The organism is Acinetobacter sp. MF4640, assembly GCF_002018895.1.
Taxonomy (GTDB): Bacteria; Pseudomonadota; Gammaproteobacteria; order Pseudomonadales; family Moraxellaceae; genus Acinetobacter; species Acinetobacter johnsonii.
Map to the genome: position 1 here is coordinate 1 of NZ_MVOM01000008.1, position 97265 is coordinate 97265.

Below are 97265 nucleotides of genomic sequence, written 5' to 3' on the forward strand. Positions count from 1 at the left end.
GTCAGTGATTCACAGGTGCTTGGTGATTTACTTAATCAGATTCCACAAGATGAGCGGATTGACTCTGTTTATACCGATGGAGCTTATGACACCAAGCAATGCCGTCAGGTCATTGCAGATCGGCAAGGGCATGCGGTGATTCCACCTAGAAAAAATGCGAAACCATGGAAAGATACAAAGAGTAGCTCGCTAGAGCGAAATGAATTACTTCGAACAATTAAAAGTTTAGGCAGGACACTATGGAAAAAATGGTCAGGCTATCATCGGCGAAGTTTGGTTGAAACTAAGATGCATTGCATCAAATTATTAGGAGATAAACTCAGTGCAAGGAGTTTTGATAGCCAAGTGAATGAGATCCATGCACGTGTAGCAGTCCTTAACAGATTTACGGAATTAGGTCGACCACTTACCCAAGTTACGCCTTAAATTTGGCTCAATTAGGGGCGCTTTGCATTTCAAATCTTTGTGCAACAAAGCCGCTCTCAATTGGTATTTTGGGTTAATATTTTTAGAGATGATATCGTTAATAAAAAAGCACCTTGGGGTGCTTTTTATTGGCTACCATTTTGTATTTGAATAATTTGCACTATCTAAAATATCAGTATTCTAAAACGTATAGACATTAAAAAGCCCCATGGTTAGGGGCTAGTCGTATGCACATCTAAGGCACATACTGTAAGAGGCTCATCTCATACTGCGTGTATTAAACCACATTTACACAATATTTGCAGCAATCACTCAATCATAATGAGGTCGGATTTATTTTCGAGTTTCAAAGGGCGTAAGGCAAAAATGGAGCGTGTATGTCGTACGCCTTTCATTGAGTATAAATTTTTACGCAAAAAGCGTTCATAGTGTTCCGCATTTTTCACTGCGACTTTGAGTAAGTAGTCGTAATCGCCAGTTACTAAATGCGCTTCAACCACTTCAGGCATGTAAGCCAGTGCTTCACTAAATTGCTCTAAGATTTCATCATCATGGCGTTCAAGCGTAATTTCAATAAAAAACAGCTCATTAATACCAATGGCTTTTGAATTAATCTTTGCTGTATAGCCTTCAATGATGTTGAGATTTTCTAGGCGTTTTACACGTGTCCAGCAAGGAGAAGAGGACAGCCCAACTTTCTCAGCCAACTGGGTAACGGTCAGACGGCCATCTTGGCGAAGTTCAGACAAAATACGGCGGTCAATTTTATCTAAAACGTAGTGAGCGTCATTCATAACGTGTTCCTGCGTATAATTTTCTTTATAAACTATTTTATGTGAAAATATTTCTCAATAAATACTCAAAATAAGCAAATAAAAGAGAAATACTCTGCATCGGTCATGACTACAATCAAGTGATTCAATCAAAGTCATTTGAGAAATTGGCTTTGATTTGCAACCAGCGCCCTTAAATGGAAGGGTGCCTTTTATTGGCGCTGTTTGCTGACTTATTTATTGTATTTTTTGCGTTTTTGATCTTTGTTTAAACCAGTAAGTTAGAGTTAAGCAGCCAATCCAAAGTGGAATCAGCATTACTGCAATTCGCATATCAGGTGTGAGCCACATCACCACTAAAATACCAAGCATAAATACAATACAGATATAGTTGCTGATAGGGTAAATCAAAGTTGGAAACAAGGTTGATTTTTGCAATGCCAGCATACGTTGCTTGAATTTTAAATGGGTCAACGCCAACATCATCCAGTTAATCACAATGGCTGAAACCACAAGGCTCATTAGCAGTTTAAAGGCTTTTTCTGGGAAGATATAATTCAATACGACACACAGTAAGGTCACCAATGCAGAGCATAAAATGGCTGCATAAGGGATGCCACGGTGGTTAATTTTCTTTAAAAACTGTGGGGCATTGCCTTGTTCTGCCAGACCTAGCAGCATACGACTCGTGCCATAGCTGGTACCGTTATACACCGATATGGCTGCGGTTAAGACCACAAAATTCAGCACAGTTGCAACGCCTTGACTACCTAAGGAGTCAAAAATCAAAACAAAAGGGCTACCGCCTTCTGCGATTTGATTCCATGGAAACAACGAGAGCAGAACGATGATCGTAAGCACGTAAAACAGCAATACACGATAGACAATTTGATTGACTGCTTTAGGAATAGTCGTGGTCGGATTTTTGGTTTCCGCAGCTGCAATACCAACGAGTTCAATCCCGCCAAAGGAAAACATAATGATGGCCATCGCCATGATTAGGCCAGAAATACCATTGGGAAAGAAACCGCCTAGAGCCCATAGGTTAGAAATAAAGGCATGTGCACCACCGTGACCACTTGCCAGTAACCAAGCGCCATATCCAATCATGCCAATGATCGCGAGAATTTTAATCATGGAGAATAAAAATTCTGTTTCACCAAAGACTTTGACATGCAGCAGGTTGATGGCATTGATCAGTACAAAGAAACCAAGTGCTGAAATCCATGTGGGAATTTCAGGCCACCAATACTGGACATAGAGGCCTATGGCACTGAGTTCCGCCATGCAGACCAAGACATTGAGCACCCAATAGTTCCAACCCGACATAAAGCCAGCAAAAGGGCTCCAAAACTTATAGGCAAAATAACTAAAAGAGCCACTTACTGGTTCTTCAACCACCATTTCACCCAACTGGCGCATCATGAAAAATGCAATTAAGCCCGCCAGTGCGTAGCCTAAAATAACTGAAGGACCAGCCAGTTTAATAGTTTGCGAAATGCCTAAAAATAGACCTGTACCAATAGAGCCGCCTAAAGCAATCAGCTGAATATGGCGGTTGCTCAGCCCATGCTTAAGCTGGGGTTGCTGTTGTGCAGACATGATTCATCCATCTCTAGCACATGCGATAGACATCACATGAACTATGACTTAATAAAAATTCGTGGTGGAAATATAATATTTATTTATCGATTAATGAAATTAAATTTATCAATAGCGTTGGTTTTTATTTGAAAGCTGCAATTTTGCGGTGAAAATAAAGCCAGTCAAGCAAGTGCTGCTTGAACTGGCGACAGGCTTGGCTTGATATGTACCGCTTTAAGATGAAAGCTGTGCTGCAATTTCAGGCCATATGTTTTGATGGGAACGCTTAAACATCGCCATATGACCAATGGCTTTGTGGCCATAAGCCTGTGGTTTGAGTTCAATTTGATCTGTTTGTGCATTTGGGTAAAGGCTGAGTAAGCCTTTGACATTCACTTGCGTGGCAATTTCATCATCCGATGCCCAAATGGCTGTGATTGGACAGCGAATATCACGGTGGAAGTCATCTTGTACTGTTTTGCCTAAGGCATTAATTACATAACCTGGTTTGCTGCAAAACTGTGCCCAATCACGTGCCACATCTTTGGGTAGGTTTTCGCCCATGCCAATGGCATTGGTCGGTCCGTAACCTAAGGTATAACGTGCAATAGGAAAGATCAGTTTAAACATCACAGGAGCCAGCAATTTGGTACGACCTTTCAAATCTTTTACGTGGCCTGTTGATCCTGCAACAGCAACGACTTTTGCGACTTTTTCATAGTTTGGATTAATACCTAAAAGTTGCCCACCTGCACTATGACCGAGCAAGATCACTTGTGTCGCTTGGGTCTTATTCAATAACACCTCCATCGCCGCTGGGATATCCAATTGCCCCCATTGCACGATGCTGGCTTTCGACTTTTTAAGTGGTTCATGCAGAGACTCACCAATGCCGCGAAAATCAAAAACCAAAACGGCATAGCCTTGTTCTGCAAGCCATGATGCAAAATGGTGGTAAAACTGTTGAGTAATACCTGTGGCAGGGCAGATTAAAACAGGTAGGGCTTGTTGTGTACCTTGGGCTGCATAAAAGCGTCCACTGAGTGAATAATGGTCAGAGCAGGTAATAGCTAAAGTTTCGTAATTTTGCATAATCGGTTAAGCATAGAATTTTTTTCTACTCTACCTAAGTTCCAAAAAGAAACTTGTCTAATCTATGACTTTGAAGTCAAGTAGATCTGTATAGAATAGAGTGAAAATAAAAAGGAAAACACATGCAGTTTGTTGAAGTAGATATGTCGGTAAAATTTGCACTTTTGTTTAGTGGGATTTTTCTGTTTGTAGGGATGCTGACAGGGGTATGGAAATATGCACAAATACGCCATTCACCGCAGTTTCGCGCACACTATTATGTTGATATCGCGCACCGCAGTAGTTTGTTATATGCACCTGCAAGTTTAATTATTGCGGTAATGGCCGCAATTTCAGTCTGGCCCGAGCCTTTGAACATGCTGTTTGTGGGAATTAATTTATTCTTTTTTAGCTTTTCGATACTGAGCTATATTGTGCATGGGCTATTGCAAGACACCAATAACCAATTCCGTAGTCCACATGTTTTAGGCAAATGGACTTTACCCAAATCAATCATGCTGATGGCAATGATGGCATTGGTTGTGGGGGAAATTGTGGCGACGTTGGGCTTGTTGTGGGGAATGTTTTTCGGTTTATTTTAAGTTGTTCTTATATTTTTTAAAATATTTATACTTTTACAAAGGTGGATGACTAATCATCCACCTGTTTGCTAGTCAATTGACTGTGTGGCCTTTCGGAATTTTTGATCGACGACTGCCCATAAATAAAAGGCAAATGATACGACGATAGCGTAAGCAAAATATTCAGCTTTAAGGTTACCTTGAATTAAGCCATGCATGATCATAATGACCATTAGGGCAATGGTGGTACTTAAATACGTCACCATATTCTTGTTTGCCTTCAGAGCGTTAATGAAGACTTGCTTGTTGAAATGTAATGATAACATCTCCATCCCTCCTTGAGTTTTTGACTAAAAACCAATGTGTTTAGTCGGATTAGTTCTTAATGTTGTACTGCTAAAACTTGCGTTGATCAAGAGCAAAAACAACTATTTTCAGAGAAATTATGCTATACCAATCAGAAAATATGTATGTAGCATTTTTTTAGTGAATAAATAGTATTTCGTTACGGTATAAGATGACAAATAAATGATGCATGTAAGCTTATACATAGATTGTATAAAGCAATATTGATGCCATGAATGGCTTGCTAGGACAGGCTTTAAAGAATTTTATATTTTCTAATATTAAATTTATAAGAGATATGAAGGTCTTGATATACGACTTTAGCGGTGTATATGAAATGTGTCAGTATGTACAAAAACTGATGTAGAAAGAAATGAAACAATATGTGTCCATTTGGATAAAATGTGACAAATATTGATCATGCTTAAAATCAGGTTTGGGTAAAACCAGACTTTAACAACATCAGCTTTTGCTTATTTTTTCACTTTGTCGATTACAACAGCAATTACAAAAACTACCAATGATGGGATAAGCCATGCAAGGTTTTGTTCTGCAAGAGGTAAGTGAGTCAGCGCATAAGGTAGTTCAAAATTCGCAACTTTTAAACCGTCTAGAAGACCAAAGACCAAAGACACTGCTGTAACAGGTGCAATCACTCGGCGAGGATGATTAAAGAATTTCCAGCCAAAGCTCAGCATAATCACCACAATTGCAGGTGGATAAATTGCACTTAAAACAGGCACAGAAAAGGCGATGAGTTTGGTTAAACCTAAGTTTGAAATAATGAAAGAGAAACCAATCAGAATGAAGACCCAAACTTTATAGCCAATTTTAGTGATTGAACTGAAATATTCAGCACACGCACAGGTCAGGCCAATCGCAGTGACCATACACGCAATAAAAATCATGGCAGAAAGGAAGATAGAACCTAAGTCACCAAATGCATGTTGAACATATGCATGCAGGATCACTGCACCATTGCTCGCATTTGCTGCGACTTCATGGCTTCCAAGGCCAAGTTTAAATAAGCTGAGGTAAACTACAGTTAAACCAATACCAGAAATGATACTCGCAATAACTGCATAACGCGTAATCAGTTTAGGGTTGCTGACACCACGTGAACGAATGGCTTGAATAATCACAATACCAAAAACCAAAGCACCTAAAGTGTCCATGGTTAAGTAACCATTTACAAAACCTTCAGAAACAGGGCTGTCAACATAATTATTGATGGCTGGCGGAACGAAACCCGTTGGAATCATCATCGCCGCAATGCCAAGGATGGCTAAAGATAAAATCTTCAGTGGCGAGAGTACATAGCCAACCGTGTCTAAAATCTTGTTTGGATACAGTGAAATGAGGGTGACTACACTAAAGTAGATTGCACTGTAGATCAGCAAGCTGCTGCTTGATGTTCCAAGATAAGATGAAAAACCAATTTCATAAGAAACGGTTGCAGTACGTGGTGTCGCAAAGAGTGGTCCGACAGTTAGGTAACACGTAATGGTTAAAATGAGACTGGCTATTTTACCCAAAGGTGAACTTAAAATTTGAATCGAACCTTCGACACGTGACAGCGCAATAATGGTGATTACAGGTAAGCCCACAGCAGTGATTAAGAAACCAAAAGCTGCTAGCCATACATGCTCACCCGCTTGCTGAGCCACAATCGGTGGAAAGATAATGTTGCCCGCACCAATGAAGAGTGCGAAAGTCATAAAACCCAAAGCAACAATATCCCGAGTACGCAGACTTGTCATAAAAGGGAGATCGAGTTGAACAAAGGGGACGATTTTAGTGCATAAGTGTTTTTTTGGCTAATTTATTTCATGGGTAGTATTAAATTTTTTTATAAGATGAAAAGTGAATATATCAACTTGTAAAAAATAGGTTGATATATGTGATTGATTATCCATTTTAAAATAGAAAAATTATAAATATTAAAAGCTTGAGGCGCTATTTTTCCTAAATTAAAAGTTGTAGTGCAAATGCTTTAAAATTACACAAATTTTTTAAAGGCTGGTTGTTGGAGGCTACCCTAAGATTTAAGTTTGAACAAAAATATTGAGAAAAGGTCTATACTTGCGACTTCATAATTGAGGATATTTCAATGCGTGGCTTAAATGTGAGCATAAAAACTGAACAAGATGTAGAAAAACTTCGTATATCTGGTCGTTTGGCTGCCGAAGTTTTAGCGATGATTGGTGAGCATGTAAAGCCGGGTGTCACGACTGAATATCTGGATGATATTTGTCATGACTTCATTGTAAATACCTTAAAAGTGACGCCTGCCAATATTGGTTATCATGGCTATACCAAAACCACCTGTATTTCTCCAAATGAAGTGGTCTGTCACGGTATTCCATCGCCGAATGTTGTACTCAAAGATGGCGATATTATTAATATTGATGTGGCGATTATTAAAGATGGCTACTTTGGTGATACCAGTCGTATGTACTATGTGGGTACAGTGAAACCGGAAGCCAAAAAGCTAGTCGATACGACTTATGAGGCGATGGTTGCAGGTATTCATGCTGTGAAGCAAGGTGCAACGCTTGGTGATATTGGTTATGCCATTCAAACTGTTGCGCACCGTGAAGGTTATAGTGTGGTACGCGAGTATTGTGGTCATGGTATCGGCAAGGTTTATCACGAACAGCCAAGCGTATTGCACTATGGTCAACCAGGTAAGGGGATGCAGCTTAAAGCGGGCATGGTGTTTACGATTGAGCCGATGATTAATATGGGCAAAGCGCATGTCAAAGAGCTCAAGGACGGTTGGACAGTCGTGACTGCTGATAAGTCTTTAACTGCGCAGTGGGAGCATATGGTACTCGTGACTGAAACCGGTTTTGAGTTACTATCACCTTGGCCTGAAGGTACGGGCAGTTATCCAGAAATTTAAGTTGATGTTTTGTCGTTGATTAAATTTTAGACTTTGGTCTAGCTTTGTGACTTAAAAGCTAAATTAAGTATTAAAAGCAATCACTGATATTTCTGAATCCCTTTATTTATCGCATTTTTGCTATTTTTTGATTAAAACTTATACATGCAAGCTATTGGTCTATACTTCATTTTGTCACTAAAATTGTTTCCAAGATACTCGCTGTAGTTTCTTATTTTGAAAGTTTATGAGCTTATCCACCTCGGTTAAGCTCTTTTTTTTGCCTCATGGATTGGCTCAATGTGATTGAGCATGTGTAGGGTTTAAAGTGATTTATTTGAGCTAAGGTGTTCAATTAAATAGTCAATAAACACACGGACAGCAGGTAGTAAACCACGGCGTGAAGGATACACCGCATGAAAAATACCGTGTGGTGCTTTCCAGTCGGGCAGGACACGAACCAGCTCACCACTTTTCACCATATCTTGTACGATGCTGTCTGGAAGTAGGGCAATGCCGCAGTTTTTACGGACCAGTTGAGCCAACATACTCAAATCAGAGCCCATCACCACAGGGTTGACGCGTATTTTCTTTTGTTGCTGTGCATCATTATCCACGATGATATGTTGATCTAAATGCTCATCAACCATACTTAGTATATGATGTTGGCTTAAATCTTCAGGTTGTTTCAGTTCGCCAAATTCATTTAAGTAAGCTTGGCTGGCAAATAAATGCTGCTCGATATTTTCAAATTTACGAATTACCAAACTTGGATCATCGTCTAGATTGGAGCGGACGCGAAGGGCAATATCAAAACCTTCGTTGATAATATCCACACGGCGATTGGTTACCATCATTTGCACTTTAATTTCGGGATAGGTTTTTAAGAAACTTGGTAAAATGCGTGCAATTTGGTTTTGTGCAATCGATACTGGCAGGCTGAGTTTAATGACGCCACGCGGTTGTAAACTGAGATGATCGACCAAATCGTGTGCGGCTTGTGCAGCATTCATCATCACTTGCGCATGACGGTAAATATTCATACCAATATCGGTCACTGCGAAATGGCGAGAGCTGCGTTGAATTAGGCGTACACCCAAGCGCTCTTCGAGGTTATACACGCGTCGACTGAGCTTGGATTTAGGAATATCTGTTGCGCGTTCGGCTGCGCTAAAACCACCATGTTCAACCACTTGAGCAAAACAATAAAAATCATCTAAATCGCTTAACATTCACGATGTCCATTTGTGCAACGATAGGCTTAATTAAAAAGTGATCGTTGCAGTTTGTCAATTTTGAAATTGTAGAGATTTAATTGAAAATACTCAGCTATTTTAAGGGTTTCGCTGAGTTTTCGCTTGTTTGAGTATTTCAAGCACCACTTTATATTCTTCAAGTCGTGCAAAGTCGTGTGCTGTTGGATTGTTTATGCGCGTAAGGTTCATATTATCGAGTACATCAACATATTTCACTTGGGTTGCAAGAGGGTTTAATACAGTGCGCTTAGCCGCTTCCAAACGTGATTCACCTGTTTGTTTGGTCAGTGCTTGTATGGATTGAATGATCTCGGCACTAAAGCCAAGCGCTTTTAAGTCTTCAGCAGTCGTTGCGGTGTCTTCCAAAATGTCATGCAACACCGCAATGATTTGTAGGGTGGGATTGGAAAATTGCAACATGAGGCGAAGTGGATGCAAGATGTAAGGTTGTCCGCCCTTATCGAGTTGCCCCGCATGTTGGGTTGCAGCCAGTGCAATGGCTTTTTCTAAAGTCGACATGATTATTCTAGGTACTTTATCCTATGCTAAACTTCGCAGCATCTTTGTTTAAAAACTAAATTATGACTTATCAATTGATCCCACTAGACTGTGAAGCGACAGATCCCGTAGCGTGTCCACACTGCCAACAACAGGTAATTGATTGGTCTCAGGAACAATACGTTCAGCCTTGTGAGCATACCTTATTTATTGCGATGGACATTGGTTTTGAATATATCACAGATGAATTTGAAGCGACCATGCAGCGCAGTGTTGATGATCTCCATGCACATGATGATCAAGTGATTATGTTTGAAGAGTTAACTCAAGCCAGTTACCCAAAATTTATCATGTTAAAAGCACCACTTGGTGTTGAAGGCTATTCACGCTATTTAGGCTTTACGGCTTAATAAATAAAAGCGCCATTGCGGCGCTTTTATTTGAATCTGTCTTAGTTTTCTAAAGCTTCTTCTTCACTTTCATCATCTGCGGTATCCATACCTAGCTCTTTAAGTTTACGCGTAAGGGTGTTACGCCCCCAACCGAGTAACTCAGCCGCATGCCGTTTACGGCCACGGGTTTGTTGCAGCGCAGCAATGATCAATGTACGTTCGAACATTGGGGTTGCGATATCGAGGATTTTCATCTCGCCATTTTTCAGCTTTTGCACAGCCCATTGACCCAACAACTCATCCCAATGGTGGACTGCAATCCGATCTAAGTTTTGCGCGGCTTGCGCATCTTCACCTGAGCGGGTAATTGGAATTTGCTTCAGCTCTGATGGTAAGTCTTCAGGATAAACTTCACGTCCTGTAATCATGACCGTTAACCAGCGGCAAGTGTTCTCGAGCTGACGTACGTTTCCTTGCCAAGGCAGCTGTTGCATATATTCTTGCGTTTCAGGACGAAGGATTTTAGGGCTTACACCTAATTCTTTGCCTGCACGTGCCAAGAAGTGTTGCGCTAACATTGGGATGTCTTCGCTACGATGCGCCAGTTTTGGAATGTGAATGCGAATCACGTTCAGACGGTGATATAAGTCTTCACGGAAGCGACCATCATGTACCAATTTTTCTAAGTCTTGGTGCGTTGCCGCGACAATACGTACATCTACTTTTACTGGGATATGCCCACCAACACGGTAAAACTCGCCATCAGCCAAGACACGCAGTAAACGCGTTTGTGTTTCAAAAGGCATATCGCCAATTTCATCTAAAAACAGCGTTCCACCATTGGCCTGTTCAAAGCGACCTTGGCGCTGGGTATTGGCGCCAGTAAATGCACCTTTCTCATGACCAAAAAGCTCTGTTTCAATTAGGTCTTTGGGAATCGCGGCCATGTTGAGTGCAATAAAAGGTTTGCTGCTCCGTGGTGAGTGGCGGTGTAGCGCATGCGCAACTAACTCTTTACCTGTACCAGATTCACCATTAATTAACACTGTAATGTGTGATTGAGACAAACGACCAATCGCGCGGAAAACTTCCTGCATAGCAGGAGACTCGCCAATGATTTCGGTCGATTGAATCGGTGGTACCGTTTTTGCCGATTCTTGCTGCTGCATTTTGGTGATGTGCAAAATCGCACGATTCACTAAAGCTAAGGCTTCATCAATATCAAAAGGCTTGGGTAAATACTCAAATGCGCCTGTTTGATAACTTGAAACAGCAGACTCTAGGTCAGAGTGAGCCGTCATAATAATGACAGGTAGATCAGGATAGTTGGCTTTAACTTTCGCTAAAAAAGTTAAGCCATCTATGCCGGGCATACGAATATCGGTCAAGATCACATCGGGTGCATCTAAACTGAGTTGGTCTAAAGCAGATTGAGCTTCTTCAAAACTTGTGACGTCAAAACCTTCTTCTTTGAACGTTTTTTCCAGCACCCAGCGCATGGCGCGATCGTCATCAATTACCCATATTTTATTTCGCGACATGGTTTAACTCCCAAGGTATATATAAGCTAAAAGTTGTTTTTCCGGGAACAGATTGGCATTCAATCATTCCGTTATGTTGATGCATAATATTTTGCGCAATACTTAAACCCAGTCCTGTGCCTTTAGCACGACCCGTGACCAGTGGGTAAAACACGGATTCTAAAATTTCTTCTGGAACGCCCGGACCATTGTCTTCGATATCAATCCGTACCACAGAGCGTTGCAGTACACCATTGATGGTCACTAAACGTTGAATACGGGTGCGTAACATTAGTTCAGGTTGGTGGTCGACAAAGAACTCTTTATTTTCAGTCATGGCTTGCACTGCATTGACGCTAATGTTCAGCATAACTTGTATCAGTTGATCACGATCGGCCATCACTTCAGGTAATGACAAATCATAATCACGGGTGATCTTAATTTTCTTTTTGGTTTGGTTGGTAATGAGTGAGCGAACACGCTCTAAAGGCTCATGTACATTGACCAACTCATAACTTGGGAGCTGACGTGAACCAAGCATGGTGTCTGCTAAATTACGTAAGCGATCGACTTCACTAATAATAATGTCGGTGAACTCGCTATATTGAGGATCATTGAGGCTACGTGCTAAAAGTTGTGTAGCACCGCGAATTCCGCCTAGCGGATTTTTAATTTCATGTGCAACACCGCGAATCAGTTGGCGTGCAACCTGATGTTGTTGTAAGAAGTTTTCTTCCTTGGAAATTTTGAGCATCCGATCAATCGGATTGATCTCAATTAAAAGCAAAGGATGATAGGGTTTATTTGAATTCAACTGTGACACGGTATAGTCAACATGAATATCTTTAAAGTTGACCTTAATGATGGCTTCACGACGGGTGTAGTGTTGTCCCGAGTTTAGAGTATTGAGAAGTGCTTCTTCTGTATTGAACTCATCATTGGGTGCATGGAGTAAATTAAGTGCAGGTTGGCCAGAGGCACGTAAAAGACTGATATCAAATAATGCTTCGCAAGAGGAATTTAAGTAAAAAATATTTAATTTACTGTCGACCAATAGAATCGCAGTGGTCAAATTGTCCACTAAAAGGCGATAGTCGATAGAAATAGGGTGATCCATTAGCGAATGTATCCTGTATTAAAATAGCGCAATGGCATCTTGATAAAGCATTAACCGTTCCAAATAGCGGACTGAATTGATGCAAATAAAGCAAAATGCACGCCAACTTTGATTTTGTATAATGAAATGAGCACACTTTTTTTGCGGAATGCGCTGTAAATGAACGATTAGCTAAAGATATAGCGGATTCTAAAAATCAAGTAAACTGAAAGTGACTTAAAATGGTGCGTTATACTGATTCTACTACAGTGTTGGTTTTATTTTGGTGCATTAAACAAAGAGTGTGGAATCGATCTGTTTTTATAAACAGAAAAGACATACAATACGCGCATTCTAGTGGAGCGCAGATTCATGAAATCCCCCAAAGTCGGTTTTGTTTCTTTAGGTTGTCCTAAGGCATTGGTTGATTCCGAACGAATTTTAACTCAGTTGAAGACTGAAGGTTATGATGTAGCATCAGATTATGATGGTGCGGATTTAGTTGTTGTAAATACCTGTGGTTTTATTGAATCTGCAGTGCAAGAGTCTTTAGATGCCATTGGCGAAGCCATGAGTGCGAACGGTCGTGTAATCGTTACGGGCTGCCTAGGTAAAGACGAAGACAAAATTCGCCAAATGCACCCAAATGTCTTAAAAGTGACAGGGGCGGCTGCATATCAAGAAGTGATGGAAGCCGTGCACCAATACGTGCCTGAGCCACCAAAACACAACCCATTTATTGACCTTGTTCCAGAACAAGGGATTCGTTTAACGCCGAAGCATTATGCGTACTTAAAAATCTCAGAAGGGTGCAACCATCGTTGTACCTTCTGCATTATTCCAAGTATGCGTGGTGACTTAGTGTCTCGCCCAGTCGGTTCTGTTTTAGAAGAAGCGGCTGCGCTTAAACGTGCCGGTGTAAAAGAAGTACTCGTTATCTCCCAAGATACTTCTGCTTACGGCCTCGATACCAAATACAAATTAGACTTTTGGAATGGTCAACCTGTTAAGACGAAGTTCTATGACATGTGTGAGGCCTTAGGTCAACTGGGTATTTGGGTGCGTTTGCACTATGTCTATCCATATCCACATGTGGATGCAGTGATTGACTTGATGGCACAAGGTAAAATTTTGCCTTATTTGGATATTCCATTCCAACATGCCAGCCCAAAAGTTTTAAAACTAATGAAACGACCTGCGCATAGTGAAAATACACTTGAGCGTTTAAAGCTGTGGCGTGAAAAATGTCCTGACTTGGTGATTCGTTCAACCTTCGTTGTGGGTTTCCCTGGCGAAACTGAAGAAGATTTTGAAATCTTACTTGAGTGGTTGAAAGAAGCACAACTTGATCGCGTAGGCTGCTTCACCTATTCACCTGTTGAGGGTGCGACAGCAAACGACTTGCCAGATCACGTGCCTGAAGAGATTAAGCAACAGCGTTATGAACGCTTTATGGAAGTGCAACAGGCGATTTCTGCTGCCAAACTTCAAAAGCGTGTTGGTCAGAAAATGACGGTGCTGGTCGATGAGTTGGATGAAGAATTCCCAGTTGCGATTGCACGCTCATACGCAGATGCTCCTGAAATTGATGGCAATGTCTTTGTGGAAGATATTGATAAAAGCCAGATTAAATCAGGCGATTTGTTAGAAGTCGAAATTACCGATGCAGATGAATATGATCTGTATGCACAGTTGATTTCGATTAAATCGAATTAAGACACAAATAAAATTTTAAAATTTAGATATTGGAGTTATTGCGATGTTGGATTCTAAAAAACCACGTTTTGAACGCATCTTACTGAAACTTTCTGGCGAAGCGTTGGCTGGAAATAAAGATATGGGTATTGATGCTCAAGTACTTGATCAAATGTCTTTGGCAATTGCGCACTTAGTGGGTTTGGGTGTACAAGTCGGGATTGTTGTGGGTGGTGGTAACTTATATCGCGGTAGTCAATTGCAAAAAGATGGTTTGGTTGGTCGCGTAACGGGTGACCAAATGGGTATGCTTGCAACCGTGATGAATGGCTTGGCATTACGTGATGCTTTGGTACGTCGCAATATCAAAACGCGTTTGATGTCAGCATTGCCAATTGGTGCTGTGGTTGAATCATACTCAAGCCGTGATGCGATTCGTCACCTAACACAAGGTGAAGTTTGTGTGTTTGTCGCAGGTACAGGTAACCCATTCTTTACCACAGATACAGCAGCATGCTTACGTGGTATCGAGATTGAAGCCAACCTGATCCTAAAAGCAACGAAAGTTGATGGTGTCTACAACAAAGACCCAAGCAAATATGATGATGCTGTTAAATATGACACATTAACTTTTGACCAAGTGTTAGATGAGAAATTGGGTGTGATGGATTTAACAGCGATTTGCTTGTGTCGTGACCACAATGTGCCGCTTCAAGTCTTTGACATGAATAAAGCAGGCTCATTGCTTTCAGTGGTTATGGGTGAAAAAGAGGGTACTCACGTAACGAACTAATGTACGTGACCTCGAAAGCTCTTTATACTACACGCTATTTTAGAATTTATATCTTTTCGAATTAAGTAAGGAAGATCACATGATTAACGATCTTAAAAAAGACGCAGAAGACCGTATGAACAAGTCACTTGACTCGTTAGAACACGGTTTTGCCAAGGTTCGTACAGGACGTGCGCATCCATCTATCTTAAACGGGGTAATGGTTCCTTACTATGGCTCAGATGTGCCATTAAACCAAGTGGCAAACGTGGGTGTTGAAGACTCGCGTACCTTGTTGATTCAGCCATTTGAGCGCACGATGGTTGCGGCAATTGATAAAGCGATTCGTGAATCAGATTTGGGTTTAAACCCGATTACGGCTGATGCGATTCGTGTTCCAATGGCTGCATTGACGGAAGAAACACGTCGTGACATGCAAAAAGTTGCGCGTAACGAAGCTGAAAATGCAAAAGTTGCAGTACGTAATATTCGCCGTGATGTACTGGGCGACATCAAAGCATTGTTGAAAGAAAAAGAAATTTCTGAAGATGATGAACGTCGTGCATCTGATGATATTCAAAAAATCACAGATAAGTTTGTTGCTGAAATCGACAAACGTCTTGCGAATAAAGAAGCTGAGTTGTTGAAGGTCTAATTTGTATAATGACCGATTCAGAAGATAAGCTTACTCTTCCAAAACATGTTGCCATCATCATGGATGGCAACAATCGTTTTGCCAAAAAAAATGCAATGCAAAAGGGCGATGGTCACCGTGAAGGAAAAAATGTCCTTGACCCGATTGTTGAGCATTGTCGAAAAAAAAATATTCAAGCATTAACCGTTTTTGCTTTTTCGAGTGAAAATTGGAAGCGCCCTCAAGCTGAAGTTGATTTGCTCATGAAATTGTTGGAAGACACGATTCATGAACAGTTGCCTCGTATGCATCAATATCAAATGTCCTTACGTTTTATTGGTGATCGTTCTAAATTATCTCCGCAATTGCGTGACTTAATGTTGCATGCCGAACAAGACACTGTTAATTTCGACAAGATGACTTTGACCATCGCAATTAGTTACGGTGGGATGTGGGATATGGCGCATGCGGCTAAGCAGATTGCACTTGCTGTTCAATCTCAAGCGTTAGATCCTGAGCAAATTGATGAACATGTTTTTGGCCAATACGTTAGTTTGAGTGATTTACCCGCTGTGGATCTATTGATTCGTACAGGCGGGGATTTTCGTTTATCGAACTTTATGTTGTGGCAAGCAGCTTATGCAGAGCTTTACTTCACTCCAACTCTTTGGCCAGAGTTCAGTGTAGAAGAGTTTGATGACGCCTTGGCTGTATTTGGTGGGCGTGAACGTCGTTTCGGGAAAACGACGGAACAAATTCTACAAGATAAAATTGAGAACTAATAAATGTTAGAGCGGATTATAACCGCATTGGTTTTGGTGGCCGTTGTACTGAGTTGTATGTTTGCAAGCCAGTCACACTATCCAATGTTTGTGCTGATGATTATTGCGGCAGGGGTTGCAGGCTATGAGTGGTTTAAACTCATGCCCCGTACAACAAAAAATGTTAATAAACCTCTAGCGTGGGGTTTTGGTTTACTAAGTGCTGGCCTTGCTACACTTGCTTTATACTTTAACGATATTGCGCTTCTACTTTGGGCTGCCTCTATCCTATGTTGGCTGCTAAGCCTGTATTGGGTTAAATCCTATCCAAATTATGATGCTTGGTATAATTCAACCCTTAAGGTGGTTGGTATTGTTCTGATATCTTCAGCTGTGACCGCTATTTTTGCACTCTGGAAGATGTCTCCATGGTGGCTAATGTACCTGTTTTTATTGGTTTGGGGTGCTGACAGCGGAGCATATTTTGTTGGGCGTAAACTAGGTAAGCGTAAACTTGCACCTGAAGTGAGTCCAAATAAATCGTTGGAAGGGCTTTATGGTGGTGTGATTACGGCCATGATCATCGTGGTTGCTGTTGAAATCCTCTATTTAGACTTAACATACGCGCAGCATTTATTATTTCTTATTTTATCTGTAGTGACTGTATTTAGCTCAGTTTTAGGTGATTTGTTTGAGTCTATGATTAAACGTCGTGCTGGAATTAAAGACTCAGGTCGTATTTTGCCGGGGCATGGTGGGGTACTGGATCGTATTGATTCGTTACTGGCTGCTGCACCTATCTTTGCTGCGGGTGTATATGTGTTAAAACTTATTGGCGTAGATTTGTAAATGTCTCAATCTGTTTGTATTTTGGGTGTGACGGGCTCGATTGGGCAGAGCACCTTAAAAATATTGCAACAACATGCTGAACACTACTCTGTGTTTGCTGTAACGGCATATAGTCGGATGCAAGAACTTGTTGATATTTGTCAGCAGTTTCAACCTAAAATTGCAGTTGTACCTCAAGCAAAAGTAGATGAACTGCGCCAGCTCCTAGTCGCAGCCAATTTACAAAACATTGAAATTTTGGCGGATGAGGCAGGCCTCATCGCGGTTGCTGAACATCCAGAAGTGGATGTGGTGATGGCGGCGATTGTGGGCGCTGCAGGTTTAATGCCGACGCTAGCAGCGGTACAAGCAGGAAAGCGTGTACTTTTGGCAAATAAAGAAGCGCTGGTGATGTCGGGTGACATCATGATGCAAGCTGCTCATGATCATCAGGCTCTTTTACTTCCTGTGGACTCTGAGCATAATGCAATCTTTCAATGCTTGCCGCAGACCTATTTACAAGCTGAGCGTCACGGACAGCCGAAACTCGGAGTCTCTGGTATTCTTCTGACTGCATCCGGCGGCCCATTTCTAAAACATAGTTTAGATGAATTACATAATGTAACGCCTGCGCAGGCGTGTAAACATCCTAATTGGTCCATGGGACAGAAAATCTCGGTTGATTCGGCGACCCTCATGAATAAAGGGTTGGAGCTAATTGAAGCTTGTCATCTTTTTTCAATCGAAGAACATTTTGTTACAGTAGTTGTGCATCCGCAGAGTATTATTCATTCCATGGTGCAATATGTGGATGGTTCAACATTGGCGCAAATGGGAAATCCTGATATGTGTACGCCGATTGCACATGCGTTGGCATGGCCTGAGCGTATTCAAACCCATGTTCCAGCTTTAGATTTATTTAAAAATCATCAGTTGGATTTTCAAGCGCCTGATACGCATCGATTCCCAGCATTAAGCTTGGCACGTCAAGCGATGAAAACTGGGGGCACAGCCCCAGCGATTTTAAATGCAGCCAATGAAATTGCTGTTGCTGCATTTTTAAATCAACAGGTGGGGTTTATGCAGATTCCTGCTATTGTTGAACACACTTTGAATACCATCCCACATCAAGCAGCAACACAACTTGATGTTATTTTAGAAGCCGATCAAAACGCACGTCATGTTGCTCAGCAATATGTGGTTAATATAGGAATTTAAGCATGAGCGCCTTGTTTATGATTGTTGCGGCAATTTTGCTTTTAGGCCCACTTATTGCAATACATGAGTTTGGGCACTATTTTGTTGCGCGTAAATTGGGCGTAAAAGTTCTAGTTTATTCCATTGGTTTTGGACCAACGGTTTTAAAGTGGACCTCTAAAAAGTCAGGTATTCAATATCAGCTTTCGGCATTGCCCTTGGGTGGTTATGTCAAAATGCTAGATGAGCGTGAAGGTGATGTTGCTGAAGAGGATGTGCCCAAAGCATTTAATCATCAGTCACCTTGGAAGCGTATCGCAATTGTTGCGGCTGGCCCATTGATTAACTTGGCATTTGCCATTTTTCTGTTTTGGATTTTGTTTTTGCCTGCACAAGAGCAGTTGAATACACGTGTGGGTAAAGTGCTACCTAATACACCTGCAGCACAAGTTCAAATGCAAGTGGGCGATAAAATTACCGCTGTTGATGGCTTAACGACACCCACTTGGGAAAAATTGAATTTTGCCTTGGTTGACCGTGTAGGTGAGACAGGATCAATCCAAATTCAGGCCGAACGTGCGGGACAAGTTAAGACGTTTAGTTTACCTATTCAAAACTTCTTGAAAGATCAAACACAGTCTCCGCTTGATGTTCTGGGTTTTACGCCTTATCGACCAAAAATTCCTGCGGTCGTGACTAAGTTGAGCGAAGATGGTGCAGCCATTCGTCAGGGTATGCAACAAGGTGACAAAATTGTCGCGATTGATGGCATCAAGATGAATGATTGGTTTGATGTGGTACAAGTGGTTCAAGCCTCGCCTGAGAAATTGTTAAAAATTGATGTGCTTCGCCAAAATCAATTGGTACAACTTGAGGTGATGCCGCAAGGTAAACGTGACAATATGGGCAAGGTTTCTGGTGTCTTAGGTGTACAAAGTGACCCTGGGAAAATCAGTATTCCTACAGAATATAAACAAACGATACAATATAATCCTGCTGAAGCCTTCATTATGGCAGTGGATAAAACCGGTCAACTGTCGAGTATGATTTTGAACTCGATTGTGAAAATGGTGCGCGGTTTGATTGGTCTAGACAACCTATCAGGACCGATCACGATTGCCAAAGTCGCAGGACAAAGTGCGGAAATGGGTTGGCAAACTTTTATCTCATTTATGGCACTGATGAGTGTAAGTTTAGGGATATTAAATTTATTGCCTATTCCTATGCTTGATGGTGGACATTTGGTCTATTATTTTATAGAACTAATACGTGGTAAACCTGTTTCTGAACAAATACAATTGGTTGGTTTAAAAATTGGTATGGTATTGCTCGGAAGTATGATGCTTTTGGCACTATTCAATGATTTTATGCGTTTGTAAAAAAGCGTAGATACGGAATTAAATTTTACATCGGAAAAAACTGGCATGCAGCACACACATTTATTTATGCCTTTGGCGCTCATCAGTGCTATGGCAACAGTACAACAAGTATATGCAGCAGAAGATTATATAGTACGTGATATTAAGGTTGATGGACTTGTTCGTTTAACGCCAGCAAATGTCTATGGAATGATTCCGTTGAATAGTGGAGATCGTGTGAGCGATGCAGCACTTGCCAATGCCATTCGTAGTTTATATGCAACAGGTTTGTTTGATGACATTAAAACAGAAAAGCAGGGTGATACGCTGGTTTTCAAAGTTGTCGAACGCCCACTAATTTCTAAAGTTGAATTTAAAGGTAATAAACTCATTCCTAAAGAGGCCTTGGAAGAAGGCTTGAAGAAGATGGGGATTACCGAAGGTGAAGTGCTGAAAAAATCAGCGCTCCAGACGGTTGAATCTGAGCTTGAACAACAATACATGCAGCAAGGTCGTTATGATGCTGATGTCAAAGTGGTCACAACAGCGAAGCCGAACAACCGTGTAGACCTTACTATTGAGTTTGTTGAAGGTAAGGCTGCAAAAGTCGTAGATATCAATATTATTGGTAATACAGTATTTAAAGAAAGCGAAATTGAACAAGCGTTTGCGGTAAAAGAGAGTGGTTGGACATCCATTATTTCACGTAATGACCGTTATGCACGTGAAAAGATGGCTGCAAGCTTAGAGTCTTTACGTGCACTTTATTTAAACAAAGGCTATATCAACTTTAATATCAATCACTCAAGCTTAAATTTAAGTGAAGATAAAAAGAATATTTTTGTTGAAGTTTCAGTGGATGAAGGCGAACAGTTTAAATTTGGCGAAACCAAATTTTTGGGCGATGCTTTATACACCCCAGCAGAACTGAAAGCTTTACAAATATATAAAGATGGCGATATCTATTCACAAGAAAAAGTGAATGCGGTTAAACAGTTGCTTCTACGTAAATACGGTAATGCGGGTTATTACTATGCAGAAGTGAACGTCGTGCCTCAGATCGATAAAGAAACTCATCTGGTGGATTTAAATTATTACGTGAATCCAGGTCAGCAAGTGACTGTGCGTCGTATTAACTTTACCGGCAACACGAAAACTGCGGATGAAGTATTACGTCGTGAAATGCGCCAAATGGAAGGTGCGCTGGCAAGTAATGAGAAAATTGATTTATCTAAAGTTCGTTTAGAGCGTACAGGCTTCTTTAAAACTGTAGATATCAAACCAGCACGTGTTCCGAACACAGCCGACCAAGTTGATTTAAACATTAATGTTGAAGAGCAGCACTCGGGTACCAGTACCTTGGCAGTTGGTTTCTCACAAAGTGGTGGTGTAACCTTCCAAGCGGGTTTAAGTCAAACCAATTTCATGGGTACAGGTAACTCGGTTGCAATTGATTTATCCCGCTCAGAAACGCAAGACTATTACAACCTAAGTGTGACGGATCCGTACTTTACGATTGATGGTGTACGTCGTGGTTATAACATGTACTACCGTAAAACCAAGTTGGATGAAGACTATAACGTCAATAACTATGTGACGGATAGTCTTGGTGGTGGTATCAATTTTGGTTATCCAATTGATGAAAACCAAAGCATTAGCGCGGGTTTAAACATCGACCAAACTGAAGTAACCACAGGTCCGTATGTATCTACTTATGTGCGTGATTACTTGTTGGCGCATGGCGGTAAGACAAAAAGTACATCGACTTATTGTATGGTGGATTTAGTTCCTGATTCGGAAGGCGTTTATGTTTGCCCAGATGGTCAGACATCTGCTCCTTATGGTTCTGAGTTTACCGGTGACTTCTTAACCTATAACTTAAACTTAGGATGGTCATATAACACCTTAAACCGTCCAGTGTTCCCAACATCGGGTATGTCGCATCGTATCAATGGTGAAATTGCCTTACCAGGCAGTGATGTTGAATATCAAAAGCTGACTTATGATGCTCAGGCTTACTTCCCGCTTGCGAAAGATTTTGTATTACGTGGCTATGGTAAGTTGGGTTATGGTAATGATTTACCATTCTATAAAAACTTCTATGCAGGTGGTTTTGGTTCGGTACGTGGTTATGATAACAGTACCTTAGGTCCGAAATACCCAGGCGTAACTTATAGTGAATCAAGATCTAAAGATAATGACTATGAGGAAGTGGGTGGTAACGCACTGATCCAATTTGGTACAGAATTGGCTTTGCCTTTGCCATTTAAAGGGGATTGGACGCGTCAGGTTCGCCCAGTTATCTTTGCTGAAGGCGCGCAAGTATTTGATACGCAGTGTGATGTTCCATCTGGTCAGTTATATATGACTGGAAGTAAAACTGATGTTGGTGTAGATGCGAAGCAATACTGTAAAGACAACTTCGGTTTTGAGCTTGATAACATGCGCTATAGCGTGGGTGTAGGCTTTACTTGGATTACGATGATTGGTCCATTGTCTCTTAGCTATGCATACCCATTGAATGATAAAGATGGCGATGAAACAAAGAACATTCAATTTGAAATCGGTCGTACCTTCTAAGGTCGACCTTTTCTCTACATGAAAGATATAAATATGAAAAAAATTCTTACAGCTTTAACACTTACAGCATTAACTTCTACAGTGGTGAATGCTGCTGGCTATGGTGTGGTGGATCTTGAGCGTGTTGTTGAAAATAGCACGTATTTAAAACAGCAAAATTCGAGTTTTCAACAAAAAATTCAACCGCAAAGCACCAAGCTTGATCAACTCAGTAAAGAGCTTCAAGACTTACAACAGCGTTTACAAACAGGTGATAAGCTGAGCGCTGCGGATAAGCAAAAAATGGTGACTCAGTACCAAACCAAAATGAATGAGTTCAATACTTTACAACAAACCATGCAAAGCAGTGTGCAAAGCTCTATTCAGCAAGTACGTACTGTATTTGATGGTCGTGTAAAGCAAGTTGCTGAACAATTGCGTAAAGAAAATCAATTAGATGTTGTTTTGAATAAAAACTCAGCACTTGCCTATGACGCTAAGTATGATTTAACTGATAAAATGATTCAAAAGGTTAACGCAATTAAGTAATCAATGAATCCTCAACAGTACCGCTTAGAAGATCTTGCTCGTTTAGTCCAAGGTGAGTGTGTAGGTCAAGCTGATTTAATCCTTAAGGGATTAGCAAGTCTAGATTCGGCAGAATCTAGACATCTTGCATTTGTAAATGGTGAAAAGTATTTAGAGCAAGCACTGCAGTCTAAAGCTGGTGCATTCATTGTTACAGCTGATCTGAAAGATCTCTTGGTTGAACATCAAAACTTTATTGTTGTTGCCAATCCTTATTTAGCCTTTGCGATTTTGACCCATGCTTTTGAGGTTAAACACACTGAGCAGGGCATTGAAAGCACTGCACAGATACATCCTTCTGCAATCATCTCAGATACTGCTTATATTGGTCATTATGTAGTCATTGGTGCAAATTGCGTTGTTGGCGATGACACGATTATCCATTCACATGTCAGCATACATGATGGGGTTGAAATTGGCCGCAGCGGTTTAATTGAATCGCATGTAAATTTGATGTCATGCAAAATTGGTGATCGTGTTCGTATTCATGCCAATACTGTGATTGGTAGTGAAGGTTTTGGTTTTGCCCCTTATCAAGGGAAATGGCATCGAATTGCTCAATTGGGTTCGGTCATCATCGGTAATGATGTACGGATTGGTTCAAATTGTAGTATTGATCGCGGTGCATTGGATGACACAATTTTGGAAGATGGTGTCATTATTGATAACCTTGTGCAAATCGCCCATAACGCTAAAATTGGTGCTAATTCGGCTTTTGCTGCCAATACTGCAATAGCCGGTAGTACAACCATTGGCAAAAATTGCATCGTAGGTGGTGGGTCTGCAATTGCAGGGCACTTAAATATTGTTGATAATGTTACGTTAACTGGAATGTCAATGGTCACAAATAATATTTCTGTGGCTGGAACGTATTCCTCAGGAATTGGGCTGTTTGAAAATCAAAAGTGGAAACGCACCGTTGTTCGTTTAAGACAATTAGCAGATGTGCCATTGACCCAATTGGTAAAAAAACTTGATCATATGCAGGCTCAAATTGAGTCCCTTGAATCAACAATTAAATTGCGTAAATAGAAATATGATGACTGAGTCGAATTCTACTAGTTTCACGAAACCTGAATTGCCAATGACGATTCAAACTATTCGTGAGTACTTACCACACCGCTATCCTTTTTTATTGGTCGATCGTGTTGTTGATGTGACTGAAAATGGAATTGTGGCGTATAAAAATGTGTCTATTAATGAAGAGTTTCTTCAAGGCCATTTCCCTAATTATCCAATTATGCCTGGTGTTTTGATTGTCGAAGCATTAGCGCAAGTTTCAGGTATTCTTGGTTTCATCATGAACAATGAGAAACCAAGTGAAGGTTCTTTGTTCTTGTTCGCAGGTGCAGAGAAAGTTCGCTTTAAAAAGCAAGTCGTTGCAGGCGACCAATTGGTGTTAAAATCAGAATTGGTCATGCAGAAACGTGGTATTTACAAATATAATTGTATTGCCACCGTTGACGGTGTAGTAGCAGCATCTGCGGAAATTATGGTTTCGCATCAGAAAATAGAGCAATCATGAGCAATAACGAATTTATTCACCCAACAGCAATCATCGATGCATCTGCCGTGATTGCAGCAGATGCAAAGATTGGACCGTATTGTATTATTGGTCCAAATGTCACTATTGGTGCAGGTACGCAGTTACATTCGCATGTGGTGGTCGGTGGTTATACGCGTATTGGAGAACAAAATGAAATTTTCCAATTCGCAAGCGTGGGTGAGGTCTGCCAAGATCTAAAATATGCAGGTGAAGAAACCTGGTTAGAAATTGGTGACCATAATAAAATTCGTGAACATTGTAGTTTACACCGGGGTACGGTTCAGGATCACGGTATAACCAAGATTGGTAGCCATAATTTATTGATGGTGAATACGCATATTGCGCACGACTGCGTGGTCGGTGATCATAATATTTTTGCAAACAATGTCGGCGTAGCTGGTCATGTTCATGTAGGTGACTATGTGATTGTCGGTGGTAACTCGGGTATACACCAATTCTGTAAGATTGATTCTTATAGCATGATTGGTGGCGCATCATTGATTGTAAAAGATGTCCCTGCTTATGTGATGGTTTCTGGTAATCCTGCACATGCTTTTGCGATGAATGTTGAAGGCATGCGTCGTAAAGGTTGGTCTAAAAATGTGATTCAAGGTTTACGTACTGCATTTAAACTGATCTATAAAGAAGGTTTAACGACAGAGCAGGCTTTAGAACGTATCCGTGCAGAAATTTTGCCTGAAGTTGCTGAAGCACAGTTGCTCATTGACTCGTTAGAACAGTCAGAGCGTGGCATTGTGCGTTAAGCTTATTCCAAAGATAAAAAAGACACTTCGCGTGTCTTTTTTTATATCTATAGGAAAATTATTTCTTAAAGAAAGAGGCTTCTTCAGACTTAGGATATTGCTTAAGGAGTTTGGCTTTGTATTGGTTGGCCTGAGTCGAGTTTTTATCCACTTCTTTTGCAATATTATAGAGTTGATAGACTGCTCGAGGCGCACGCGAAGAGTTTGGGTATTGGTTTGCCACAATCCCGTAGTTCTTTTTCGCTTCTGCATAGTTGGTAGGTTCAATCGCTAAATTAAATTCCGCTAACCAGAAATATGCATTGCTGATGTAAACACTGTTGGGGTTGTTTTTAATAAAATTTTGCATGGGTGCAATCGCTTTCTTCGCACCACCTTGCTTATAGGCATCCAATGCGACAGTATACGCGGCTTTTTCTAGCTCAGATGGCTCTGATGTGTTTTGCGTACTGACCACTACAGGTGCTTTGTTTACTGCGACCGTGGTTGTGCTACTGCTGGCGTTGGTGATTGTGGTGTTACTGGGAGGAGTATCCTGTTGGTTATCCTCCGTTGTATTGCTCGCTTCAGGGTCTACTTTTTGTTGAAGTAACTCTAAGCGTTGATCTAGGTCAGCGTAACGGTTTTCCAACTCATGTTTGAGTTGAGCGATCTCGTTGTCTTGCTCTTCAAGTTTACCGCGTAAGCTACGCAAATCATTTTCTAATTGTTGGTTCTTTTGCATGATTTGCCAATTAATATTGGTTGCTGTTGCACTCGCACCTGTGTCTACTGCGACGCTGGTTGGATTGACACTATTGTTCGTTGCTTGACTTAAGCCGCGAGATTCAATTGGAATATTGGCGAAAACAGGCGTTGTGCAAAGTAGGGTGAGGGCACATAGGCTATGCTTCTTTAGCATCATAAAATATCCGTGTTATAAGGCTTTGATGGGGAAAACATCAAACGAAATTCATTTACCCCATTAAAAACGGCAACGTTATGAATTGCAATAAGCTTTTACATTGTTGTCGTATATTTAGGTAAATGAATGTAGCCTAGTCGTTACCAATAATTGAGCGATTTTTCTTAAGTTTGTTTTATAAATAGTCAATTGAATGAAATGCTTATTGAAAAGTCGTTTATAGGCTTGCAACTTAGGGAAAAATCTCTATACTCTGTTCTTGCAATGGTAGCCCTGCCGGTTACTTCGCAATTGTACTCTACGAACCCCGCCAGGACCGGAAGGTAGCAACGGTAGTAGAAATATGATGTGCCGAAGTCTTGCTGGTAGGGTTGCCACCAGTTTTATAAATAAAAAGAATAAAAATGAAAGACTACTATGGCATTGATGCAGGTCTAGTTGTAAGTATTGAATCCTCTGAGAAAGTGAAAAGTATTCTGCTTTTTCTTCTATTTTTTGCAATTACCACTATTTTTATCTATTTCTCAATTCTATATTTTATTTCAAATGGTTTTTTAAATTATATTGCCATAGGCTTTGTTGTATCTTGTCTCTGTGTTTTATTCTGCATTTTTTATTTGTTGCTTGAAAGCATAAATACCGAAATTGTTTTTAATGAAGATCATCTTCTCTATCGTAAAGTTTTCACTGTTAAAAAAGTGCTCTATAGTGAAATAAAAGGCTATGAAATTTTATCTTTTAGAAAAAGAAGTCGTTTGCTACTGATTGATCAGCATCATCAAATCGTTAATATTAGTTCAGATTTTGAGTCATATAAAAGAATTTGTAATATGTTCATGGCACATTTTGAAGATATTGAGGTTGTTAATAAACGAGAGCAAGAACAAAATTTTATACAAGAACATACAAAAAATATTTCCAGTGAACAGCAACAAAAATATTTAAAATATGCATTAAGATTTAGAAAAATTTTAGATGTATTGACGGTTATTATTTTCTTTTTAGCCCCTATATTTGATTGGTCAGATCTTTTATTTCATGGTATGGCTTTGGTTTATCTATACCTTAGTTATCCAAAGCATCATAATTTTTATATTATTTATATGCAAAAGGCTAAAATCTCTACAGAAGTGCTGTCTTTTCTGATTATGCTTGTATGCAATTATTTATTTCTTAGGGGTATTATCCAGCATTACGATTTAGCTTTTTTATTTTATTCATTGATATGCATGAGCTTTCTATTATCTTCTCTATATATTGTATTTAAAAAGAAGTTTGCTCAGAAAATGAAGCGGCAAATGATCATGGTGATCGCACTTGCTATACCTGTTGTTGGTATTTATTCTGCGAGTTTGGTGCGTATTGTGAATAGCATAAATGATAATAGTATTTTAAGTTCTCAAGATGTGCAGGTCGTAAATAAGGAGAAGAGCGAGGGTGTTTGGAGAGTAGGCGCGCGTCGTCATTCGCTTTCGCATTATTATTTAGATGTACGAATGTCTGATGGTGCGGTACAGTGTGTCAAAGTGAGATCTGGTGACTACTATAATACAAATGTTGATGGTGGTTATAAGATGACACTACATAAAGGTAACTTAGGCATTACTTGGTCAGCTTATGAGCTGCAGTAAATTAGATTTTAGTATTTAAGGTTTAATAGCTGATAAGCTTGTTTACGTTTTCTTGATATAGCTAGATGACAGATCAATCATGTGTGGGCCAGTGCAGGTAAATAGCCGTTTAATCTTCAATTTTTCTCGAAATGGCTTTCATAATCGCGTCCATTTCAAAGCCACGGTACATTAAAAAACGGATTTGTTTGGCTTTTAGTTTTGGATCTGTTGCGACCTCAGTTCCATACTTTCTAACTTTGAGTTGATAGGCTTGTTCGACCCAATCCGTTTCTTTCAATTCTTCTAAAATTAAACCAGTGTCAATCTTTTTGGTTTTTAGCGCCATTTTAATGCGATTAGGACCTTTGCCTTTACGCTTTTGGCTCGATAGCATGATCTCAGCTACGCGTTGATCACTCTGATAGTTTTGTGCTGAAAGCTCTTCAACCAGTGTAATCACTTCTTCACGGTGCATCGCCCATGTAGCCAGTTTTTCAATCAATTCTGCTTTTGAATATTCCTTACGTGTTAATACAGCAAAGGCATAAGAGCGTAGACGGGAACCTGTTAAACCTGTGGGTTTGGGCTGATTCTCTTCATCAAAATCTAAAGCATCATCAGTTTCTTGTGTTACCTGCGTGTGGCAGTATTGAGTAGCAGGGGATTCTTCCTCGCCAAATTGTTGTTTGAGAGCATCGTAGTCAAGGAGTTTGGGAAATTTTGAATTAGGCATAATTGGGTATGAAGTAGATCTGAATAAACAAAACGCCCCGTAGGGCGTTCTTAGTGTAAGCCTAAATGTCGTGTAATAACATTTAATCTTTTTCGATACTTTTAATTAAGCATCTAAAAAGTCTGGCTCTTCTTCATTCTCTTCTACAGGCGCAGCGTTTGCAGTCGTCAGTAGTTTTTCTCGAATGATTTTCTCAATGGTTTCAGCCAACTGAGGGTTTTCTTCAAGGTGACGGATCACATTGTTTTTACCTTGACCGATTTTGTCACCTTGGTATGAATACCAAGCACCTGCTTTTTGTACGATTTCTTGTTGAACAGCTAAGTCTACGAGTTCGCCCAAGTGGTTGACGCCTTTACCATATAAAATTTGGAAGAGCGCTTCACGGAATGGAGGTGCCATTTTGTTTTTGACAACTTTTACTTTGGTTTCAGAACCAACGATTTCATCGCCTTCTTTGACCTGACCTACGCGACGAATGTCTAAACGCACAGACGCATAGAATTTCAACGCATTACCACCAGTCGTGGTTTCAGGGCTACCAAACATTACACCAATTTTCATACGAATTTGGTTAATGAAAATCACCATACAGTTTGAGCGTTTTGCATTACCTGTAATTTTACGTAATGCTTGGCTCATTAAACGTGCTTGGAGACCCATGTGTGAGTCGCCCATTTCACCTTCAATTTCAGCACGTGGTGTCAATGCTGCAACAGAGTCGACAACGATGAGGTCAATAGCACCAGAGCGAACTAGCATGTCTGCAATTTCAAGTGCTTGTTCACCATGGTCCGGCTGAGAAACCAAGAGATTGTCAATATCTACGCCAAGTTTACGCGCATACTGTGGGTCTAAAGCGTGTTCTGCATCGATAAATGCACATGTACCACCTGCTTTTTGACATTCGGCAATCGCTTGTAAAGTCATGGTTGTTTTACCTGAAGATTCAGGACCATAAATCTCAACGATACGACCTTTCGGTAAGCCGCCAATGCCTAGAGCAATATCAAGTGTCAAAGAACCCGTTGATACCGCTTCAACAGCTTGTACGGTGTTATCGCCAAGACGCATTACTGTGTTTTTACCAAACTGCTTTTCAATTTGGCTTAGCGCAGCATTGAGCGCCTTGCTTTTATTATCATCCATCTTACAACCTCAAAACGATGTCACGGATATTTACTGAATATGCTCAGTATAGTGACAGATTTAGTCTGTATCTTCTATAAAAGTCAGATCGTGTGCGACACAATATGACGCATGTCATTCATCATCATTATAAGACCAATATTGGTCAAATTGTTGATCATTTTCTTGTCTAAACTTACTGATATCGCGTCGGTCTTTTTTACTTGGACGATGATCAGGTCGAGCTAGATTATGCAACTTTCTTTGGCTTGCAATCAATTCCCGTCGTGTAATACTGACTTCAGTTTCTTCATATAATTTTTGTGCAACAGGAGCGGGGCCACGCACGTCAGAGAGTTCTTTGATCACTACGGTTTTCTTGTCAATACCTTGTTGTATGGTGAGTTCCATTCCAACCCGAACTTCTCTCGACACTTTGACACGTTCGCCATTGTGGTGAACTTTGCCCCCCTCAATTGCATTTTTGGCAATGGAGCGCGTTTTAAAAAAGCGTGCTGCCCATAACCATTTGTCAATGCGCATGCCTACAGCATCTTCCGCTAAAGTGGATTTACGCATATCTGGCCGTGACCTCAGCTTGCTCTAAATAAGGAATTAAATCGGTGAGCTGATTTAAGATCGGATAAGGGCTGGATGTCTTGCTTTGACCTAGTGATGAGGGTTGAGCAATGGTAAATAGGCTTTGAATACCATAACTTTCAGCACCCTTTAGTACTTTTTCAGTGTCATCGATAAAGTAACACTGTGTGGCTGCAAAAGGATGGCGTTCATGGAGACGTTGCCAGAACTCAGTAAATTCCTTGGCGTGGCCGAGAGTTTCACTGCTAATAATGACATCAAAATATGAGGCCAGTTTCGTGTGTTCGAGTTTGAACTTGAGTCCCTCGCAGTCAGCATTAGTGGCAAGCCAGCAAGGGTAGCCGTTACTTTTTAAATAGTCGAGAAGTTCAAGACAGCCTTCACGTAGGCTAACTTTATGCTTAAATTCCTGCTGTAAGGCGAGTGTATCTACGCCGACTTTGGCTGTCCAAAAGCGTGTAGAATACCAATTGAGTGTGTGATTATGGGCTTGATAAAACTGAAACAGCGCTTGAGTACTTTGTTCTAAAGAGCACTGGTGTTGTTCAGCATAACGGATAGGAAGCTGATGATTCCAAATAAAATCATCATAGGCAAGATCCAGTAATGTACCGTCCATATCAAAAATGATAATTGGCTTTTCCACTCAAAAAATCTCCAATGTTTCAAAGTTCAGCAATCGCGATAGAAAACAGTTAACAACCGATTTAGCAGTTTTGCTTTATGCAAATATGGCGTAATTATAGCGTATAGCTGCATAAGATGACGGATTTGCATAGCCCATTGTCAAAAATTGAAGAATACGGGATCTCAATTTTTTAAGTAAGAGTATATAAGATGTGTTAATCGCACATTGATCCACAACAATATTGAACTTCAGCATAAGAAATGATTCACCTTATGGAGAAGGAAGAGTTTTTGTAAACATCCGATGAGAGCGCCTAGCGCTGTCATTATTATGGAAAATCTCCACTGTTGCTGCTGACCTAAATCAGCCATGGATTACAACGGACAGCATCATTGGTTTTGTCAGCTTTTCAGTACTACTTAGCTATTCGGCTCTCATGTCTATTTCATCAAATGTTCATTTTATATTGATACCATTAACACCACCTGAGGGTGGTTTTTATGTTTGAAGCTAAATTTAAACCACTTCAGCTGGTGGAGAAAGGTTGGCTGTATTTAGCGGATTAATGCGATAAACGTAAGTTTTCTGACAAAAATGAAAATAAAAAAAAGTGGTTTTGCTGGTTATTTACACAAGAATCGGTTAAAAAAGATGTGGCGAATGAGAATAAAATAGAGAGGAATGGATGAGTGAATTAAATTTAGATTTTTTAGATGAAACCTTGGATAAATATGAAGCAAAAGGTAAGAAAAAGGCCATTAAAAAAATCCGTATTGGTTATATGCTCTATGCAAAGTTTATGTCGAATAAAAAATTTGCAGAAAATGTAATGAGTTCATCTTTAGATCCAAATAAGCGGACTTATCGTAATATCAAGATTAAAATTACGCATGATGAATATGAGTTAACCTTTTTACGTAATGATGATTAAGTATTGAATTGTGTTAAAAAACCTTAAGGTTTCATTTATTTGAAATATTTGAGCTGTAGAGTGTGTGACATAAAGCAATGAAAATATAATGATTAGATGATGTTTGTGCAGTTAAGCCTGTTTATTTGGAGAGAGGTAAACAGGTTTTTTATTATAATAACTTTCTGGTCTGAGTGATTACAGACAAAAAGCCCGATTTGTTTTCATACTGATCGGGCTTTTATTTTTCTATTGAAATGAAAATAGTGAGAAAGATGATTTCTGACATCTTTTGATCATATTATTTATGGATAATCTTTTTTATTTTGAGTTGCTTCGATATGTCAATTGTTACTGCAAATGAACTAGACGATATTCTAAAAGAATTAATTTCCAAAAATAAAAAGCCTGAAAAGATTTTGATTGGTTATAAAGCATATAGCGAGCTTATGAATGACCGAAAGTTTTTGCATGAAGTCGCTAGTTCGGCTATGGATCCGAATAAAAGAAAGTATCAAAAGATTAAGATCAAAGTGACGCAGGATGAGTATCAATTAGAAGTGAAGTGTTCAGATAAAAATGAGTCGCTGTAAAGTAATTTAAAAAAACTGCAGGGATACCGCATTTTTTTAATTGATGTATTTGAAATACAGGTTTATACTATACTCGAAATTAAAGCGCTGTAGCTTTTCTTGTTTTATATCCCACGCTCCCATGCGTGGGATTTTTTTGCGCGATGATTTTTCCTAAAGTAATCACTTGGATGTATAAAGCTGAAAAGAAATTAAGAGTAAGCACAAATTAGAAACGGTCAGCTTGTGACTTTCTCTGGTCTCAATATTTAAGGTGTGGGTAAAGGTAAAGTCAGGTTGATTGGACTACTCAACCCAAAGTCAAAAGAAGAATTGGAATTGAGTGATATTTCCTGAGTGTCTTAGGCGTATAATATTTTTAAGGCAGTGTTGAAAAAAGTGTTCACGTGTTCTCACTTTGAGGTGACAGCATACCGTTGAATACAAGGCGATGAGAATGCTGCTATCCCAATAGATGAACTTCTCGATCTATAACTTAATGAATAAAAAGGCGGTCTCATGTTTAAGCCCACAACTGCACCTCAAGATGCACTGATATTGCAACTTGTACCGATTGTGACTCAAGCGTGCGAGATTTTGCGAGAGGAGTATCAAGCTTATGTTGCAGGTGGTGATTTTACAGTTGAACGAAAATCCGATCATTCACCTGTCACGCAAGCTGACTATCGTGTCAATCAATTTATTACCGATGCTTTAAACAAAGCCTTTCCTCATTTGCCTGTTCTTTCTGAAGAAGGGCAGCATGTGCATAGACAGCAGTGGCAGTCTTTTTGGATGCTTGATCCCTTAGATGGTACGAAAGAATTTTTGCATCAACGTCCAGAATTCACTATCAATCTCAGTCTTATCGAGGGTGCGCATACAACTTTTGCGGTGTTGGCTATTCCTTGTGAACAGCAAGTTTACTTCTGTCCACTACACGGTCAGCCGTTAAAATACAATATGGAAAAAGACGTATGGTCTGAATATGCTCCAGTTGAAAACCACAGTGCTGTTCAAGTCGGCTTAAGTCAAAGTAGTCAGAGTAAGCCGCAGTATCAAGTATATTTAGAGCAGTTGGAAAAACTTACGCCTATTCAAGAGTATCGCGCAGGGAGTGCATATAAGTTCTGCATGGTGTTAGAAGACCGAGTCGATATTTACCCGCGCTTTCACCCAACGAGTGAGTGGGATACCAGTGCTGGACAGTGTTTATTAGAGCGAATCGGTGGTGGTTTGGTTGATTTTCAGGGACGACCATTCGTATATAACCAAAGATTGAGTTTATTGAATGGCGGTTTTATTGCATATCGAAATAACGATATGAAAAAACTGGCATTACAAGCACTTGAACTAATGCCTTCGTCGGCTTGAGCTAAAAACTGAGCGTGCTATAGTGTTTTTTGAATTATTGAGTTGCTAGTGATTATGGCCTTAGAGTTACTCCCGCCTAGTATGTTGAAGGCAATCGATTTATTGCCAGATGCAAAAACGCCAGTGACGTTGTTTACACGTCATTCCATTCGTGAAGTTGTTACGGGTCAGGGGCTTGCAGGCTATGATTTACAGTTGACGCATCAAGGGCGCGATTTGGCACAGGCATGGGGTTCCTATCTGATCGATAATACGGATCGAGTGATACAACACTGTATTTCTAGCCCAATTCAACGTTGTATTGATACCGCTGCGCTAATGATTCAAGGGGCAGATGGACAAACCCTTGAGCCAAATACCCACCGTATTGAAATTATCGAACAAGGTTTATTGGTTGAGCCAGGCAGTTTTGTTTTGGATATTAAGCAAGCTGGGCCTTATTTTCAGCGTCAAGGTGCTCTAGGATTTATTAATAGCTTTGTTAATAATGCCTTACCCGGTATGAAGCATCCGATTCATGGCGTCGTAGATGTATTGGAGCTTATATATAACACGCATCCGAACAACCCTTATGGTTTGAGCCTTGCGGTCAGTCATGACACGATTTTAGCTGCGATTTTGGCGGTTATTTCAGGGCGCACGATTGTGACCAAAGAAGACTGGCCGAAAATGATGGAAGGTCTTTTTGTGTGGTTTGAGGGAGATGTGTTTTTGGAATCAAAATTGAAATGGATTTGGCGCGGAGAAATGAATGAACTGAATATTCATGAATTTCAAAATCTGTAAGTGATTTGTTTATTAATAAAAATCAGCTATAAATCTCGTTTCTTCATTTAGACAGTTGTTTGAACGAAAAAAGAATATACGAGATTTATAGATCGATCATTCGTCAACCTTATTAAATGCTATATCGCATCAGTTTAAATTTTTGCTTTGAGTCGATTGGGAAAATCGAGCAAGTCGATACTTAGGCCTTCATCATTTAAAGGCCATAATGATGTATTCACTGCTACGCTGTGCTGATGAATGCGATTGTATTTATCTGCAGCAATGAGTGTGGCAATCTCATGATTCGAAAGGGTATATGCATTGACAACATCGGCTGGATATTGAGTACGGTCATAAAACTCAGCTTCGCTTTCCCCTTGGTGTAGTGCAAAAATACGTTCAATTGCAGGCAAATAGACGCCATAGCCTAACCACGCATCAACGCCCTGAGAAGCCTGAATTTCTGCGGTTCCACGCATATTTGAGATGACTTTGGCGAGTATGTCTTTTTCACCTTTGGCATGAAAATACTCAATATATTGTTGTTCTGTCAGTTGGAATTTTTCAAGTGTTGGAAGAAATTTATTAATCATGCTATTCCCCAGTAGAACATTCTATGTGGTTTCATTATAAGAAAACAGAATACCATAATTTATTTATGGGATTTTAATTTTAATCATTTTGGATTTAAAAATTAAAATAAGTTACATGCTTACAAAGAAAATTAATTGAAATATATTTTTTTTATTGATTGATAAATATTGGCACTATATTGGTGCAAATTTAAATGTATAACTCATCATTATTTTTCATAAATTCAAGCCCTGTCACAGAACTTTTATTTTTCGGACATTAGTTTCAAGACCGATAAAAAATATGTCCTGAAGTGACAAATTATGTAAATTGAATATGTATAGAAAATAGTGTTAAATAATTAAGCTTTTGATTTATATAAATTATTAATGGTTTTTTAATTTTTTATTTGTGACTATTTTGGGGGGAAGATGTGAAAAGTGTGAATGAGTTCTTGTATTGCAAGCTAAGTCTTTGCGTTGTAACACTGATGTTAGCTGCGTGTGGTGGAGAAAGTGGAACCGAAAACTCTACAACGTCTGTAGTGAAAACCTATGCTGAACCTACACAGGATGTGGCTGATGGAAATACATTGGGTTATTTTGATTACGATGCAAACTCAAGAACACGTATGATACGAAATGACTTAACTGGTAACTTCGAAGCAATGCTGCAATTTGGTCAGAGTCATGTGGTTGATCCAAATGGTAATGAAAGTAAAAAAATGCCGCGTCTGACGATGGAAAAAGAAGCGCTATTGTTAGTTACGCCAACTGATAGCATGGGGAAAATTGATGGTCTGAGTGCAGACATCTATATGAATAACCAATGGTTAAGAACTATTGAATTGGCTGATCCAACACACATTCCTCAGTCTGATCAAACTAATACTGATGACCGTCCGCGTGTGCAATATAGTAAGCGCGCGTGGAGTGCTCGACTCAATTGGGATGAAATACGTCCAGGTTTGCGTATTCAGATCAAAGATTCTCTTGGACGTCAGGGGCAAATTGCGGAAGACAAAATTGATTTTGCCTCTCCGGGAGAGTTGGTCTTAAACAATATTCGTATCGGTATGTTAACGGCTCCTCCTGTTTCCAATGGTCACTATATGCTGAATGATCCTGTTCGGGCAGGTTCAGATTACTTTCAAACGATTCCAGCTGCTGAAATGACCGTTGCAAAATATGATGATATTCAGTTAGATCGCGTCATGATTGCAGACGGGACGATTTACGATACGGCAAGCACCAGCCAAGGCGGAGTTTATGAGGGTGACATGCGTGAAAACGTGGGTAAGTCGACATTTAGCGTAGGTATTAATCTAGCAAACTGGGGCATTACCAGTGCTTCGATGGCAAGTCAAAATCAGCCTCAATTAACCCAAACCGTAGTTGCACACCATAGCCGTGGAAAATATGCCAATGGCGAAAGTAATCATGGTTTAAGTGGTGGTAATGGCATGCTGACGTTGTATGATTCGGTTGGAAACGAGTTTAGTCATGAAATTGGACACCATTATGGACTGGGGCATTATCCTGGGCAGGCGGGTGATAACCAGTTTTGGACTTCACATCATGCAGATAGTGGTTGGGGTTATATTCCGTATCGCAATATGATGCGGGGTAATTTGATTTGGAATAATAAGGATTTATGGGCTTCTTCTACAGGAATTGCAAATTTTTTAGCTTTATATCCACATAGCCGAGATGCCATGTCTGGTGGTTATGCATCAAGCTCAGTTTCACGTTATACCCACTATACGGGTTACAGCACCTTCGAAAAAATTCAACCTCAATTTAATAAACTCTTAGTGTGGGACAAGACTTCACCGACGGGTTATAAAAAGTGGAATGCTAAGACTAGGCAAATGGAAGTGTTTCAAGAGAAGATGCCCAATTCTTCAGCACCTGTTTGGTATCAGTCTAATCAAAACTATCTACGCCCACGTGTTTTTGGTGAGCCTGTAGTGACCATTTTGGGTGGCTATGACCCTGTTGCAAAGGTTGGGCTACTCTATCCTGCGGCACGTTCAAACTGGGGCAATGTTTATGATTTACCCGCTGCAAATACTGCGTTAAATCAGGATGCATGTTGGTTAAATGTACAGTATCCAAATACAGTAACCAATATTGCACTGGCTCCGACACGATTAGGTAGTAATGCCAATAAATTACATGTCAATTTAGCGCTTGCAGATCACCCTCAAAAAGTTGATTTATATTGTAAGCAGGCCAATGCTGCTGCCAAATTATTATCGACGACAGTGATTCCCCAATATGTTACGGCTATTACGTCTGCAGTTAAGATTGGGAAAGCACAGGGTTATAAAGCCTTACGCGATGTAGAGTTGCCCCTACTTGAGCAAGGGCTACTGAATCAAGCGGCGAACAATATTATTGTTTTGTCACCAAACGGTTTAATGCTTTATCAGGCTTATAAGTCATATAAAAATGAGATGAGTTTAGCTGCACAGCAGGTACTTGAGCGTTATGAAGAGCAAGAAACTAGGTGGATGCGTTTAAATCGTTGGGTAAATGTTTATTATGATGATTTGGGCAAAGATGTACCTGCTGCGATTGATGCACTCAATGCTTTTATCAAACAGCTAGGTTTACAACAAGATGACCCACTTGCACAAAGTGGATTGTTGAAAAATAACAAGAATTGCTTGAAAACAGAGCTGGCATCTAACCAAAAAATGGATGTTTACATTAGTGGGCCGTCGGCTTGTACTGCTGATGATACCGAGCAGTGGGTTTATGACAGTTTAGGGCGTATCCACAGCAAAGCGGCTATGGGACAGTGTTTAACGGGGAATGGAGGAAGTGCGAAAGTCACCTTGACTGACTGTGTGGCGAATAATGCAGCACAAGTGTGGTCAATGGATGCCACGACGTCTGCTATTAAACAATCAGGACAGTGCTTAGATCTAAACTCGGGTAATTTGGTAAATAACCGTCAAATTGCAATTCGATATAGTTGCTCTGGAAATAATAATCAAAGATGGACAATGCTGAATCAAAATACAAGTATGATTTTGGCTGGGGCAACCTCAAAAAACATTGGTATTTTAGTGAAAAACTTGAAAACTCAATCTTTGAATTAAACCACTGCTCATCTGGCAAATGATTTAACATGAAATGAAAGGAGCTCCCTAAAAAGGGGGCTTTTTTTGTAAGTAGATGTTCTCGTGGGTGCCAGAGAGCACTTGCTAGATTTTATTTGAGTTTTAAGCTGTATTGTTAAGTCAGAGATGTATTGGAAAAGGTGTAGGCGTTAGAAGGTTCAAAAAATAGATACAAAAAAAGCCCTTTAAAAAGGGCTTTTTTTAATGCATAAATTAGTTAGCTAAAGCTTTAACTTGTGCATTTAAACGGCTCTTATGACGAGCAGCTTTGTTCTTATGGATGATGCCTTTATCAGCCATACGGTCGATTACTGGTACAGCAGTTTTGTATGCTTCAGAAGCAACTGCGTAATCACCAGCAGAGATAGCAGCTACTGTACGTTTGATGTAAGTACGAACCATAGAACGTAAGCTTGCGTTGTGTTTGCGTGCTTTAACGTTTTGACGAGCACGTTTTTTAGCTTGAGCAGAGTTTGCCACTCGTGCACTCCTTGAAATAGATTGGTCTGGGCGGGCTGAAATTCAAACTGAAAACCACATCAGAAGAACAATCACCAGCCCGTAAACAAGTGGCATATTTTGATTAATATACGCAGTGAAGTCAAGTCTTGACATGCTTTGACTATATTTAAGATACATAAAAATTCTAAAGAAAAGGTAAGATTAGCCATCTGCATGGGAGTTTGTATAAAAATGACACAAAATATAGAACAAGCCATTGTAATTGGAGCAACGGGTTTGGTGGGCTTAAACCTGATTCAACAATTACAACAACTGCCAAGTTGTAGCAAAATACTGGCTGTGGTCAGAAAGCATAATGTGCAGCTCGATCACTATGACAAAGTTCAGCAACTGGAGCTGGATGATTTTTTATTACTTAACCATGAAGATGTTCAGGGCTACAGTCATGCTTTTAGTTGTTTGGGGACGACTTTAAAGAAAGCTGGCTCAAAAGAGCAGTTTTATGCCATCGACTATGTGGTGAATGCACATTTTGCTGAGTTGTTTGTTTTGACCAAAACCCATTATGTGTTGATCAGTGCCTTGAGTGCGCAAGCCAATTCAAAAATTTTCTATAATCGCGTCAAAGGTGAGCTTGAAGAGACTATTCGAGGACTCGATTTATATAAGGTCAGTATTTTGCAGCCATCCTTACTGATCGGACAGCGTAATGAAGGTCGTATGTTGGAAGATATATTCCAAAAGGCTTATACCAAACTATCGCATTTTATACCAAAGCATTTTAAATATAAGCCAGTGACAGCAGAACAAGTGGCTCATACTATGGTCGAGGCTGCCCAAACGCAGACCGAGAAATTTGAAATATATGATAATTTACGCATACAAAAGACAAAATGAGGGGAAGTGTGGTGACGACAGCATTTGTGACATGCGATTTATTGGATGATCATCCTGAACTTGATTTACAAGTGGTCAGCCCATCAATGGATGGTAAGTTCTTTAAGAGCTATGGTGCGCGTAAAACCTTTGGTGGTCAGGTGGTTACGGTTAAATGCTTTGAAGATAACTCTCGGGTGAAAGAGCTGTTAGCAACAGATGGTACGGGTAAAGTATTGGTTGTGGATGGTGGCGCTTCGATGCGCTGTGCCTTGATGGGAGACTTAATTGCAGAGTCAGCAGTCAAAAATCACTGGAATGGTGTGGTGATTTATGGCTGTGTCCGTGATGTAGATGCGATTGCTGAACTGGATTTAGGGGTGCATGCTTTAGCCGCCATTCCACAAAAAAGTAATCGTAAGGGTGTAGGGGAAGTTGATATCAGCCTGCATTTTGGTGGTGTCACCATTCAATCAGGTCATTATCTCTATGCGGATAATAACGGTATTGTCATTGCAAAAGAAAAACTGGTCGATGCATAAGTAGCAACCAGACTCATAACAACATAAACAAAAGATATGGACGTGTAATATGGTGAAGCATCAAATTAAAGTGATTCAGGCTCTTTTTTCGGGGCTTGCGCAAGGTGGGCGTGGTGTAACTGGAACGCCGCATCCTAAACAACCTGAGCAACCTTTAAAGCTCTATGAGTTTGAAGGCTCGCCATATTGTCGTCGTGTGCGTGAAGTACTGACTTTGTTGAACTTGGATTATGAAGTGTATCCATGTCCTAAGGGTGGAACTAAATATCGTCCTTTGGTGAAACAGTTGGGTGGAAAAACCCAATTTCCTTTTTTACTCGATGAGAACACTGACACCAAGTTGTACGAATCTGAAGATATTATTCACTACTTGTTTGAACAGTATGGACGCAGTGGTAAAACACCGAAAAAGTATGCACATTATCCCAAAACACCTTATGTTGCTTATGTCGGGACATTGGTAAATGGTGCGAGTGGGGTGTGGATCAACAAGAGTATTAAAGATCGCGTAGCGCCAGAACAGCTGTTACAACTTTGGGGATTTGAAGCCAGTCCTTATACTCGGATTGTCCGTGGTTTACTGACCGAGTTGGAGCTCCCTTTTAAGTTTCATAATGTGCCTAAAGAACGTTGGCAAGATCAAGGCCCAGCAGTACTGCGTTTAAAGCCGGGCAAATATGTACCTTTGGCAGGTGGAAAGCGTGAGCAAGTCATGCAGGTGATGGGGCGTGATATTCAAGTGCCATATTTGGTTGATCCGAACACTGAAACAGCTTTGTTTGAGTCGGCGGATATTGTTGCTTATCTCAAGCAGACCTATGCAGCATAAGAAAAAGGCATCTCTTAGAGATGCCTTTTTTAATTCCTAAGTATTGATGTTTTATCGGGTTGATCTGATTTTTGTCATTACAATGGAATGATTAATTGTATTTATCTTCAGATGTTATAAAAATATTCATCATTTGGCTTGATAGTGCGACACACATTTAAACGTCTGTAGCCTTGAGGAAACGTGTAATTTCTTGGGAAAATTTGCGCGGTTCACTCAATAAAGGTGTATGCCCAGATTTTTTAAAGATCACCGTTTTGGCATGCGGTACGCTTGAGGCAATCAGCTTTTGTCCTTGAGCAGGATAAAGTTTTGAATCTTCACCAATAAAAAATGTAGCTGGTCGGTCAATCTGACTGAGCGCACTGCGATAGTCTTCTTGATGGTCAAGATAATTTTGAATATACCAAGCCATATAGTCTAAACGCTGGATTGGGAGCATGAACTTTTGCAAGTATGGCTGTTGAAATGCTTTTTGAAATAAGGCCGCAGTTCGAGATGGTGTGGCTTGCAGTTGAATAAAAGCCAACCATTGCTTGACCAGTTCTGTACGCATGGACGCTGTTAAGTCTGAGACTAAACGGTACTGTGCATTTTGGGCCAATAGGTCTGCAATGTTTTGTAGGATGATTTTGAAGTCAGCATGCTTTTCAGCAAATAAACCATGTGGCCAGTCTGCATCAACGCTAATCTTGGGGGTTTGGTCAATGTGTAAATAGCTGCGGATATGGTTTTGAAAGCGACCATACTGCATGCCATGCATGGCTGTCGTGGCGCCCATAGAATAGGCAATCACATGGAATGCTGTATCAGCATATCGATTTAGAAAGCAGTTTAAATCTTGCCAGTGGCTGGAAATCGCATCCAGTGTGGGAATTTTACACTGTGCTGAACCACCAAAACCCCGCCAGTCAGGAATGTAAAAGCGGTACTTTTTACGGTGTTGATATAAAAATGGCAGCCATTGCCAACTTTGCATCCCTAAGCCAGATAAAACCAGTACAGGTGTGCCTTGTCCAAATTCTCGAACATAGAGTTTTTCGCCATCTGGCATTAAATAATGTGGCATGGTCAATCCTTTGCGTTGTTTATTATTTTTCGAAGTTTCTAAGAGCTGGAATCATGGTCTCTAGCCACTCAATCCAACCACTTTCTAAATTAATTCCAAGTTGTAAAATCATTTTATGGATGTATAAGGTGCGATCATTTTCTTCAGCATGACCAAAGTCTTTGGCAAAAATGCTTTGGTAAATTTGTAGTTTTTCTTTGTGTAGTATGAGATGTCGTTCAAGTTCAGGCAAAACCGTGTTGCCGCCAAGTTGAGCTTCAACACGCAGTCTCACCATCAGTTCTTCACGGAGCTGGGCAGGTGAGCTTTGTTTTACCAGCCAGTCGGCAAGTTCTGTACGTCCGAGCTGTTCTGCCTGATAGGTTTTTTTACGCGAGGTTGCACCATCATCTTCTATCGTTGAAATCCAGCCTTTGCTTTGCATAGCGCTGAGTTCTCTATATATCTGTTGATGTGTTGCATTCCAAAAGAAGCCCATTGAACGGTCAAAACGACGCGCTAACTCAATACCTGTGCTTGGTTTTTCAATCAAACTGGTCAATAAAACATGAGCTAATGACATTTCGGTAATATTTCGCAAATAAAATGGACGTAGAGTTATTATGCAACATGTTGCATAAAAAACAAATCTCGATTATAAAGATAAACATTATGCAACTTGTTGCATTAAATAATTTGATCTAACCTTGTATTTAAAATACCAGCCAGCGAAAGCACGCCAAGGAGTACACATGTCTAATTATCCGCATTTACTTGCGCCTTTAGATTTAGGCTTTACCACATTAAAAAACCGCGTATTGATGGGATCTATGCACGTTGGACTTGAAGAAGTTGAAGGTGGTTATGATCGCATGGCGGCATTTTATGCAGAGCGTGCCGCTGGCGGTGTAGGGCTAATCGTAACAGGTGGTATTTCACCGAATGATCATGGTGTGACTTTTCACGGTGGTTCTAAGTTAGATACTTTAGAAGAAGCGGAAAAGCATAAAGTCATTACACAAGCCGTACATAATGCGGGTGGTAAAATTGCATTACAGATTTTACATACAGGGCGTTATTCTTATCAGGCTGAAAACGTTGCACCTTCTGCAATTCAAGCACCGATTAACCCTGTAAAACCCCACGCTCTTACTTCTGCTGAAGTGAATCAGACTATTGCGGACTTTGTGAATTGTGCAAAATTGTCACAAGTTGCTGGCTATGATGGTGTTGAAATCATGGGTTCAGAAGGCTACTTAATCAATGAATTTATCGCCGCACGTACCAACCATCGTGATGATGAATGGGGCGGAAGCTATGAAAACCGTATTCGTTTTCCGATTGAAATCGTAAAACGCACTCGTGCAGAAGTGGGTGAAAACTTTATTATTATTTATCGTCTTTCAATGTTGGATTTGGTTGAAGGTGGTTCGACTTTAGAAGAAGTAATTCAGCTTGCTAAAGAAATCGAAAAAGCGGGCGCAACGATTATTAATACAGGGATTGGTTGGCATGAAGCACGTATTCCGACCATTGCAACTAAAGTGCCACGTGCTGCATTTACATGGGTAACTGAAAAATTAAAAGGCATTGTCAAGGTGCCATTGATTACGTCAAACCGTATCAATACTCCTGAAATGGCTGAGCATGTATTGGCGTCAGGTCACGCAGATATGATTTCTATGGCACGACCAATGCTTGCAGATGCTGAGTTTGTACTCAAAGCAGAGCAGGGTCGTAGTGATGAAATCAATACCTGTATCGGCTGTAACCAAGCATGTTTAGATCATATTTTTTCGATGAAAATTGCAACATGTTTAGTCAACCCGCGTGCATGCTATGAAACTGAACTGATTTTTAAAGAAAGTGCAGAAAAGAAAAATATTGCAGTGATTGGGGCTGGCCCTGCGGGTTTAAGCTTTGCTACTTATGCTGCTGAGCGTGGGCATCAAGTAACAGTGTTTGATGCAGCCAATCAAATTGGTGGTCAGTTTAATATTGCGAAGACTATTCCCGGTAAAGAAGAGTTTTACGAAACACTGCGTTATTTCAAACGTAAAATTGAATTACAACCGAATATTAAATTGGTGCTGAACCATACTGCAAGCTATGAAGAATTAAGCCAGTCTGAGTTTGATGATATTGTGGTTGCAACGGGTGTGACTCCACGTGAGTTGACTATAGACGGGATTGATCACCCGAAAGTGTTGAGCTATATCGAAGTTCTACGTGAGCGTAAGCCTGTCGGTAAAAAAGTCGCGATTATTGGTGCGGGTGGTATTGGTTTCGATACAGCAGAATACTTAAGCCATGAAGGTGAAAGCGGTAGTTTAAACCCACAAAAATTCTATGATGAGTGGGGAATTGATACCAGCTATGCACATGTCGGTGGCTTAAAACAGCCAGTCTTGGAGCAGTCAGATCGTGAAATTTACCTTCTACAGCGTAAAGCGAAGGCAGTCGGTGCAAGCTTAGGTAAAACCACGGGTTGGATTCACCGCACAGGGTTAAAACATCGCGATGTAAAAATGATTGCAGGCGCAAGCTACGACAAAATTGATGATCAAGGACTACACATTACCGTCAATGATCAGCCAATAGTGTTAGAAGTGGATAATGTGATTATTTGCGCAGGCCAAGAATCTTACACAGCCATGTATGATCAGTTAAAAGCAGATGGTAAGAATGTGCATTTAATTGGTGGTGCAAAAGAAGCGGGTGAGTTAGATGCAAAGCGTGCAATTCGTCAAGGTGCTGAATTGGCTGCAACTATTTAAAACATCATCATTTTTAAATCAGTTGAATAAATTGTAAAGAGGTCCCTCTCCTTTAAGGAGGGGGGATGAGAGGTGTTGTCAAAAATATGAGTATTTTTTCTCATCTCTGCCTTTTCTAGAGGGACAAACTGTCTTCATTTAATCTATTAAAGTCATTCAAATTCATAAGGATAGAATAATGAGCATAGCAATAACAAAACAAGCACTGCAACGTTGGCATGAGATGATCAGCAACCGTGATATGAGTACTTTGAGTGAACTCTTGGCCGAAGACGTAGTGTTTCGCTCTCCTGTGGCGTTTAATCCTTATCCGGGTAAGCAAGTGGTTTTTTTTATTTTAAGTAATGTGATTCAGGTTTTTGAAAACTTTACTTACCATCGTGAGTTTTTTACAGAAGATGGTTTAAGTGTTGTCCTTGAGTTTTCTGCCAATGTCGGCGAAAAGAAACTCAAAGGGATTGACATGATTCGTTTTAATGAGCAAGGTCAAATTGTAGATTTTGAAGTGATGATCCGTCCTAAATCTGGGCTAGAGGCCTTAGCTGTACAAATGGGACAGCGAATGGCAGCTTTTGCACCTCAAGCTGGATGATAAACGTGTGACTTGTTATTTATAGTTAGGCACGAAAATTGATGCATCACCAAGAAAGATAGGAAAAAGAAGGTACTGATATGAATGCTGTGTTCAGTTTGCTAAACCAATTAAGCCAAACGGCGTGGGATCGAGTGACTGGTGCGGAACAACCGAAGCTCTATATTAACCCACAAGGGCAAATTCAAGAGACTGTTGGGGCGCTTACACAGCTTCAAGAAAAGTATCGACCAACGCCGTGGTTATCCAACACGCATGCCCATCTTTTGTATTTTGATGTGATTCGCAAGCGTCAGATTCAATTGGAATACGATCATTTTGATCAGTTAGAGATGCAAGATGGTGGGGTCACTGGCATTATGTGGTTCGGTTATGACTTGCCTGAAGTGACGCCAACGGTTGTGGTTATGCATACGATTACGGGCTCTCCTGAAAGTATGCGTGAAGTGGTGCGTGACTTAAATCGTTATACAGGTTGGCGCGTTGCACTGTGCTTACGCCGTGGACATGCAGACCTTCCAATGCCTGTACCCAAAATGAATCTTTTCGGTTCAACCGATGATTTACGTGAGCAAATTGCCTTTATTCAAAGCACATTTCCAAGTTCAACGTTGTATGCGGTAGGCTCTTCTGCAGGAACGGGGCTTTTGGTGCGTTACTTAGGCGAAGAAGGGAGTCAAACCCCTTTTAAGGCGGCCTTTGCCCTGTGTCCGGGCTATAACACTGAGTTGGGTTTTGTAAATGTGCATCCCTTTTACAGTAAGGTCATGACTAAAAAGCTGTTTAAGAAATTTATTTTTCCCTACCAGCAAACGTGGCAACAAACAGCGTCTGTGTCGCAAGTCTTAATGACCAAAACCTTGGCTGAGTTTGAGTCGAGTTATTATGAAATGGCGGGTTTTGTGGACTATGACAGTTATAACCAAGCTACAAATCCAATTTATGTATTTGAAAATGTCACCATTCCATTGCTGATTTTAAATGCAGAGGATGATCCTGTCTGTCACATTAAAAATTTTGAACCGTATAAAGACATGATCCGTCAAATGCCGAATATTGCCGTTGTGACCACCAAAAAAGGTAGCCATTGTGGCTTCTATGAAGGGGCACTCAATACAGAGTCTTGGGCAACCAAGCTGATTGCGGACTTTTTGAAACTGGAACAACAAAAACACTAAGTATAAAAAAGACCTACAGTTGTGTAGGTCTTTTTTTGATTGGTTCAGCAGTGTAAAGGCTTAAACGGCTTCACAGGCTTTCTTGCTGAGACCGAACTTCATCTGCAGTAAGACCAAGATCAAGGCCATAAAGCTGAGTGCGGCACCTGCATATGAAACCGCTGCATAGCTGAGTTGCATACTCAGTACCGTTGCACCTGCAAAGGCACCTAAGGCATTGCCTAAGTTAAACGCGCCAATGTTAACTGAAGAGGCGAGACCAGGCGCATTTGCAGTGGAGGTACTACCGCAAATGCTGCTGCACCCCAAATCACTAAGCCAATCGCTGCCCCAACGGTTGTTTGCGCTAATACTGGGAAAACAAGCATCATCACCATCAAAAGTACAAGGAAGCTTATCAGGGTTTTCTCTAGGGATAGATCGGCAAACTTTCCACCCAAATGATTACCAATGGAGAAACCGATCCCGATTAAAACCAACATTAAGGTGATGGTTTGCGGTGATGCCTGCATAAATACGTGTAGGCTCGGAGCAATGTAGGTATATAACGCAAACATGGCGCCCGCGCTCATGACTGTGGTTAATAAAGCAAGGACGACAGGCGCCCGTGTTAAAACACGCAATTCTTTTGCTCCATTCGGTTTAACCACGTCGTGATCTTGCGGGAGTGCTTTCCATAGTGCCAACATGGTCATGATGCCTAAGATTGAAATAGCAGCAAAGGCCATGCGCCAACTGGTATTTTGACTGAGCCACGTCGCAAGTGGCACACCGCCAATATTGGCAATGGTGAGACCCATAAACATCATGGCGACCGCACTGGCTTGTTTATCTTTAGGCACAACACTAGCTGCCACCACCGAACCTAAGCCAAAGAATGCACCATGGTTTAAACTGGTAATTAAACGTGCACCCATTAAGCTCATATAATCAGGTGCAACGGTCGCCAACACATTCCCAATCGTGAAAATAGCCATCAATAGGATTAAAGCTGTTTTCTTAGGAAAGCGTGCCAGCCATAAGGTCATGAGCGGAGCCCCAATCATGACACCTACTGCATAGGCACTAATCAGCAGTCCGGCTTGTGGAATTGAAACGGACAAATCGTTGGCAATTTCAGGCAAAAAGCCCATGGGTGAAAACTCGGTGGTTCCAATGGCAAAAGCACCCACTGCAAGTGCCAAAAGTGGAAAATTAATTTTCATAGCGATGCTCAATCCCAAATAGGAGCCAATCCCTCAGGATTAACTTCACGTTGATTTCGGTCTAATTGCGTAATTGCCATCATTTCTTCAGTCGACAGTTGAATCTCTTGTGCCTTTAAGTTGGACATCAAGTGTTCACGTTTGGTTGAAGATGGTATGACTGCAAAACCACGTTGTAATGCCCAAGCTAGGCTAATTTGTGCAGTCGATACCTGATGTTGCTGCGCGATGTGCATTAAAACAGGATCATTCAAAACCTTACCGTAAGCCAGTGTCATATATGAAGTGACATCAATGTTTTGAGCTTGGAGGAAATTAACTAACTTATGGTTTTGTAGGTAAGGACTGAGTTCAATTTGGTTAGTCGCGATGTTTTCTAGCCCAATACTCTCAATCGCCTGTTGAGTCAGCTCAATATTGAAGTTAGAAATACCAATGTGTTCGGTCAAACCTTGTTGTTTCGCTTCCAATAAGTTCTGCATGAGTTCTGTAATGTTTACACCTGTACTTGGGGCAGGCCAGTGGATCAAGGTTAGATTCACTGCATCGGTTTTTAGTTTATGCAAACTTTCTTTTAAGCTTGGAATCAATTTTTCTGCTGAGTAATTTTCCGTCCAGATTTTTGTGGTGAGAAAAAGATCGTGACGATTGATACCACTGAGTTCAATGGCTTGACCAACTTCGGCTTCATTACCATAGATTTGAGCAGTATCGACCGCACGATAACCGACTTCTAGTGCAGTTTTCACAGACTCAATGACAGTGTCACCTGTTAAACGGAAAGTACCTAGGCCGAATTGAGGAACGATATTCATTTTTTACTCGATAACTTGTTTCATGGAATGAGGCTATTTTGTAGAAAAAAGACTTGCTTAAAAACTGGGTAATTTGCAAAATATTATTGACTATTAATCAATAATTACACATGAAATCAACCATAGAAGAATTAACGGCTTTTGTGAGCATTGTTGATAGTGGCTCTATCGTCAAAGCTGCGCAGCAATTGGATCAAACCACATCGGGTGTCAGCCGAGCCTTGCAACGTCTAGAGTCAAAGTTGAATGTGACTTTGCTAGAGCGAACGACACGGAAGCTCAAGTTGACCTATGAAGGGCAGCAGTTTTTGGCAAAGGCACGTAAAATTTTACTCGATCTGACCGAAGCTGAAGAAAGTCTGCAAAATAATGATGCTGAGTCATCTGGTTTAATTCGGATTGATTCAGCAACGCCTTTTGTGCTGCATGTGATAGTGCCGCTGATTGAAGAGTTTATGCAGCGCTATCCAAAAATTGATATAGAAATTACCAATCACGATCAGGTTATAGACTTACTTGAACATAAAACCGATGTCGCGATTCGGTTTGGTGAGTTGGCGGATTCAAGCTTACATGCCAAGCTGCTTTGCAAAAGTCGTTTATATATTGTGGCAAGTCCGATTTATGCACAAAAACATGGTCTACCTAAAAATGCAGCAGAATTAAGCTCACATACTTTGCTTGGTTTTAGTCAGCCTGCACATTTAAATACGTGGCCTATTCAGTTGGAGGATGAACCTTTAACTATTCAGGCCAAAATTAAATGCTCAAATGGTGAAACGGTTCGTCAGTTGGCATTGCAAGGGGCAGGGATTGCGTGTTTGTCACGTTTTATGGTCGAGCAAGATATTCAAGATGGGCGGTTTATTGCTTTGTTGGAAGACCAAATTCAGATCAAAGAGCAGAAAATACATGCAGTCTACTATCAACAGAACTATGTGCCAAAGCGTATTCGTTTATTTATTGATTTTCTTGTAGAAAAATTAAAAGACTACTTATAAATCAGCAATAAAAAACCCGATATCAATCGGGTTTTTTTAATCATCTAAATAGTGATAATTAGTTTTCTAAAGCTGGTGTCGCTGCTGCAATGGCTGCTGCAACGGCATCGTCTTCAGTTTGTGCATTTGGGTTTGTATTACTTGGACGTGCTTGCGTTGGTTTTTCTTCAGCTTTTGGTGCTTCTGCTTTAGGTGCAGGCTGAGCTGCTGGAGCAGGTGCTGGCGTTTCACGACGGATCTCGGTAGTTGTATTCGGTGTTTCTTCGCGAATCACTTCAACTTGCGCTGGAATCTCCGGCTCAGACGCTGCTAAAGGTTGCAGTTCAACAGTTTGTTGTTGCTCTGTAGTAACGACTTCAACTTGTTCTTGTTCATCTTCTTTAGGCGCTTCTTTCTTTACACATGCTGTTAATAGTAAGCCTGCTGCAATGGCACCACAAATTAAAAGTTTTTTATTCATAATTACATAAAATCGAGTGTTTGAAGGATCGCGCCATTATAACAGCAAAATGCAAGATGAAAATCCTATGAACTTAGCTTAATTTTATCTGCCAAATGCTGATAGAATATCCAATTGTTTATTGTTCTATGAATTGATGCGGATTGACTTTGCTTTATTGGTACAAGGTAAAGTAAAATTGCGCAACATTGCAGGCCGAATTAGGCTCGATTGTACGAGAAACCCAATGACCCATTTTATTTTCGTGACTGGTGGTGTAGTTTCATCACTAGGTAAAGGTATTTCAGCTGCTTCAGTTGCTGCGCTTTTAGAAGCCCGTGGATTAAAAGTAACCATGGTAAAAATGGATCCATACATTAATGTCGATCCAGGGACTATGAGCCCGTTCCAACATGGTGAAGTTTTTGTCACAGAGGATGGTGCAGAAACCGATTTAGACTTGGGTTATTACGAACGTTTCTTGCGTCGTGCGAAAATGACCAAGTTAAATAACTTTACTTCTGGTCGCGTATACCAAGACGTTTTAAATAAAGAACGCCGTGGTGACTACCTTGGTGGAACTGTTCAAGTTATTCCACATATTACAGACAACATCAAAGAACGTGTACTTCGCGCAGGCGAAGGTTATGACGTTGCGATTGTTGAAATTGGCGGTACAGTAGGTGACATCGAATCTCTCCCATTCATGGAATCTGTACGTCAACTTATGGTTGAACTAGGTCATAAGCGCACTATGCTTATGCACTTAACTTTGCTTCCATATATCAAATCTGCGGCAGAGTTGAAAACTAAACCAACTCAGCACTCGGTAAAAGAATTGTTATCGATTGGTATTCAGCCTGACATTTTAATTTGTCGTACTGAATATGATGTTGATGCAGACACGACCCGTAAAATTGCCTTGTTCACAAACGTTGAAGCACGTGCAGTTGTGGTGTGTAAAGATGCGCGCAGCATTTACCAAATTCCGCGTACATTCTATGAGCAAAATGTTGACGACTTAATCTGTGAACGTTTTGGTTTCAATGACTTGCCTGAAGCTGATTTAACAGATTGGGACAATGTTGTAGAGGCGCTACTAAACCCTGAATACACGGTTCGTGTTGCAATGGTTGGTAAGTATGTTGAACTTCCAGATGCGTATAAGTCTGTGAATGAAGCGCTTTTACATGCGGGTATTCAGAATCGCGTTAAAGTTCAAATTGACTATGTCAATGCTGAAGAACTTGAAAGCCAAGATGTCAATGAAGTATTGAAAGATATGGATGCAATCTTGGTACCGGGTGGTTTTGGTGAACGTGGTACTGAAGGGAAAATGCAAGCGATTAAATTCGCACGTGAAAACGGTGTTCCATTCTTGGGTATCTGTTTAGGTATGCAGTTGGCTGTGATCGAATATGCACGTAATGTCGTGGGTATTAGTGACGCGAGTTCGACTGAATTCAACCGTTCGACTAAATCTCCATTGATTGGTCTAATCACTGAATGGTTAGATGAGCGCGGTGAGGTTCAACAGCGTAATGTTGACTCTGATCTTGGTGGTACGATGCGTTTGGGCGCCCAAAAATCAGAATTGGTTGAAGGCACTAAAACACGTGAAGTGTATGGTTCAGCAGATATTATTGAACGTCACCGTCACCGTTATGAGATGAATAACCGTTTTATTCCAGCGCTTGAAGAAGTTGGCATGAAAATTTCTGGCTATTCACCTGTACAGCACCTAGTAGAAACAGTTGAAATTCCTCAACATCCTTGGTTTATTGCTGTACAATTCCACCCGGAATTTACAAGTTCACCACGTGATGGACACCCATTATTTGCTAGTTTTATTGATGCTGCGAAAGCACAGTACAAAAAAGCGAAGTAATTTGGGTTAAGCAATAAACTAGGAAGTTTAAATGTCACAATTAAAACCACAAGAAATTGTACGTTTAGGCGATATACAAATGGCAAACCACTTGCCATTTGTACTATTCGGCGGCATGAACGTACTTGAGTCTAAAGATTTGGCTTTTGAAATTGCAGAGACTTATGTTGATATCTGCAAGCGTTTGGAGATTCCTTACGTATTTAAAGCCAGTTTTGATAAGGCCAACCGTTCAAGCTTGAACTCGTTTCGAGGGCCAGGCCTAGAAAAAGGGATTGAGTGGTTAGCTGACATTAAAAAACATTTCAATGTACCCATCATTACTGATGTACATGAACCTTACCAAGCTGCACCTGTAGCGGAAGTTGCAGATATTATTCAACTTCCTGCTTTCCTAAGTCGTCAGACTGACTTGGTTGAAGCGATGGCCAAAACGGATGCCATCATTAACATTAAAAAAGCACAATTCCTTGCACCACATGAAATGCGCCATATTTTGCATAAGTGTTTAGAGGCCGGGAATGACAAGCTCATTATTTGTGAACGTGGTTCGGCATTTGGTTACAACAATTTGGTTGTAGACATGTTGGGTTTCGACATCATGAAAGAAATGAATGTCCCTGTGTTCTTTGATGTGACCCATGCGCTTCAAACTCCGGGTGGTCGTGCAGATTCTGCGGGCGGTCGCCGTGCGCAAATCACGACACTTGCTCGCGCGGGAATGGCAACAGGTCTAGCAGGTTTATTCTTGGAAGCGCATCCAGACCCAGAAAAAGCCAAGTGTGATGGACCATGCGCATTGCGTATGTCTCAACTTGAGCCTTTCTTGGCACAGCTAAAAGAATTGGACACCTTGGTTAAAGGTTTTAAAAAGCTAGATACACACTAAATTATAAACTCATTGATGCCATCTAAAGCATCTCGTTATTAATCAACTGAGGAATTGTTCATGAGCCAAATCGTTGACATCCGTGCACGTGAAATTTTGGACTCTCGTGGTAACCCAACCATCGAAGCAGACGTAATCTTAGCATCTGGCGTAGTTGGCCGTGCATGTGCACCATCTGGTGCTTCAACTGGTTCTCGTGAAGCTTTAGAACTTCGTGATGGCGACAAAGCACGCTATTTGGGTAAAGGTGTTAAAACTGCGGTTAACAACGTAAACACGATTATCCGTGATGCTTTAGTGGGCAAATCAGTATTTGAACAAAAAGACATCGATAACACGATGATCGAACTTGATGGTACTGAAAACAAAGAAAAATTGGGTGCGAATGCAACTTTAGCGGTATCACTAGCTGCTGCACGTGCTGCTGCTGATGAAAAGAAAATTCCTCTTTTCCAATACATTGCAGACTTACGTGGTCAAACTATTTTAACTATGCCTGTACCAATGATGAACATCATCAATGGTGGTTCGCATGCAGACAACAATGTGGATATTCAAGAGTTCATGATAGAGCCTGTAGGCTTCACGTCATTCTCTGAAGCATTACGTGCAGGCGCTGAAATCTTCCATTCTCTAAAATCAGTTTTAAACAAAAAAGGTTTAAATACTGCTGTAGGCGATGAAGGTGGTTTTGCACCGAACTTACGTTCAAACGAAGAAGCAATCACGGTTATTCTTGAAGCGATTGGTCAAACTGGCTACAAAGCGGGTTCTGATATTATGCTTGCTCTTGACTGTGCATCTTCAGAATTCTACAAAAATGGTCAATACATTCTTGCTGGTGAAGGTAATAAAGCATTTACAAGCAACCAGTTCTCTGACTATTTAGCAGGTCTTGTAAACCAATATCCAATTATCTCGATTGAAGACGGTTTAGATGAGTCGGATTGGGAAGGTTGGTCTTACTTGACATCTATCCTTGGCGACAAAATCCAATTGGTAGGTGATGACTTATTCGTTACAAACCCGAAAATCCTTCAACGTGGTATTAATGAGAAAGTAGGTAACTCTATCTTAATCAAGTACAACCAAATTGGTACGTTGACTGAAACTCTAGATGCAATCTATCTTGCGAAAGAAAATGGTTATTCTACAGTAATTTCACACCGTTCTGGCGAAACTGAAGATTCAACGATTGCGGATCTTGCGGTAGGTACTGCTGCTGGTCAAATTAAGACCGGTTCACTGTGCCGTTCTGACCGCGTAGCGAAATACAACCAATTGCTTCGTATTGAAGAATTGACAAATGCTGCTTACCGCGGTAAAGCTGAGTTTAAAGGTTTAAACTAAGCGACTGATGTCAATGTTCAATGTATTCGACTCGTTGATGAGTAAAGTACTACTAGGCCTTGCGATCATTTTGATCGCAGGGTTTCAGTATTTATACTGGTTTGGTGAGGGTGGTTATCAAGACCATTTACAACTCACACAAAAAATCCAACAACAAACTGAAATTAATAACGACTTAAAAGAACGTAATCGTGTCTTGGCGGCAGAAGTGTATGATTTGAAAAATGGTATTGAAGCCATTGAAGAGCATGCGCGCTTGGACTTGGGTTTAATCAAACCTCGAGAAACGTTTATTCAAATGAGTACCATCAGTACTCAATATAAGCCTGTTTATATTAACCCTAACGCCCAAATTGATTTGCGAACCAATGAAGACGATGAGCCTGAAACCCCTCCAGCTACCCCATAAATTGTGGGCTATTATTCCTGCTGCTGGCTCGGGTAGTCGCTTTTCTCAAACAGAACTAAAACAATATCAAATGATTGGACAAAAGACCGTACTTGAACATACGGTTTTACGTCTTAATCAATTGCCCTTGCAGGGCTATGTTTTGGCGATTGGTTTAGATGATGATGTTGCTCAAAGTTTGCCTTTTACCAACATGGAAAAAGCACATTTTTGTGAAGGTGGTGCTGAGCGTGTAGACTCAGTACTTAATGCGCTCAATTATCTTTCCACAATCGCTGATGCTGACGACTGGGTCTTTGTCCATGATGCAGCTCGTCCATGTGTCACGCAGGATTGTTTGGTGAGACTGGTTGATACTGCTATTCAGTCCAATACAGGGGCGATTTTAGCTATTCCTGTTAGAGATACGTTAAAGCGTGTGATCGCGGCGCAAGATATTCAAGAAACGGTTGATCGTTCACAACTTTGGCAGGCGCAAACTCCGCAGATTGCTAAACTGGGGGTGCTGAAAAAAGCAATTGAACATGCACTAGAGGCGCAAGCCTTAATTACTGATGAAGCCAGTGCTTTAGAGTTTGTTGGTGAAAAGGTTCAAGTCGTACAAGGGCGCTCCGATAATATTAAAATTACCTATCCAGATGACCTTGAGCTTGCGCGCCTGATTTTGGCGGCACAATAAGAATTATTTAGATTTATTGAGCTAAAACTACAGAAATATGGGTTTGAATGATGTTATCTAAAACACTTTGAACTTATAATTTGCCCTGTCTTTAGCTCATTCAATTTACGCAAATGATACCATCACAGCAGTATCGTTTTTTACGTCAGTCTTTACGTGACGGTAGAAGCATTAAACATGACTCATCTCGCTGGGCTAAATTACATTTAGATCCATGGCTTTTATGCTTTCTGATTTTAAATGCCGTGTTGGGATTGTTGGTTATTTATAGTGCGTCAGCACAAGATATGGGCATGGTATTTCGCCAAGCCACGAGTTTTGCTGTTGGCTTCATTGTGATGATTATCTGTGCGCAAATCCCACCCAAAGTCTATCAGGCCATTAGTCCTTATTTTTTCATCTTCGCTGTGATTTTAATGGTATTGGTCTTGGTGGTGGGCGAAACCCGCATGGGAGCAAGACGTTGGATTAGTCTACCGGGTATTGGTAGCATGCAGCCTTCTGAGTTTATGAAGTTTGCCATGCCTTTGATGATGGCGTGGTACTTTGCAGGCCGCGCATTCCCGCCTAAGTTTATGCATATTGTGATTTCGTTGGGCATTATGATGTTGCCATTTTTATTGGCGGCTTTACAGCCCGACTTAAACCTAGGTCTCTTGATTCCTGGTGTGTGCGTCATTTTCCTCAGCGGTATCTCTTGGCGGCTCATTGCTTTGGCCTGTGGCGCATTGGCTGTTGTGGCTCCCTTACTTTGGATGTTCTTTTTGCAAGAGTACCAAAAAAAGCGAGTGCTCACTTTATTTGACCCAGAGTCGGATGCATTGGGTGCCGGTTGGAATATTATCCAATCCAAAATCGCTATTGGTTCAGGTGGCTTAATGGGGAAGGGTTTTACAGAGGGCACACAGTCACATTTGGGGTATTTGCCTGAGCACCATACCGACTTCATTATGTCTACGTATGCGGAAGAGTTTGGCTTTATTGGGGTGTTCTTGCTGTTTAGTTTGTTTGCAGCCATTATCATTCGTTGTTTGATGATTGGTATGAACAGCTTCCATAATTTTGGGCGTTTATACGCGGGTGCTGTGGGCTTAACGTTCTTCTTCTTTGTATTGTTAAACTCTGGGATGGTGAGCGGGATTTTACCTGTAACAGGTGATCCATTGCCACTGATGAGTTATGGCGGAACCGCGGTGATTACCATGCTGGCGAGCATGGGCATCGTGATGTCGATTCATACCCATCGCTAAAGTCAAAAAGAATCAAGCCAGCGATATTGCTGGCTTTTTTGTGCTTAAAATAAGAAGAAAACGCTAATGGTTTTTTTGAGCTTTATAAAGCACCATATTGCTGCCATGTTTCGCCTGTATGCAGGCTGTCATAATAGTCTTGTAGAGTATTCAAGTCATGGTATTGCGTATAGGCTAGTACTAAAAGCCCAAAAATTAAAGCCGCCTTCAATCGATTTAAACGCAAATGTTGCTGCGGGAAATAGCCTAAGCTAAGTGCGGTGAGTATGACTGAGGGAAGAATGGCAATACTTTCATACTGAGAAAGAAGCCTCCAATGATTGAGATAAATCAGAATTAAAATGAGGCCAATCAATCCCATATAGTTATGGATCTTTTTATTTACAGATGCTTTAAAAACAGTAATTGTTTGAAATATTAAAATCAGACTACTGAAAAGGTATGCGCTTTTTCCACCAATAATCACACTATAGATTGCATTGAATAGGCAATAAGCCAACAACACGGATAGTACGAAAGAATAGAGTTTGGCATAGAGTGTGTGTGAAAAGGGGAAAATCTGTTTCATAATTTGCTCTATTGAAAACTCACATCATATTAAAAGAGGATTTGAAGCTTAACATGCTATTCACTTTTTGCCACTGTGGCATGTTTTTTTAGTGTTGGAGATGGCTTGAATAAATGTCGCGTACGAGTAGAGCTTAGACCACAGATTATTAAACACAGCGTCCCTCCAATAAGTACTGCTGGCACCACAGAAAAATAGCGCGTCATCAGGCTCATGTGTAGGGCACCGAGCTGATTGCCTGAAGTGACTAATATGCCATTTAAAGCCGCTACACGCCCTAATAGTGCTTTTGGGGGGAGTTGCTGTAATAAAGTTTGTCGAATCACCATGCTGATGCTATCAAAGGCACCGATTAAAACAAGGAAGAAGACTGAGAGCCAAACATGGGAGGATAGTGCAAAGGCTAAAGTACACAAAGCAATTGCAAAACTACTATAGAGCATATTTCTCCATGCATTTTGCATCGGAGAATAACAGGTCAACATCAACATCATGATACAGGCGCCAATGGCTGGTGCAGCTCTGAGTATACCTAAGCCTTCAACACCAAGATGCAGGATATCGTGTGCAAAAATAGGCAGTAAGATAATGACACTACAAAAAAGCATGGCGCTGAGATCCAGCAACATACTCCAAAACATTAGTGGATGTTTAAAAATAAACAAATAGGCTTCTTTCAAACTTTTGCTTAAATGTTGTTTATGCGTGCTAGGGAAGTCACGAGCGCTTAATCCGAATAAGCAGATGCTACCCACGCAACACAAGAAAAAAACAATCAAGAGGGTTTTTTCAAGCCCAAGTTGGCCGAGTAAAAGCCCTGCGCATAAGGGTGCTAAAATACCGCCCATTTGCCAAATGAGCGCAGTCCATGTGGCTGCATTGCTATAGGCTGACTCGGGGGTTAGAAAAGGGCGTAATGAATTAAAAGATGGGCTGTAAATGCCTCTAAGTATGCCTAAGCAAAAGATGAGGCTATAAATGCCGCATAAAAGAGTATTTTGTTGAATGTGCTGTTGTTGGTACTGAGAAAAAAGAACAATAAATAATAATGGAATTAGAGTGCTACAGCTAAAACTCCACTGCACAATTTTTTGTCGGTTATAGCGGTCAGCCCAGTCGCCACTAATCAGGGAGAGGCAAATAAAGGGAAGTAACTCAATTAATGCAATCATGCCAAGGCTGAGAGGGTTCTGAGTGAGTTGGTAGACGCTATAGGCAATGACGACTTCTTGAATCATGATGGCTAGAATTAAGCACAACTGATTGACACTCAGAAGTGAAAAATCACGTGAACGAAAAGCCAAAAAAGCGTCGGAATGGAAAAGCGACATAAACAGAATAGTTTCAAATATGAATTAAAAAAAGGATGGTGCAAAGTCCATCCTTTTTAGGGTTTAAAGCAGATTACTGTGCTTTTGCTACCGCAATAGTTTCGTCATTTGCAGCCTTAGCCATAGGTGTGTATTTCAAACCTAGTGTTGTGCTGGTGTACTGGCGAACTTGGTCAAGAAGAACAGGATTAGTGCTGAGTTCTTGTTGGTACGATTTTACAATTTCATGTAATTTCGGATTCCATTTACCTTCTACGTGTTGTGGGAATGCTTTCTCAAGCAAGCTCAACATAATATAAGGAGAAGTTGAAGCACCTGGTGAAGCACCTAATAGGGCAGTCACAGCACCGTCTTGTGACGCAAAAATCTCGGTACCAAATTGCAAGCTTGCAGGTTTACCTGGTTCTTTCTTAATGATTTGAACACGTTGACCACCTTGATTCATGCGCCAGTCTTCTGGTTTTGCATCAGGGTAATATTTTTTCAACTCATTAAAACGGTCAGCATCGGTCATCATTACTTGGCTAACTAAGTATTTCACCAAATCAAGATTTTCCATACCCACAGCAGTCATTGGTAAAACGTTGTTCTTCGTGGTTGATTTCAATAAATCAAGCTGAGAACCTTGTTTTAAGAACTTATTTGAATAAGTCGCAAATGGACCAAACAACACATATTTTTTACCGTCGATATAACGTGTATCAATATGTGGAACAGACATTGGGGGTGCGCCTAATTCAGCACGACCATAAACTTTTGCAGTATGACCTTCAGTGACTTTCGGGTTGTCGGTCATTAAGAACACGCCACCTACAGGGAAGCCAGCATATTGCTTCGCTTCTGGTAAGCCTGTCATTTGTAAAAGTTTAACCGCTGCACCGCCTGCACCAATGAAGACAAAGCGCGTTTTCACGTGATCTGTTTTACCTGTAGTGAGGTTTTTAAATGCAACGGTCCACGTTTTATCATCGTTTTGGCTAATGCCAGTCACTTCAGTCGATGTTTGTAGTTTGAAGTTAGATTGTTTTTTAAGGTGATCGACCAATTGAGTGGTGATCGAACCATAGTTCACATCCGAACCGACATCCATGCGTGTTGCGGCTACTTTTTGTGCAGCATCACGGCCATTCATTACCAATGGCGCCCATTGTTTAATTTCAGCAGGATTCTCAGAGAATTTCATGCCATAGAACATTGGGTTTTTAACCATTGCAGCATAACGTTTTTCGAGAAAATTCACGTTATCGCCCCAAACGAAGGCAATGTGCGGCACAGGATTGATAAAGCTATTTGGTTGACCCAAAACGCCTTCTTTCACCTGATAAGACCAGAACTGTTTTGCAACTTCAAATTGTTCCGCAACGTTCACCGCTTTAGAAATGTCCATTTTCCCATCTTTTTCAGAGGTATAGTTCATTTCCATAAAGCCGGAGTGGCCTGTGCCAGCATTGTTGAAGCCGTTTGAGCTTTCTTGGGCAACATTGTCTAGGCGTTCATACATGCGAATTTGCCAGTTTGGCTCAAGCTCGCTTAGATATGTGCCTAAAGTTGCACTCATGATCCCACCGCCGACTAAGACTGCGTCAACAACAGGCTCATTGCTGGTGGTTTGAATTTTTTTAGACGTGACGGGTCTAAATAAGAAAATTACGACTGCAATAATAAGCAGTACGATCAATACCAAAAGGTATTTTAAAAATTTGTTCATGCGATTATGACCTTGGGGAGCAGGTTTTGGATCGCTTTATAGCGAATAGAATAAAAATAAGAAGAATGATAGAGCTGCTTATAAATGATCAGCTTGGTATAGTTGAAGTAATACTTAAAAGCTGAAAAGCGCACAAAAAATATAACTTTTGAGCCTATCACACAGTTCTGATTTATGAATATTTTAGACTAAATATGTATTGACTTAGTAATTTTTATTGTAAATGAGTTGGGTTAAACTATAAATATGAGTGATGTGTAATATTAATCATTGTTTTTATTGGTGTTTATTTTTGTTAAGCTTTGATATTTAAGATATTGATGTTGAATATATATACAGGCATTCAATTTTTTTAAAAGCTAAAATGTATAAATTGGATGCTAATAGAAATAGCACTGTTTATACAAAACTCAGCATTGTTGTTTAAGAAAAAATGAATAAGCACCTGACTTTATTATTTTAAAGCTAATTAAAGTCAGGTGCTGAGCTATTAAAACTTATTCAGTTTCAGCTTGATAAAAAGGTGCATGAGAGCGAGGTAGGGCTGGGCGGCCACGGATTTGATCCGCGATTTTTTCAGCCATCATAATGGTGGTTGCATTTAAGTTACCCGTGATAATCAGCGGCATAATCGATGCATCCACCATACGTAAACTTTGCAGACCATGCACACGACCTTGTCCATCGACTACCGCCATATCATCTTCACCCATTTTACAACTACAGGATGGATGATAAGCCGTTTCAGCGTGATTACGCACAAATTCGTCTAATTCAGCATCGCTACTCACATCTTTTCCGGGACTGATTTCTTCGCCTCGGTAAGGATCAAGCGCAGGTTGCTGCATGATTTCGCGGGTGATTCGAATCGCGTCACGAAATTCCTGCCAGTCTTGTTCTGTCGACATGTAGTTAAATAAAATACTTGGATGATCGAAAGGGTTTTTAGATGTCACCTGTACTCGACCGCGTGAAGGTGAGCGCATCGAACCGACATGGGCTTGGAAGCCATGCTCTTTGACGGCATTGCTGCCATTATAGTTAATTGCAACAGGCAAGAAGTGGTATTGAATATTTGGCCAAGCAAACTCTTTGGAGGATCGAATAAAGCCACCTGCTTCAAACTGGTTGCTTGCTCCAATCCCTGTTCCGTTAAACAACCACTCTGCACCAATTGCAGGTTGATTTTGCCATTTTAAAGCAGGGTAGAGAGAAACAGGTTGCTTACACTTATATTGTAAGTACATTTCTAAATGGTCTTGCAGGTTTTCACCGACACCCGGTAAGTCATGCACGACTGGAATGTCGAGAGATTGAAGTAAGGTGCTTGAACCCACACCTGAACGTTGCAAAATTTGCGGTGATGCAATTGCCCCTGCACAAAGTAGAACTTCTTTATTGGCATAGACCTGAAGCAAGTTGTTTTGATTAGCACCTTGAATATATTCAACACCAATCGCTTGTTTGCCATTGAACAAAATTTGATTGGTCATGGCGTGGGTAATAATGGTTAGATTCGCTCGACCTTTGGCCATATCTAAATAGCCACGTGCTGTGCTTGAGCGTCGACCTTTGGGGGTCACGGTTCGATCCATTGGGCCGAAACCTTCTTGTTGATAACCATTTAAGTCATCAGTGCGTGGATAGCCTGCTTGCACACCCGCTTCAACCATGGCGTGGAATAAAACATTATTGTTTGCTTTAGGCGTGGCAACAGAAACAGGGCCAGCATCGCCATGATAATCATTGCCACCAATATCACGGGTTTCAGCTTTTTTGTAATAAGGCAGACAGTCCGCATAGCTCCAATTTTCAAGACCTTTAAGGCTGGCCCATTGTTCTAAATCCATGGCATTTCCACGGACATAGCACATACCATTAATGAGGGACGAACCGCCTAAGCCTTTGCCGCGACCACATTCCATACGACGGTTGTTCATATGGGGTTCTGGGTCGGTTAAATATGCCCAGTTATAACGACGCCCTTGTAAGGGATAGGCCAAAGCCGCAGGCATTTGGGTGCGAAAGTCGAGACGATAATCAGGTCCGCCAGCTTCGAGTAACAGTACCGAAACATCTGGGTCTTCGGTTAAGCGAGCAGCCAGTACATTACCTGCTGAACCTGCGCCAATAATAATATAATCGTAGTGTTGAGAATGCATAATGATCCTTTTTCTATGGCAGGACCACGTTGCATGAGAACGTGGCCACATGTTGAGTTGAGGATGAAAGAAGAATAAATAAAAATGGAGTAAGGATTTAGATAGTTAAAATTCAGATTTTAAAAAATACTTTGGTATTGACCCAGTTCGACTTGAACCGATTTGATGCGAGTATAGTGTTCAAGTGTGGTGATGCCATTTTCACGTCCGACCCCTGACTGTTTATAACCACCTACAGGCATTTCAGCAGGGGATTCGCCCCATGTATTGATCCAACAAATACCTGCCTCAAGTTGATGAATAATGCGATGTGCTTGGGAAATATCTTGTGTGACCACACCTGCGGCTAAACCATAACTGGTGTTGTTGGCACGTTGAATGGCTTCTTCAATATTGTCATAGCTTAAAATGCTCATAACCGGACCAAAGATTTCATCTTGCACAATGTGCATGTCGTCATGACAGTCGGTGAACACGGTTGGTAATACATATGCGCCCTGAGCAAGTGCTGCTTCGGTGGCACGTTGTCCACCAATCAATAAGGTCGCACCTTGTTGTTTGCCTGACTCAATATAAGACAAGACTTTTTCCATATGCGGAAAGCTGACTAAAGGTCCAAAGTTGGTTTCAGCCTGCATCGGGTCACCTATGCGGATACGTTTTACACGCTCAATCACTGCTTGTTCAAATGCAGCCTTGAGGGTTTGTGGTACAAACACACGGGTGCCATTGGTACATACTTGACCTGAGCTAAAGAAGTTCGCCATCACCGCAATATCGGCTGCGCGATCAAGGTTGGCATCGGCACAAATAATCAGAGGTGATTTGCCACCGAGCTCCATGGTGACTTCTTTGAGGCTAGAAGCCGCAGCACTGGCCATGACCTTTTTACCCGTTGCCACACCACCTGTGAATGAAATTTTTTGAATATCTGGGTGTTCAGTCAACCATTGACCCACTTCAGCACCAAAACCTTGTACAACGTTGAAAACCCCAGCAGGTACGCCTGCTTCAGTATAGATCTCTGCCAACTTTAAGGCTGTAAGAGGGGTCACTTCGCTAGGTTTAAAAATCATGGCATTCCCAGCAGCGAGGGCCGGAGCTGATTTCCAAAGTGCTATTTGGATTGGATAATTCCAAGCACCAATGCCTGCTACCACACCTAAAGGTTCACGGCGCGTGTAGAAAAAACTACTTTCACGTAGCGGCACTTGTTCACCTTGAATGGCCGTTGCAAGTCCTGCGTAGTACTCTAAAACGTCAGCACCAGTGACAATATCGACGGTAGAGGTTTCACTGAACGCTTTACCTGTATCCAGTGTTTCTAGGCGTGCTAATTCGTCATTACGAGCGCGTAAAATATCGACTGCACGACGTAAAATACGGGCACGTTCGACCGCTGTTTTGGCAGCCCATTCACGCTGCCCTTGTACAGCACTTTGTACGGCTGCATCGACATCAGCTTTAGAGGCTTGTTGAATGGTAGTAATGACTTGACCTGTGGCAGGATTGATACTGTCAAAGGTTTGACCACTGGTGGCATTGACATATTGTCCGTGAATATAAAGCGAGTGAAGCTGTACATCATTCATTTTGTTGTTCCTGCCGTATTTGTTGAATTAAGCGAAGTTGCATATCGACATAGTCGTATGCAATAGAACGTGCCAAATCACGATCAAATGCTTGATGACCACTTAAACTTCCACGTAACCATAATCCATCAATCAGTGCTGCTAGACCTTTAGCGGCTTGGCTTGCTTGGGCCTTTGGCATGAGCTGCAAGAAATGAAACTTCAAATTTGAATAAAGCCGTTGGTCATTAATTCGTTGCAGTCGACCTAAGTCGGGTAGGTGCATACTGGCAGACCAAAAATCCAGCCAAACCCGCATAGCAGTGTTGTTGACCTGACTGATGTCAAAGTTGGCATCAATAATGGCTTTGAGCGAATGTTCTGGACTGGGCTGCGTCACCTTTGCTTTATAGCTCGCCGTAGTCTTGGCTAAGACATTGAGCATTTGGCGCATGCAACTGTGAATGAGGCCTTGTTTATCGCCAAAATAATGACTCACAATGCCCGTAGAAAGCTGTGCTTTTTTCGCAATTTGAGCAATAGTGGTGTTGGATAAGCCCACTTCATAAATGACTGCATAGGCAGCATTAATGATTTCTTCACGGCGCTCATGCTCAGGTTTTACTCTACGTTTATTCATGACAATCCAGAACAATTTGCCTTAAATTTAAAGGCGTTAGATTCAATAACTTACATGGAAAGCATCATAGCATTTTTTTATGATACTTTTTATTGATTGAACGTTCAATCAATAAAAAGTACACTTATGGTTAAATTCAAAGCAAAATATTGCTAAATTGCTTTGAGTATTCGACATAACTTTTTATTTATCAAAAGGATGTGTCATAAGGGTTTAATCTCAGGACATCTTTCAAAAAGTGAGCTGATGAGCTATAGGCTTACGGTTTTATACTTTTTTTGAGCTGAGAAAACTCTTATAGTCATGTTGAAGGGAGATATGTGTAGGATTCCTATCAAAATATCGATGAACAAGGGTGGCTCACATTTTAAAACTGTGTAGCAAATGCACCGCATAAATGATTTAGACCTTCAGGTTTAAAGAAGATAGCGTTTTTATTCCTGATAAAAATACTGTCGTTTTCGTTAGTCGATTTTTAAGCTCTCGACCACGAGAAGTTTAAAAATTGGCTTTTGTCTTTTTTTTATTTACTTTCTTGAGGATTGTATGGCGACAGATAATCCAAGAGCAGTTGATGATCAAACATTAGCGCCTAAAGACCGTTTAAATGGTGTGGTCTTTTATATTTCAGCTCTCATTATTTTAATTTTTTCTATTACCACCATTTTGTTTAATGACTTTGCTAACCGAACCTTGAATACGGTTTTGGCGTGGGTAAGTTCAACTTTTAGTTGGTATTACTTACTCGCAGCGACCTTGTATATGGTCTTTGTCATTTTTATTGCCTGTTCTCGCTACGGCAACATTAAATTAGGCCCCAAACATTCCAAGCCAGAATTTAGCCTTTTAAGCTGGTCTGCAATGTTGTTCTCAGCTGGGATAGGCATCGATTTGATGTTTTTCTCGGTAGCGGAGCCTTTATCCCACTATATGCATCCACCTGTGGGTGAGGGGCAGACCCTAGAAGCTGCACGTCAAGGCATGGTGTGGACCCTGTTTCACTATGGTCTAACGGGATGGTGTATGTATGCCTTGATTGGCATGGCATTAGGGTATTTTAGTTATCGCTATAACTTACCACTGACCATTCGCTCTGCTTTATATCCAATCTTTGGCAATAAGATTCATGGGCCGATCGGTCATAGTGTTGATACCGCTGCGGTCATTGGGACTATTTTTGGTATTGCGACAACCTGCGGGATTGGGGTAGTACAGCTGAACTATGGCTTACATGTGTTGTTCGATTTACCTGAAAACCTCTGGATGCAAACCGCATTAATTGTGGTTGCGGTGGTAATGACCATTATTTCAGTGACTTCAGGGGTGAATAAGGGTCTGCGAGTTCTCTCTGAGATCAATATTTATGTTTCTGTTGGGTTGATGCTGTTTATTTTGTTTTTAGGCAATACCGAATTTTTACTGAATGCTTTTGTGCAAAATATTGGGGACTACATTAACCGTTTTCCAAGTATGACTTTGGAAAGTTTTGCCTTTCAACAACCGAAAGAATGGATGAACAGTTGGACATTATTCTTTTGGGCATGGTGGGTGGCTTGGTCACCATTTGTAGGTTTGTTTTTAGCACGTATTTCACGTGGTCGAACCATTCGTGAGTTTGTTAGTGGAACTCTCATTATTCCTCTGTTTTTCACACTTACGTGGTTATCAATTTTTGGAAATAGTGCACTACATAGTGTGATTTTTGATGGTAATTTAGTCCTTGCACAGAGTGTGATTGCAAATCCTGCACATGGTTTTTATGACTTACTGGCTCAGTATCCATGGTTTTCGTTTATTGCAGGTGTAGCCACAATTACTGGTTTACTCTTTTATGTGACCTCAGCGGACTCTGGTGCACTGGTATTGGGTAATTTCACTACTCAATTTACCAATGTCGATCATGATGCACCGCGATGGTTGAGTGTATTTTGGGCCATAGCGATTGGTTTATTGACCCTTGCAATGTTGATGGCTAACGGGATTACGGCACTACAAAATGCCACAATCATTATGGGGTTGCCGTTTAGTTTTGTGATGTTCTTGGTCATGGCAGGTTTGTATAAGTCATTGCGTTTAGAGGACTATCGACAAGCTAGTAGTAGTTTAAATGCCGCACCCGTGGTGGGTAATGTCGACATCCTCAACTGGAAAAAGCGTTTGTCCCGAGTCATGCACCATCCAGGAACAACCGATACTCGGCGTATGCTCGATGACATCTGCCGACCTGCGGTAATGGCGGTTGCCGAGGAAATGCAAAAACGAGGTATCGACATCAGTGTTCAAGAAAGTGCGCTAGAAGAAGATCCAAATCTGTATCATTTAGATTTGATGATTCATTTGGAAGAAGAACAAAACTTTGTCTATCAAATTTGGCCAGTACGTTATATCGCGCCGACCTTTAGTGAGCGTGGCAAACTGGGTAAACGTTTCTACTACCGTCTTGAAACTTATTTGTATGAAGGTTCTCAAGGCAACGACCTAGTCGGCTATACCAAAGAGCAGGTGATTAATGATGTATTAGACCGTTATGAACGCCACATGACCTTCTTACATATCAATCGAATCAGTCCGGGGAATCGTCCCTTATTTCCAGACCCTCAAGGATAACTAGGAGGAACCATGTTGACCTCATATTTACATGCTTTTGCTTTGTTTTTCTCATTGCTGAATCCGTTTTTAATGAGTATTTACATGATTGGCATGATTCGGAACTCTGAAGCTAAAGTGTTTAATAAGGCCTTGATTCAGGGCTGTCTCATTGCCTTTATAGTATTTATGCTGTTTGCATGGGGCGGAGAAGCGATTTTTAGTAAATATTTAAATGTACGTTTTGAAGCCTTTCAAATATTTGGTGGTCTGATCTTCTTGGTGATTGGTTATCGTTACGTATTTCAGGGGGCAGATACCATTGGTGAAATGCGTGGTGCGCCTGAGCATTTGGCAGGAACCATTGCGATGCCTTTTATGATTGGTCCAGGAACCATCAGTGCTGCTGTGGTGACAGGTATGGCACTGCCAATCAGTGGCGCGGCCATGATTATTTTCCTGACTTTGGCGTTGACCTGTGGCTTGATGATTTTAATGAAATTTGCACATGATCATTTACGCTATAAGCATGCCAAATATATTGACCGTTATGTTGATATTGTTGGGAGACTGTCGGCCTTACTGATTGGAACCATTGCGGTAGATATGATTATTAATGGCATTATTGGTGTCATGGCTGAAATGTAGAATCCACGAATAGCGGACCATAAAAAAGCCCTCAGTCAATGAGGGCTTTTTCATTTAACTGAAGAACCAAGTGTAATAACCCCAGATCATCAGTGGCCACGATAGAAACGGGCTAAACAGCCATTTCCAAATCCAGTGGCGTGGCACGAACCCGACGCCGTGGATAAAGCCGCCTGAGATACCAATCATGATATACATCAGCGCACTGTGGCTATAGTGACCATTGTCATCCAACATAGCAGCTGGATGCACTAACAACACCGCTGCAAGTGGAAAGGCCAATAGGCAGGAAATTAGCATCGCAAATTTGTTCGGCTTTTTATCTACAGTTTGGTTTTCCATAGCAACGTCTGTCATGGTTTATTCCTCATCAAGGTCTTGATGATGTTCGATATACAAAGCACTGAGTACACCTGCAAAGCAAGCCATCAAAATGCCGAGAATCCATGCAAAATACCACATAATTTGATCTCCTTAGACACAGCCTTAGTAAAGGCTGTGTGAATTCTCTTTAATGTGTGTGTTGGTAATAACACCCCACATTTTGTAGTAACACCAAGTGGTATAGCACAAAATGAGTGGGACAAAGATACATGCCGCAACTGTCATTACAGTTAACGTCGTTTTACTTGAAACGGCATCCCACATAGTCAAGCTTGCAACAGGTTGAATGCTTGATGGCATTAAGAATGGGAACAGCGCAAAACCAGCAGTTAAAATTGCACCCACGACCGCTAAACTCGAACCTAAGAAGCTAAAGCCCGCTTTGTTTTTGCCAGCTGCAAGCACCACAATCAAACCACCTAAGATACCTGCGATAGGCGCAATCATGGTAATTGGGTAAGTCGAGTAGTTGTTCATCCAGCCATGGTTCGCATTGGTCAACACTTCTTTCGCCAATGGGTTAGCAACACCGTTGGTATCAAATGGAGTCACTAAGGTATAACCTTCGATTCCACCAAAGTACAACCAAGCACCAGCACCTAAGAAACAGATGAGATAAATAATGCCCATAAGTTTCGTTGCTTGTGCTGAGCGTCTGCGTAAGTCACCATCGGTACGAAGCATGAGCCATGCACCGCCGTGTGCGCACAGCATCGATAAACTAACTAGGCCGCAGACTAAAGCAAATGGGTTGAGTAGAGCAAAGAAGCTCCCTGTATAAGTTGAACGGACAGTGTCATCTAAGCTAAATGGTACGCCTAAGAACATGTTCCCAAAAGCCACACCGAAGACCAGTGCAGGCACAGCACCACCGACTGCTAAACCCCAGTCCCATGACGTACGCCATTTGGTATTTTGCAGTTTAGAGCGGTAGTCAAAGCCGACAGGTCGTAAGAATAGGGCAAACAGCACCAACAGTAGCGCCCAATACATGCCTGAGAATGCTGTTGCATAAACCATTGGCCATGCGGCAAACAATGCACCGCCAGCAGTAATGAACCAAACTTGGTTACCGTCCCAGTGCGGAGCAATGGTGTTAATGGCCGCACGGCGTTCTTCATCTGTTTTGCCCACAAATGGCATGATTGCCATAGAGCCCATATCGAAGCCATCGGTGAGGGCAAAGCCAATCAGCAAGACGCCGACTAAAACCCACCAAATGATTTTGAGTAATTCATATTCGATCATGCTTGAGTCTCCTCATTACGAGCTGCTTCAAGTTTTTCAAAATGGTATTTACCAGTATGAAGCGAACTTGGACCAAGACGTGAGAATTTGATCATTAAATACATTTCAATAATCAAAAGAACGGTATAGAACGCAGCTAAAGCAGCGATAGAACCCCATACATCACCTGTGCTTAAGCTTGATGCTGACAAGTGTGTAGGTAGAACTTCACCAATGGTCCACGGCTGACGACCTACTTCTGCAACATACCAACCTGTTTGTGCAGCAATCCATGGCAGAGGCAGAGCGAAAAGCGCGAACTTCAGTAACCATGGTTTGTTTTCTGCATTGCGTTTTGCCACAGCAAAGGTTGCTAGCGCAAATAACAACAGCATAAGGAAACCAGATACAACCATGGCACGGAATGCCCAGAATAAGCTTGGTACGTGTGGAATCGTGTCTTTTGCAGCAGATTTGATTTGATCTTCAGATGCATCAACTACATTTGGTGTATATTTTTTCAGCAGCAAGCCGTAGCCCAAGTCTTTTTGAGTTTCAGCAAAGGCAGCTTTTAGCTCTGGAGAAGTATCACCCGCGCGTAGTTTTTCCAGTTGTGAGTAAGCCACCATACCGTTACGAATACGATCTTCGTGTTGTACGATCAAATCTTTAATGCCTGTCACTTCTTTGTCTAAAGAACGTGTTGCAATAAGACCCATCACATATGGAATTTTCACTGCATAATCTGTAGTCATGGTTTCTTTATTTGGAATACCAAACAAAGTAAAGGGTGCAGGTGCAGGGTGAGTATCCCATTCTGCTTCAATGGCTGCGAGTTTAGTTTTTTGAACATCACCCAGTTCATAACCTGACTCATCGCCCAGTAAAATCACTGAAAGTGTTGAAGCTAAACCAAAAATTGCGGCAATAGCAAATGAACGACGCGCAAACGGAATATCGCGTTTTTTCAGTAAGTAGTAGCTTGAAATAGCAAGGACGAAAATAGCACCTGTCACATAACCCGCAGATACAGTATGTACAAATTTTACCTGTGCAACTGGGTTAAAAATGAGAGCACCAAAATCGACCAGTTCCATGCGCATGGTTTCATAGTTAAATACAGAACCGACAGGGTTTTGCATCCAACCATTTGCAACCAAAATCCATAAGGCAGACATATTAGAACCGAGTGCAACTAGCCATGTCACACATAAGTGCTGCACTTTGGATAAGCGATCCCATCCAAAGAAGAACAGACCGATGAATGTCGATTCTAAGAAGAATGCCATTAATCCTTCAATGGCTAATGGAGCACCGAAAATATCCCCCACATAGTGTGAGTAATATGCCCAGTTAGTCCCGAACTGGAACTCCATGGTTAAGCCAGTAGTGACCCCTAAAGCGAAGTTAATACCGAAGAGTTTCCCCCAAAACTTGGTCATGTCTTTATAAATTTCTTTACCTGAAATCACATAGGTGGTTTCCATAATGGCAAGAATAAAGGCAAGCCCCAGTGTAAGTGGAACAAAAATAAAGTGATACATCGCGGTCATAGCGAACTGGAACCGCGAAAGATCGACCACGCTTTCAGATATCATCAACGTGTCTCCTTGATTGGGGATGGATTGCCAGCAATACGCTCAGCAACTTGATTGTCAAAATTTTTAGGAATCGTTGGGGCGTCAAACCAGATGTTCTTAATAACCATTAAAATAATCACCTTAATGATTAAAATGGCCACAATCTCTCTGGTGACTTTTTGATTGAGATTTTTGGGGACTAAGCTCATTTCACAAAGCCTATTTTTTAACTTGCTTTATATTATTAAACAAAAACATACAAAAGATAAATAGTCTTTAAACTTAAATAAAAAATATATTATTAAGTTGTTTAAATACATATACTTAAAATAATGGTGTGATGAAAAATAAACTAATATTTTTGTATTTTAAAGTTGACCAAATTACTTATGTTTATATTTAAATACCTGACTAAAATACTTGTATATATTTATTTTAAATCCGACTAAAACGCTTATATTTAACGTTCATCGTTATTTTATTGATAATTCATCTTAAGAATATAAAAGTGATAGGGCTTTTAAATGATGGATTTTAACGGATATGAATCATGGATGATTTGATCTGTTGCATATACCACAAGGAAATTAGGAATTAAAAATCGAATTAATATTTAAAAAGTCTTTTATTGTGTCATCTAAGCTTGAAGGCAGAGGCGGGGAGTAAAATTCTCATCCTGAGCTTATTCTGGGTAAATTTTCTTAGAATCCAGAAAGCTGGATTGTAAATGAAAGATTGCTTTGAAAAGATTGAGCAAGAAGATGAGGCAAGGGTTCGATTTAAACAGCGCGTTGTGAGGCGTTTGTTGGAGGCTAACGCAGTGGCCATGGCAAAGGATAAACTTGCTCATAAAGACGTAGAGTGTTGAAATGGGATCAGATGGGGTGCTTGTTTAGCGCGTACTTTCACCACTAAAAAGTTGATTGGATTTTGAAATTTTCTTTGCTATGTAATGCGACTTTTTTAGACGAATGAGAATAATTTGTGACTGAAATTCAAGTTCACCAAACTCAGGTTCAACTTGGACATAGTGGAGTTGACCATATTCATCGCGAACGCGAGCTTGAGCCGAAAAACCAGGACGTGCATTCCCGCTGGAGATAGTCGCCAGACGACCCAGTAAGTTGGTTTGTTTTTTATCTGGTCTGGGTTTAATAACTTGATCCAAACAGTGGATCATAAAAACGGTAAAGAAAATTGCAATAATCAGCGCAGGCAAAATCAGGTAGTAAGCCGAAGTAAAGGCCTGTTCTTTGGCGTAGATGCAGAACTGAAGGAAATAACCTGCAACACTAAAATTAAGTAAGAGAAAAACTACAATCAGTACTTTAGAAAACTTAACGTCCAGCAGCGGAGATTCAGTCAGTTTTTGTGGCGAGAGCCTTTTAAGGAAATGACTTGGGCGAGATTTAAAAAAGTAGCCTAAGGTTTCCACCATGCTGAGTATGACTAAAGTCAATAAGCTGAAATGAAAGAGCATCAAATCAGGGTGATGTAGCAACTCATACATGGTGAACGTCCAATTTCATTATTCTTCTGTGAGATAAATCCCACCGTCAGAATGCACGGTAATCGCTACTTTTTCAAGTGCTTCGCCTTGGCAGGGGCCAGAAATGCATTCACCTGTTTCCACCATAAACAACGCACCATGGGTCGAACATTCAATAAATTCTTGGTCGCGGTCTAAGAACTGGTTTTCCAAAAATTCAAGTTCAACTTGCAAATGCGGGCAAATGTTTTGGTAAGCAAAGAAGGCACCGTCACGTTGGGTGATAAAAATCGTATCCCCTTTAGGTGTTTCAAAAGAACGCGCTTCGCGTTCTGGGATGTCTTCTGTCATGCAAATTTTTTGCATCATGCACATTCCTTTTGCAGTTGTTGGAACAATTCAGCGTAATCTGTCACAGCCAAACGAGGGCCAAACTGTGACACCACTTCACTTGAAATCAAAATTGCAAGTTGCGCAGCTGTATGTAAGCCTAAGCCCGCATTTACTACATAAAGGAAGGCACCAGCAAAGGCATCACCTGCGCCATTGGCATCAATAGCGTGTACTTTACGACCCGCGACACTAAATGTTTCTTGTGCATTTGAAATAAGTGCACCTTCAGCTGAAAGCGTAATCACCACATGCTGGCTCAGTGTTTTGAGTTTTGCTAAAGCCGCCTCAACTGTTTCAGTTTCGGTGTACATCATGGCTTCTTGCTGGTTACAGAACAATAAGTCCACACCATCCGCTATCATTTCATCTAGACCATGACGCGCGTATTGCACCATCGCAGGGTCAGACAGGGTTAATGCAATTTTAACACCATGAGCTTTGGCAATTTCACGCGCCTGCTTAACAGCTAAACGTGCGCTATCGCTGGTTGAAAGATAACCTTCGATATAGAGCCATTTCGCGGTTTTTAAGGGTTCAAAGTCAATCTGTTGTTCAGTTAACTCGGCTGTAATACCTAAATAGGTATGCATAGTGCGTTCAGAGTCTTCACTGACTAGAACCATACACGTGCCTGTTACGCCTTCACTGATTGATTTATCAGTGTTTTTAATGCCTGCTTCGTGCAAACCGTTGAGGTAAGTTTGCCCTAGCTCATCATTACCCACGCGGCATGCATAAAATGCTGAACCACCCAAAGCACTAAAGGCAACGGTGGTGTTGGCTGCTGAACCACCTGAAGCCTGACCTTTATAGCTTTGTGTTTCTTTTAATTTTTTGTAAAGATCTGCTTGTGTTTCACCATCAGTTAACTGCATAGTGCCTTTTTGCAAATGTTGTTGAATAAGGAAGTCGTCAGAGACTTTAAATTCTTGGTCGATTAGTGCATTACCAATTGCAAAAAGATCCACAGTTGCCATGTCTTTTTTCGTCACGTATTGAAAATAAAGCGACATTTTACACCAATGCTCAAGATTGCTGTAGTTTGTTGAGGAAAATTCATTTTATTTACGTGGCAAATGTAGTGAAATGGCTTTGCTCATATTCAAGGAAGTTTAGATGGAAATTTTAATTCAAGCGGCAGAACAATTACCTCCTCAAATACAAGCTTTGGCACAACTCGCAGCAAAAGAAGGATATGAACCGTTGACCCGCTTGATCGAAGAATATCAAAGCGGAAAAAATCGTTTTGATCAAAAGGGTGAAGTGTTGTTATTGGCCTATGATCAAGACCAATTGATTGCCTGTGGCGGTTTAAATCAGCAATGGGGTGAAAATGAAATCGAGGCGCGTATTGGGCGCGTACGCCGTTTTTATGTACATCCTAAATACCGTAAGAGCGGTGTGGGTCGTCAGTTGTTGGCGCATCTAGAAAAATATGCGCGTCCAAACTTTTCTGCACTGTGTTTAAATACCGCAGATTTATCCGCAGCCAGTTTTTATCAAAAGCAAAACTATGTTTTTGTGGAAAATCACCCGAACTATAATTATTTTAAATATCTCATCTAGTTTTACTTTTTGAGAACGCTTCCCTCAAAAAGACTGAAATTTGGAAAGCAGTGAGATGCTTTTCAAATTTCCAGCAAATTACTCGGGTTTTCAGCGTGAAATCTTTTGACAACTACAGCTATAATGCAGGCAGTGTATTAATTATTGTTAGGAGATCACATGACTGTAGATGTCACTGAAACCATTTCTCAAACTGTACATCCTGCGTTTCAGTTGGTACGTCAACACCATGTTGAAGCTTTAGACATTTTAGTGTCTGAATATAAACATAAAGTCACTGGGGCAGTGCATTATCACTTGGCCACCAATCACGATGAAAATGTATTCTTGGTTGCCTTTCGCACCCAACCTATGGATTCAAAAGGCGAAGCGCATATTTTAGAACACACAGCACTATGTGGTTCGGAAAAATTCCCTGTTCGTGATCCGTTCTTTTTAATGATTCGTCGTTCACTGAATACTTTTATGAACGCCTTTACTGCGGCGGACTGGACAGCGTATCCATTTGCGACTCAGAATAAGAAAGATTTTCAAAATTTACTTGAAGTGTATTTAGATGCAGCTTTTGCAGCCAATTTGAATCCGTTGGATTTTGCCCAAGAAGGAATCCGCATTGAGTTTGAAAGCGGTGAGCCTGTTTATAAAGGTGTGGTTTTCAACGAAATGAAAGGGGCAATGAGTTCGCCTTCAGATCAGTTGTATCATCAGTTAGCGCATCACTTATTCCCTGAAACCACTTATCACTACAACTCAGGTGGCGACCCTAAAGATATTCCAGACTTGACTTACCCTGAGTTGGTGGATTTCTATAAGTCGCATTATCACCCAAGTAACGCAGTTTTCATGACCTTTGGTAATGAGCCTGCTTACAATCTACAAGAGCAGTTTGAAACTTTAGCCTTGGCGAAGTTTTCAAAAGGTGAAACGCTATTTTCTAAAGAAGAGCGCCGTTTGACTGCGCCACTAGAAGTGACTGAAACCTATGCGGTAGATGCAGAAGATTTAAAAGACAAAACTTATCACATTATTTCGTGGTTATTGCCTAAAGCTAGTGAGATCAAACTACGCTTAGGTATGCGCCTTGTCGAAGGTGTATTGTTAGAAGATTCAGCTTCTCCATTGCGTCATTATTTAGAGACCTGTGGTTATGCACAGTCTACTGGCCCGATTATGGGAGTAGATGATTCAAATTACGAAATGACTTTCTACTGTGGCGTACAAGGTTCAAACCCTGAACATACAGCTGAGTTTAAAGCAGGTGTGTTTAAGGTTTTAGAAGATGTTGCTTCGAAACCTGTCGATCAAAACATGGTGGATGCGATTTTACATCAAATTGAATTGCACCAACGTGAAATCAATGGCGATGGCATGCCTTATGGTCTAAGCCTGATTTTAAATGGTTTGGGCAGTGCGATTCACCACAGCGACCCAGTCACTGTATGGGATGTGGACTCAGCCATTGCTGCGGTGAAAGAAGAATTGAAAGATCCAATGTGGTTGTCAAACTTAATCAAAACTTATTTGATTGATAACCCACACCGTGTACAAATGACTTTGGTGCCAGATGCCAATAAATCCGCAGTAGAAGCAGCGGCAGAAAAAGCACGTTTAGCCGAAATTGGTGCGCAGCTAACAGACGCTGAAAAAGCAGAAATTGAAGCACAAACTGAAGCACTTAAAGTCCGTCAAGATACCCCAGATGACCTTAATCTTTTGCCGAAAGTGGGCTTGGAAGATGTGCCTGCTGAACTGCAAATTGTACAAGGGCAGTTGCGCGAGATTATCTCAAATCGTATCGATTATCCGTTAAATCTTTATCATGCAGGTACCAACGGTATTTACTACAACCAAGTACTGATCCAGATTCCGCAAGATGTAGTGCAGTCACCTTACTTTAACTTGCTGTCCATTTTGATGGGTGAAGTTGGTGCAGGTCAATATGACTATCTAGAACTACAACAACTGCAAACAGCGGTGAGTGGTGGTTTAGGTATGGGCGCCTCTTTGCGTTCTCAAGTAAATGACAAAAATCAAATCAGTGCATGGTTAACGCTGACCACAAAATCGTTGGTGAGTAATTTTGACAGTATCGCTTTGTTGAAACTGGCATTTGAACAACTGCGTTTTGACGAAAAAGATCGCATTGTTGAGTTATTGCAACAACGTAAAACGCGTTGGGCATCTCGTCTGTCAGGTTCAGGACACAGTTATGCCATGCAAATTGCAGGACGTAACCACAGTGCTTTGGCAAAACGTGATTATCACAACACGGGCTTGGGTGCATTAAACTGGTTAGGTGATTTAGTCAGCCGTATTGAAAAAGATGCAGCAGCTTATGATGATTTGATCAATGAATTAAAAGCGATTCATTTGAAACTTTTACAAGCACCGAAACAGTTCTTACTAGTGTGTGAAGAACATCAGTCAGACCGTTTGGTTGAAGAAATTCAAAATGTGTGGGACAAGTTAGCTATTCCTGAGCAAACTGTGAGTTTGAAAATGGCTGAGCAGATCGATACCGATGCAGATGAGGCGTGGTTAATTCAAGCCAATGTTCAATTCTGTTCATCGGCTTATCAAGCCGTTGAGGTGTCACATCCAGATGCTGCACTGCTGATGGTACTGGCAGCGTACTTGCGTAATGGTTTCTTACACAGTGCAATTCGTGAAAAAGGTGGGGCTTATGGTGGTGGCGCAAGCTATGACGGCAATGCATGTTCATTCCGCTTCTATAGCTACCGTGATCCGCGTTTGGCTGAAACCTTCAATGACTTTGAAGCCAGTGTACAATGGTTGCTCAATACTGAGCAAAAGCCACATCAGCTTGAAGAAGCAATTTTAGGTTTGATTGCTGGTATGGACAAACCAGGTTCACCAGCGGGTGAAGCGATTACGGCATGTTATGCACTTTTACATGCACGTACACCAGCCTTCCGTAAGCAGTTACGTAGTCGTCTTTTGGCTGTGAGTTTAGAGGACTTGCAACGTGTGGCGGTACAATACTTGCTTGAACAAAAACCAACGAAAGCTGTGGTTGCACCTATGGCGAAGCGTGATACTTTAATTGAGTTAGGTTTTAGTATTCAACAAGTTCAGTAAAAAAATAAGAGGGTCGTATGGCGTTCAAATCATTTGAGCGTTCAACTTTAGTACTGAGCATGACTGTGCTCAGTACTTTGGGTGTCGCTAAAACACATGCACAAATTTCCGAAGTACCTGCAGCTCCTGCAACAGCCGAAGCATGTGTTGCATTGGCGTCGAATGCAGATCGTTTGGCTTGTTATGATGCATTATTTAAAATTCCTGAAGCGGTAAAACCACATATTGTTTCTGAGCAACGTGCAGCTATGGAAATTGCACCAGAACCTGAAAATATCACAGGGAAGATTGCACAAAGTGTAAGCTCTGTCTTTGCTTCGGAAGGCCCTAAAATATCCCCAAATTTATCTTTAATGGATAGTCGTTGGGAGCTTTCACCAGAAAGCAAACTGGGAACTTGGAATATTCGTGCCTATCAGCCTGTGTATTTAATGCCTGGTTTTTGGACGACAGATAAAAATGAATATCCACAAAGTCCAAATCCGACCAATACGGTGGATGAAGATCAGAACCTAAAGTCAATGGAAGCGAAATTCCAATTGTCTTTAAAAACTAAAGCTGTGGAAAACCTATTTGGGGACAATGGTGATGTTTGGTTGGGTTATACCCAGTCTTCTCGTTGGCAGCTTTATAATAGTGATGAATCACGTCCGTTCCGTGAAACGAACTATGAGCCTGAAGCCAGTTTGGTTTTCCGCACCAATTATGAATTGTTGGGTTTAAATGGTCGCTTACTGGGATTAACTTTCAACCATCAGTCTAATGGTCGTTCCGATCCGCTGTCACGTAGTTGGAACCGTGTCATGTTGAATGTGGGTTTTGAAAGAGACAACTTTGCGCTCATGCTGCGCCCTTGGTACCGTCTAGATGAAGATGCTGGTGATGATAATAACCCTGATATTAAGGATTATGTCGGACGGGGTGATTTAACAGCATTCTACCGTTGGAATGAACATGATTTTTCACTCATGCTACGCCATAGTTTAAAAGGTGGCGATGACGCGCGCGGTGCTGCACAGTTTGACTGGGCTTTTCCTATTTCAGGGAAGTTGCGTGGCCATTTCCAGTTGTTTGATGGTTATGGCGAAAGCTTAATTGATTATAACCACCGAGCGACTTATGTGGGCTTGGGTGTGTCCTTAATGAATTGGTACTAATTTAGAGACATAAAAAAACCACGTTTGATACGTGGTTTTTTTATGTTTAAGTGTTAGGTGTTTTAACCAATTTGAATATCGGCAGTTGGATGTTTTAAACGGCTCTTTTTTGGCGTCGCAATCAGGTAGGCTAGTGTTAAAGGACCTAAACGACCTGCAAACATCAAGAGCATCAGAATAAATAAACTTGCAGGTTGAAGTTCGCCCGTGATGCCGCGTGACAAACCGACAGTACAAGCAGCGGAAATGGCTTCAAATAACAAATCCATAAACTGATGATTAGGTTCGATTAAAGATAAACTAAAGATGCCTAAGAAAATAAGTGCCGAAGTAATAGAGACAACAGCCATTGCCTTAAAAGAGGTTTTTTGAGAAACAGAGTGATTGAACACACGAATTTCATCTTCACGTCTAAGGAAGCTAATCACGCTGAGTAAAACAATAATAAATGTACCTACTTTAATCCCGCCTGCGGTACTCATCGAGCCTCCCCCAATGAACATCAGTAACATGGTCACGAGGGTCGAGGCATCTTTCATCTGTGCCAAATCAAGGCTGTTAAAGCCCGATGAACGAGGCACGGTGGCATGGAACCATGCATTTAAAGCTTGGTCACCTAAGCTCATTGGCGCTAAAGTGAGGGGATTGTTCGATTCAATCGCCCATAAAAGAACAAAAGCAATCAGGTTCAAGCCTGCAATGGTGGATAAAATCAATTTGCTATTGGTACTTAAGCCTTTCCAACGTTTGCTGCGTTTAATGTCCATTAACACCACAAAACCTGTCCCACCAATGATGTATAGCATACTGATGGTAAAGGTAATGAGATACTGACCCGAGAAGCTCATTAGACTGTTGGGAAACAGTGAAAAGCCACCGTTGTTAAATGCGGATACACTATAAAAAGCCGCATAAAACAGAGCTTGATTGAAGTTGTAATCTTCTAACCATGCAATGGTCAAAATAACCGTGCCGATCGCCTCAAAAAATAAGGAATACAGCAGTACCCCTTTAATGGTGAAGGATACTTTGGATAAGCTGGTTTGACCAATGGTCTCTTGCGCCATGATTTGTTGCTTTAAACCGAGTTTGGTCGACAGACTCAGTGCGGCTAAAATTGCAAAAGTCATAAAGCCTAAGCCACCAATTTGAATCAGCAGCATGATGATGATTTTACCTGTTACGGTAAAAGTTTCACCGACATTCACCACAGACAGTCCCGTAATGGTGACTGCTGAGCTAGCGGTGAACAAAGAGTTAATCCAACTGAGTTCACCGTGGTGTGAAATGGGTAGCTTTAATAATAGAGTCCCAATAATAATAAAGCTCAAAAAACCCAAAGCCAGCAGGCTGGGCGGGCTTAAATTAATGGTACTGTTTTGCGGTGTTTGCCAGTCTTTGACTTTTTTCATGATTTGAACCGTGCTGAAAGACGACGTAATGTTTCAACTAAACCTTCAACAACTAGAATATCACCCACTTGTAAAATTAAATTGGGATCAATGCTGTACAAAACGTCTTTGCCGCGTTTATGGAGTAATGTTTTCACATCAGGTGCTTGATCCATCAGTTGGCGGAAGCGAGTCCCTTGCAATTTTTCATCAATTTCAATTTTGACAATATAGTGATTATCTTCAAGTGCCATATAGCGACTGACCATGGGATAACATAAAGACTGCGCAATCCGCACGCCCATGTCCTCTTCAGGGTGAATAATTTTACTGATCCCTAAATGGCTTAAAATCATATGATGTGACTTTGATTTGGCTTTGACCCAAATTTTTTCAACCCCAATATTTTTGAGGTGCAGGACACATAAAATACTGGCTTCAATATTTTCACCAATTGCGACCACCACGGCATCGCAGTTTTTAATATTTAATTCATCGAGGACATGTTCATCTGTTGCGTCGGCGATGACAGCATGGGTCACCTGCTCAGAAATATTTTCAACATATTTTTTTTCACTATCGATACCAATGACATCATGTCCCAGTTCAATGAGTTGAGTTGCAACTGTGGCTCCAAAGCTTCCTAAACCAATCACTGCAAATTGTGCCATGTCATCTTTCCTTTAAATTTTTTTATACGTCGATTGTTAACGAATGTTGTGCCAAATTTCACAAGATGTCATCTTTATACAGACACGCTTTTTTCGATCAACCGCGCTTTGCCTTATACCAATATATCACTCATCCAAAGGAGTATATAAATGCGGAAGACACTGTATGAATCCCTCAGGATCGCGTTTCCAGAATTGAATGATACCGCAATTCCAGAAGAACAAGATGAGTTCGAGCACTTTGTACGTTGGTTGAATAGCTATTATTCAAACATTCAAAAAATAGAACTCGATGATTTTCGACAAAATGGTATTGATGAATGCCATCGACTTAAACAGTTGGGTATTGACTTAGACGAGCTGAAAAACCAAATCAATGATGATATGGCGTCTTTTTATCAAATGTATGACAGTGAGGAAGAAGAAACCTCAGACATGCATGGTTATGATTTTGAATTTAGTTTTGATGTTATTTTTAACCACATTAAAATTTTTATTGAGCCTTATGAACTCAGTTTACTGGTTATCGAGCGGGAGAACCCCTATTGGCTGTTGGTACCGCATAATGATGAACTGATCGATAGAATTATTGTTACGTATAACCACACGTTTGGTGATGAAGAGCCGATGCAGCTCATAGAATAAAACCGCCTCGAAGGGCGGTTTTATGTATGTATTGAATCTTTTATTTTAAGAAACGTTGATAACCTAGGTTATTGGTAATTTCTTCATATGGATACGAAATACTTTCTAAAGTTTCAATCAAACCATCTGGGTTTTGTTTCGCATCACTTGCTTCTAAACCAACAAGGACACGACCTTCCGCCGCACCGTGGTTACGGTAGTGGAATAGGGTAATGTTATGCGTAGGGCCAAGGCGTTCGAGGAACATTAACAGTGCACCTGGACGTTCAGGGAACTCAACACGGAACAAACGCTCATTTTCAAGGTCTGCATGACCACCAATTAGGTAGCGAATATGCAGTTTTGCTACTTCATCATCAGACAAGTCATCGACATCGAACTGAGTTTTCAGCGCTTCAAAAATATCGTGACGCTCTTTTTCACCGCCTTTTAAGCTAATCCCGACAAAGACTTGCGCTGCACTGGCATCACTCGCACGGTAGTTAAACTCGGTGATATTACGACCTTGTAGTGCTCGGCAGAAATTCAGGAATGAACCTTTTTTCTCTGGAATGGTCACAGCAAAAATAGCTTCTTTGCGTTCACCCAATTCGGTACGTTCTGCAATATAACGTAAACGGTCAAAGTTCATGTTTGCACCACATACAATTGAGACGATGTTTTGCCCAATTAGCTCGTGTGTTTCAACATACTTTTTAATCCCTGCCAAGGCCATCGCACCCGATGGTTCAACGATGCTACGACATTCATCATAGGTGTCTTTAATTGCGGCACAAATTTCATCGGTATTGACTAAAACCACTTCACGCTCAACGATCGGGCCTGAGTTATCCGACTTTTGTAGTTGAATCACTTCAAATGGTTTTTCACCAATCTGTGCTACAGCCGTACCGTCGGCAAATAAGCCGACTTGAGGTAGTACTACGCGTTCACCTGCTTCAAATGCGGCTTTTAAACAAGCAGATTCGTCATATTCAACAGGAATGACTTTGACATGTGGTGCAACATCGCCTAAGTAGGCTGCTACACCAGCAATCAAACCGCCACCACCCACAGCGACGAAAACGTAGTCGACATCGCGCCATTGACGCAAAATTTCATTGCCAATCGTGCCTTGACCTGCCATGACCAGTTCATCGTCATAGGGAGGGATAAAACTCATACCGTCTTCTGCGGCACGTTGAATTGCGTATTTGTTGGCAACATCAAAAGAGTCGCCGTGGAGAACCACTTCACCGCCTAAGCGTTTGACTGCCTGAACTTTAATATCTGGGGTAGTTTTCGGCATCACAATAATGGCACGAATCCCGAGTTTTTTACCTGACAGTGCTACGCCTTGGGCATGGTTGCCAGCAGATGCAGTAATCACACCACGTTCAAGTTGAGCTCTAGGAAGTTGGCTAATGCGGTTATAGGCACCGCGCAGCTTAAATGAAAAGACTGGTTGTAAGTCTTCACGTTTAAAACGAATGTTGTTATTGAGTTTCTCACTAATTCGAGGTGCCGCTTCGAGTGGAGTTTCGATTGCAACATCGTAGACTGTTGCTTGTAATATTTGTCGAACCAAACGAGACAGCATGTTAATTTCCCATTTAACAGTTTAAAATAGAGGATCATTGTAACAAACCCATGTACATTTGGGCTGTAAAATCAGCAACAAATGTCAAAAAATAGTTGAGCCAAATTATGAGTCTGTATGCTACCCAAGATGAAAAAAAGCAAGCTGCTGCAAAAGCTGCCTTAAAGCACTTACCTAAAGGTGGCATTTTAGGGGTGGGTACAGGCAGCACCGTAAATTTCTTAATTGAACTTTTACCAGAGCTTCAGCTTGAAGCAGCTGTGGCAAGTTCAGAAGCAACGGCTGAGCGTTTAAAGAAATTAGGCATTGAAGTGGTTGATATGAACTCTGTCGGCGGTTTAGATGCCTATGTCGATGGTGCAGACGAAATTGACCGTCATATGCATATGATCAAAGGCGGTGGCGCCGCACTTACTCGCGAGAAAATTGTGGCTTCAATTGCGAGAAAATTTGTTTGTATCGTTGATGATTCTAAGTGGGTTGATCAATTGGGGCGTGACTTCCCACTTCCGATTGAAGTGATTCCAATGGCTCGTTCAGCTGTGGCACGTAAAATTGTAGCGCTTGGTGGTGATCCTGCTTACCGAGAAGGCGTGGTGACGGATAATGGTAACGTGATTTTAGACGTTTATAACTTAAATATCTTAAATGCGCTTGAGCTTGAAAAAACCATTAACGACATTCCAGGTGTGGTGTGTAATGGTATTTTTGCAATCAATAAAGCAGATGTGGCAGTTGTTGCAACAGACAGCGGTATTGAAGAACGTACCGCTGTTTAATTTTAAATCTTCCCTAAGCTCTTTTTTGAAAATAAGGGGCTAAAAGCAAAAACATTTTTATCTTATGTTTTTCTCCCTCCTTTCAAAAAGGAGGGGGTGGATGATTCAATAAAAGAATAATATTAATGACCTTAGCAGACCTACCTGAGATCCAAATCACTCATCATGCACGTGCGACCCGGTTACGACTTCGCGTTGAACCAACTCAAATTCGTTTAACCGTGCCTAAGTTTTGTAGCAAACGGCAAATTCAGGATTTTTTAAATCAATCTGAACAGTGGATGGTTGAAACTTGGCAGAAGCAACAAGCCAGTCTGCTACAGATAGATCGAACCCTTCCCACAGAGTTGCGGTTATTTAATCGCCAAAATGCTTTAACGGTGAGCTATAAAACACAAAAAAATGCGTATATTTTGGATGAGGATAATCACCAGCTTTGGATCAGTGACCGTCAGCCCGAAAGTTATTTAAAATCTTTTGTAATTGTATATGCCAAACAGCACTTGCCTATTTATTTGCAACAGATTAGTCATGAAACTGGTTTAAAATTTGCACAATGTTCAATTCGTCAGCCCAAGACCCGCTGGGGGAGTTGTAGTGCCAAACACGATATTATGCTTAACAGTGCTTTAGTGTTGTTTCCTGAAGCCATTACCCGTTATGTCTGTGTGCATGAACTCGCACATACGCAACATTTTGATCATAGTGCACGTTTTTGGGCGGAAGTTGCCAAATATGATGCCGCTTTTCAACAGCATCGAAAAACCTTAAAAACAACCGCATTGCCGTATTGGTGGGCAAGCGCTTAAAGTTAATTTTACGTGCAAAATTTAAAAATAATTTCTTCTGATTGATTGAGCGTTAGTCAAAAAATGCTCTAAACTTCATGATCTAAGATAAACATTCCTCAATTTCAGTCCAAAGACCTCAAATGTGAATTTTACAGATATCCACTATTTTATATTAATCGTTCTAGGTGTTTAGTCCCAGATTTTAATGGGAAGCTTACTTTTAATATGTCATTTTGCTTTTAGAGCTCCCTCATATTTATTGTGGCTCGGGCTTGGATATATTGTGCCTTCGTTTTCTGTGGCGGCACAAAGTTTTATGTCGAATAAGCAGTTGGCTTTTTCGGCACCCATTTTAGGCAGTATGTATTTGTTTGGTGCATGGGCCAGCGCTTATGCCATGGGCTTAAGAAAGAATGCCAATGCACGTCCATATTGGTGTCTTGCCTTGGTCGTGATGGCTTTACTTTCACTCAGTTATTATTCCTACGTAGATGATCAACTGTGGATCAGAATGCTGATTCTGAACATTTCAATTGCATTGGTTGAGTCTTTGGTTTTGTTTTCAATGTTTAAACATTATCAAGGGATTGATTTGCTCAATAAAATAGTCGACTTTTCTTACTTGTTTATTGTGCTGTATACCTTTGTTCGCGGAATCATTGTTTTTCTCTTTTTAAGAAATATTGAAGCAGACATGCTGGCAAATTCAGTTTGGTGGCTGATGATGCTTGCTGCGAGCATTATCTTAAGTATGTGGTTTGCAATAGTGCTGCTCGGAACCTTAGTACGCGATATTATCCATCAACTCAATGATGAGCGACTAAGAGATCCGCTAACGCATTTATTCAATCGACGTGGCTTTAACGAAGCGGCTAAACGAAAGTTGCATCAGCTCTCTAAACAGTCTTATTTCTTGCTCATGTGTGATATTGATCATTTTAAGAAAATTAATGACACCTATGGGCATTTGGTGGGTGATCAAATTTTACAACAAGTCGGTCAAATTATTGGGCAAAATGTTCGTACGCAAGATTTAGTAGGGCGTTTCGGCGGAGAGGAGTTCATTGTCTTATTGCAAATTGATGACCCAACGCTGGCTTATAATATTGCCAATCGTATTCGTTTAGGTATTGCCGATGCACGATTATCCTCAAAAAGTATTGCCGTGACAGCAAGTTTTGGACTGGCTGCAGTACATCAACCCAACTTAAAATATGCCATACATACTGCCGATCAATTGTTATATCAGGCGAAACATTCGGGACGAAATCAGATTGGTTTTGAGCCTGCACAGAGTATATTGGATGTGTCTCATTAGGTGTCGATAGCACTAAAAACGCATAAATTCCAAGTAAAACAGTTTAGAAAGCAGAAACTTCCTGTCATACTAGGCAGTTACGAAATGGACAGTTTAAGTTTGAGGTAATACACGTGATTTCAGTTGGTATTGTCGGCGGTACAGGTTATACAGGCGTTGAATTGTTGCGTCTTTTACTACGACACCCAAATGTGCAAGTAAGCGTATTAACATCGCGTACAGAAGACGGTCGCCGTGTAGATGATATGTTCCCAAGCCTACGTGGACATACCGAACTCAAATATTCAGATTTGAATATTGATGAACTGAAAAAATGTGATGTGGTGTTCTTTGCGACACCGCATGGCGTTGCCATGAAGTATGCCGAAGAGCTTGTGGCTGCAAATACTAAAGTGATTGACCTTGCCGCAGACTTCCGTTTACAAGATTTAGAACAGTTTGACAAATGGTATGGCATGCAACATGCGTGTCCTGAACTGTTGAAAGACTCAGTTTATGGTTTGTCAGAATTAAACCGTGAGCAGATTAAACAAGCCAATGTCATTGGTAACCCTGGTTGTTATCCAACAACAGTACAACTGGGTCTAGCGCCATTATTTAAGCAAAACGACACATTAGTTAAACCTGAAAGCATTATTATTGATGCGAAATCGGGTGTGTCTGGTGCAGGTCGTAAAGCCAGCCTTGGTATGATCTATTCTGAAAATGCAGATAATTTCAAAGCTTATGGCGTTGCAGGTCACCGTCATCATCCTGAAATTGTGGAAGCGTTGGAAAATATTTCAGGTTTAAAAGAGGTGTTTAACCACATTTTATTTGTCCCGCATTTGGTGCCAATGATTCGTGGCATGCTGAGCACGATATATGTGGACTTAACCGATGCGGGTGAAGCTGCTGATGTGCAAAGTTTATATGAACAGTTTTATGCCAATGAAGCTTTTGTCGATGTGATGCCTGCTGGAAGCTCACCAGAGACACGTTCTGTGCGGGGTGCAAATCAGCTGCGTATTGCGCTGTATAAACCACAACCGAAAAAATTGGTGGTCATTTCAGTACAAGACAATTTGGTTAAAGGGGCAGCAGGTCAGGCCGTTCAAAACATGAACTTAATGTTTGGATTTGCTGAAACTGCAGGCCTAGACGGAATTGGTTTATTACCATAAAAAACGTTTTAGAACTTCACACACATTTAGATTTCGATTTAAATGTGTGTTTTGAATTGAATCAAAATAAGAGATGACGATGCCGAACACTGACACAAATATGACGTCACAACAGCCTGAACCTGCAAAGCCGTTTTTACAGACCAATAAGCCCTTGGCAATTGGTGCTGCAATATTGATGGTTGCAAGTGGGGTATTGGGCTATACCGTCGGACATCGTCAGGGTTTAACGGTGGTAGGTTTTGATGCAGATGCTGAGCAACTGGTCGAAGTGGTACAAAAACAAAAGACCAGTCTGGATGCATTAAATAAAAACTATAATGCTGCTGTTCAGGAGCGTGACGTTGCTGTGACCAATTCAAATGAGCTGTATTTGTCATTGCAAAAAGCTCTGGATCAACAAGCGCAATCTGAAACCACTGCTGTGATTTACCGTGAGGTTTTACGTCAACGCGGCGGTATTCCACTGGCTGTGCAGCATATTGCGATTAAACCTTTGCCTGAAAATGCATTTGAATATCAACTTGATTTGGTTCAAGTCAGTTCATCTAAACGTCCAGCTTCAGGTACAGTTGAACTCCGACTCATTCGTGGTACAGAGGTTTTAGTTGTACCGCTTGAAGACAAAAACTTTAACTTTGAAAACTATGAGCGTTTAACAGGGCGTTGGACAATGCCTAAAGGCTTTACGCCGCAGTTTATCGAAGTCCGTTTAACAGGTAGCACACCAGTGACACGACGCTTTAGTTGGTCACGTGGTGAAGCCGTAGAAAGTCAATCAGCATTTGTCTCTGAAATTCCTCAGGCTGAGGCGAATGCACAATAATTGTGAATTGTAAGTTTATGGGTATCTCTAAGCGTTCAACGTGTTTAAATGAAATCAAGCAGTCTTTTCATGAATCTGGCTATGTCGATTGGCATATCAGCCCGCGCTTGAGCAATGATGAACCGCATGAAGAAGAAAATGGGGATGTCGCTGTCCAAACCGCGCCACCAGAACTTAAGCGTCCTCCACTCTATGCTGTCGTTTTAATGAACGATGACTACACCCCAATGGACTTTGTTATTGAAATTTTACAACAATACTTTGCTTTGAATCTTGACCAAGCCACTCAAGTAATGCTAACTGTACATTATGAAGGAAAAGGTGTTGCAGGCGTTTACCCGAGAGACATCGCGGAAACAAAAGCAAACCAAGTCAATAATTACGCTCGGTCTCAAGGTCATCCTTTACTTTGTCAGATTGAGCCGAAAGATTAAGGGGGTTCCATGCTCAGTCGTCAATTAGAAGTATCCTTACGTTTGGCTGTTAGTATGGCTCGACAAAAGAGACATGAATTCCTAACCGTTGAACATTTATTATTGGCTTTACTCGATAATGATTCGGCCGTAAATGCATTGAAAGCCTGTGGTGCAGATATTATTGTGCTTCGCAAAGAGCTTGAAGAATATGTAGAGCAGCACACCCCTAAGCTGGGCGAAAACAGTGATCAAGCCCCGCATCCAACCGAAAGTTTTGACCGTATCTTACAACGTGCAATTTTCCATGTGCAATCAAGCGGTGGTGATCGGACGGTTGAAGGCGCAGACATTTTAGTGGCGATGTACTCTGAGCGTGATTCTTTTGCAGTTTACCTCTTAAAACGTCATCAAATTAATCGTTTAACACTGACACAATACTTGGCCCACGGCACACGTAAAGACGAAGTGCAAGTGGAAGAGGAAATTGAAGATCTTGATGGTGAATCTGCTAGTTCAAGCAACGCAGGCCCTTTAGAGCTGTATACAACCAACTTAAATGTTGAGGCACAAAAGGGTAAAACAGATCCTTTAATTGGTCGTGAAAAAGAAATTGAGCGTGCAGCACAAATTCTATGCCGTCGCCGTAAAAATAACCCGTTATTGGTCGGTGATCCTGGCGTCGGTAAAACATCGATTGCTGAAGGCTTAGCTTGGCTCATTGTCAATGGTAAAGCACCGAAACCATTGGCAAATGCTGAAGTGTATAGCTTGGACATTGGTGCTTTGGTGGCAGGAACCAAATACCGGGGTGACTTTGAAAAACGTTTAAAACAGCTTTTGAACGCGTTGAAAAAGAAACCAGAAGCAGTTTTGTTTATTGACGAAATCCACATGATTATTGGTGCAGGCTCAAGTATGGGCAGCACAATGGATGCGTCAAACTTGATTAAACCCGCTTTGGCCAATGGTTCATTGCGCTGCATCGGTTCAACCACATTCCAAGAATACCGCCAAGTCTTTGAAAAAGACCATGCATTGTCACGTCGTTTCCAAAAAATTGATGTCAATGAGCCATCTATTTCAGAAACGATTGATATTTTACGCGGTTTGAAGAGCAAGTTTGAAGATTTCCATCATGTTAAATATGATGACAAAGCTTTAATTTCTGCGGTTGAGCTGTCTGCGAAGTTCATTAATGATCGTTTCTTGCCGGATAAAGCCATTGATGTTATTGATGAAGCAGGGGCACAACGTCGTCTGAAAGCTGAACAAGATGGCACCTTGATTACCGTGGAAAATATTGAAGATATCGTGTCGAAAATTGCACGTATTCCACCAAAAACCGTATCTAAAGATGATAAGACCGTTCTTGAAAATCTTGAACGTGATTTAAAACGTGTGGTCTTTGGTCAAGATGAAGCCATCGAAGCTTTAGGCTCAGCAATTAAACTGTCGCGTGCAGGCTTAAAATCACCAGATAAACCTGTGGGTAGTTTTGTTTTTGCAGGCCCAACTGGGGTAGGTAAAACAGAAGTCACCAAGCAGCTTGCGAAATTATTGGGTGTTGAACTGGTTCGCTTCGATATGTCGGAGTACATGGAGCGCCATGCGGTTTCACGTTTGATCGGTGCGCCTCCAGGTTATGTCGGCTTTGACCAAGGTGGTCTGTTGACTGATGCGATTCATAAAAATCCGCACTGTGTATTATTGCTAGATGAGATTGAAAAAGCGCATCCAGACGTGTTCAACTTATTGCTACAAATCATGGATCATGGTTCATTGACCGATAACAATGGTCGTAAATCAGACTTCCGTAATGTGGTGTTGGTCTTGACCACAAATATTGGTGCGGAAAGTATTTCTCGCGTGAGTATTGGCTTCATGGACCAAGACAACAGTAATGATAACCAAGATGCGATGAAGAAAGCGTTTTCTCCAGAGTTCCGTAACCGTTTAGACAGTGTGATTCAGTTTAAAGCTTTACCTACGACAGTAATTGAAAATGTAGTGGATAAGTTCTTAACTGAATTGCAAGCACAACTCGATGATAAAAAAGTCATTCTTGAAGTGGATCAGAGTGCGCGTGAGTGGATGGCTGAAAATGGTTATGATCGTTTAATGGGCGCTCGCCCAATGCAACGACTCATCCAAGAGCATTTGAAAAAGCCACTGGCTGAAATGATTCTATTTGGTGAGCTTGCAGAACATGGTGGCAATGTTGCGGTCTCTGTGAAGAATGAAAATGGTAAAGCGGTGGGTTTAAAACTTGAAGTTTTTGAAGACCAAACGGCTGAGCCTGCTTAAAGATCGTTACATAATTTAAAACCCGTGTTCGCACGGGTTTTTTTATTGAAAAAGTATTTAACAGTTAGAAGTCACAAAAGTAGGTTGCATGGATATTCAATTGACGAAAGTTTTAAGTACATTTGTACTATTTTTGGTAACTGCTGTGATGGAAATATTGGGCTGTTATTTCCCTTATTTGATTTTAAATCAGGGAAGAAGTCATTTGTTGTGGATTCCCACTGCTTTAGCGCTAGGTGCATTTGTGTGGTTGTTGACATTACATCCGGCTGCGTCAGGACGTATTTATGCCGCTTATGGGGGAATTTATATTTTTACTGCGTTGTTATGGTTGCGTTATGTCGATCAAGTTTATTTATCCCGTTGGGACCTGATGGGCGGGGCAGTGGTATTGATTGGTGCGACCATGATTATCTTACAACCACAGGGATTGGTTCGCTAAAGTAGAGAACCAATCGCTAAAAAAGTACTATTTGATACCACAGTCTTTTTGCTTTAATTCTAAATCGTAGCTATTTTTCTCAGAGCTGAGCTGTAATTTTACAGTGTAGGGGTTATTGCGTTGATATTGATGCTCGAAGAAAATATTGCAGTTTTGCACAACATTCTTTTTAATCACTTTTTGAACTTCTTTTGACCCCAAATCTTGCTCAAACTGCGCAAAATCAGGGGTAATGATTAGACCTTTAAGCTCAGTACGGTCTGCATATAGGTTAAATTGTTCAATGATGGTGTTGTTATCAATTTCAATTGGGAGGGTTCGAGAGTCTTCTGCAGTTAATACAGTTAGAATCTCGTTCAGGCTTTCAGGTTGTTGAATTTTAAAATTTGCATCAATAATTTGTTTGGACTGTAAGTAGTCATCAAATTCTGAGGCTTGAACCTGAAAAAAAGCAGAGCTTAGAATTGTAGCAAGGCACAGGCCAGTTTTTTTGAAATACATGGAAAATATCACTTATAAAAATTATGTTCAGATTATAGCTTTACCCGTATAAAAAAAGCACCCTTAGGTGCTTTTCGTTGGAAAAATTAATTAATCTTTCTTAGTATTTTCATTGATTAAAAACTCAACCAATGCTTTTTGTGCATGTAAGCGGTTTTCAGCTTCATCCCAAACCACGGCATTTTTATGGTCGAGCATCTTTTCAGAAATTTCTTCGCCGCGATGCGCAGGTAAACAATGCATAAATAAACAATCAGGATGAGCAAGATCCATAAGATGTTCATTCACTTGATAGTCTGCAAAAGCAGCTTCACGAATTTTTTGCTCTTCTTCTTGGCCCATGCTTGCCCATACATCGGTCACGATAAGGTCTGCGTTTACGGCAGCATCTTCAGCTGAGTTAACCAGTTCTGCACAATGTGCAAATTCACTTAAAAATTCTGCTTTGGGTTCATAACCTTTAGGCGCAGCAATTTTTAACTTAAAGCCCCACATATGCGCAGCTTCAATATATGAATTACACATATTGTTGCCATCACCAATCCACGCTACCGTTTTGCCTGCAATAGGCCCACGGTGTTCAACAAAAGTTTGAACATCTGCAAGTAGTTGGCAAGGGTGGTGATCATCGGTTAAAGCATTAATCACAGGAACTTTTGAATAAGAGGCAAAACGTTCAACAATGTCATGTCCAAAAGTACGGATCATCACAATATCCAACATGCTTGAAATCACGCGTGCTGAATCTTCAATCGGTTCACCACGACCCAATTGGGTGTCTCGTGGAGAGAGGAAAATTGCACTGCCACCAAACTGGCTCATGCCTGCTTCGAACGATACACGGGTACGGGTGCTCGATTTTTCAAAAATCATACCCATGACTTTACCAACAAACGGTTGGAATACTTCGCTGTTGTGCTGTTTACGCTTTAGTTCGATACCGCGTTGCACAACTTGGTTCAGTTCTAAAGTAGATAAATCGCGTAAGGTAAGAAAGTGACGTAGAGCCATTGTTACTCCACAATAATTGCTGAAAACCGAAATAGGTACAGAACAACAATTAGTTGTTGGTTGGTGAAAAGAAAAAAGAGAGTCGATTAATATACTATATGCAAAGGAAATTGCAAAAAAACTAGACTTTTTGATGACCTGCTAAGAAGCGATCTACACAATAATGAACATATTCTAGATTTTCTTGTTCATTTTCTTCAACATAGATGTTCATGAGTACTCGCCACTCTAATTCGCGCACAATGCCAAAAAAAAGCTGCGCAGAATAATTCGGATGTTCACATCGAATAATACCTATTTCATCTGCTTTGGTTAAAACACAAGCCACGGCATCTTCAATATGTTTAGGTCCTTGTTTGTGAATATGAAAGGCCAACTGCGGATTACGTTGTACTTGTTCCATAATGAGTCTTAAAAAAGAGGCATTTTCTGGAAGCACAAGATGCGTTTGAATATTTAAAATGGTTTGTATTAAATAAACGCGCAAATTGTCCTTAGTAAAATCAAAAGGTATACAAATATCTTTAAAAAACAGCTCACGACGGTAGTCACAAATGGCTGTAAAAAGACCGTCTTTATTTCCAAAATATTTGTAAATCGATGCTTTTGAACCACCCGCATGGTTGACAATATCATCAAGTGAAACCGCATCGTAGCCATGTTGCAAAAACAACTCGTTTGCACTTAATAAAAATGCAAGACAGCGTTCATGACCTCGTTTTGTGTGAGGTATGTCACGTGTAAGGGGTTCTAGTTGAACTGAGTCGTGCATATAACTAACAACAGCCTAATAAATGTGGATCTCTGGTTGCTATCATAGCAAAAATATGCACACATTGTTGTTTTGGGGCTTATCTGTTTACCACTAAAGCCCAATGCATGGAAGAAAATTACACAATAAAAACGTGAACCATGGGACTAAAGTTTTAGAGTGATCATTCTAAAATGTCATAGCCAATTCAGTCATTATGGCTATACTCAAAACTCGAAAATTAAAGCAAATGCCGTGGAAAGGACGATGACAGAACAAAGATCTGCAGGCTTAAGATTTAGACAAGCACTAGAAGTGGAAAAACCATTACAAATTATCGGTACAGTCAATGCTTATGCAGCAATGATGGCGAAACAGGTGGGCTACAAGGCCATCTACCTTTCGGGTGCTGGTGTAGCCAACTACTCTTATGGATTGCCTGACTTAGGCATGACCAGTCTGGATAATGTTTTGGAAGATGTACGCCGCATTACCGAACGTGTAGACACTCCGTTACTGGTCGATATTGACACCGGTTGGGGTGGGGCATTTAACATTGCCCGTACTGTGAAACAAATGATTGCTGCAGGCGCAGCCGCAGTGCACATCGAAGACCAAGTAGCACAAAAACGCTGTGGCCACCGCCCCAACAAAGAAATCGTCACCCAACAAGAAATGGTTGATCGTGTTAAAGCCGCAGTCGATGCCAAAACCGATTCAAACTTTGTGGTGATGGCACGTACCGATGCCCTACAAAAAGAAGGCCTACAAGCGGTGATTGACCGTGCCTGTGCTTGTGTAGAAGCCGGTGCCGATGCGATCTTTGCTGAAGCAATGACCGACATTACCATGTACAAAACCGTCTGTGATGCAGTCGGTGTTCCAGTACTAGCCAACATTACCGAATTTGGCGATACCCCGTACTACAGCAAAGAACAACTGGCAGAACAAGGCATCTCGATGGTGCTGTACCCACTGTCACCGACTCGTGCCATGCAAAAGGCAGCACTGGAAGTCATGCATGCCATTCGCAATGATGGTACCCAAGTCAACGTCCTCGACAAAATGCAACAGCGCAAAGAACTCTACGAATTTCTCGATTACCACACCTTTGAAAACACATTAGACAAGCTGTTTAAACAGGAGAATTAAAAATGGCTGAAGGAAAAGTCCTCACAGGCGCAGGATTGCGCGGACAAGTCGCAGGAAAGACAGCACTATCAACCGTAGGCAAAAGCGGGGCAGGTTTGACCTACCGTGGTTATGATGTTCAAGACTTAGCAGAAAACTGCCAGTTTGAAGAAGTCGCTTACCTAATCTTTTTTGGTGAACTACCAACAGCAGCACAGCTCACTGCCTATAAAGCTAAACTCAAATCACTGCGTCAACTGCCACAAGCACTTAAAGAAGTCCTTGAGCGTATCCCAGCAGATTCACACCCAATGGATGTGATGCGCACAGGCGTTTCAATGCTAGGTAACCTAGAAACCGAACAGTCATTTGAACAGCAACAAGATGTTGCAGACCGAATTTTGGCGACTTTGCCTGCTATTATTTGCTACTGGTATCGTTATAGCCATGATGGTGTGCGTATTGAAGAAAATACGGATGATGATTCAATTGGTGCACAATTCCTTCATTTATTGCGTGGTGAAAAACCAAATGAACTGCATGAACAAGTGATGAACGTATCACTGATCCTTTATGCAGAGCATGAATTCAACGCATCGACTTTCACCGCACGTGTATGCGCATCCACCTTATCCGATATGCATTCATGCATTACCGGTGCAATTGGTTCACTGCGTGGTCCATTACACGGTGGAGCAAACGAAGCAGCGATGGAAATGATTGAAAACTGGACGTCACCTGAAGAAGCTGAGCGAGAAATGCTGGGCAAACTGGAACGTAAAGAAAAGATCATGGGCTTTGGACATGCAATCTACAAAGACAACGACCCACGTAATGGCATCATTAAAATCTGGTCTGAGCGCTTAGCCAAAGATGTCGGTGACACGGTACTGTACCCAGTTTCAGTCCGTTGTGAAGAAGTGATGTGGCGTGAAAAGAAACTGTTCTGTAACGCAGACTTCTTCCATGCATCGGCATACCACTTCATGGATATTGCGACCAAGTTATTCACACCAATCTTCGTGATGAGCCGTGTGACAGGTTGGGCAGCGCATGTGATGGAACAACGTGCAGACAACCGTATTATTCGCCCAAGTGCGGACTATACGGGGCCTGAACTGCGTAAAGTAGTGCCAATTGAAGAACGTTCAGCGGCTTAAAATAAAGCTCTGATACATTATAAAAAAGCCTCTTCGGAGGCTTTTTTATATGCAATTTTTTTGTTGATGTTTCGCACAGCTTAATTCATATAAATATTTAATTTTAATGAAATAATAGATAATTAAAAGAATAGAGTTGCTATAATCTCGACCGTTTATTTCTTCATTTTTATTGTAATTTATTTTATGAAACATAAGTTTTTGTGTGTATCAGCACTATTTTTGGGGTTGTCTCATTCTGCTTTCGCCATGCCATTTGACCCGCTTATTGGAACATGGAAAGTGATTGATGATCGGACTGGGTATTATATTTCAGATATTGTGATTCGTAAGAATTCTAAAACATCACAATATAGTGCAGTAGTGACCAAGTACTATCCTTTGGCTGGAGCGCCTGTGAGTGATGTATGTAGTAAGTGTCAGGGTGGGCTTAAGGATAAACCGATTTTTGGTATGCAAGTGCTGAATGGTTTAATGGGTGATGCAACAGGTCAAAAATTCGCAAAAGGCCAATGGTTGAATCCTCAAGATGGCCGTGTGTATAACATCAATATTGCGCAGCTCAATGCAGGTAAAGATCAGATGAAGGTACAAGCCACAGCAAAAGATACGAAAGGTTTGAGCAACATGACATGGAAAAAGCTTTAAGTCTTTTGATTGTGTCGATAAAGCCATTGCACTGTCATAGTGCGGTGGCTTTTTTATGGATAAAAAAGCTGGAAGGGTATTTGCTAGACTTGTTGAATCCGTATAAAAAGGAAAAATCATCTTTCGGAGTGCTTGGTCAAAGAAAATGTAGTCTTTTAATCGATGAGATGTACGTCATGACAGAGAGATGATTAAGATTTACTTAATTGATAATGATAACTATTATTATATGTTAAGCTTCAGCATCTCATGGCTGTGTATACGAAAAATGACTCATCTTTATAGAAAGATTTTTACTTCTCTGCTTTCGCGAATTTTTGGCTCGTTGTTGATCTTGGGTGCCAGTTTAAGTATTTATGCGAAACCTGAAATGAAACCTTTACCTGCAAATATTGCAGAAATAGGCTCGGCTTATTACAGTTTTAAAGTCAAAGAGTTTGCAACTACAGATCCAAATAAAAGCTATAGCGTTTGGTTAGGTATTCCAAAGACAGTACAGAAGACGCAGGACGCATATGCATCGGTCTTTATGCTGGATGGGAACGCTGCGATGTCCCATCTGAATGAAAAAATACTCAAGTCTTTGTATGAAAATGATGCCCCTGTAGTGGTTGCCATTGGTTATAAAACCAATTTGCCATTTGCCACAGCTTTTCGTTCACTTGACTATACTCCAGCAGATTTATTAACCGCAAAACCCACTCAAGATCCAAGAAATCCAGAGCGGATGAGCGGGGGAGGTGCTGATTTTAGAAATGTGATTTTGAAGGATATCGCCCCTTGGGTTGAGCAGAATGTAAAGTTGGATGCGCAAAAAAGAGCGTTATGGGGGCATTCCTATGGAGGGCTTTTCGTGCTTGATAGCTTGCTCGATGGGCGTTATTTCAGCCATTTTTTTGCTGCAAGTCCATCACTTTCTTGGGCAGATGAGCGCATGATGCAAAAAATTAGAGCCGTAAAATTAGTCAAAGAGCCACAAAAACATGTATTGCTGATGGAAGGTGATCTTTTAACACATACTGGAACACAGCAAAGCGCTAATTTTGATGCAAATGGCATTAATAAAAATAGAGAAATTTTGTCTATATTCGATCAGCAAGGCGTAGAGGCTAAATTTTTAATCTATCCAAATCTAAAGCATGGTGAGGTTTTTAAGGCGTCTTTATTAGACGTGCTCTCAAATAAATTATATTGATGGTATTTAAATTATCCTGTCTTGTCCTGAAATAGATTGACAGTATTCCACTTCAAACCGAGTTAAGCAATTAGCTCGGTTTTAGTTTGCTCATACATCTGATTCGGGGTGTTCATATTTAAACTTAAATGTGGTCTATAGTAA

Annotated in this window: 93 protein-coding genes, 1 other RNA gene and 1 pseudogene; 54 read left to right on the forward strand and 41 right to left on the reverse strand. The window is 41.0% G+C overall.

Translation table 11 applies throughout. The features are described from left to right. Positions 1-426 (forward strand): IS5 family transposase (locus MF4640_RS03925; protein ID WP_153042467.1); only part of this gene is annotated, 426 nt, incomplete at its 5' end. Between the two features lie 308 nt (positions 427-734). Here MF4640_RS03925 and MF4640_RS03930 read toward each other — a convergent pair. The 3 genes from MF4640_RS03930 to MF4640_RS03940 form a co-directional block, all read right to left on the reverse strand. Continuing rightward, on the reverse strand, positions 735-1220 hold the full coding sequence (locus tag MF4640_RS03930; RefSeq protein ID WP_004696532.1) for an Lrp/AsnC family transcriptional regulator: 486 nt from the start codon (positions 1218-1220) through the stop codon (positions 735-737). A 216-nt stretch (positions 1221-1436) separates the two neighbouring features. Continuing rightward, on the reverse strand, positions 1437-2801 hold the full coding sequence (locus tag MF4640_RS03935) for an amino acid permease (protein ID WP_078388760.1): 1365 nt from the start codon (positions 2799-2801) through the stop codon (positions 1437-1439). Positions 2802-3017: 216 nt separating this feature from the next. Continuing rightward, on the reverse strand, positions 3018-3875 hold the full coding sequence (locus MF4640_RS03940; protein WP_078388761.1) for an alpha/beta fold hydrolase: 858 nt from the start codon (positions 3873-3875) through the stop codon (positions 3018-3020). Between the two features lie 122 nt (positions 3876-3997). On the opposite strand from MF4640_RS03940, the gene MF4640_RS03945 reads away from it, so the two are divergent. Beyond that, positions 3998-4456 carry a hypothetical protein gene (locus MF4640_RS03945; protein ID WP_078388762.1) on the forward strand — a complete coding sequence of 153 codons (459 nt, stop codon included), beginning with the start codon at positions 3998-4000 and terminating at the stop codon, positions 4454-4456. A gap of 68 nt (positions 4457-4524) precedes the next feature. Here the strand turns inward: MF4640_RS03945 and MF4640_RS03950 are convergent, their stop codons facing one another. Then, positions 4525-4761, reverse strand: a complete 237-nt coding sequence (locus tag MF4640_RS03950; protein ID WP_004696541.1) for a hypothetical protein — start codon at positions 4759-4761, stop codon at positions 4525-4527. A gap of 492 nt (positions 4762-5253) precedes the next feature. After that, positions 5254-6540, reverse strand: coding sequence for a branched-chain amino acid transport system II carrier protein (gene brnQ / locus MF4640_RS03955; RefSeq protein WP_004981952.1), 1287 nt, complete (start codon positions 6538-6540; stop codon positions 5254-5256). Between the two features lie 350 nt (positions 6541-6890). Between brnQ and map the strand changes: the two genes are divergently transcribed. Next, on the forward strand, positions 6891-7685 hold the full coding sequence (map, locus tag MF4640_RS03960) for a type I methionyl aminopeptidase (protein ID WP_005400725.1): 795 nt from the start codon (positions 6891-6893) through the stop codon (positions 7683-7685). 302 nt (positions 7686-7987) lie between these two features. On the opposite strand, the gene MF4640_RS03965 is transcribed toward map, so the two are convergent. Both MF4640_RS03965 and MF4640_RS03970 read right to left on the reverse strand, forming a co-directional pair. Further along, on the reverse strand, positions 7988-8896 hold the full coding sequence (locus tag MF4640_RS03965; RefSeq protein ID WP_078388763.1) for a LysR family transcriptional regulator: 909 nt from the start codon (positions 8894-8896) through the stop codon (positions 7988-7990). A 102-nt stretch (positions 8897-8998) separates the two neighbouring features. Next, positions 8999-9439: a phosphohydrolase gene (locus tag MF4640_RS03970; RefSeq protein ID WP_078388764.1), complete on the reverse strand. Its 441-nt coding sequence runs from the start codon at positions 9437-9439 to the stop codon at positions 8999-9001. 62 nt (positions 9440-9501) lie between these two features. Between MF4640_RS03970 and MF4640_RS03975 the strand changes: the two genes are divergently transcribed. Continuing rightward, positions 9502-9828, forward strand: coding sequence for a hypothetical protein (locus tag MF4640_RS03975; RefSeq protein WP_004696551.1), 327 nt, complete (start codon positions 9502-9504; stop codon positions 9826-9828). A gap of 41 nt (positions 9829-9869) precedes the next feature. Here MF4640_RS03975 and glnG read toward each other — a convergent pair whose 3' ends face one another. Together glnG and glnL are read right to left on the reverse strand one after the other, a co-directional pair. Beyond that, complete coding sequence (gene glnG / locus MF4640_RS03980) at positions 9870-11351, reverse strand: nitrogen regulation protein NR(I) (RefSeq protein ID WP_004696552.1); 1482 nt, start codon at positions 11349-11351, stop codon at positions 9870-9872. Continuing rightward, a complete protein-coding gene (gene glnL, locus MF4640_RS03985) occupies positions 11338-12447 on the reverse strand; it encodes a nitrogen regulation protein NR(II) (RefSeq protein WP_004696555.1) in 1110 nt (369 codons plus the stop codon). The genes glnG and glnL overlap by 14 nt, the downstream gene beginning before the upstream one ends. 351 nt (positions 12448-12798) lie before the next feature. On the opposite strand from glnL, the gene rimO reads away from it, so the two are divergent. From rimO to lpxA, 12 genes are all read left to right on the forward strand, one after another. Next, positions 12799-14142 (forward strand): 30S ribosomal protein S12 methylthiotransferase RimO, encoded by a 1344-nt coding sequence (rimO, locus tag MF4640_RS03990; protein WP_004696556.1) that lies wholly within the window; start codon positions 12799-12801, stop codon positions 14140-14142. A 43-nt stretch (positions 14143-14185) separates the two neighbouring features. Further along, positions 14186-14914 carry a UMP kinase gene (gene pyrH / locus MF4640_RS03995; protein WP_004696558.1) on the forward strand — a complete coding sequence of 243 codons (729 nt, stop codon included), beginning with the start codon at positions 14186-14188 and terminating at the stop codon, positions 14912-14914. Positions 14915-14993: 79 nt separating this feature from the next. Continuing rightward, entirely contained in the window at positions 14994-15548 is a 555-nt protein-coding gene (frr, locus tag MF4640_RS04000; RefSeq protein ID WP_004981941.1) for a ribosome recycling factor, read from the forward strand. 8 nt (positions 15549-15556) lie between these two features. Further along, complete coding sequence (gene uppS, locus MF4640_RS04005; protein WP_078388765.1) at positions 15557-16309, forward strand: polyprenyl diphosphate synthase; 753 nt, start codon at positions 15557-15559, stop codon at positions 16307-16309. Positions 16310-16312: 3 nt separating this feature from the next. Further along, entirely contained in the window at positions 16313-17137 is an 825-nt protein-coding gene (locus tag MF4640_RS04010) for a phosphatidate cytidylyltransferase (RefSeq protein ID WP_078388766.1), read from the forward strand. Next, on the forward strand, positions 17138-18334 hold the full coding sequence (gene ispC, locus MF4640_RS04015; RefSeq protein ID WP_078388767.1) for a 1-deoxy-D-xylulose-5-phosphate reductoisomerase: 1197 nt from the start codon (positions 17138-17140) through the stop codon (positions 18332-18334). A gap of 2 nt (positions 18335-18336) precedes the next feature. After that, the gene (gene rseP, locus MF4640_RS04020) at positions 18337-19692 is read left to right on the forward strand and encodes an RIP metalloprotease RseP (RefSeq protein WP_078388768.1); all 1356 of its coding nucleotides are present in this window, start codon (positions 18337-18339) and stop codon (positions 19690-19692) included. Between the two features lie 45 nt (positions 19693-19737). Beyond that, positions 19738-22251 (forward strand): outer membrane protein assembly factor BamA, encoded by a 2514-nt coding sequence (bamA, locus tag MF4640_RS04025; protein WP_078388769.1) that lies wholly within the window; start codon positions 19738-19740, stop codon positions 22249-22251. A gap of 33 nt (positions 22252-22284) precedes the next feature. Beyond that, entirely contained in the window at positions 22285-22779 is a 495-nt protein-coding gene (locus tag MF4640_RS04030) for an OmpH family outer membrane protein (RefSeq protein ID WP_078388770.1), read from the forward strand. A 3-nt stretch (positions 22780-22782) separates the two neighbouring features. Continuing rightward, complete coding sequence (gene lpxD / locus MF4640_RS04035) at positions 22783-23850, forward strand: UDP-3-O-(3-hydroxymyristoyl)glucosamine N-acyltransferase (protein WP_078388771.1); 1068 nt, start codon at positions 22783-22785, stop codon at positions 23848-23850. Between the two features lie 7 nt (positions 23851-23857). Beyond that, on the forward strand, positions 23858-24343 hold the full coding sequence (gene fabZ / locus MF4640_RS04040; protein ID WP_010326983.1) for a 3-hydroxyacyl-ACP dehydratase FabZ: 486 nt from the start codon (positions 23858-23860) through the stop codon (positions 24341-24343). Continuing rightward, positions 24340-25128 carry an acyl-ACP--UDP-N-acetylglucosamine O-acyltransferase gene (gene lpxA / locus MF4640_RS04045; protein ID WP_078388772.1) on the forward strand — a complete coding sequence of 263 codons (789 nt, stop codon included), beginning with the start codon at positions 24340-24342 and terminating at the stop codon, positions 25126-25128. The genes fabZ and lpxA overlap by 4 nt, the downstream gene beginning before the upstream one ends. A 58-nt stretch (positions 25129-25186) precedes the next feature. Here the strand turns inward: lpxA and MF4640_RS04050 are convergent, their stop codons facing one another. Beyond that, positions 25187-26032 carry a YbgF trimerization domain-containing protein gene (locus MF4640_RS04050; RefSeq protein ID WP_078388773.1) on the reverse strand — a complete coding sequence of 282 codons (846 nt, stop codon included), beginning with the start codon at positions 26030-26032 and terminating at the stop codon, positions 25187-25189. A 274-nt stretch (positions 26033-26306) separates the two neighbouring features. Here MF4640_RS04050 and ffs point away from each other — a divergent pair. Then, positions 26307-26403: signal recognition particle sRNA small type (gene ffs, locus MF4640_RS04055), an RNA gene on the forward strand. Between the two features lie 33 nt (positions 26404-26436). Next, complete coding sequence (locus MF4640_RS19675) at positions 26437-27663, forward strand: hypothetical protein (RefSeq protein WP_227518618.1); 1227 nt, start codon at positions 26437-26439, stop codon at positions 27661-27663. A gap of 109 nt (positions 27664-27772) precedes the next feature. Here the strand turns inward: MF4640_RS19675 and MF4640_RS04070 are convergent, their stop codons facing one another. The 4 genes from MF4640_RS04070 to MF4640_RS04085 all read right to left on the reverse strand — a co-directional run bounded on the left by MF4640_RS04070 (position 27773) and on the right by MF4640_RS04085 (position 30752). Continuing rightward, a complete protein-coding gene (locus MF4640_RS04070; RefSeq protein WP_078388774.1) occupies positions 27773-28378 on the reverse strand; it encodes a regulatory protein RecX in 606 nt (201 codons plus the stop codon). Between the two features lie 105 nt (positions 28379-28483). Further along, positions 28484-29527, reverse strand: a complete 1044-nt coding sequence (gene recA / locus MF4640_RS04075) for a recombinase RecA (RefSeq protein WP_005401034.1) — start codon at positions 29525-29527, stop codon at positions 28484-28486. A 114-nt stretch (positions 29528-29641) separates the two neighbouring features. Next, complete coding sequence (locus MF4640_RS04080) at positions 29642-30085, reverse strand: RNA-binding S4 domain-containing protein (protein ID WP_004696588.1); 444 nt, start codon at positions 30083-30085, stop codon at positions 29642-29644. Next, positions 30078-30752 (reverse strand): HAD-IA family hydrolase, encoded by a 675-nt coding sequence (locus MF4640_RS04085; RefSeq protein WP_078388775.1) that lies wholly within the window; start codon positions 30750-30752, stop codon positions 30078-30080. Before MF4640_RS04085 ends, MF4640_RS04080 begins: the two co-directional genes overlap by 8 nt. A 667-nt stretch (positions 30753-31419) precedes the next feature. On the opposite strand from MF4640_RS04085, the gene MF4640_RS04090 reads away from it, so the two are divergent. From MF4640_RS04090 to MF4640_RS04105, 4 genes are all read left to right on the forward strand, one after another. Further along, a complete protein-coding gene (locus MF4640_RS04090) occupies positions 31420-31665 on the forward strand; it encodes a hypothetical protein (protein WP_078388776.1) in 246 nt (81 codons plus the stop codon). A gap of 320 nt (positions 31666-31985) precedes the next feature. Continuing rightward, positions 31986-32237, forward strand: a complete 252-nt coding sequence (locus tag MF4640_RS04095) for a hypothetical protein (protein ID WP_005401037.1) — start codon at positions 31986-31988, stop codon at positions 32235-32237. Positions 32238-32735: 498 nt separating this feature from the next. Then, positions 32736-33590, forward strand: coding sequence for a 3'(2'),5'-bisphosphate nucleotidase CysQ (locus tag MF4640_RS04100; protein WP_078388777.1), 855 nt, complete (start codon positions 32736-32738; stop codon positions 33588-33590). Positions 33591-33644: 54 nt separating this feature from the next. After that, on the forward strand, positions 33645-34376 hold the full coding sequence (locus MF4640_RS04105; protein ID WP_078388778.1) for a histidine phosphatase family protein: 732 nt from the start codon (positions 33645-33647) through the stop codon (positions 34374-34376). Positions 34377-34510: 134 nt separating this feature from the next. Here MF4640_RS04105 and MF4640_RS04110 read toward each other — a convergent pair whose 3' ends face one another. Next, entirely contained in the window at positions 34511-34951 is a 441-nt protein-coding gene (locus tag MF4640_RS04110) for a hypothetical protein (RefSeq protein WP_058869816.1), read from the reverse strand. Between the two features lie 470 nt (positions 34952-35421). Between MF4640_RS04110 and MF4640_RS04115 the strand changes: the two genes are divergently transcribed. Further along, the gene (locus tag MF4640_RS04115; RefSeq protein ID WP_078388779.1) at positions 35422-38040 is read left to right on the forward strand and encodes a M66 family metalloprotease; all 2619 of its coding nucleotides are present in this window, start codon (positions 35422-35424) and stop codon (positions 38038-38040) included. 234 nt (positions 38041-38274) lie between these two features. On the opposite strand, the gene rpsT is transcribed toward MF4640_RS04115, so the two are convergent. Next, positions 38275-38541, reverse strand: a complete 267-nt coding sequence (rpsT, locus tag MF4640_RS04120; RefSeq protein ID WP_078388780.1) for a 30S ribosomal protein S20 — start codon at positions 38539-38541, stop codon at positions 38275-38277. A 213-nt stretch (positions 38542-38754) separates the two neighbouring features. Between rpsT and MF4640_RS04125 the strand changes: the two genes are divergently transcribed. The 3 genes from MF4640_RS04125 to MF4640_RS04135 are packed head-to-tail and all read left to right on the forward strand — an operon-like array spanning position 38755 to position 40770. Beyond that, positions 38755-39420: a nucleoside-diphosphate sugar epimerase gene (locus MF4640_RS04125; RefSeq protein WP_078388781.1), complete on the forward strand. Its 666-nt coding sequence runs from the start codon at positions 38755-38757 to the stop codon at positions 39418-39420. Positions 39421-39428: 8 nt separating this feature from the next. After that, entirely contained in the window at positions 39429-39941 is a 513-nt protein-coding gene (rraA, locus tag MF4640_RS04130) for a ribonuclease E activity regulator RraA (RefSeq protein ID WP_004696606.1), read from the forward strand. Positions 39942-39990: 49 nt separating this feature from the next. Continuing rightward, positions 39991-40770, forward strand: a complete 780-nt coding sequence (locus MF4640_RS04135; RefSeq protein ID WP_004696607.1) for a glutathione S-transferase N-terminal domain-containing protein — start codon at positions 39991-39993, stop codon at positions 40768-40770. A 157-nt stretch (positions 40771-40927) separates the two neighbouring features. Here the strand turns inward: MF4640_RS04135 and MF4640_RS04140 are convergent, their stop codons facing one another. Together MF4640_RS04140 and MF4640_RS04145 are read right to left on the reverse strand one after the other, a co-directional pair. Further along, a complete protein-coding gene (locus tag MF4640_RS04140) occupies positions 40928-41839 on the reverse strand; it encodes an alpha/beta fold hydrolase (protein WP_078388782.1) in 912 nt (303 codons plus the stop codon). Positions 41840-41861: 22 nt separating this feature from the next. Further along, the gene (locus tag MF4640_RS04145; RefSeq protein ID WP_078388783.1) at positions 41862-42401 is read right to left on the reverse strand and encodes a PadR family transcriptional regulator; all 540 of its coding nucleotides are present in this window, start codon (positions 42399-42401) and stop codon (positions 41862-41864) included. A gap of 169 nt (positions 42402-42570) precedes the next feature. Here MF4640_RS04145 and MF4640_RS04150 point away from each other — a divergent pair, with 169 nt between their 5' ends. The 3 genes from MF4640_RS04150 to MF4640_RS04160 all read left to right on the forward strand — a co-directional run bounded on the left by MF4640_RS04150 (position 42571) and on the right by MF4640_RS04160 (position 46365). Next, the gene (locus MF4640_RS04150; RefSeq protein WP_078388784.1) at positions 42571-44595 is read left to right on the forward strand and encodes an NADPH-dependent 2,4-dienoyl-CoA reductase; all 2025 of its coding nucleotides are present in this window, start codon (positions 42571-42573) and stop codon (positions 44593-44595) included. Between the two features lie 178 nt (positions 44596-44773). After that, the gene (locus tag MF4640_RS04155; RefSeq protein WP_078388785.1) at positions 44774-45187 is read left to right on the forward strand and encodes a nuclear transport factor 2 family protein; all 414 of its coding nucleotides are present in this window, start codon (positions 44774-44776) and stop codon (positions 45185-45187) included. Positions 45188-45267: 80 nt separating this feature from the next. Next, the gene (locus MF4640_RS04160) at positions 45268-46365 is read left to right on the forward strand and encodes a YheT family hydrolase (protein WP_078388786.1); all 1098 of its coding nucleotides are present in this window, start codon (positions 45268-45270) and stop codon (positions 46363-46365) included. A 60-nt stretch (positions 46366-46425) separates the two neighbouring features. Here the strand turns inward: MF4640_RS04160 and MF4640_RS04165 are convergent. Together MF4640_RS04165 and dkgB are read right to left on the reverse strand one after the other, a co-directional pair. Next, positions 46426-47570: pseudogene (locus MF4640_RS04165) on the reverse strand (MFS transporter). An 8-nt stretch (positions 47571-47578) separates the two neighbouring features. Beyond that, positions 47579-48385 carry a 2,5-didehydrogluconate reductase DkgB gene (dkgB, locus tag MF4640_RS04170; protein WP_078388787.1) on the reverse strand — a complete coding sequence of 269 codons (807 nt, stop codon included), beginning with the start codon at positions 48383-48385 and terminating at the stop codon, positions 47579-47581. A gap of 110 nt (positions 48386-48495) precedes the next feature. On the opposite strand from dkgB, the gene MF4640_RS04175 reads away from it, so the two are divergent. After that, entirely contained in the window at positions 48496-49386 is an 891-nt protein-coding gene (locus MF4640_RS04175) for a LysR family transcriptional regulator (protein ID WP_078388788.1), read from the forward strand. 58 nt (positions 49387-49444) lie between these two features. Here the strand turns inward: MF4640_RS04175 and MF4640_RS04180 are convergent, their stop codons facing one another. Next, a complete protein-coding gene (locus MF4640_RS04180) occupies positions 49445-49846 on the reverse strand; it encodes an internalin (RefSeq protein ID WP_078388789.1) in 402 nt (133 codons plus the stop codon). A gap of 226 nt (positions 49847-50072) precedes the next feature. Between MF4640_RS04180 and MF4640_RS04185 the strand changes: the two genes are divergently transcribed. From MF4640_RS04185 to rodA, 6 genes are all read left to right on the forward strand, one after another. Continuing rightward, complete coding sequence (locus MF4640_RS04185; RefSeq protein ID WP_078388817.1) at positions 50073-51713, forward strand: CTP synthase; 1641 nt, start codon at positions 50073-50075, stop codon at positions 51711-51713. A 31-nt stretch (positions 51714-51744) separates the two neighbouring features. Beyond that, positions 51745-52602 carry a 3-deoxy-8-phosphooctulonate synthase gene (gene kdsA, locus MF4640_RS04190; RefSeq protein WP_005401052.1) on the forward strand — a complete coding sequence of 286 codons (858 nt, stop codon included), beginning with the start codon at positions 51745-51747 and terminating at the stop codon, positions 52600-52602. A gap of 60 nt (positions 52603-52662) precedes the next feature. Then, a complete protein-coding gene (eno, locus tag MF4640_RS04195) occupies positions 52663-53952 on the forward strand; it encodes a phosphopyruvate hydratase (protein ID WP_004696631.1) in 1290 nt (429 codons plus the stop codon). 7 nt (positions 53953-53959) lie between these two features. Continuing rightward, complete coding sequence (locus MF4640_RS04200) at positions 53960-54361, forward strand: septum formation initiator family protein (RefSeq protein WP_078388790.1); 402 nt, start codon at positions 53960-53962, stop codon at positions 54359-54361. Next, the gene (gene ispD / locus MF4640_RS04205; RefSeq protein ID WP_101495468.1) at positions 54321-55040 is read left to right on the forward strand and encodes a 2-C-methyl-D-erythritol 4-phosphate cytidylyltransferase; all 720 of its coding nucleotides are present in this window, start codon (positions 54321-54323) and stop codon (positions 55038-55040) included. The genes MF4640_RS04200 and ispD overlap by 41 nt, the downstream gene beginning before the upstream one ends. Positions 55041-55153: 113 nt before the next feature. Next, the gene (rodA, locus tag MF4640_RS04210; RefSeq protein ID WP_078388792.1) at positions 55154-56290 is read left to right on the forward strand and encodes a rod shape-determining protein RodA; all 1137 of its coding nucleotides are present in this window, start codon (positions 55154-55156) and stop codon (positions 56288-56290) included. 82 nt (positions 56291-56372) lie between these two features. Here rodA and MF4640_RS04215 read toward each other — a convergent pair whose 3' ends face one another. The 6 genes from MF4640_RS04215 to betI all read right to left on the reverse strand — a co-directional run bounded on the left by MF4640_RS04215 (position 56373) and on the right by betI (position 64270). Next, the gene (locus MF4640_RS04215) at positions 56373-56858 is read right to left on the reverse strand and encodes a hypothetical protein (RefSeq protein ID WP_078388793.1); all 486 of its coding nucleotides are present in this window, start codon (positions 56856-56858) and stop codon (positions 56373-56375) included. Positions 56859-56914: 56 nt separating this feature from the next. Beyond that, positions 56915-58189, reverse strand: coding sequence for an MFS transporter (locus MF4640_RS04220; RefSeq protein WP_078388794.1), 1275 nt, complete (start codon positions 58187-58189; stop codon positions 56915-56917). 73 nt (positions 58190-58262) lie between these two features. After that, a complete protein-coding gene (mqo, locus tag MF4640_RS04225) occupies positions 58263-59897 on the reverse strand; it encodes a malate dehydrogenase (quinone) (RefSeq protein ID WP_078388795.1) in 1635 nt (544 codons plus the stop codon). Positions 59898-60394: 497 nt separating this feature from the next. Beyond that, a complete protein-coding gene (betA, locus tag MF4640_RS04230) occupies positions 60395-62059 on the reverse strand; it encodes a choline dehydrogenase (RefSeq protein ID WP_078388796.1) in 1665 nt (554 codons plus the stop codon). Between the two features lie 119 nt (positions 62060-62178). After that, the gene (betB, locus tag MF4640_RS04235) at positions 62179-63651 is read right to left on the reverse strand and encodes a betaine-aldehyde dehydrogenase (protein ID WP_078388797.1); all 1473 of its coding nucleotides are present in this window, start codon (positions 63649-63651) and stop codon (positions 62179-62181) included. Then, on the reverse strand, positions 63644-64270 hold the full coding sequence (betI, locus tag MF4640_RS04240; protein WP_078388798.1) for a transcriptional regulator BetI: 627 nt from the start codon (positions 64268-64270) through the stop codon (positions 63644-63646). The genes betB and betI overlap by 8 nt, the downstream gene beginning before the upstream one ends. Positions 64271-64816: 546 nt before the next feature. Here betI and MF4640_RS04245 point away from each other — a divergent pair. Together MF4640_RS04245 and MF4640_RS04250 are read left to right on the forward strand one after the other, a co-directional pair. Next, entirely contained in the window at positions 64817-66877 is a 2061-nt protein-coding gene (locus tag MF4640_RS04245) for a choline transporter (protein ID WP_078388799.1), read from the forward strand. Positions 66878-66889: 12 nt separating this feature from the next. Beyond that, positions 66890-67504, forward strand: a complete 615-nt coding sequence (locus MF4640_RS04250; RefSeq protein ID WP_004981851.1) for a MarC family protein — start codon at positions 66890-66892, stop codon at positions 67502-67504. Between the two features lie 54 nt (positions 67505-67558). Here the strand turns inward: MF4640_RS04250 and MF4640_RS04255 are convergent, their stop codons facing one another. The 8 genes from MF4640_RS04255 to MF4640_RS04290 form a co-directional block, all read right to left on the reverse strand. Next, on the reverse strand, positions 67559-67861 hold the full coding sequence (locus tag MF4640_RS04255) for a cyd operon YbgE family protein (protein ID WP_004696655.1): 303 nt from the start codon (positions 67859-67861) through the stop codon (positions 67559-67561). A 3-nt stretch (positions 67862-67864) separates the two neighbouring features. Next, a complete protein-coding gene (gene cydX, locus MF4640_RS04260; protein WP_002120988.1) occupies positions 67865-67966 on the reverse strand; it encodes a cytochrome bd-I oxidase subunit CydX in 102 nt (33 codons plus the stop codon). Positions 67967-67990: 24 nt separating this feature from the next. Beyond that, the gene (gene cydB, locus MF4640_RS04265; RefSeq protein WP_078388800.1) at positions 67991-69136 is read right to left on the reverse strand and encodes a cytochrome d ubiquinol oxidase subunit II; all 1146 of its coding nucleotides are present in this window, start codon (positions 69134-69136) and stop codon (positions 67991-67993) included. After that, the gene (locus tag MF4640_RS04270; RefSeq protein ID WP_004696658.1) at positions 69133-70713 is read right to left on the reverse strand and encodes a cytochrome ubiquinol oxidase subunit I; all 1581 of its coding nucleotides are present in this window, start codon (positions 70711-70713) and stop codon (positions 69133-69135) included. The genes cydB and MF4640_RS04270 overlap by 4 nt, the downstream gene beginning before the upstream one ends. Beyond that, positions 70713-70904 carry a cytochrome oxidase putative small subunit CydP gene (cydP, locus tag MF4640_RS04275; protein ID WP_004696660.1) on the reverse strand — a complete coding sequence of 64 codons (192 nt, stop codon included), beginning with the start codon at positions 70902-70904 and terminating at the stop codon, positions 70713-70715. The genes MF4640_RS04270 and cydP overlap by 1 nt, the downstream gene beginning before the upstream one ends. A gap of 683 nt (positions 70905-71587) precedes the next feature. Next, complete coding sequence (locus MF4640_RS04280) at positions 71588-72205, reverse strand: OB-fold-containig protein (protein ID WP_010326962.1); 618 nt, start codon at positions 72203-72205, stop codon at positions 71588-71590. Between the two features lie 18 nt (positions 72206-72223). Further along, positions 72224-72535, reverse strand: a complete 312-nt coding sequence (locus MF4640_RS04285; protein ID WP_010326961.1) for a Rieske (2Fe-2S) protein — start codon at positions 72533-72535, stop codon at positions 72224-72226. A 14-nt stretch (positions 72536-72549) separates the two neighbouring features. Then, on the reverse strand, positions 72550-73554 hold the full coding sequence (locus MF4640_RS04290; protein WP_078388818.1) for an adenosine kinase: 1005 nt from the start codon (positions 73552-73554) through the stop codon (positions 72550-72552). A 139-nt stretch (positions 73555-73693) separates the two neighbouring features. Between MF4640_RS04290 and MF4640_RS04295 the strand changes: the two genes are divergently transcribed. The 3 genes from MF4640_RS04295 to MF4640_RS04305 all read left to right on the forward strand — a co-directional run bounded on the left by MF4640_RS04295 (position 73694) and on the right by MF4640_RS04305 (position 78399). Then, positions 73694-74143, forward strand: a complete 450-nt coding sequence (locus MF4640_RS04295) for a GNAT family N-acetyltransferase (protein ID WP_078388801.1) — start codon at positions 73694-73696, stop codon at positions 74141-74143. Between the two features lie 159 nt (positions 74144-74302). After that, entirely contained in the window at positions 74303-77242 is a 2940-nt protein-coding gene (locus MF4640_RS04300; RefSeq protein WP_078388802.1) for an insulinase family protein, read from the forward strand. Between the two features lie 17 nt (positions 77243-77259). Beyond that, a complete protein-coding gene (locus tag MF4640_RS04305; protein ID WP_078388803.1) occupies positions 77260-78399 on the forward strand; it encodes a phospholipase A in 1140 nt (379 codons plus the stop codon). Between the two features lie 62 nt (positions 78400-78461). Here the strand turns inward: MF4640_RS04305 and MF4640_RS04310 are convergent, their stop codons facing one another. Together MF4640_RS04310 and MF4640_RS04315 are read right to left on the reverse strand one after the other, a co-directional pair. Further along, positions 78462-79811, reverse strand: coding sequence for a TrkH family potassium uptake protein (locus MF4640_RS04310; RefSeq protein WP_078388804.1), 1350 nt, complete (start codon positions 79809-79811; stop codon positions 78462-78464). Beyond that, complete coding sequence (locus tag MF4640_RS04315; protein WP_058869788.1) at positions 79808-80461, reverse strand: potassium channel family protein; 654 nt, start codon at positions 80459-80461, stop codon at positions 79808-79810. The genes MF4640_RS04310 and MF4640_RS04315 overlap by 4 nt, the downstream gene beginning before the upstream one ends. A 150-nt stretch (positions 80462-80611) precedes the next feature. Between MF4640_RS04315 and MF4640_RS04320 the strand changes: the two genes are divergently transcribed. Continuing rightward, positions 80612-81106: a hypothetical protein gene (locus MF4640_RS04320; RefSeq protein ID WP_078388805.1), complete on the forward strand. Its 495-nt coding sequence runs from the start codon at positions 80612-80614 to the stop codon at positions 81104-81106. A gap of 40 nt (positions 81107-81146) precedes the next feature. Here MF4640_RS04320 and ilvA read toward each other — a convergent pair whose 3' ends face one another. After that, the gene (ilvA, locus tag MF4640_RS04325; protein ID WP_004981822.1) at positions 81147-82685 is read right to left on the reverse strand and encodes a threonine ammonia-lyase, biosynthetic; all 1539 of its coding nucleotides are present in this window, start codon (positions 82683-82685) and stop codon (positions 81147-81149) included. 107 nt (positions 82686-82792) lie between these two features. Between ilvA and rpiA the strand changes: the two genes are divergently transcribed. The 8 genes from rpiA (at position 82793) to MF4640_RS04365 (ending at position 90724) form a co-directional block, all read left to right on the forward strand. Then, positions 82793-83464, forward strand: a complete 672-nt coding sequence (rpiA, locus tag MF4640_RS04330) for a ribose-5-phosphate isomerase RpiA (RefSeq protein ID WP_004696685.1) — start codon at positions 82793-82795, stop codon at positions 83462-83464. 125 nt (positions 83465-83589) lie between these two features. Continuing rightward, positions 83590-84273 carry a SprT family zinc-dependent metalloprotease gene (locus MF4640_RS04335; protein WP_078388806.1) on the forward strand — a complete coding sequence of 228 codons (684 nt, stop codon included), beginning with the start codon at positions 83590-83592 and terminating at the stop codon, positions 84271-84273. Positions 84274-84538: 265 nt separating this feature from the next. Then, entirely contained in the window at positions 84539-85573 is a 1035-nt protein-coding gene (locus MF4640_RS04340; protein WP_078388807.1) for a GGDEF domain-containing protein, read from the forward strand. Positions 85574-85680: 107 nt separating this feature from the next. After that, the gene (argC, locus tag MF4640_RS04345; protein WP_171263852.1) at positions 85681-86736 is read left to right on the forward strand and encodes an N-acetyl-gamma-glutamyl-phosphate reductase; all 1056 of its coding nucleotides are present in this window, start codon (positions 85681-85683) and stop codon (positions 86734-86736) included. 79 nt (positions 86737-86815) lie between these two features. Continuing rightward, positions 86816-87562, forward strand: a complete 747-nt coding sequence (locus tag MF4640_RS04350) for a DUF6776 family protein (protein ID WP_078388809.1) — start codon at positions 86816-86818, stop codon at positions 87560-87562. Between the two features lie 17 nt (positions 87563-87579). Further along, entirely contained in the window at positions 87580-87996 is a 417-nt protein-coding gene (gene clpS, locus MF4640_RS04355; RefSeq protein WP_004981811.1) for an ATP-dependent Clp protease adapter ClpS, read from the forward strand. Between the two features lie 9 nt (positions 87997-88005). Next, positions 88006-90282 carry an ATP-dependent Clp protease ATP-binding subunit ClpA gene (gene clpA / locus MF4640_RS04360; protein ID WP_078388810.1) on the forward strand — a complete coding sequence of 759 codons (2277 nt, stop codon included), beginning with the start codon at positions 88006-88008 and terminating at the stop codon, positions 90280-90282. 88 nt (positions 90283-90370) lie between these two features. Then, a complete protein-coding gene (locus tag MF4640_RS04365; protein WP_078388811.1) occupies positions 90371-90724 on the forward strand; it encodes a YnfA family protein in 354 nt (117 codons plus the stop codon). A gap of 27 nt (positions 90725-90751) precedes the next feature. Here the strand turns inward: MF4640_RS04365 and MF4640_RS04370 are convergent, their stop codons facing one another. The 3 genes from MF4640_RS04370 to MF4640_RS04380 all read right to left on the reverse strand — a co-directional run bounded on the left by MF4640_RS04370 (position 90752) and on the right by MF4640_RS04380 (position 93008). Continuing rightward, a complete protein-coding gene (locus tag MF4640_RS04370; RefSeq protein WP_078388812.1) occupies positions 90752-91225 on the reverse strand; it encodes a hypothetical protein in 474 nt (157 codons plus the stop codon). Positions 91226-91315: 90 nt separating this feature from the next. Then, on the reverse strand, positions 91316-92236 hold the full coding sequence (gene argF / locus MF4640_RS04375; protein WP_058869781.1) for an ornithine carbamoyltransferase: 921 nt from the start codon (positions 92234-92236) through the stop codon (positions 91316-91318). 121 nt (positions 92237-92357) lie between these two features. After that, positions 92358-93008 (reverse strand): TetR/AcrR family transcriptional regulator, encoded by a 651-nt coding sequence (locus MF4640_RS04380; protein WP_078388813.1) that lies wholly within the window; start codon positions 93006-93008, stop codon positions 92358-92360. Between the two features lie 246 nt (positions 93009-93254). Between MF4640_RS04380 and prpB the strand changes: the two genes are divergently transcribed. The 4 genes from prpB (at position 93255) to MF4640_RS04405 (ending at position 97121) form a co-directional block, all read left to right on the forward strand. Beyond that, a complete protein-coding gene (gene prpB, locus MF4640_RS04385; RefSeq protein ID WP_078388814.1) occupies positions 93255-94139 on the forward strand; it encodes a methylisocitrate lyase in 885 nt (294 codons plus the stop codon). 2 nt (positions 94140-94141) lie between these two features. Beyond that, positions 94142-95278, forward strand: coding sequence for a 2-methylcitrate synthase (prpC, locus tag MF4640_RS04390; RefSeq protein WP_078388815.1), 1137 nt, complete (start codon positions 94142-94144; stop codon positions 95276-95278). A 186-nt stretch (positions 95279-95464) separates the two neighbouring features. Continuing rightward, positions 95465-95926, forward strand: a complete 462-nt coding sequence (locus tag MF4640_RS04395) for a DUF2147 domain-containing protein (RefSeq protein ID WP_004981798.1) — start codon at positions 95465-95467, stop codon at positions 95924-95926. A gap of 268 nt (positions 95927-96194) precedes the next feature. Next, entirely contained in the window at positions 96195-97121 is a 927-nt protein-coding gene (locus tag MF4640_RS04405) for an alpha/beta hydrolase (protein WP_078388819.1), read from the forward strand. Positions 97122-97265: the final 144 nt, after the last annotated feature.

What these genes read in the sequence shown, in the direction of transcription:
- MF4640_RS03930 (WP_004696532.1), bottom strand. Translation starts at nt 1,220, where the DNA reads ATGAATGACGCTCACTACGTTTTAGATAAAATTGACCGCCGTATTTTG.
- MF4640_RS03935 (WP_078388760.1), bottom strand. Translation starts at nt 2,801, where the DNA reads ATGTCTGCACAACAGCAACCCCAGCTTAAGCATGGGCTGAGCAACCGC.
- MF4640_RS03940 (WP_078388761.1), bottom strand. Translation starts at nt 3,875, where the DNA reads ATGCAAAATTACGAAACTTTAGCTATTACCTGCTCTGACCATTATTCA.
- MF4640_RS03945 (WP_078388762.1), top strand. Translation starts at nt 3,998, where the DNA reads ATGCAGTTTGTTGAAGTAGATATGTCGGTAAAATTTGCACTTTTGTTT.
- MF4640_RS03950 (WP_004696541.1), bottom strand. Translation starts at nt 4,761, where the DNA reads ATGTTATCATTACATTTCAACAAGCAAGTCTTCATTAACGCTCTGAAG.
- brnQ (WP_004981952.1), bottom strand. Translation starts at nt 6,540, where the DNA reads ATGACAAGTCTGCGTACTCGGGATATTGTTGCTTTGGGTTTTATGACT.
- map (WP_005400725.1), top strand. Translation starts at nt 6,891, where the DNA reads ATGCGTGGCTTAAATGTGAGCATAAAAACTGAACAAGATGTAGAAAAA.
- MF4640_RS03965 (WP_078388763.1), bottom strand. Translation starts at nt 8,896, where the DNA reads ATGTTAAGCGATTTAGATGATTTTTATTGTTTTGCTCAAGTGGTTGAA.
- MF4640_RS03970 (WP_078388764.1), bottom strand. Translation starts at nt 9,439, where the DNA reads ATGTCGACTTTAGAAAAAGCCATTGCACTGGCTGCAACCCAACATGCG.
- MF4640_RS03975 (WP_004696551.1), top strand. Translation starts at nt 9,502, where the DNA reads ATGACTTATCAATTGATCCCACTAGACTGTGAAGCGACAGATCCCGTA.
- glnG (WP_004696552.1), bottom strand. Translation starts at nt 11,351, where the DNA reads ATGTCGCGAAATAAAATATGGGTAATTGATGACGATCGCGCCATGCGC.
- glnL (WP_004696555.1), bottom strand. Translation starts at nt 12,447, where the DNA reads ATGGATCACCCTATTTCTATCGACTATCGCCTTTTAGTGGACAATTTG.
- rimO (WP_004696556.1), top strand. Translation starts at nt 12,799, where the DNA reads ATGAAATCCCCCAAAGTCGGTTTTGTTTCTTTAGGTTGTCCTAAGGCA.
- pyrH (WP_004696558.1), top strand. Translation starts at nt 14,186, where the DNA reads ATGTTGGATTCTAAAAAACCACGTTTTGAACGCATCTTACTGAAACTT.
- frr (WP_004981941.1), top strand. Translation starts at nt 14,994, where the DNA reads ATGATTAACGATCTTAAAAAAGACGCAGAAGACCGTATGAACAAGTCA.
- uppS (WP_078388765.1), top strand. Translation starts at nt 15,557, where the DNA reads ATGACCGATTCAGAAGATAAGCTTACTCTTCCAAAACATGTTGCCATC.
- MF4640_RS04010 (WP_078388766.1), top strand. Translation starts at nt 16,313, where the DNA reads ATGTTAGAGCGGATTATAACCGCATTGGTTTTGGTGGCCGTTGTACTG.
- ispC (WP_078388767.1), top strand. Translation starts at nt 17,138, where the DNA reads ATGTCTCAATCTGTTTGTATTTTGGGTGTGACGGGCTCGATTGGGCAG.
- rseP (WP_078388768.1), top strand. Translation starts at nt 18,337, where the DNA reads ATGAGCGCCTTGTTTATGATTGTTGCGGCAATTTTGCTTTTAGGCCCA.
- bamA (WP_078388769.1), top strand. Translation starts at nt 19,738, where the DNA reads ATGCAGCACACACATTTATTTATGCCTTTGGCGCTCATCAGTGCTATG.
- MF4640_RS04030 (WP_078388770.1), top strand. Translation starts at nt 22,285, where the DNA reads ATGAAAAAAATTCTTACAGCTTTAACACTTACAGCATTAACTTCTACA.
- lpxD (WP_078388771.1), top strand. Translation starts at nt 22,783, where the DNA reads ATGAATCCTCAACAGTACCGCTTAGAAGATCTTGCTCGTTTAGTCCAA.
- fabZ (WP_010326983.1), top strand. Translation starts at nt 23,858, where the DNA reads ATGACTGAGTCGAATTCTACTAGTTTCACGAAACCTGAATTGCCAATG.
- lpxA (WP_078388772.1), top strand. Translation starts at nt 24,340, where the DNA reads ATGAGCAATAACGAATTTATTCACCCAACAGCAATCATCGATGCATCT.
- MF4640_RS04050 (WP_078388773.1), bottom strand. Translation starts at nt 26,032, where the DNA reads ATGATGCTAAAGAAGCATAGCCTATGTGCCCTCACCCTACTTTGCACA.
- MF4640_RS19675 (WP_227518618.1), top strand. Translation starts at nt 26,437, where the DNA reads ATGAAAGACTACTATGGCATTGATGCAGGTCTAGTTGTAAGTATTGAA.
- MF4640_RS04070 (WP_078388774.1), bottom strand. Translation starts at nt 28,378, where the DNA reads ATGCCTAATTCAAAATTTCCCAAACTCCTTGACTACGATGCTCTCAAA.
- recA (WP_005401034.1), bottom strand. Translation starts at nt 29,527, where the DNA reads ATGGATGATAATAAAAGCAAGGCGCTCAATGCTGCGCTAAGCCAAATT.
- MF4640_RS04080 (WP_004696588.1), bottom strand. Translation starts at nt 30,085, where the DNA reads ATGCGTAAATCCACTTTAGCGGAAGATGCTGTAGGCATGCGCATTGAC.
- MF4640_RS04090 (WP_078388776.1), top strand. Translation starts at nt 31,420, where the DNA reads ATGAGTGAATTAAATTTAGATTTTTTAGATGAAACCTTGGATAAATAT.
- MF4640_RS04095 (WP_005401037.1), top strand. Translation starts at nt 31,986, where the DNA reads ATGTCAATTGTTACTGCAAATGAACTAGACGATATTCTAAAAGAATTA.
- MF4640_RS04100 (WP_078388777.1), top strand. Translation starts at nt 32,736, where the DNA reads ATGTTTAAGCCCACAACTGCACCTCAAGATGCACTGATATTGCAACTT.
- MF4640_RS04105 (WP_078388778.1), top strand. Translation starts at nt 33,645, where the DNA reads ATGGCCTTAGAGTTACTCCCGCCTAGTATGTTGAAGGCAATCGATTTA.
- MF4640_RS04110 (WP_058869816.1), bottom strand. Translation starts at nt 34,951, where the DNA reads ATGATTAATAAATTTCTTCCAACACTTGAAAAATTCCAACTGACAGAA.
- MF4640_RS04115 (WP_078388779.1), top strand. Translation starts at nt 35,422, where the DNA reads ATGTTAGCTGCGTGTGGTGGAGAAAGTGGAACCGAAAACTCTACAACG.
- MF4640_RS04125 (WP_078388781.1), top strand. Translation starts at nt 38,755, where the DNA reads ATGACACAAAATATAGAACAAGCCATTGTAATTGGAGCAACGGGTTTG.
- MF4640_RS04135 (WP_004696607.1), top strand. Translation starts at nt 39,991, where the DNA reads ATGGTGAAGCATCAAATTAAAGTGATTCAGGCTCTTTTTTCGGGGCTT.
- MF4640_RS04140 (WP_078388782.1), bottom strand. Translation starts at nt 41,839, where the DNA reads ATGCCACATTATTTAATGCCAGATGGCGAAAAACTCTATGTTCGAGAA.
- MF4640_RS04145 (WP_078388783.1), bottom strand. Translation starts at nt 42,401, where the DNA reads ATGTCATTAGCTCATGTTTTATTGACCAGTTTGATTGAAAAACCAAGC.
- MF4640_RS04150 (WP_078388784.1), top strand. Translation starts at nt 42,571, where the DNA reads ATGTCTAATTATCCGCATTTACTTGCGCCTTTAGATTTAGGCTTTACC.
- MF4640_RS04155 (WP_078388785.1), top strand. Translation starts at nt 44,774, where the DNA reads ATGAGCATAGCAATAACAAAACAAGCACTGCAACGTTGGCATGAGATG.
- MF4640_RS04160 (WP_078388786.1), top strand. Translation starts at nt 45,268, where the DNA reads ATGAATGCTGTGTTCAGTTTGCTAAACCAATTAAGCCAAACGGCGTGG.
- dkgB (WP_078388787.1), bottom strand. Translation starts at nt 48,385, where the DNA reads ATGAATATCGTTCCTCAATTCGGCCTAGGTACTTTCCGTTTAACAGGT.
- MF4640_RS04175 (WP_078388788.1), top strand. Translation starts at nt 48,496, where the DNA reads ATGAAATCAACCATAGAAGAATTAACGGCTTTTGTGAGCATTGTTGAT.
- MF4640_RS04180 (WP_078388789.1), bottom strand. Translation starts at nt 49,846, where the DNA reads ATGAATAAAAAACTTTTAATTTGTGGTGCCATTGCAGCAGGCTTACTA.
- MF4640_RS04185 (WP_078388817.1), top strand. Translation starts at nt 50,073, where the DNA reads ATGACCCATTTTATTTTCGTGACTGGTGGTGTAGTTTCATCACTAGGT.
- kdsA (WP_005401052.1), top strand. Translation starts at nt 51,745, where the DNA reads ATGTCACAATTAAAACCACAAGAAATTGTACGTTTAGGCGATATACAA.
- eno (WP_004696631.1), top strand. Translation starts at nt 52,663, where the DNA reads ATGAGCCAAATCGTTGACATCCGTGCACGTGAAATTTTGGACTCTCGT.
- MF4640_RS04200 (WP_078388790.1), top strand. Translation starts at nt 53,960, where the DNA reads ATGTCAATGTTCAATGTATTCGACTCGTTGATGAGTAAAGTACTACTA.
- ispD (WP_101495468.1), top strand. Translation starts at nt 54,321, where the DNA reads ATGAAGACGATGAGCCTGAAACCCCTCCAGCTACCCCATAAATTGTGG.
- rodA (WP_078388792.1), top strand. Translation starts at nt 55,154, where the DNA reads ATGATACCATCACAGCAGTATCGTTTTTTACGTCAGTCTTTACGTGAC.
- MF4640_RS04215 (WP_078388793.1), bottom strand. Translation starts at nt 56,858, where the DNA reads ATGAAACAGATTTTCCCCTTTTCACACACACTCTATGCCAAACTCTAT.
- MF4640_RS04220 (WP_078388794.1), bottom strand. Translation starts at nt 58,189, where the DNA reads ATGTCGCTTTTCCATTCCGACGCTTTTTTGGCTTTTCGTTCACGTGAT.
- mqo (WP_078388795.1), bottom strand. Translation starts at nt 59,897, where the DNA reads ATGAACAAATTTTTAAAATACCTTTTGGTATTGATCGTACTGCTTATT.
- betA (WP_078388796.1), bottom strand. Translation starts at nt 62,059, where the DNA reads ATGCATTCTCAACACTACGATTATATTATTATTGGCGCAGGTTCAGCA.
- betB (WP_078388797.1), bottom strand. Translation starts at nt 63,651, where the DNA reads ATGAATGATGTACAGCTTCACTCGCTTTATATTCACGGACAATATGTC.
- betI (WP_078388798.1), bottom strand. Translation starts at nt 64,270, where the DNA reads ATGAATAAACGTAGAGTAAAACCTGAGCATGAGCGCCGTGAAGAAATC.
- MF4640_RS04245 (WP_078388799.1), top strand. Translation starts at nt 64,817, where the DNA reads ATGGCGACAGATAATCCAAGAGCAGTTGATGATCAAACATTAGCGCCT.
- MF4640_RS04250 (WP_004981851.1), top strand. Translation starts at nt 66,890, where the DNA reads ATGTTGACCTCATATTTACATGCTTTTGCTTTGTTTTTCTCATTGCTG.
- MF4640_RS04255 (WP_004696655.1), bottom strand. Translation starts at nt 67,861, where the DNA reads ATGACAGACGTTGCTATGGAAAACCAAACTGTAGATAAAAAGCCGAAC.
- cydX (WP_002120988.1), bottom strand. Translation starts at nt 67,966, where the DNA reads ATGTGGTATTTTGCATGGATTCTCGGCATTTTGATGGCTTGCTTTGCA.
- cydB (WP_078388800.1), bottom strand. Translation starts at nt 69,136, where the DNA reads ATGATCGAATATGAATTACTCAAAATCATTTGGTGGGTTTTAGTCGGC.
- MF4640_RS04270 (WP_004696658.1), bottom strand. Translation starts at nt 70,713, where the DNA reads ATGATATCTGAAAGCGTGGTCGATCTTTCGCGGTTCCAGTTCGCTATG.
- cydP (WP_004696660.1), bottom strand. Translation starts at nt 70,904, where the DNA reads ATGAGCTTAGTCCCCAAAAATCTCAATCAAAAAGTCACCAGAGAGATT.
- MF4640_RS04280 (WP_010326962.1), bottom strand. Translation starts at nt 72,205, where the DNA reads ATGTATGAGTTGCTACATCACCCTGATTTGATGCTCTTTCATTTCAGC.
- MF4640_RS04285 (WP_010326961.1), bottom strand. Translation starts at nt 72,535, where the DNA reads ATGACAGAAGACATCCCAGAACGCGAAGCGCGTTCTTTTGAAACACCT.
- MF4640_RS04290 (WP_078388818.1), bottom strand. Translation starts at nt 73,554, where the DNA reads ATGGCAACTGTGGATCTTTTTGCAATTGGTAATGCACTAATCGACCAA.
- MF4640_RS04295 (WP_078388801.1), top strand. Translation starts at nt 73,694, where the DNA reads ATGGAAATTTTAATTCAAGCGGCAGAACAATTACCTCCTCAAATACAA.
- MF4640_RS04300 (WP_078388802.1), top strand. Translation starts at nt 74,303, where the DNA reads ATGACTGTAGATGTCACTGAAACCATTTCTCAAACTGTACATCCTGCG.
- MF4640_RS04305 (WP_078388803.1), top strand. Translation starts at nt 77,260, where the DNA reads ATGGCGTTCAAATCATTTGAGCGTTCAACTTTAGTACTGAGCATGACT.
- MF4640_RS04310 (WP_078388804.1), bottom strand. Translation starts at nt 79,811, where the DNA reads ATGAAAAAAGTCAAAGACTGGCAAACACCGCAAAACAGTACCATTAAT.
- MF4640_RS04315 (WP_058869788.1), bottom strand. Translation starts at nt 80,461, where the DNA reads ATGGCACAATTTGCAGTGATTGGTTTAGGAAGCTTTGGAGCCACAGTT.
- MF4640_RS04320 (WP_078388805.1), top strand. Translation starts at nt 80,612, where the DNA reads ATGCGGAAGACACTGTATGAATCCCTCAGGATCGCGTTTCCAGAATTG.
- ilvA (WP_004981822.1), bottom strand. Translation starts at nt 82,685, where the DNA reads ATGCTGTCTCGTTTGGTTCGACAAATATTACAAGCAACAGTCTACGAT.
- rpiA (WP_004696685.1), top strand. Translation starts at nt 82,793, where the DNA reads ATGAGTCTGTATGCTACCCAAGATGAAAAAAAGCAAGCTGCTGCAAAA.
- MF4640_RS04335 (WP_078388806.1), top strand. Translation starts at nt 83,590, where the DNA reads ATGACCTTAGCAGACCTACCTGAGATCCAAATCACTCATCATGCACGT.
- MF4640_RS04350 (WP_078388809.1), top strand. Translation starts at nt 86,816, where the DNA reads ATGCCGAACACTGACACAAATATGACGTCACAACAGCCTGAACCTGCA.
- clpS (WP_004981811.1), top strand. Translation starts at nt 87,580, where the DNA reads ATGGGTATCTCTAAGCGTTCAACGTGTTTAAATGAAATCAAGCAGTCT.
- clpA (WP_078388810.1), top strand. Translation starts at nt 88,006, where the DNA reads ATGCTCAGTCGTCAATTAGAAGTATCCTTACGTTTGGCTGTTAGTATG.
- MF4640_RS04365 (WP_078388811.1), top strand. Translation starts at nt 90,371, where the DNA reads ATGGATATTCAATTGACGAAAGTTTTAAGTACATTTGTACTATTTTTG.
- MF4640_RS04370 (WP_078388812.1), bottom strand. Translation starts at nt 91,225, where the DNA reads ATGTATTTCAAAAAAACTGGCCTGTGCCTTGCTACAATTCTAAGCTCT.
- argF (WP_058869781.1), bottom strand. Translation starts at nt 92,236, where the DNA reads ATGGCTCTACGTCACTTTCTTACCTTACGCGATTTATCTACTTTAGAA.
- MF4640_RS04380 (WP_078388813.1), bottom strand. Translation starts at nt 93,008, where the DNA reads ATGCACGACTCAGTTCAACTAGAACCCCTTACACGTGACATACCTCAC.
- prpB (WP_078388814.1), top strand. Translation starts at nt 93,255, where the DNA reads ATGACAGAACAAAGATCTGCAGGCTTAAGATTTAGACAAGCACTAGAA.
- prpC (WP_078388815.1), top strand. Translation starts at nt 94,142, where the DNA reads ATGGCTGAAGGAAAAGTCCTCACAGGCGCAGGATTGCGCGGACAAGTC.
- MF4640_RS04395 (WP_004981798.1), top strand. Translation starts at nt 95,465, where the DNA reads ATGAAACATAAGTTTTTGTGTGTATCAGCACTATTTTTGGGGTTGTCT.
- MF4640_RS04405 (WP_078388819.1), top strand. Translation starts at nt 96,195, where the DNA reads ATGACTCATCTTTATAGAAAGATTTTTACTTCTCTGCTTTCGCGAATT.